Below are 115343 nucleotides of genomic sequence, written 5' to 3'. Positions count from 1 at the left end.
CCGCATCATTGCGTAAATAGACGCCATAACGCCCGTTTCCCTTCACCAGATTGCCGCGTATGATGAGATCCGTATCGCGATGACCGATGGATAAGCCGTCGCGTCCGTTGTTTTCGATGATGCAATTCTCGCATGAGGAATAGGAAACCCTTAGGCAATAGTAAATGCCATCCTCCTTATTTCCCCGAAACGTTGAATTTCGAATGACAAAACCGACTGATCCGCTTCCGGGATGCAAGCCGATTCCGGCATTATTCAGGCATGAACAATTCTCGATATGCGTATTAATGCACTGTTGAAAACTGATGCCGTCGCCGTTATAATCCTTCACAGTCAGGTTAGCCATCTGGATATGCTTGGAACGCATAAAGAAAACGCCCCCGCCCCGGCAGCCGTGAATATATTTGTTTTCGGAAGCATTGCCTTCAATGACGAAATGCTCCAATCGCACATTCTCCACGTCATATCCGCAAACGATCGGATAAACCGTCGTCGCCGTACCTTTAGCCCTTGCGGATATGTCATGGTTTAAAGGTTTGCTAAGACCGAGGTCGTTCCCATCCTTCCAGCAAACCGTCGCAACCGTATCGTAGAACGCATTCGACAAATCATCGGTAATGAAAATACCCGAGCCGATATCGAATTTGTCCGGATGATCGACTGCAACGGCATATAATCCGTAGCCGTTAAGCCCTTTAACAGGCGAGCTAACGCTGGGCGGCTTCCAGAGAACCGTATCCGTTCCGCTGCCTCTAAGAACGACATTGGAGCGCAAATGAATCGAATCGTGCATGGCATATTTCCCCGGCAGCAGTGTAACGATTCCCCCGCCTAGCGAAGATACGCGATCAATCGCCAGCTGGATGATTTCATTCGTCGTTCCCGTTAAGGCAGCGCCCTGATGACCTACCGTTATTTCTATGACCTCCATATTGATAGTGCTCCTCTCCTGCTTCGCTTCATTATTCTCTAATCGCTTCCGCAACTTCTTTGGTCATCTGGTCCCCGCCTAGCTTTTTCCAATTGTCCACAAAAACATCGAACGCTTCGATCGGAGATTCCCCTACGATAATTTTCGTGAACGTCTCGAGCTCCAGCCTGTCCAGAATGACCCCCTTGGCGACCATCGTCGCCGTCGGACTTCCGATAAATTCCGACATCATAAATGTATTGTCCTCTTTATACTTTGCATAAACGGACTGCGATCCGGCCGGTCCGAAAATGTTGTACGCCCCCCAGCCTGCCAAGTCGCCGTTTGCAAGATATTTCCGGATGGAGTTATACACGCGAAGCTCACCCGGATCCTTACTAAGAGCGGTTTCGTCGTTTTCCGTCAAGGCTTTCATGATATGATGATGCGCATCCAAATTTTGAGTCGGGTTATTGTTTAAAATGAGCGCATACGTCCACTTGTCAATGCCGTTATTCGCACCGATCCTGGTAACCGGGTATTTCTCCCCCCAATCATGAATTTGGGCATTCATCATTTTGACGACGGCTTCGGGATGCTCCATCCCTTTACGGACGGCATAGTAGATCCGAATACTATAGTTGGCTCTTGGCTTCGCAATCTGATCGTCAATCGACAGCAATGGAAACGGCTTCCATTCCATCTTGCTATCCCGCTCCTTGCCGCTTAGCAGGTAGTTGGGCAGCCAGTGCGTCGAGAACGTCATTCCGATTTTCCCGTTATTAACGGCTTCGCCGACTTTATATACATCCTTTATACCAAAATCTTCATCCAATATTCCCGACCTATATAGTTCATTCAGTTTGGTTAAAGCTTGCCTGACTTCAGGCTGGATACTCCCATAGACCGGCATTCCGTTCGCATCCTGAATCCAGCTTTTCGGATAAGCGTGATAGCTGTTGAAAAAACCGTCCAGCGAAAATAAATCGCTCCATAAATCCCTATAGACGGCCAATCCAAACGTATCCTTCATGTTATTTCCGTCCGGATCCCGCTCGACGAAAGCGTAGGCTATGTCCAGAACGTCTGCGAATGATTGAGGTTCAGGCAACCCGAGCTTGGCAAGCCAATCCGTTCGGATCCAGAGGAGCGGGGCCGTGTCCGTGTAGCTTCCCAGAAAAGGAAGCGCCAGCAGCTTGTTATTAAATGTCGCCGAATCTAAAGCAACTCCCTTATCTTTGGACAGTATCTCCTTTAACTCCGGCGAGCCGTACTTCTCCAGCGCTTCCGATAAATCCTCAAGCATATCCGCTTCCGCGAGCTGCTTCAGCTGCGTACCATCCACGGGCAAAATATCAGGCAGCTTACCGGACACCATCGTCACGTTCATTTTTTGCGCGTATTGATCGGAGATCCATAAATATTTCAGCTTGATGCCGAGCTCTTGCTCGTATATTTCCGTCCAGCCGTTTTTCTCGATCGTTTCTCCGTCTTCAAATTTCCAGGGATTGGCCTGCCTCACTGCGGTAACCTCAATGGGAGGATTCATTTTCCCTAACGGATGAAACGGATCGGCTGCTTGGCCGGAACCGTTTCCCTCAGTTGCGGCGCCTCCTGCACCTCCTCGCTCCGTATTCGGGCTTGAATCGCTGATTGTGCATGCCGACGCAGCCAACAGGGTACAAATAAACATTATTTTTAAGATGTTTTTTGTCATTCATTTTTCCCCCTGGACTCTAGCATTGGGTGTCTGGCTTCATACTCTCAACTTCATACAAGCTCGCTTATCGCTATTATAAAACCGGGAATTTTGCCGACATACAGGCTTTTCTTGCCTTTTCTTAGCCGGGATTGCCTTCCGCTATCAATAAAGCGTCCGCATGTTCCCGATATTCTTGAGGGGTGATGCCGTACCATTTTTTAAAAATGCGCGTAAATTGAGGCGTTGCTTCATAACCGACCGCAGCGGCGATCTCATGAACCTTCATCGCGGTTTCTCCAAGCAATTGCTTCGCTTTGACCATTCGGCATTCCGTAATATAATTGAACAGCGTTACGCCTGCCGCGCGCTTGAACAGCTTCGATAAATAGGTTGGACTATGGTGGACGAGCGCGGACAAGGTTGTGAGCGTCAGGTCCTGCTCCAAGCGGGTTGAAATGTACTGCTTAATAAATTGCACCGTTCGCTGTACGCCGTGATCCGGATCCTCCTGCCTGCTCGCAAACAGCTTACCGGCGAAATCGATGAAATACGCAATCACATCCGACCAGGAGCGATGCGCATGAAACTGGGTCAATTTATTCAAATCCGGCTTCGAGGCAGTCAGATGAACGAAACCTGTTCGATTGGCGTAAGTGATCAGGCAAAGCGAAACGGTATGAAACATTTCGAGCGATTCGACCAAATCCCGCGAGCCGTCGCTGTTCATCATTTTTTGAAGCTGTTCGGTAAAATCCTTGTTGTTGCCGGTTTCCAAATATTGCTCAAGCAGCGAGATTTCTTTGCGTAAGTGTCTGGAGCCGGTAATATGGTTCGTTCCTTTATCCAACCCGGGCATGTTCTCTTTGACGACCTGCTCTTGAATAAACAGCTCTTCTTCCCCGTTCAGTCCTTGCCCGAGAAGCAGATTCAAATAATAAAACTGGGCTTCGATCGCCTGCCACTCCTCGGCCTCCCTGCCGATGGCAAACGAGACCGGCAATTTCAGCAGTTGTCTGCATGCTGTCTGGGCATCCTCCAAGCAGCCGGATACGCTGACGCCGAGAAGCTTTTCCTGCAAATGCGGTTTGGGCTGCAGCATCCACAAAAACCGAGTTTCATCAAAGCGGAAAGATACCGAGCTTGCGATGGAATCGAGATGTTCTTCAATGATATTTTGTATGGCATATGCCAGAACGGAACGGTCCTGCTCTTCATAGACGGCCCAATGATCCACGCGCCCGATAAACAGAAAAACAGGCTTCCACGGATCAAGCGGAATTTCAAACTGCGCAAACTTTAATGCGAGTATGTCCGGAGCGGGCGTATGACCGCTTACAACCTGCAGCAAAACCTCTTTCTGCGCCGCGGACAATGCCGATTGGAGCTCGTCCTGCCTTCGGTGTATCAGCTGCTCGTTGAAGGAATGCTTCTCAATCTCCCCGATGACCCGCTCCACCGTTTGCAAAATCATGTCGTCATCTTCGTTTTTCAGCAAATAGTCGGATACTCCGCCGTTGCGAATCGCTTGCTGGGCATAGTTGAAGTCCACATAACCGGTCAGAAATATTATTTTGCACTGCGGCCAATGCTCCAAAATGATCTTTTGCAGCTCGATTCCGTTCATTCCGGGCATGCGAATATCCGACAGGACGATATCGATCCGATTTGTTTGGACGTATTCGATCGCTTCCTCCGCATCGTATGCCCGGTATATTTCCAGCTCAAGGTGAACGGATTCGCGAAATAAATGAAACATGCTGTCTACGATTACCGGTTCGTCATCGACAATTAACATACGAAGCATAGTTAGCCACTCCCTGTCGGAATTAGTATCCTGACCTGCAAACCTCCGAAGCTGCTGCGAGACAGCTCGAGTCCGCTCAACGCGCCGTATTTCAGCCTTAACCGCCTGTGCACATTGATTAAGCCGGTGCTTTCGCTGCCCGCTACATGCCGTTCCATCTTGCTGCGCAGCCCGTCGATCACAGAGTCATCCAAATCAGTCCCATTGTCTTCTACGATGATCGAAACCATCTGATTCGAAAGTTCGAAGCTTATGCGAATGAGTCCCGAACGCATCTTTTCACCCAGGCCATGCTCAAAAGCGTTCTCGACAATCGGCTGAAGAATGAGTCGCGGTACTCTCACATTTGCCATTTTCTCCGGCAGCTCTTCGAATTCGATTTGGATGCGCTTGGAGAAACGAACGCCTTGAATAGCCGTAAACGACCGGACATGGCCGACCTCATCCGCAAGCGTAACCTCCGCCTGCGCATTCCTTGTTATATATTGAAAGTACTCGCCCAAATTTTTGGAAATGAGCTGAGCCGAATCGATATCATAGTTTTTAATTAACCGGTGAAGGGTAAAAAAGCTGTTGTAAAGAAAATGGGGATGGATTTGCGACTGAAGCTGCTTTAGCTCCGAGCTTTGCAGCTCCATTTTTTGAACGTAGGTTTCATCGATCAGCTGTTTCAGATTGCCCAGCATTTTCTCGAATTGCTTGAATAAATAACCGAATTCATCCTGATTTTTATGTTTGACGGCGACGTTGAAATCGCCCTTCTCGACATTTTTAAACAGCTTGACCAAATCTCGTAACGGACGATGGATCAGCAAGTAGATGCCGTACGAAAATAAACATAAAATGACGACCGAGCTGCCGAGCAGCAGCCAAAACCAGTTTCGGTACGACTTCAAGGTGCCGAGCAGTTTATTTTCTTCGAGAAAAAATAGAACGGTCGCATCCAGCGAAAGTGATTTTTCATAAATCCCCACATAACTCCGGCCATGATCCAAAGAAACGGTAAAAACCCCCTTCGGGGCGGTCTGATCGGTAAGCTTCTCGTTAATTTCACGAAACTCGCCGATATCTTTATGGCTTCCGATCGCCCAATAATCGCTGAAAAGCACCGTTTCCCCCTGCTGGTGGAACTTGCCGAGCTCCTCCCGAACGGTTTCGGCGGACAGCTCGACCTGCATGATAAACTGCAGTGCGTTTTGCGAGGGATTCAGGGCATTATAGTGCGGAAAATTCACGCTTAAAAATAACCGGTCATTCCAATAGATCAGAGGAAATCCTTTATTAAAGCCGGCGAGCGAAATGCTCTCCATCTGTTCCCTCGTAACGGGTATGTCGCCCGACGTTGTGATCACGTCTTGAACCGCAGGTATGAATAAGCTGACATTTTGAATATACTGGCTGCTTTCCTTTATTTTTTTCAATTTATTCGCCAGTTCATTAAGCGCTTTCATTTTCTCGTAATGCGAGAGGATCGTGAGCAATCCGGTCAGCTTCTGCAAATCTTCGTCATTAACCATTTCCTCTTGCACGCGAACGATTTGCTCGATTTCCTTCTCAAGCGACAAGAAATAATAATGAATTTGCGAGGCCATCGTCGTGTTAAGCTGCTGCTGCACTTCTTTTTTGCCCAATTCGTTAAGCGTTAGGCTTAAGCCGAACAGTGGAGCGGTAATCAGCAGAAAAGTAAGGATAAGCTTTGGAAAGATAGATAGCTTTCTAAGGCTGAATTTGCGCAGCATGGCGTTATCCCTCCGGCTCTAGCAGAAATGATGGGGTCCCCGCCGATCCTGCATAACGGAGACTCCATCATACCGTATACTTCTTCTATTTAAGTTTGAGAAGAGCTCCTTGCGGCAGCTTTGGTGTTCGATATACGTTTGTTCGTTAGCGAAGCTGCAGTCCGATTTTGCCCACTTGGAATCGAGTACGGCTTCCATTCACCGCCTGTAGTCCGAAAACGCCCGCTTGCAGCGGGTATTTTGCTCGGCACACTTGTGAATCCGTACTCTAAGCAGGCAAAATCGGACTCCAGCGTAAGGCAGACCTTGATTCCTTGTTCCAAGCGGGTTATTTCGGACTACAGCATATCGAGGCATAAAGTCTTACATTTTGAACAAAGGATAGAGAGCCCCTTGCATTCTGTCTCCTTGACGTTCCTTGGCTCAACTTATATTGCGTCGTTCCGCTTTGAGCTGATCGATTTCCGCCTTCAACTCTTTGACGGCGTTAATTAACGGCCCGATAAGTTCAGTATAACCGATGGAAAGCACATCCTGCCCGCCTTTTATTTGATGGTCCTGGAAGCCGCCCCAATCGATGTTTAACTCATCCAGCGTTTCTTTCACCTCTTGGGCGATCAAGCCGTCATGCAGCCTGCTGCGTTTTTTGCTGCCGTCCTTCGGCGAGCTCTCGAACGAGCCGTCCTCCTTAAGCGTCCGATAATCTTCGCGGTAATCCCATCGGTATTGGCGCGGCCGCAGCTTCGTAATAAAATCCAGCCCTAACGGCGAATCCTTAATGTCCGCCTTGTCTCTGGCATCGGAGCGATTCTGAACCGCGCCATACGCGTAAGCGGTTACAGAAGAGTTTCCTAATTGCAGCTGATCACCGGCTGTTACGGATGAACCGGCGCCAAGGCAAGTAATGTTCGTGTATGAGGTCGACGTCCCAACATTTCCGGCGCCAAATCCAACGAATGTCGCATAAGTTCCCGTCTGATTGATTCCTGCTTGCGAACCGAGGGTAGTCGTAAAGTTTCCAGCAGACGACGCCTGATAACCGACCGAAACGCCTTGTTCGGAGGAAGAGCTGGCCGCTTGGCCGATGACCGTCGCCCGAATGCCTCCCGAGCTCACGCTCGCCCTGTCCCCTACTGCCGTCGCATAGCTCGCTGCAACAAGCGACCAAGTACCCGCGGCAAACGAATTGTTTACCGCAGCGCTTTGGGTGCCGATATGGGCGTTCCAGCCGACGGCCGTGTTCTCATCTCCATATGCCGCAGTCTCGGATCCCAATGAAGTCGTACGCGCATAGGGATATTTAACAGCGCCTAAATTCAGATATCCCGACAGCGCTCCGAGAAACGTATTGGAATCCCCGGCGCAGTTGAGCCCCGCTTGGCTGCCGATCGCCGTGTTATACGAATCTTTAAGACTATTATACATCGCCTGATAACCGACGCTCGTATTTTGGTTGCCGACCGTGTTTTGAAATCCCGAATGGAATCCGATAGCCGTATTGTAAGAACCTTCCGTATTTAATATAGCCGCCTTATACCCTAAACCTGTGTTGTATTGGCCGCTTGTATTATACCGTAAAGCACTGTACCCGTAGGCGCTGTTCCTGCTGGCATAGTTATATTGAAGCGCCATCGACCCTACTGCCACATTCTCGAAGCCTACCTGATTGAATTGCTGCGCCCTGGCGCCGATCGCAATATTCCAGCACGAATCGTAAAGCCAGGTCGAAGCGGTCGTACGGTCACCGATCGCCACATTGGAAGCGTTAAACCTTCCGAATTTGATCATGTTCGGAATACGCAGCAGTTTATCGTCCGCCGATGCCGCAACAAACGCAGCTTCCGATTCGTTCGCAATCTTGACGATGGAGATCTTGGTAACGGACCCCGCCCAAGCCGTATCGGTCGTAAACCGGAATGCCTTCGATCCGTTCGTCGAGTTGCTGAAGTAGCCGAGCTGAACGGTGCGGCTGCCTGCAACTAGGTAATAGTCCTGGATACTGTCCAGCACGGGGTAGCCGTCGATCAGAAGCTGGATATTGCCGGCAATGGAAGAGTTAACCTCCGCTACAATGACATATGTCGTATAAGCTTCAACCGTAAACGCCTGCTCCACATAACCTACGGAACCAGTCGAATGAGCCACGGCATTGGAGCCGTATGTAAAGCCGCTTAGGCTCCAGCCGGCCGCACTCCCCGTAAACTCGGGATTTGCAAGCTTCTCGTCCGTTCCAATTACGGCAAAATCCCGATAATTGGCCACGATATCGACACTCGGCAGCGTACCGGGCTGATGCCGGACACGCCCGCTTTGCCGGATAACGCCCCCGTCCGTAAGCGTGCTCATCGCTGCGGCCAGAGGAGCCGTGTCGTCCGTAACGCCGTCCGTCTGCCCGCCGAAGTCCGCGATGCTGACGTTTTCGGCGTTTTTATCATGCTGCGTCCTCGTAATCGCACCGGTAATAGGCTGCTGGACCGATACGTCGTCGTCCGGAATCGTCGTCAGTTTTTTCACCTTCGCTTTGTAAACCGAGTCGGAAACCGATAACTCCTCTCCTTTCCCGTATGCGGTTCCAGTAAGCAATTTGCCCGCCGCCAGCGCCGCGCCGGTCATCCCCAAGGCGGCAAGCAGCTTTCTGCGGCTCACTTTAACGTCTTTTTCCTTCGTCCGATCCTGGTCCGGCTTTTGTTCCGAACCCTGCTCCAGCTTTTCATTCGACATAACGATTCCTCCTGAGGATTATATATAGCACAAGGGATTCCCTTGAAACTATCGAAATGAAGAATTCCAAGTATAGCCGGAAGCAGGCTACCAGTAAGGGGACCAATTTTTCTTTAGACGCACCAGCGCTTCCATATAAAAGTAATCGCCGAATAAGCTGGCTTCGTCAACGCCGGATTGATGGGGAACGCTTCCTACGCCATGCAAGAGCAAAGCGGACGAGTCCTCTTGTTCGCGCGACGTATATCGTTCATGCAATTGCTTTACGATATGAAGCGCAGCATTAACGTAATATCGTTTTTCTTCCTCGTTATCGAGCCATTTCACAAGCTCCAGCAGCCCGCAAGCCGTTACGGCCGAAGCCGAGCTGTCCTTATACGCTCCGCTTCCGTCCTTAAAATCAAAATCCCAATAAGCGATCATATCTTCCGGCGTCCGGTTTAGAAAATAGTTGGCAAGCTTGCGGGAAATGTCCAGAAGCCTTTGGTCCCTAAAATACGAGTAATTCAGCACGGAACCGTAAACGCCCCATGATTGTCCTCTCGCCCAGCAGGATTCATCCGAATATCCTTGTGCGGTTTCTCCATACATCGGCAAGCCGGATGACGGATCGAAATAAAATACATGATACGTGGATGCGTTTGCCCGAACCGAATTGGCCGTCACTTTCTCGATATGCCTGAAGGCGGCTTCCCTTAAAGACGGCTTTTCCGCGATTTCCGACGCCCAAGCAAGCAGCGGCATATTCATGAGCGAATCGATGATCACATTCCCGTTATAAGGAGGCTCGGCATATTTGCCCCATGACCAGCACCGAAAAATGCCTGCCCCGTTCTCATAACGGGTCATCATGAGATGCTCGGCAGCTTTCATTGCCGTCTCTTTGGCAAGCTCATTGCCGGTCAGCTTGTAGGCTGCCACGCAGGATGGCGTATATAAAAATCCGATGTCATGATGGTTCAACTCGACATTATTGGCCAAGCGCTCCGCGAAGCTTTCGACATGCGCTTCCGCTGCCAAGCGATAATCGGCTTTCCCGGTCAGCTCGTAGGCGAGCCATAGAATACCGGTCCAAAACCCTGACGTCCATCCGGTATTATTCGAAGCTTGATACCGGTTGCCTTCCGTCATAGGCGATAAAAAACCGTGCCCGAACGTTCGAAGGCTTAAATCGATCTTCTGCAATGCTTCTTCTATCGCACGATCCAGCTCGATAGCGGGCGACGGCGACTCCCAAAAACGCTTCTCCCTGAGGCCTTCATCTGCAATCAACATGTCATTCCCCCTGTCGCGATAACGGCAAGCAAACGATTTCCAAAGCGCCCATTTCCACTTCCCGCTCGGCCCCCAAATAAGTTAGAGCCGCTTGCTTCGGCTTATCCTCCAGATTTAACAGGATGACCGTATCCGCTTCCTTCAGCCAGATTAGCGAGACAAAATCCCCTTTGCTGACGCTTGGAAAAGCCATATTCCCGTCCGCCAGCTTCTTACGCAGCAGCTGAATGCGCTCCTCCGTACCGGAATCGCTCTCCCGCTCCCATCGTTCATAAACGATTCCGCCGCTTCTCAGCTTCGATTCATTCCGCTCGATTGCCGTTTGATCCATGATGATTCTGCTATACTTCGCAAATCGGGTTTCCCATTCCGGCGTAATGTCTTGCGCTCCGAAAAACAGCAAGCATTCCCCGCCGCCGGACTCATGATAAACCTCTCTTCCGCTGCGCATGGGGATAGCCGGCAAACCGGCAAATAAGGGAAGCAGATTGACATCGATCGATTCGACATATCCGTGTGTGCCGTAAGCGACATGAACGGGATAAGCTCGCGGAGCATTCAAGTAACGGTCAAGCTGCAGCAATTGCGGACGGCTTTCCTCCACCTTCTCCCAATAGCTTTCGCTAATAAGCCAAGTGCCGCTCATAAACAAAATATTGGGTATCCCCAGTGCCAAAGCCATTTGGGCTTTATAAACCAGATGCTTTTCGCTCAGCGCACGCGGGGGAAACACGGTCGTTTCGCTGAACGTGCGATCTCTTCCCATCGCATCCAGATGAAGCATCATGCTGAACATCTCGTCCGCCTTGTCCTCAGGCGTCTGAAACACTTGATCGCTGAAATGGGACTCGCCGACCCGGAACATGCAGTCCGGCACCCGCTCGTTCAGCATCGAAATATCGATGCCGTGACGTTCATCGCCCAAATGCATGACCATTAGGCCCAGTTCCGTTCCGGGGAGCGCCATCGCATCCATAAATCCGGCGAGCTTCTCGCAATTGTAGCGTACCCAGTCTTTTTTGATCAGTGATTGGACGTCCGCGTTCAAAATGGCATGAAGCTCGGAACGATCGACGTTCCAGCCGTAAGCGGCATTAAACGATGCGATGCTTTGTTCGTCAAAGCTTCCTTCGATGTCCTTTCCCCAATTGCCCATACGCAAATCGTCGTCCATAAAAAATTTGGTAAAACCTTCCTTCGTCAGCTGTTCGATCGACGAACGATTGTCCGCAATCATATTGGGTTCGATGTCCGCGCAATAATAGACGTCCTCCCCTTCCCGGCTGACCCGGTAACGCCAATGGGAAGGGAGCTTCAAATCCAGCGAATCGTCCTCCGGATTCAATCCGTTGCCAGGGTGTCCGACAGGAAGCTGAATAACGCCGACCTCAAAGCCGGCATCCCGCAAAACAGCTGCAGCCCGCACCATGTCTGGAATCGGCGACCAAAGCTTGCCGAAGAAAAATCCCCAGAGCCAAATCGTACCGACATTTGCCTTCCGCAAGCTTTCCAAGATCCGTTTTCCCTGTTCCTCGTCCAGTACGATCGCGGAATCCAAAGAATAGTGAAGCTTCATCTTTGCATGCTCCTTTATAAGAAAATCAACTCGGCCAAGCTACTTGCTCGTATACTCGCGTTTCAGCCGCTTGTCTCGCTTTTATGCAAAGCAAAGCGCTAAGTAAAGCGTCTTCCATACGCGTACGGGCCGGCAGCCCTTTCGAAATCGTATCGAGCAAGCTTTGGCAAACGGCAATGTCGCCGCCGCCATGCGTATCGTTTCCGTAAGGAATTTCGTATGTCTCGACGCGTTTGGAGTGATGCATAAAAACTTGGAGCCTATTCGTATGATAATCGAATTCCATCGTTCCTTTATAGCCCAAAAAGCGAAATTTCCTCGTTGCTGCATGATTTCTGGCAAAAAAATTATGCGAATAGCTGGCATGCATCCCGTTCTCATATTCGATGAGCGCGCTGCCGGAATCCTCATTGCCGGTATCTACCGCAAAGCAGCATTGATTTCCGTGGACGGGCTCCCCTTTTTGCTTGTGCAAAACAGCGCTTTCAGGACAAGTCAGCTGTTCGTCGCAGCGTTCACAGATTAAGCCCGCAGGCTTGTCGCCCTTGAAAATTTGCTTGGATTTCATTGCGCTGACCCAGGTCGGCTTAAGATTCAATATATATTGTATGAGATCAAAATCATGCGTCGCCTTCTGCAGGAACATGCCGCCCGTCTCCCGTTCGTCCCGATACCAGTTCTGAAAATAAACGGAGCCGTAATGGACGTTGTTGACAGCCTGCACGTGTTCGATCGTTCCGAGCTTGCCGGAATCGGCAATTTCCTTGGCGGCGAGGCCAAGCGGGTTCAAGCGCAAGGCGAACGGAACCGCTACCACCGTACCGCTCGACTCGTAAGCTTCCTTTAACGCCAATAAGTCAGGCAGCGTCGTTGAAACCGGCTTTTCCAAAATGCAAGGAATTTTTCTGGCCAGTACCTTGAGCGCAATGGAGGTGTGGGAGGAGCAGCGGGTGCCGATGATGATGCCGTCCGGCTTCTCCTGCGCCAAAAGCTCGTCTTCCGTATCGTAAAAACGAATGCCGGCAGCGCGTTCTCCCAACTGTTCCGCAATCTCCCGCCTGCGGGGATCGGCAATCGCCGAAATTCGAACCTTATCATTCAATTTCAACATGATGTCGCTGAGCACTTTGCCCCTGAATCCGTAACCGATAACCGCAATGTCGATCAAAGGATACCCCCCCAAAATTGCCATATAAAAGTGTAATGGGCCTCTATGCTTCATTATAAAAACGCCGCAATCGCTAAAAAACAGGCTTTTATTGCGTTTCGTTAGCCGATATTGTCTATTTTTCCGCAAGTTTATCGTTGAACACCGTTTCGATGTAGCTTCGGCTTTGCGGAAGCTCGACAGTCGGATCGCTGCTCAAGCACTCGACGGACAGCATGCCTTCATAGCCGCTGTTTTTCAATTGCTCCGCCAAAGCCGCATAAGGATAAATGCCTGTTCCCGGGGACTTTCTACCGGTATCGGCAAGATGGATATGGGCCAGCCATGCTTTATGCTCCATGATCGCATCCACCGTTTCTCCTTCTTCCTGCATATGATAGAAATCTGCAAGCACGCGGATTTCAGGCTGATTGACAAGCGCTGCAAGCTTAACCCCTTCCGAAACGCGATTGATAAAATTGCATTCCCGCTTATTCAACGGTTCGATTGCCAATGTGACGCCCGTTCCCTTAAAATGAGCCGAGATAAGCTGCAGCAGCTCAAGAAACTGCTCCTCCGCCCGCGCGTATTCCCAGCCCTCGGGGATGCGCCTTGCTCCTCCGCTGCCGAGAACGGCAATTTTCGCCCCGACCGTATGCAGCGCTTCGGCGGCGCGAGCGACATAGTTCCGTATTCGGGCTTTCTCTATCGCTTCCCCTACGACCTTGAGATCGCCGGGAAAAAAGCCGTTAAACGCCCAGAGCGGCAAAGCGCTGTTCCGATAGTCCGGCATTACTTTCCGGTACGCTTCGGCATCCTCAAGACATAAGCTGACCAAAGCGCATTCGATAAAATCGTAGCCGTTCTCTTTAACGGCATGTACGCCTTGTATTTCGGCACACCAACCGACTTTATACATCGCAGCAACTCCTCACGTTTATCGTTTTCACTTTCTATTCAAAACCGGCGGCAAACGAACTTCGTTATCTAAGATCAGACTGATTTCGCCGAATATCCCCGCATCATTCTCCGCCCCTTCAAGCAGAGCGCCGGGATGATTGCCGACACGAATTTCAAACTTGTTATCGTTTGGCTTCACATAGTCCGTAACTTCCCAAAGGAACGGTTCCATAACGATTTTGGGCAGCTCCGCACCGTTTATGAATACGACGGCAGCGTCCCGTATACGTTCCGCGTGTAAATAAATCGGCGCTTTGGGCTGTTCCGACTCATGTCCGAACCAATGCGCGGGCACCTCGACATGTCTCCGATACGACAACTGGCCGGAATAGTGAGGATAACCAAGCTCCCGAAAGCCTTTGCCGTATGACACCGGTTTAATGACCGGATCGAACAACAGGTTCCCGGCTTCGGCATCTGTAACCGTGAAATCCCCATACAAGCGCAGCGGCTCTCTCAGAATACCTCCTTGCGGGAAGCGGACTTCTAGCCAGTTAAGCGAACTTCTCCCAGGCTCCATACTAGTCAGGAATGGTGTCACATCGGCTTCGTAATTATTCGTGTCGAACCTGCGGCAGCGCTTGAATTCATCCACCAGACTCCCGTTTACATAAATTTCAGCCATACCTTCCCATGCCGACTGCTCATAAACGAGCATGATGCGGCTGCTCGAACCCGATGTGAAAAAACGGGAAAACAACCTTGCCGGTCCATGAAACTCTCCGGCATTCTTCATCACATTGAAGGGAGCATGATTCGTGATTCCCGTTATCGTTTCCGTCGAATGCGTGCGCCATGGAAAAAAATCGGAGCAAACATATACATTATCCGCACAAGCCGTTACCGTCCAATTGTCGGCGATTACCTGTTTATCAGCAAACGGCTTCCGCTGCTCCATCAGATAAGCCAGCTCGACATGAGCGGAATCTCTTTCGTGATGCCATTCGATTGTAGACGAAGCAAGATCAAAATCCAGCATTAGTGAGCCGGAAGGCGGCAAAAGAAAACGTTCCATGCATTCGCAATCCGTGAATGCCACGGTTCCTGTCCGCCAAACGTCCAGTGCATTTACTAGAAACAGCCGTATTTTTCCTTCCAGCTTGCGTTCCAGCACATATACTTCATCCATATCCTGACCTTGTTCTCCATATAACCGGTAACTTCGCTGTATGGATGTATTTAATCGAGGCACCAGTTCGTCTAATGAAACCGCTGACCCGTAGACGGCATGCTCCCCCGCATCCCAAACCAAAGCTCCGGCTTGTTGCGCCATGCTGCATAAATCGAGCAAATCTTGCTCCATCAAATACGTGAAAGGCATGATCAGCAAGTCGTACCGCTCCGTCTTGCCTTTCCATTTTCCTTGATCGATCGTCATTTCAAGCAGCGATTCCTTGTCGACCAAATCGAAATCCCATTGGTTCGAGAGGAGCAAATGAACGAGCTTGCCAAAGCTATCGCGCAGCTGATCCGCTTCCTTGAACCGGTCGGGCAGCAAAGCGTCGAAGCTTGGCTGCGGGTAGTAAAGGAGAATAGGGCAGCGATGCGTCCCTTCCTTCAATTTCCCCGTCCGATCGGCGATATAACGCGACCACGTTTCATAAAAGTCCCATAATCCCGATTGATAAAACAAGGAAGGAGGCGCTTCCTGCTTTCGTCTGCCGTCGATCGAATAATATTGCCCGTGCGTAATCAGCTCGTTAATGCCGAGGACGAACAGCCAATCCGCCTTGCGCTTCATATCGGCTAAGCTTAGCGACCAACTGTTCGCTCCGTACGCTTCGGCTGAAGCCAACGTACCGCTCTGCAAATGAGCGGCCGAGCTTGCCATTTTGGGTCCCAAGTGAAGAAGCGGAAACTGACGGCTGCCCGTCAAATCGGTAATCAGATCCGTACCGGGAATATCGAGCTTTTTCAGCTGGGAAAGCAAATACGGCGCTTTGTAGGTTTGGCCGACCGGATCCTCTTCCGGACTAATGTGGCCGGAGCTTGCGAGACCGTGCTCCGCACACCATTTCGCAATGGGCTCGATGTAAGCATGCTGAAAAAGCCGGCTCAGCGCAAAACGATAATCATGACGGATTTGCGGCGTACGGTTATCGACCGTAGTAAACAAATGAAGAAGATCGTTTAAAATGTCATAACCATATTGAAATTCGAAGAATTCCGGGAATTTGTCCGTCCATGGATGATGTCCCATCAACTGCGGTTCGTCCGTAAACATACCGGGAATGCTTTGGCCGAAATGGCTGCCAAACCTGCTTGCATATTGATCATGCGTCAGCCGGATAAACGTTTCGGTTGTCGACGGATTGAGCAAATCGACATAAAAATCCAGCGTACGCACAACAAAAGCAGCGATCGTCCACTCTCCCTCAGGCAAAACCGCATCTACCCGAAAGCTTGGCTTATCCGTCCTTGTGCGCCAGTGCTTGCTTCCGTAGTCCTCGTAAGGCAAATAATACGTCGCGAACCGTTCGGAAACGGGCTCCCAGTCCATGCGAATCGTCCCTGCATGCGCAGTCAGGTCGAGCGGGACTCCATGCAACCGGCCGGTTGCGTCACGAGCGTAAGCTTGCACCTTCAGCAGCTTACCCGCGCCAAAGTCGAACCGGATACGTCCGCCTGACGTATCCGAACGGTACATATCCAGCACGCGCGGTCTTAGCTCCGGATGCTCCATCGCAATTTTTCCGCCTGCATCGCCGCTGGGAAAAGGATCTTCATCATATAGCCACGTTTGCAAGCCGATGGACCGGCAGTGGTCGATAATCAGCTTCACCTTATCGAACCAAAGCTCCGATAAATACGGAACGAGCAGGCCGTCTCTCGGATGAATCATGACTCCGCGAAACCCTTTGTCCTTCATCTGGTCCATTTGCCATATGAGCTCATCGTCTTCCAGATCGTGGTTAAGAAACCAGAACGAAATCGGCCCATGCTTGGACAAACAGCCCCTGTCCTCCATTTGCACGGTACTCCTCTCCTGTTCATCAGATTTTTGGGCGGTACTTCCTCTGTTAGTCAGTCATTCGTTGCTTCTCCCCAGCTCGTCTGTCTGCCGCAAGGTACTTCGCTTTACTAGCAGTCACTCGGATCGGCATGCTTCAACAAATATTCGTAGCTTGTCGCAATACTCTCGAACGGGTTTCCGCGGCAAGTATCCTGTTCAACCACATACCATTCCATCCCGGTTTCCCGGCAAGCTTCGAATATGGCAGGCCAGTTCATATTGCCGCTTCCGACTTCCGCATAACACGGCTCATTATCGACAATCTCCATATCCTTGAGATGGATGACCTTCATTCTTCCGTCAAGCTTATGGATCCAAGCAGCCGGATCTGCGCCGCCGGCCTGTGCCCAATAAGTATCCAGCTCGAATTGGAAAGCTTCCGGCTCTCCATATTGAAGCATCCAATCCATACCTGTTTGTCCGGCAAACCGTTCATACTCGAATCGGTGATTGTGATAAACGAACTGAATGCCAAACTCGCGAAGCCGGCTCCCGATCCGGTTAAATGCTTCCGCAAAGGCTATATAGCCGTCTTTTCCGCGCTCGCGGAATGCAGGCGGCATAATCCCGACGCCCGCGTAACGGCAGTTCCAAAGCAAATGCTCCGATATGACCGCATCCAAATCATTTACAAAACGGTCGTAGCTGTTATGGGTAGCACATATTGCCAAGCCGTGCTTATCGGCCAGCTCTTTGACAACCTCCGCTTTTATCGGTCCGATGCATGAAATCTGAACAGCTTTGTATCCGATCTCTGCGATCTTGCCGAATGTCGTATCCAGGTCCTCCGCCGTTTGGGTAAAATCGCGCACGGTAAACAGCTGTACGGCAATCTGGTTTACTTTCATCTGACTGCCTCCTGCCTGGATTCCGACATTCGGATCCTTTGCTGGAGCTCGTTGTAAAACCGTTCTTCATCGATCGGGAAATCGACCCACTGGTCCGTCCATGTCGACAGCAGCATCGCATTGGACAGCATCAGCCCGTGTATCCCTTCTTGTCCCGGCGCGATCAGCGGTTCTCCATTCAATACCGCATTCGTCCAGTTTTGCAAAATGCCTTTATGCTGCGGTCCATCCCCCGGCGGAACAGGAATGTCAATATTCCAGCATTCAGGCGAACCGAACGGATTGGTACATGCGGCATTAAATTCCGATTCGGATTGGCGGAGCTGCGAAAAGGACATTTTTCCGTTCTCGATGACGATTTTCCCGCGCGAACCGGCCACCTCGAAACGGTTCGTGCCTGGAGACTCCGCCGTCGACGTTACGAATACGCCGGAAGCCCCGTTTTCATATTCCACATAGGCCGTCACTTCGTTTTCAACCTCGATGCTGCGATGTTTGCCGAACTGGCAATGGGCGCGAATGCGTTTCGGCGTAAGCAGCGTTGTCCAATGCCACAAATCGAGCTGATGCGGGCATTGATTGATCAGCACGCCTCCGCCTTCCCCTTTCCAGGTAGCTCGCCAGCTGCCCATATTGTAATAACTTTGCGTGCGGTACCAGTTCGTTACGATCCAGTTCGTGCGGCGTATTTCGCCCAGCTCTCCGCTCTCGATAAGCTCTCTAAGCTTCTGGTACATCGGGTTCAAACGCTGGTTGTACATGATGGCGAACACTTTGCCCGATGCTTTTGCGGCTTCGTTCATTTCTCTGACATTTTTCGTATACACGCCGGCAGGCTTCTCGATAAGCACATGCAGCCCATGCGCAAATGCTTGAATGGCCAGCTGCGGATGATCGTAGTGCGGCGTAGCGACCAGAATTCCGTCAATTTCACCTGACGTCATCATTTCCTCGGCCGAGCCGTAATAAGCGACCTGCTCGCCATAACGCGACCGGCTTTTGCCAAGCAGCTCGGCGCTGGAATCGCAGATTGCGGCAAGCTTAGCGCCTTGTATCGCTCCCGAAGTTATTGCATCCGCATGGAAGGTTCCCATAATGCCGATCCCTGCGATACCGATTCGAAAAATTCCCAACATGATCACCTGAGCTTTCCTAGTAATGGTTGCTTTTGCTTCATTATAAAGACGCGGCAGGCTGCATCATACAGGCTTTTGTTGCGTTTCGTTTGCCGTTATTGCCAATAAACCGTCATCCTTGCTTCCTTAAGAACGAAGAAAACCGCCCAATAAAAAAAGCCGGACGGTCCTGCAGCGGATTATGCTGTGGCATTGTTTGAAAAGCTCGGGATAAGGGATTCCCATTATTCAAATGGAATTTGACTTGAACGATCATGTATGGGCTGTTAGAGGAAATGTAAAATGCTCCGTTCCGACATTTATTGACGGACGAACAAATAACGTATCATTCGTTTCCGTTATAAACGCCGACTCGATATTCAAAGTACCGCTATCGGGCATAAAGTAAAACCGAACGTTTGCCGTCTCATCGGAGATCAATCGATTGATTACCTCCTCCAAATCGATCGATTTTTTGCTGACGATGTCAAAGACATGCAGCTCGCTTTCCTCCCGCTCAAACAGTACGATCGCATCCGCTGCTTCGTAATAGTAGGCGGCATCGCGAAACACCAGAATAAAGTAGAACATCAGCAGATGCTCGTTCCCCTTCACCCCAAGCTTTGACGATACGGGTATTCTTTCGGCTGCAAACTGCTTCATAAGCATGAAATCAGCCTCATTGTCGACATCCAGCTTGCGTAGAGCGGATGGTTGAGCGGATTGCTTTTTCAAATCGGAAGTCTTCAGGCTAAAGCTGCTTTCCCGGACCTTCTCGAACCCGAACCTCGGATAAAACTCCAGCACCGTATCGTTGGCGAACAAAAAGATGAAATCATACTCCTTCTCGTACTGATCAAGAATATGGTCCATCAGCTTGGCTGACAACCCTTGATTCCGATAATCCGGATGCGTCATCACCGTTCCGACTTGAATCGCCTTGTAGTCCTTCCCGTTACTTGTCAAAACCATTTTGGTGATGGAAGCATTCGCAATGACCCGCTCCCCGTCCAAATAGGAATAACAAACGTAGCTGTCGTCCCAGAAGCCTCTGCCGTACCATTCCTTAAAATCCAGATTGAATATTTGCTTTGCGAGCTCATTAAAGCTCTCCCTATATTTCTCGATATGCCTGTAATCGCTAATGAATTGATAATCGCTCATCGTAGTTCCTCCACTCTTTTTTATGGGACCGCAGCAACCGGAATCTATTTTTTGGCACACACCTCCTTCAAAAAAACAAAAAAGACCACAAGAAGATGTCTCTTCTCATGGTCAAATTTCTGTCGTTGTTGAACATACCTATCCCTAAGGAAAGATAACATGACATAACAGGAAATTTGTTTTGATCGGATACGATGTCTTCTTAATCGCTGTTTGCAAAAAGGCATTAAAAAATAAACTAAGGGGTTTTCCTTAATTAAACCTTTTGCAATATAAAATTCGTTGGAATTTTATTAGCGATTAATGAATTTCATCATAAACGGTCAAAACCTCTTTTCACTATCAGTCAGTACCTAATAACTGTATAACATTACATAAAAATTGTAAACCATTTTAACTTTCCGGTCCTTAGCATTTAGTTCCGATACCCGACTGCGAACGGCCTGTCGTCTACCGGTCTCACTCTATTCTGTAGGTCCCCCATCGAGCCAGCCGGACAATATTCCCGCTCTTTTTATTACGGCGAGCCGCTCTTCACGGCCTTCGATTTTGCGAATCATCGACAGCGCGGTTTCAAAGTTCGTGATGACATAACCCGATGTTTCATAACCCTTCGGCATCTTTACAAAACGTTTGACCTTCGCCAAAAAAAATATTCTGTACGCGTCAAACTCCTTCCAGTACCAGCTTGCGAAAGGAATTCTTTCCTCCTCAAGCTCAATTCCCGCTTCTTCCATCGCTTCCCGATTTAAGCCATCTTGTAAGGACTCGTTATTTTCCAGACGTCCTCCGATCGTCGTTAATACCTGATCTTCTCTATCCCAAGCCAACACCAAATCTCCGTTCTCTAGGACAGGAACACAGTGTACTCCGCTAATCTTAACATCCGAAGGCAGCTCACTGATAAAAGATAACATGGGATCCCTCCAAAAAAGGTTTGGATAATAGGATATTTCCTTAAGTCAGATAAGCCTATCTATACCCTGACAAATCTTGTTTGGCTAAGTCAAGCGCTGTTGCGAGTTTAATTTGAGCTTGTTTGCGAAGGTCGGTTTTGCTGTTGATCAGTTTCATGCCATTTCACCCTTAAAGCACGAACGTTTATGATTCAATCCCCTAGCTGAGCTTAAATACAGCTAATCTGTCGATATTTTACTCGGAAGCATTGTATTGTCGATGCTCTAGCGCTCATATTCATCAACAAGCTGCCGCAGCGCTTGCTTCACATCGCCTTGAAATAATCCTCCATGATAACAAACGATTTGCTCGATGTCGTAATCGAGCAATCGCTGGACGGAGCGGACAGCCTCATCCAAGTTAAGCGTATATTGGGGATTGGCGATTGCGAGCTTGCCTTTCTCAATAACGACGGCGTCTGCCGCAATCAACGTTTTGGATGAAGGCAAATACAAAGAGATATGGCCGGGCATATGGCCTGGCGTGTGCACGATTTCAATGCCGCCGCACCAAGTAAGCCTTTCCCCGCCCGTTACCGTACGATCGACGGCAGCCGGTTCGATGGATTTCAAGAAGCTCATAAATTGTTGGGCAAAAGGCTTTGCTTCGTCCGGTAAAACATCGAACGACGATTCCGCCTGTTCGAGCCGCAGCGACTTTTGGGTACCTTCGATATAGGGCTTTTCCAGTTCATACGCGATGATCTCGAGGCTCGGGAACAACCGTTTCAATGCTGCGAGCGATCCGATATGATCCATATCGTGATGCGTAACGATTAATTTCGTAATCGAATGTAAAGCGGCGCCGCTCCGAACGGCCGCTTCTTCAAGAAGCGGTACAAAATTCGGATATCCGCAATCGACGAGTATCGTCTCCTGTTCATCTTGAATCAAAACCGGGGTGATGACCTGTTTTTGTCCGTTATGTTCAAACTCGATATCGAGTAATTTCATGTTATTCATACGAAACCTCCATTATATCTTAAAATACGGTGTCAACCATTCTCCTGTCTTTTATCCGGGATCTTACAACTATTATACAGCACGATTACCCGGTTTGCTTTCCGTTAACGCCGCTTTCGAACTGCCGCGGGACCATATGATTACAGGTATAAGCAATAGCGAGACGATTCCTCCGGCGATTGATAATGCTGCGTAACTGGAATGCGCTACAACCATACCGGAAAGCCCTCCTCCTGATGCCCCTGCCAATGCGATCAAAACATCGATTTTCCCTTGCGTTTTAGCGCGGGTTGAAGGATGGGTCGCATCGACGATGATTGCCGTACCGCTGATCAAGCCGAAATTCCATCCAAGTCCCAGCAAGGCGAGTGCGATGATAAGCACCGTCATGGAATCGGCAGGCGCCGCTGCAGCGACAATGCTGGCAGCAAGCAAAATGCCGCCTGCAGCGATCGACATGACCGTACGGCCGAGCTTATCGACTAGCATGCCCGTCACAAGCGACGGTAAATACATCGCACCAATGTGAATGCCAATAACTAGCCCTACGTCGCTCAAACCATGTCCGTGGTGCTTCATGTGTACGGGCGTCATCGTCATGATGGCTACCATAACGATTTGCGTTAATATCATGACGGTAGCCCCGACAATGATTCCCCGATTGCCTTTTGTCTGATCGATGTTCGTTAGATCTGAAACGCCGCCGTTTTTTATGCTCTGCTCTTCGGCGATCGCTTTCGCGATAACGAACGGGTCGGGGCGGAGGAAAATCAAAAATACCAAGCCTGCCAAAATAAATGCCGCAGCTCCCAAAATGAAAGGTCCTGCAAGCGCCGGTACGCCGACGGAATCAGCGAACCGCCCCATGACATCGACCAGATTTGGACCCGCTACGGCTCCGAAGGTCGTCGAAACCATGGCAATACTGACTGCCGTCGCCCGCTGCGTGGGTTTTGCCAAATCCGTGCCGGCATAACGCGCTTGCAGATTTGTTGCCGTACCTGCGCCATATATGAACAAAGAAGCGAATAGAAGAACAACATTGTCGGCCACCGCCGCTAAAATGACTCCTATCGCACCTATTCCGCCTGTCAAAAAGCCGGCGGCAAGACCCGGTCGACGGCCGAAGCGCTGCGACAGACGTCCGACGAGCAGTGCCGACAAAGCCGATCCAAGCGTTAACAATGCGGAAGGAATACCTGCCAAGCTTTCCGTTCCCAGCATATCCTGTGCAAGAAGCGCCCCGACGGTAACGCCTGCGGCAAGACCGGCGCCGCCGAATATTTGGGAAATAACGACGATTAGCAGCGTTCTTTTATACAACTGTTTCTGTTTGTCCGGTGAGTCTGCGTATTTCTTATAAAGATTTTTTTGTATGACTTGGGATTCATGCGACATAAGCCGCCACCACCATTCTATTTGTTTACATGCTGTGTTGCTTGTTTGCCGTTTGTAAGGGGCTTTTGGAATACTCGAAATAATGATGCCATTCGTGAACGCCTTCTTCTAAACGGGAAGCTTTTAACCCTCTTCTTATCATGATTTCAACCGCTTGAGCGGACATGAGGCAATAAGGTCCTCGGCAGTAGGCCACAATTTCTTTATTGGCCGGCAAAGCCGATAAATGCTTCTCAAGCTCTTCGATCGGAATCGAAACGGCGCCCGGAATATGCCCCCTTTCGTATTCTTCTTTTGGCCTGACGTCCAGCAGGAAAACCTCGTCTTTTTCCAGCCGCTCCATAAGCTCTTCCATAGCAATCGGCTCCATACTTTCATAATCCCGCAGTAGTTCGGTCTTCAGGCTCTGAATCTCAATCAATCGGTTTTCGCTTAGACGATGCAGTGAAACCATAAAGTTGGCAACGGACATATCCGCAAGCTCGTAAACGACGAAGTTGCCTTTTTTGATGAATCGGACCAGCCTCGCCTCATGAAGCGTCTGCAAATGCTGCGAAACGTTCGCCACGCTCATCGCGGTATTTTTAGCCAGCTGATCTACCGACTTTGGACCTTGCGCAAGCAAATCGATAAGCTCCAAACGCTTCGGGCTCGACAAGCATTTACCGATGCGGGCGAATTCCTGATACAACTGATCTTTCCATTTGCGATCTATATTCATGAAATCAGCACCTCAACTATTCAATTGTTTTATTGAATAGTTTTCATTTTAAAGCCCGCTTGGTTGAAGTGTCAAAACTTTTTTCGCTCATAGCTTAAATACGGCCAAAAGAAGCTTCCCACACCAATATATGATAAACTATAATATATGAATGATTGATCATATATTAACGTTAAAAAACCATGTCTGCATTGAATTTTATCAGGATAGCGGGAGAGGTTATATGAACGCATATGACGTTGTTGTGATCGGCGCAGGCCAAGCGGGATTGGCTGCCGGTTACTTTTTGAAGCAAAAAGGAGCATCCTTCGTTCTGCTTGATCAAAGAAACAAAGCGGGTGACATTTGGCGGGAACGGTACGACAGCTTGGTGTTATTCACGCCTCGTTTCTACAGTGCTTTACCGGGACTGCCTTTGGAAGGAAAACGGGACGGATACGCAACGAAAGATGAATTTGCCGGCTACTTCGAGTCTTATGCAAAGCATTTAGACCTGCCTATCCTCTTTCAGACGCATGTGAGCAAGTTGACCAAAGCGGATAACGGCTTTCTGATACAAACGAATTGGGGGGAATTATCGGCTGCAGCCGTCATTGTAGCTACCGGCCCTTTTCAAAAACCGTTGATTCCCCAAATGGCCCTATCCCTTTCAAACGACGTCTTTCAAATCCATACGGCGAATTACCGAAACGCCTCACAGCTGCAAGAAGGCCCGGTTTTAGTCGTCGGTGCAGGAAATTCGGGAGCGCAGATCGCCGTTGAGCTTGCACAACAGCATGATGTGACGTTATCCGTCGGACATAAGATCAAGTTCATGCCCGTTCAGCTTATGGGAAAAAGCATCTTTTGGTGGTTTGGTAAACTGGGGATCTATGAAGCGAGCGTCCATTCGTTTCTGGGAAAACGGCTGCGCAAACAACCCGATCCGATTTTCGGGCATGAGCTGAAAGCTCTACTACATAAAGGCGGCATCCAATTGAAGCCCCGCGCGGAGGCCATACTTGGAGACACCGTTTCTTTTGCCGACCGAACGTCGATTCGCGCAAGCAATATCATCTGGGCCACGGGGTTTACACAGGACTACGGGTGGATCGATATTCCCGAAGCGTTTGACGCAAAAGGAAAACCCCTGCACCAAAGGGGGAAAAGTCCGGTGGCGGGGTTATATTTCGTAGGTATGCCCTGGCAGCATAATCGAGCCTCCGCGCTGATCGGCGGGGTCGGAAAGGACGCCGAGTATGTAGTTAATCATTTAATTACAAAACCGCTATGAGTTGATCTCATGGCGGTTTGGCTTTTCCGTTTCAACAAGTATGTTCCCGTATAGTGAGAAATTAAGCGGACTTCCCTTACTTCTTGGATCCCAGCCATGTGCGATGGCATCGGATAAGATTTTCATTCTCCAATCCATAACCCATGTTCTGGAGGCATAGTGAGGCGAAGGTTACTATTCGTTAGGCAAAACTCACTATTTTCAACCAAAACCCCGTGTTCAGGCGAGATAATGAGGCTAACGCAACTATTAGTGAGGAAAACGAAATGAATAGTTGCGTTAGCCTCATTAAAGGGCGAGTTGGAGCATTTTACCTGTGAAATAGTGAGGACAACCTCATGAACAATAAGGTTTACCTCACTAGTAGGTTGACCGTGTTTGATCTAAGGTTTGCTGCCCTTCTTTTTGTAAATAGCTCGCAGCGGCTGCACTTCAAGCCTAAACTACTCGTCCTTCTTCTGCATAGCCGCTAGTAAGGCGTCGCCAAGGCTCGAGCCGAGCGATTCTTTGCCCGAATATTGCTGAACAAGCTGCTGCTGCGCTTTGCGATTCGCCTTCCCGCTCGCTTTGTCGTCCAGCATCTCGACGAGGTTACACGGGCGGCACTGTGCATATTTACCCGCTTTGCCCGTATGGATTTCCATCCGCTTGCGGCACTGCGGGCAGCGCTTGTTCGAAAGCGCCGCTTCAAGCGGCTTGCGGTGGCCGCATTCGCGGTCGGAGCAAACGAGCATTTTGCCGCGCTTGCCCTTCGTCTCGAGCATCGGCTTGCCGCACTCCGGGCATTTCGATGTCGTCATGTTGTGCGGCTTGTAAACCGCCCCGCTCGTTTTCACGCCTCCTACAAGCTTGGCCGTCTGCTCGCGTATACCGGCGATGAACGCCTTCGGATCGCCATTGCCGCGCGAAATCCTCTCCAACTCGAGCTCCCACTTGGCCGTCAGCTCCGGCGCACGCAGCTCCTCCGGTGCAAGCTCGATAAGCTGTTGACCTTTGCCGGTCGGCACGAGCAGGTTTTGCTGCCGCTCGATCGTATCGCTGGACAGCAGCTTCTCGATAATATCGGCCCGAGTTGCAGGAGTGCCCAGTCCGTGCTTTTCCATTTGCGTCAGCAGCGTCGCTTCCGTATAGCGCCCTGGCGGCTTCGTCTTATGCTCGCCTAGGCGGAAGCGCTTGACCTGCAGCGATTGCCCTTGCTGAAGCGGCGGCAGCGTCTGCGACGATTTCTCCTCGCGCCGCCGTTCCGCTTCTTCGCCTTCTTCATCGTCGTCCACTGCGCTCAAATCGGTTCCGTACACCTCTTTCCAGCCGGCGTCTTTCTGTACGCGGCCCTTGGCATGGAACGACTCTCCGTTTAACGTCAGCGTCAAGCTTGTTTCGTCGTACCGGTACGGCGCGTAGAATAGCGAGATAAACCTCCTGACGATCAGATCGTACAGCTTCCGCTCCTCATTGCTGAGAGCAGACAAGTTCAGCCACTGCTCGGTCGGAATGATCGCATGGTGATCGGTCACCTTGCTGTCGTCGACGATCCGTTTCGATACCGGAAGCGTCTTGCGCAGCAGCGGCTTGGCAAGCGGCGCGTACGGCCCTACCGCGATGCTTTCGAGGCGTCCCTTGAGCGTCGGAACCATGTCCGAAGACAGATAGCGGGAATCCGTACGCGGATAGGTCACCAGCTTGTGCTGTTCGTACAGCCGCTGAAGCACCGACGACGTTTGCTTGGCCGAGAAGCCGAGCCTTTTGTTCGCGTCGCGCTGCAGCTCCGTCAAGTCGTAGGCTAGCGGCTGCGGCTCCGTCTTCTCCGTCGTCTTCAACGCAGACACCACCGCGCCGCCTTTACCGGCTTTGGCGATAATTGCATCCGCCTTCGCTTTGTCGAACAGGCGCCCGTCTAGCGCCTCCCCGCTGCGCCACATCGCCGTAAATCCGGCGGCAAGCTCGGCCGTCACCGTCCAATACGGTACAGGCTCGAAACGCCGAATATCGCGCTCCCGCCCCATCATCATCGCGAGCGTCGGTGTTTGTACCCGCCCTGCCGCGAGCTGAGCGTTATGCTTGCTCGTCAGCGCACGAGTCACATTAAGACCGATCAGCCAATCCGCCTCCGCTCGGCAAACCGCCGACGCGTAAAGATTGTTATATTCGGTACCCGGCCGCAGCTTGGCGAAGCCTTCCGCGATCGCCTTGTCCGTCTGCGACGAAATCCACAGCCGTTTGAAAGGTTTGCGCCATTTTACAAGCTCCATGATCCAGCGCGCGACCAGCTCGCCCTCCCGCCCGGCGTCCGTAGCAATGATTAGCTCGCTTACATCGCCGCGCTTGCACAAATCCGCTACCGCCCGAAATTGATGCGACGTTTCGCGGATCGGCTTTATGTTCATTTTGGCCGGCAAAATTGGCAGGTCTTCCAGGTTCCAGGACTTGTATTTCGGGTCGTAATCCTCCGGCTCCGAGAGCTCGACCAGATGACCAAGCGCCCATGTGACGATATATTTCGAACCTTCCATGTAGGACTTCTGTTTATTGGAACAGCCGAGCACGCGTGCAATTTCTTTGGCGACGCTCGGTTTTTCCGCTAGCACCAGCGATTTCATCTTCGTTTCCCCCCATCCTTATATGCTCTGCTCGTCATTATACCATATCCAGGATCATCGTTCGCCATCCTAGTAGGATCAACCGCTGCTCGCCGAGAAAACACTCAATCGACGATAACCGGATCCCGCTTTCCCGTATTTCGGTGCGGCTTTTGCATGACTTTTTACTTATTTCGAGACCAAGCCTGCTGAGGACTATTAGAGTGGTGTTCCCGAATATTAGGAGGAGCAATCTATCAGAAAATGCTACCAGCAACTTATGCCGCTTATGGGAATACATGTTATTATTTGGGGTATGCCTGCATCGCATACGGAGCGGAACGCTTCAAACTACTAACGGAGGCGAACGAAATGAATACGATATGGCACTTTCGCACCCAATTCCGCGACCTGCTTGAGGCGCTCTATCGAATTGTCAAAGGATGGATCGATAAATATCCGTTTATCCGTGTCGTTTATGGGATTGTTTCGTGGCTTTCGCTGATCGCATTTGCCGCAAGTTTGTTTTACGTTAAAGAAGCGCGCACGATGATGGTACAATATTTATGGTCGTTTTATGTCATCCTGCAATTTTGGTTTCTGTGCCGGAGCAAAACGCTGTCGTGGAAATCGATCGCGATCTTCGTACTGGCCGGCGTTTTCCTGGTCGTGCCGCTCACGTCGATTACGCTCTCCGCTTTCCATGCCCTATTCGGCGGCAAAACGTCAGACACCTGGTCCGTAGCCGTCATCACGCCTATTTTTGAAGAAATATGGAAGCTCCTTCCGCTTGGCATTTATTTGTTCTTCTCGCGTCGCGCTTCCGCATTAAGCTTGAGCGATTACACGCTTATTGGCGCATCGTCCGGCGTCGGCTTTCAGCTTATGGAAGAGCTCACCCGCCGATGGTTGAATTCCGGCGCTATTGCCGATAAATACGGGTACAGCTACACGATGTTGGGCGGCGAAACGATCCACTGGGACTTCTTTTCGCTGTTTCCCGGTCGTTTTGAAGAAAGTATTCTGCCTTCGCTGATGACCGTCAGTCATCCCGTACATACCGCGATGATCGCGCTGGGCGTCGGAATCGCCTTCCGGCTGAAGAAAAGGTTGACCGTTTCGGTTTTCTTATTTCCGGCGCTGCTCTTATGCTGGGCTATCTTGAATCATGCGGCCTATAACGGTCAGAACAAGCTGCCTGATTGGCTGTTCGACTTGCACGATTGGACCGGTAAAGGTTATACGACCCGGCCGGTGTTTCTTATGATGCTGGCAGGAGCACTGTTCGCCGATTACTGGTCCCTTAACCGGGTCCGCAGCCGTCTGCCGAAGCTGCCGAACGAACCGTTTCTCAATCCGTTTACCGAGCTGTGGAACATCATATCCTCCTTATGTGCGGACAGGGGGAAATTCGTTTATTGGCTCGGGTTTTACCGGGAGCGGCGGGAGCTCGGATTTACGCTGCTGTTCGGCAATGCGGAAGCCGCCGGCAGACAGGAGCAAGTTCGGGAACGAATGAAGTTACTATTCCGCGTATTGACAGGTCTAGCCGTGATCCTGCTTGCGGCCGGTTTGTTCGCAGGCATGGCGATTTTACCGGATGACGGCGGAACGGCTTGCTTCTCCTGCATGTTCGATTCGCTGCAGAATTGGTGGGATGGGCTGTCCTGGCAAACCCAGGCGGCGATCATACTGGGCGCCCTTGCGCTTTCCCTTTTGTTCGTCGGCTTTTGGCCGGCCCTCGGCATCGCGATGACCGTTTGGGGAGTTGCCGGCAGCGGGCATGAAATTGCAGGCTATATCCGCGATCCCAAAAAGCTTCTGTCACCCCAAAACGCGTTAGCCGTCGCGACAGGCATCATCCTAAGCCGGATTCCTTTCGGCAAAGCGCTTGGCTGGCTCGGCAAGAAAGGTCTAGGCTATGTACGAAAGCTCTACGGCAAGCTGAGATCCCGGAAGCCGGATATCGATGTTCCGAAGAAGCCGCCAAAGCCCGACGGCAACGGTCCCGGGAAACACCCGGAAGATCGGGGCGAGCCAAAAAAGGCGGATGAGGAAAAGCCGAAAAAGGATAAAATCGATGAAGATCAAGACGATGGAACGGCAATGCCCGGCAAAACATATAACGAAGTCGAAATCGTCGATCATCGCGGTAAACCGCTTGGCGAGTTCGATGAAATCGATTTGGAAAATCGTATTTTTTATGAGGATAAAACAGCGAAAGGCTTGGATCGCCTTAATCCGCGAACGGGACAGCCCACGCAGACGCCGCAGCAATTTGCCGACAAGCAAATACTCGGAAAGACAAGGACGCGAATCAATAATTTGATGAACGATGCCGCTTCTACCCGGGCGACGGTCAACGGGTCCCCCGACGTGCCCAAGCTGGAAGAAATCAAGTCCATACGCGATTTCGTTTTCCGACTGGACGGCGACAGCCCGGAGCTTCGAACCGCTGTCGAGAATAGCTTGAATCAGTTAAGAAAAGAGTTTCCGGATTACACCTTTAACGTTACTTTTGGAGGGAAACCGTAATGTCGATAATCGCATTTATACCAGATCCAGTCGACGGCTTCGAACGTCAATTTCAAGTACCTGTTGCTGCGGAGGCTTTCTTCGCGGAATGCTGGGAGCCTGCTTCAGAAGCATTAGGCTTGCAGTGGGTCCCGCTCTTCTCTACCGGGGTCGATGTTATGAAAGAGGATTTGCCTGCGGTGCTGGATGAGCTGGCCCGATTAAAAGAGTGGGCAAACAGCCATATCGACGAGGATAAGCTGGAAAAGCTTTCGAGCCGGATCGAATTGCTGCAGACCGAGCTTCCCAAAGCGCTGCAGCGGGACGGCGCCGTCGTTTATATCGGGTAATCCCGGCAAAGCTATACGACTGCCAGCGTAACTGATGGTAGCTTATATCAAAGGCTTAAAGCCGCTTCCACGCTTTACTTACTAGCGATATGCATACAAAAAAACACCTATTCAGGTGGTTTTTTGTATGCGGAGGAACTTCCAGTTGTTTGGTTTACCTTGCAGGTTCGATATGAATGTGGACATGCTCGACCATGTGGGCTTCCTTCATGCGCCGTTCGATATCCTCGGTAATCGAATGGCTTTCGGCGACGCTCATTTTTTCATCGACCAAAATCGTGACGTCGAGCAAAATGTAATTGCCGTGCGATCTTGCTTTAATATCTTTCAACACTTGGACGCCGGGCGTCTTTCGGATCGTTTTTTTGAACTGGCTCAATTCGTTCTCATGAAAACCATCGGACAAGGAATGCGTCGCCTCACGGAAAATATCAAAAGCGGTTTTGCAAATAATGACCCCAACGGCCGTTGCCGCGAGCGGATCAAGCCAGTTTAGGCCAAATTGTGCGCCAAGTATACCTACAAAAGCACCCATGCTTACAAATGCATCGGAGCGATTATCCTGAGCCGCAGCCATCACCGCGCTGCTGTTTATCCTTTTGGCCAGCTTAAAATTATATCGATAGACGGCCAGCATAACGATCCCGCAAAAAAGCGCGATCCATGCCGTAATCATATCCGGCTTCCGGATCGAGCTTTCGAAAAAGATCATCACAGCTTGCCATAATACCTGGATGCCAACCGCAGCCATGATCAGCGATGCGACTAACGTAGCAATGTTCTCCGCCCGAAAATGGCCGTACCTATGATTTTGGTCCGGCGGTTTTCTGGATATTCGAAGTCCGACCAAAACGGCTATGGATGCAATGATGTCCGTCAAATTATTAAATCCGTCAGCCCGCAGAGCTTCGGAAAAAAATAAAAATCCTATGGTTAATTTGATCGCGGATAAGCATATATAAGCGACGATGCTTACCCATGCGCCTTTCTCGCCCTGCTGTAAATTATTATAGATCTCCATACCGACGCTCACCCTGACCATAAGATTATTCGCTCATCACATGATACTTGATGAATATCGTGTGGGTCTAGAGAAACAGTCTTGTCAGGGACTAACCTTATTTGAGCGGGTCTACTCTTTTTGAACAGTAAAAGAATGTTTCCCTCACTAAAAAAATAAACAAAAGCCGTTTCGTGATGATATTTTTATTATTGGCATGTACACTATTATTTCCCATTCAAATGATAGATGAGTTGCACAACGCCGGAGGAGAAGGTTCTTGTATTAACCATTTCTAAATTCAACCTCTGTTGAATATCCGTAAACAACGGTTTACCTTCTCCCAAAACAACAGGATGAACGGATAATCTAAATTCATCAACAAGCCCTAAATGGATAAAAGTTGTAATAAGACTTGCTCCACCATATAGCCAGATATCTTTACCGGGCTTATTCTTTAATTTATTTACTTCTTCAAAAATATTATCGTTTATGAATGTTGCTTTACTATCCGTCCCTTTATGTGTTCTGGAAAACACATATTTTTCCTTACTATGAACTAATGCCCACATTTCTTTGTCGGTTTCAGGATCTTCAAGTTGTGGAGTAAATTGCCCCCATAAATCGTAGCTTTTTCTTCCATAAAAAATCGTATCAATTTGATTTAAGAAATTAATAAACCCCATCTCAGGGTCCATCACGCACCAATCAACCTCTCCATTTTTCCCTTCAATAAATCCATCTAATGTAACTGCTAAATCTAAAATTATTTTTCGTTTCATGATTTGTTACTCCTTTCGTTAATTTACTACCTATTATAGACCTTAAATATTGACATCTTATGTCATATTAAAAACAGAAAGTGTGTTTTTTCAACTATGCTGCCTATAGGGCAGTCGGCCAATGAAGGAAGCCGGCGGTAAAAACAGGATTCCCAAAAAAGGACATAAGCACCCTCGCCTATGTCCTTCTTATCCAAACGGAGGCATCAACCTTTTCTTAGCAAGATTGATTGGAAGTGCAGGTTCCCCTCACCTTTAGAAATGGTACGAAATGACTCCAGCTTAAAATAAGACGTTACGATTTCTTGAATGGACGTATCCGAATAAAATGAAAAAAAGCGCTTCGGCTCACACCAGTCTTCCTCCCAAACGCCTTCTGAGTCGTATCCGCCATATAAGCCCAAATACATAATTCCATTCGGAACGAGTACCCTTCTACTGGCATCCCGGTCATAAGATTTGGCTAAAAGCGCTTTGAAATCCGACTTATTCATTACCTCCCAACCCCATATAGGATCATATGTTCCCTTCCATTATAGGAAAACTCCTTCTAAAGTTCAACTCCCGCGCCTGGTTTTTAGAAGGGCCAATTCGCCCAAAAGGCCGCCATTCTGAAGATGGCAGCCTTCCATTGAACGTTTTGCACTCGGTGTTTGTTCATTTTGGGCTAAGCATGACAAGCGGCCATTTGTCCCCATAGCGACACCATCATACTCATGACAAGCAGGATTGGCAATATTCACTTTTTGATCGTCTTCACCTTAACAAACACCCTCCCTTTCAATATGAAAACGCTATCTATTTTTTCGGAACAAAACCCGCGGAAACTCGTCAACCGAGAATCCCGCGGGTTTCGTTAATAAAACAGGACGTCAATTGATAAAATTCGCGTTCTGCAGAAGCCGTTTGATAGAAACGGCGGCCTGCGCGCGCGTCACCGTATCCTGCGGAGCAAGACGGGTATCCGTAACTCCTGTGAAAATACCGCTTTGAATCATATGAGCCATAGCAGCTTCCGCCCACAAGCGAATATCCGCATGATCCTCGAATGCATACAAGGTGAGCTTACCTGGAGCGCTCGCCGCTTTACCGGCAAATGTCAATGCATTTGACAGCATAACAGCCATTTGCTCTCTCGTGATCGTTTCTCCCGGCCGGAATGAGCCATCCTCAAAGCCGTCGATGATCGACGCCCTGGATGCAGCGCCAACTGCGCCGGCAAACCAATCCTCTGCCGAAATATCGCGGAACTTCCCTGCATACGACGCATCTTCGACCAGTCCCAGCGCCCGCACGACAAGGCTGACAAATTCAGCGCGCGTTACGTTATGCTCAGGAGCGAAATCCGTTTCCGACATTCCCTTTACGATTCGTTTGGACGCCAGCAAATCCACATCGGCTTTTGACCAATGCCCGAGCAAGTCAGCAAACGTCTTCTCGGAACGAGCAATCGCGTACAAACTGTTCGCATTTCGATAAATCGTCGCTTCCGTGATCCCGTCAGTCGTCTTGAACACGGAGGGAACGAAGGAAACGGTACCGGACACCAGATCGATCACGACTGCCGTACTCCGGGACGGATCGACGGGGTCTGCAACATAAAGACTTCTCGTTACGTACGTACCGCCAAAATCGGAGATGGCATAACGTTTACCGCTTGTCTCCACATATAGCGTAAATTCGACGATGTCACCGATCAACTGGATGTCCGTCTTTGCAAGCTGATCCACAAACTGTTTGGCCTCGGTGCCTGTGATGGTCCTCATCGCCACATAGACGATCGCCTCGTCCGTCTGTTCTGTCCCAAGTTGCTGCAGGAAGGAAAGCAGGGACGGTAAACGTACCGGCAACTGATAATCCGCATTATCCGTTTGAATCTTGATGACAGAACCAGCAGCTTCAGGTGCCGAATCCCTTAATACCTTCGCAGGAATTCCCACTCGCAGCACCTGTTCCGTTCCTGCTATTTCAAAAGTAAGGGTTCGTTCCCCTTGCGCGTTGTCCTGCAGCTTGCCGAACGCCTTGGTCAGCGTATCTGCGCGGAGCATAGCAGTATACATGCTTGTTCCGTCCGTATCGGTGTTGACGCCTGTCGTTGCTGCCGCAAGGCCGAGCTTGATCCCGCCGGGAACGATCGTCATTTCATTCGATCCCGTCTCCGTTGCAGCCGGCGTATTCGACGTCCCGCCCGCTGGAGTCTCGGGCACGGTGCTGACGCCAGCCCGATTGATCAGCACGCTGTAGCTCCTGCTCGTTGTCCCATCCTCGGATGTCGTACTAACGGTCACCGTATTAGAACCTACTTGCAAGTTCACCGCAAGCGGCACACCGCTTGCCTGGGTCACACCGTTTATTTTCATCGTCGCGCCCGGTGCGTAGGTAGAAGCAGTGATACTTAGACTGTCGACCGCATGATTTACAGCAGCCGAATACGAATACGTGCCTGCCGCAAACGCAGGCTGCAGCGCTCCTGCACTTATCGTCAGTTGACGAAGATCGGCGTTAGCGGACAACGGAATCTCCGCCGCTTCGGCCCGATAAATGGTCAGGCTGTACAACCGGATTTTTTGTCCGTCCGGCGCTTGAACCTGAATCGCCAGTTCGTTGGCTCCTGTATGCAGTTGAACCGGAAGGACAGCGCTGTTGCCGTATGTATGCCCCGCTGCAACAATTGATGCCGCTTCATGATAGGTTGTCGCGGTAACCGTCAATTCCGCAATCTCATTGCCGACGTGAACGACATACCCGCTTGTGAGCGGATCGAAAACCGGAATGAGCTCCCCGTCGTTTACCGTCAGGCTGCTTAAATCCATCTCTGTCGTACGCAGTTCTTCGATAGTCGTCATCGAATTGCCGTTGAAATTCGCCACATAAACATGGGCGGTGACCGGGTCTACGGCAAGCGCGATTGGGTTTCTACCGGTCGCAACCAGAGACGTTGCATGACTCGCTCCGTCAATGATCGTCACGTTGTCACTATCGTAATTCGCGACATAAATTTTATTGCCGTCTTCGTAAATCGCAAGCGCCGAAGCACCTTCTCCTGCCTGGACAACCGATGTGCTGTTGTCCGTCCCGTCAATAATCGTCACGTTCCCGCTTCGATCATTCGCAACGTAGATGGTATCGGTCACCTTGTTTACTGCGACCGCACTAGGTGCCGTACCGGCCTGCACGGCCGTCGTATGTCCCGTTTCCCCATCGATCACCGTAACGTTGCCGCCGAAGAAGTTGGCCACGTATACGCGATTCGTGTTCGGATTGACCGCGATTGCGTTCGGACCGGCTCCGACAAGTATCGTTTCGGTCGCAAGCGTGGTTCCTTCAATGACGGTCACGCTGTCACTGTCGATATTCGCGACATACACTTGATTGGTCGCTTCATTTACCGCCAGCGCGAATGGACTTTCTCCGGCAGGCACGGCCTGCGTAAGATTCGAGGCTCCATCGATGACGGTTACATTTCCGCTTCCGACGTTCGCTACATAAATCTTGTTCGTCACGGAATTGACGGCAACAGCAAACGGCTGTACGCCAACAGGAACGGTTACCGTATCATTCGTCCTTCCGTCAATCACGGTCACGTTATCGCTGTCCGCATTGACTACGTAAATTTTATTCGTCACAGGATTCAAGGCAACCGCATACGGGGTCATGCCGGTTTGCACGGCAGCTACCGCCTGAACTCCTTCGTACGTATCTTGCAGAACCGTTACCGTATCGCCATCCGCATTCGCCACATAGACCCGGCTTGTCTCTTGATTGACCGCTACGGCATGAGGCCCCCTCCCCGTCGATATAGTCGACGAAGAGGATGCGGATGCCCCTGCTTGTCCTGCCGGAAATGCGGCAGCCAAAAGAATGATGACGAGCATGACGAGCCATCCCGGCCTAATCAAAGCATTTGTATAAGCTTTCATTCGTTCACAGTTCCTTCCCCATGATTGTTACGCAGTATTCGATGCTTTCCCTTGTCAGGAATCTTTCTTTTCGCCGCTGTCCATCTCCTCGATCAGAGGCTTCGTTCCCGCTTTGAATTCGTGGAATGTCCGGCCGACTGCGCGCCCCAGCTCGGGCAGCTTTTTCGAGCCGAAGAGCAGCAGTGCCGCCAGCGCGATCATAATAAGCCCCGTGGGACCAATCCCCATCATTGCGCTCACCTCCTCCTTCGGACTTCAGCGTTCCCGATCCGACTTCATGGAAGGCTAAAATTTCGCTTCCCATGTCCATTTCAGGTTATTGGTTCCTGTAGGTGGCGCGGAAGCGTAATGAATGACGAGATTGGTTGCATTGGCCTCGACATATTGAATGCCGGATGCATCGGCGGATGCGGGAATCACATTATAGTAGCTTGGAGATGCCCCCAGTCCGTGCGGAATCGTATAAGTCGATCCGCTAGCGGATTGCATGGCCGTACCTCGTTTGAACTCGTCAACAAAGTATTGCCCATTTCCGATGAGGTCGATTTGGGATTCCCCTTTGAAATCAGGAAGGGTAGCCATTCCGCTAAGCCACAATTTTGCACCGTTATCGATCTTGAATGCTTTCATCGTCCCCCCCGGTTGAGAGTTATCGATTATGAATTCAGCTCCGACCAAATTCAGCATCGTTCCTTGACCGAGTACCTTAATCGCGTAATCGTCCGTGTAATTTTTGTAGTATCTCGAGGTACACAGCCCCATGACCGTCGCATGCGCACTATAAACATGAAGAAACGTCCCTCTTGCATCTTCCGCAGAACAGCTGATGAGACTGAGCGCGGCACCTCGGAGAAAGTAAATATAATCCGCTGGATTTTCGGGATTGTACCCGATCCAATCGGCGCCGCACCCTATGAAGCTGGAATAAGAAATGTCAATTTTCCATGCGGATTTTTCACAGGCGCCAGCCCAGCAAGAGGTAACCGTATGGCTTGTGCCGCCTCCTGCGTGAGCGTCTCTGTCGCCGCACACAAAACCCCTGTTCATCCAGCGCGAGGATACCCGTTCAAGCGTCACCATCCAGGCGTCAACCGTATAATAGCCGGTATCCGCATAACGATATTCCACATTTTTTTGCGTCATAAAATAAACTCGCGGAGCATAGAAGCAGTAGGATGAGTTTTTAGGCAATGTGTTTTCAGCGGCTCCGCGCCTTGCAAGGATGCCTTCAATATGCACGTATCTGACATAGTCATTCGGCATGGGCAGAGCAATAATAACGGCATCCACATTATAATTATCGGATCCTCCGTTAAATGCTCTGGTGCCGTATGCGGCTGGTGTTGTTGTCGATTTCTCAATGATCGTGACTTCAGGACCTTCACCGACCAATGAATCCCCCGTTGTTATCGCAATTGGAACGGTCGTCCTGTAGGTGCCTCTCGGCAGAAAAACAACACCCTGCTTCGCATCAATCGCCTTCTGGATTGCTGCCGCATCGTCATGAAGCCCGTCGCCTTTGGCTCCGAACCATTTCACATTAACCGCCCCGTCAAAAATTCGTTCAAATCTCGCGCCCGAAGCCGAGACGATCGTCGTTCCCCCATTATCCGCAGACGCGGTATTCGCCGGATTGAAGCGGAACATGCCTTCTTGCTGAGCATCTGTCACATAGTACAAGGTTTCTATGCTCTGATTGCTTAGTGCGCGTAAATCGGCAATCGTTATATAAACAACCAGATTGTCGCTCATCAAGTCTTTCACTTTTTTGCGAGATTCAATTGGGTCCGCGTAAACTTTGGAAAAAACGCCTCCTAAAGCAAGCGTGGCGCCGGCCATTCCTAACGAAGCGATCATTTTGCGTCTGCTGATCAAACTTGACTCTTGTTTTCCCTCTTGTTTGCTGTCAAGGCTTTGCTCATCCATAAATTCCATTTCTTTTTTCAAGATTCATTCCTCCTGTTATTAAAAATGATCGAAGATGGATAAGGCTTGCTAGGGCGTGTCTGAGAACTCCGAGGACAAACACGCCCTAATGCCCCACTGTGGTAATGACTACAAAATCCCACGGTAACACGTTCTCGAGCGTGACATAGGTTTTGCCGGCCGCATAGCGGATTTGTTCTGCCGGGATTGCCGTCGGCACGCCTTGTTTATCCAGCCGGAACAACCGTTCCGCCGTAAATCCAAGCTGCGCCTCAAACGTACCGGTTTCGTCGAAGTTCGCGTTCACAAGCAAGATAAGCGCCTCGGCGAAATCGTCAGGGGCCTTGCAAAACGGCACAATCTTCAGCCCGCTCTTGAACGCCGTAACCGGCAGCGTATCCCTGCTCATCCACGCAAAAGCGCCCAGCAGCTGCTGCCGCTTTGCCTCCGAATAAAGACTCTTCCACGGCGCATACCCGTGCACCGCCACGCGTCCCCCCAGGCTATTCTCATACAGGGTGAACGACGCTCCCAACCTCGCCCCCGAATAGCCGATAAGCTCGCAAAGCGTGCGTATCTCAGCGCCTGGCAGCGGCTCCAGCATGTATCCCGAATCATCATAAACCGTCATTCTCGCATCGCGCTGCTCGCCTGCATAAGTTCCGTTGATCGGATCGTCGGTAAATTGCTCAAAAACGCCGTTGTTATAAATCTTCGCAATCGCTACACCGCAAAATTCGCCCAATCCCAGCTCGATCAGCATTTCCAGCGCTGGACCGTCCATCAGTACATGTCCTGCAAGCATCCTCAGCAGTTGTTCCCGCGTATAACCCTGCGCCATCTCCCGGCTTAAGATAATGCCGCACGCCGCTTCCGGATTCATCGATAGCGGAAACCCGATCTCTTGCAAAATATTCGCCTGCTGCGCGTCCTGCGGCACGCCAAACCAGCCGCGCTTGCCGACCTTGCGCTTCGCCTCGAATTTGGCCGACATGGCGGGATAAAGTCCGCGGTTCGGCCAAGCTCCGGCGATGCGATCCATCGTTTCCCAAAGCGGCTTCATGTCGGCCATCGCCTTAAGCCAATCCTCATATTCGCCGATAGCGCCCTTCTCCAGCTTGAGCGTATGCGCCGCAATACCGTTCATGCCGCTCGCGATCATGATCGTATTCTCGGTCATCATAACGCGACTCGATTTCTTCAACCGCTGCTGTGGAAACGTTTCCAATTCATACTGCACGTCGGTGATAAAATCCGGATAAAGCGCGGCTTGTCTCGCGCATTCCAGCCCCTTGTCGAGCATGGAGACCGGCGTCCGGTCATCGTAAAACCCGCCGCCCGGTCTTCCTTTCACCGCACCGAGCGCCTTCATCCACCGGTCGAAGGCAGCGCCTGAATACGTGTGCCATTCCAGTCCCCCAGTCATCAACCCAAGCTCGATGCCCGGATTTACGGAGTGGACAGCTTGCCGTATTGCTGTCAGCATGGTTTCCAGCGTCTCGATATTATGCTCGACCCATTGCTCCCGTTCGGCAGCGCCTTCCGGAGAATCGAGCAAGTCGACAAGCGTTCGCCTGTCATACGCGGTTCCATGCTTCAAATTGAATATCCCTAGACAAGTTTCGCAGAAGCAAGGGAAGTCAGCCGGACGATGATGATGGATCCGGGCATCGTCGTCCACCCAGATGAAATCAAGCCCCGCTTCGGCCAACAATCGATATTTCCCCATAAGGTAACGCTTGAACGATTCCGTGTTCGGGCAGAATGAGCCATTCGCTTGCTGACCGTCATGACCGATCATCGGCTCGCCCTGAAAGAACGGCTCCCAATCCCAGGCATCGTCCAAATGGCCGATGCTGATCGAATTCACGCCTACGCGAAAACCGTCTTCTTGCAGCTTACGCACCCGAGGCGCCAGCCAATCGCATGTGCTTGCGAAATCGTCGAGCGGCGTATACCCGCTCATGCGCCACTCGACGATTAGCGCCAGCTCGTCAATAACATGCCGATAAGGCCGCAACAAACTGCGAAGCTGTTCGAATTCTTGTTCCGCCTGAAACCGTGCCGGCCAAATTCGCAGTGATAATTTCATGGTTTGCTTTTCTCCTCCCAGCTACTCCTTTACGCTCCCAAGCACAATCCCCTTCATAAAAAAACGCTGCAAGAACGGATACGCGAGCAATATCGGCAACGCCGCAACGAAGATTTGCGCCGCCCGCCCCGTCCGGTCGTTCATGCGGAAATACTTCTCGGCCTCCTGAGCGCTCATTTGCGACAAATCCTTGGAAACGATGGTTGTCTGCAAATACGTTTGCAGCGGATAATTGTCCGACTGATTCATGTAGATGAGACCGTCAAACCAACTGTTCCAATGCCCGATAATCGTGAACAGGAACACGGTCGCGAGCGCGGGCAATGATACCGGCACATAGATTCTCCACAAGATCGTCCAATGATTCGCGCCGTCCAGCTTCGCCGACTCCTCCAGTTCCTTCGGAAGATTGCGAAAAAAATTGAGCAGCAGCACCGCGTTGAACACGGAAACGGCCGACGGAATCACCAGCGCCCAAATGGTATCGATCATTCCCATGGACTTGATGACCATATAAGTAGGAATGAGCCCGCCGCCGAAAATGATCGTAAAGACGAAAATCCAGACGTATACGGTGCGAAACGGAAATTGCTTGTTATCCTTGGACAGCGGATACGCCAGCAAAATCATGAGCAGCATGCTGATCGAGGTTCCTAGTACAACGCGTTTCAGCGATACCCAGAACGCTAGCAGAAACGCTTGCTTCCTGAACACGCTCTCGTAAGAAACAAGCGTAAAATCTACAGGCCACAGCTTCACGGCTCCTGCCGATACGGCCTGCGCCGAGCTTAACGATATCGAAAGCACATGAATGATCGGAAACAAACAAGTGAAGGCCAACAGCGTCAGGAAGACCATGTTGCCTATCGTAAACAGCCGGTAGCCGATACTTTGTCTATACGACGGCATGACGATCACCTCGCTTAAAAAATTCTGTAATTGGCCAGCCGATATGCCAAATAATACGAAACTGAAATCAGAATGAATGAAATGACTGATTTAAACAAGCCTACGGCGGTAGCGACGCCGTATTGGAACTGCTGAAGACCAAGCCGGTAAACAAGCGTATCGATAATATCGCCGCTCTCGTAAACCTGCGGACTGTATAAATTGAATATTTGGTCAAATCCGGCGTTAAGAATATTTCCCAGGCTTAACACAGCCATCAGCACGACGATCGGCGTCATGCCCGGCAACGAAATATGCCAAATTTGCCGCAATCGGCCTGCTCCGTCCGCCTCCGCCGCTTCGTACAGGGTCGGACTGATCCCGGTTAGCGCCGCCAAATAAACAATCGTACCGAAGCCGAACTCTTTCCATATATCCGACAGGACGATTGTGAAACGGAACCAATGATTGTCCCCGAGAAAATAAATCGGCTCGATCCCAAACCAGCCGAGCGCCTGATTGACAATTCCCGACGTCGGGGACAAAATATCGATCAAAATGCCGCTCAGAATGACCCAGGACAAAAAATGCGGCAAGTAGACTAGCGTCTGAAAGGTTCTGCGGAACGCCGCCTTCCGGACTTCATTAAGCAATAACGCTGCTGTGACCGGCACGATAAGACCGAGGACCATTTTCATCACGGCAATCACGATCGTATTGGTCATGACGCGCATCGTATCCGGCATCAGCATCACATATTCAAAGTTTTCCCATCCCACCCACGGCGAACTGAAGATGCCTTTAGCCGGCAAAAACTTTTTGAACGCAATGACAACGCCTGCCATCGGCCCGTAACTGAAAATAAGAACGATGATCAGGCTGGGGAGGATCATCAGATGTAGAAGCCAGTTATGTCTCCATTCGTTTCTTAGCAGCCTGCTCTCCTCCTTGTACGGGGAAGAAGAGATTCTTCTTCCCCTCTTGCATTACTTCATTTTCTTATACCAATCATTAACTTCCGCAGTAATTTTATCGCCGCCGAGCTTCTTCCAATCCGAGATGAAAGTATCGTATTCGTCGACGGACAAGGAACCCATGATAATTTTTGTGATGATTTCAGCTTCTTTCGCCATCAGCACGCTCGACTTGTCGCCCATCGTCGGTGTAGGCGCGCCGTAAAATTCATCAAAGTTGAACAAATTCTTCTTGTACGCGTCGAACATCATGGCCATGGAGCCGTTTTCGCCGGCAATCATATATTGAAGCCAGTTCGGGAGCGTCACCTTACCTTCTTTGTATTGCTTGGCCGCTTCGTATCGGGCATTCCGATCCACGCCTTTGCCAAGTATGGAGGCGTCTCCTGTTTGCAGAGCTTTCGGGATTAACTCTCCCGATTGCACGTTGTCGTCCATCGAGTAGACAACAACCGGGTTGATCTCCCAGAAAAATTTACCGGTATCCTTCTTCGCTTTACCGAAGACGAGTACGCTGTTCTCATCCGTCGGGTGCAGACTATAGTCGATCCATTCGTTCAGCAGCTTGACAACGGCTTCCGGATTTTTCGCTTTCTTGTTAACGACATAGAAGTTGCCGACGGCTGCAGAAGTCGGGCTGAGCGCAGGCTTATCGTCGACGGAAGGAATCGGATAAACGCCCCAATCCTGCATGAGCTTGTCGTCTTTCACCGCGCTGCCGAATGCGGCACTATGCCAGAACTCTCCATATATCAACCCAACGCGATCGTTCGCAATCAATTCGAGCGCCTTGTCGTCATCCTTGACGCCGAATTCGGGGTCGATCTGTCCCGCCTTGAACATGTCCTGCAGCTGCTTCAGCGCCGTCTTCATCTTCGGATCAAGACTGCCGTACTGGAGATTGCCCGAAGCATCCTTCACCCACTGCTGCGGATACAGATGATAGCCGGCGAAAAAGCCCGATAGCCCTAACGATTTGGACAAGGATAAGCCAAACGGTTTGCCTTTGCCTCCCGTATCGCGTTTCGCGAACGCTTCCGATATTTTGAGCAAATCCGCCATTGTTTTCGGCTCCGGCAAATTGAGCTCCTTAAGCCAATCTTTCCGCGCCCATACCAGGTCGATCTGGTTATACGGACTGTTCGTCACAGGAATCGCCATCAGCTTGCCGTTGAAGGTTGCGGTTTTCAACTGACGTCCGCCGTCCTTCATAAACTCGCTTTTCGTATCCTTCGAAGCGGTTTTATCCCATACCGACGTCAAATCCATAATCATATCGTTCTCGATCAGCGTGGGAAGATCGGCGGCGCTGACTCTGTAGAAATCCGGCAGATCATTCGAGGCTATGGCTATTTTCAGCTTCGAACTGTAGTCATTGGTTACCGTCCATTTGTTCTTTAGCTTGATGCCAAGCTTCTGCTCGTAATAATCGTAAATGATATTCTTGTCAATGTTCTCTCCCGGATCGAACGCTTGTTCCGGCCCCATGCTGCGGATCGTCGTCATCTCAATCGGCGGATCATACTTGCCAAGCGGGTCGGCCGCTTTCGGACTCGGACTTGTGCCTGTAGTTGCGCTTGTGCTCGGATTAGGAGATGCGGAATTTTCCGTCGTTTTTGTGCCTGACTGGCCGCTGCAAGCAGTCAACGTAAGCAGCACTGCGGATAATAAAGCGGCTGATCCGCCTTTGGCATATCGTTTCATAGATGCTCCCCCTGATTTCATAGTAGTGTTCGTTGTCCTCAAACTCGTGCTATGCGACCCGACTTCATGCCGAATCTTGCTGTGGATGATCGAAGGGCTTTCCTCCTTTCTGTCACAAGTATACAAATGCGGGGGCAGCCGCAACCAGATTCACCTTTTGACTTCCCGTTACATTCCTTTACCACTTCACGGCAGGTTCCCGGCACTACGAGTCCCGGTATTCCTGCGGTGTGACCCCCATATTCGCTTTAAAGAAGCGGATGAACGACAAGCGGGAATCGTAGCCGACCATCGCGGAAATTTCATAAATTTTGTAGGCGGAATGCTTGAGCAATTCCTTCGCTTTCTCCATCCGCGCCATATTGATATAGTCGGACAGTCCGATTCCCGCCGTCCTTTTGTATAATCTCGACAGATAGGACGGGTTCAAGTGGACGATTCCGGCGAGCTTGACGAGCGATACATCTTCTGCCAAATGGCTGTTTATATAGGCGTTGATCCGCAGCACCACGACATGCTCGTCCTCTGCCGCAGGCTCTTCGCGATTGGCGAAAAGCAGCTCAGCAAGCTTGCGGAAATACGTGTGCAGTTCCTGCCAGGAAAGATTAACGTCGATATGCGACAAGCGATCGAGACCGATTTGCGCGGCCAGCTTGCCATCGAGCGGGTATAAGTTCACATGCGACAGGAACACCGAGGCAAGCCCGTGGTACACCTCCAGCTTGACGAAGCTGGAACGGTTCTCATCCGCCGCATGGGCAAAAATTTCATCAAGCAGGCTGTCAAACTCCGCCTTGCCGCCGTTCTCCAAGTAATGGCCGAGCAGTCCGATCTTTTTCATTTTGCGGCTGGCGAGCTTCGATCTCGCCGCCTCCAGAGTAGATCGCGGGGAATAAGGGCCGGTCAGACCGGTCAGCTTCACTTCGCTTCCCGCGCCTTGCTCCCCCCACAAGAGCGAAAGCAGCTCGTCATAAGCTTCCGGAAGCGATTCCCAGCGTACGGCGGCATGGCTAATCACGAACGATACCGCCAGACCGATCGCTTCGCGGCAGTTTGCCTGAACCGCGTCGAGCTGTTTGGATGCCGATTCCAGCCAGGCTTCCTCCGCTTCCTCTTGCGCGCCTTCGCCACTCTCCCCGTGCGGTGCGATCGGCTGAAGCAGCCATGCAACATTCGAACCGTCCACCTCTGCGGCCGCAAACCTGGCCGTCTGGCGTAAGCTTTCACCCGCTATGTTTTGCACGGCAAACAACATCAGTTTGCGGTCGGCTTGCGCTCCTTTGCCGCCCCATGAATCGATCCGCCCCAGCAGCAAATAGATCGGCCGTTCCACCGCCAAGGGGATTTCCAACTCGTGGATTTTGGAACGCAAGGATGATTCCGATGTTCGCGCCGTCCCCTTCAGCAGCGTATGGATATATGCCTGCTGCAAAAGCGTGATCGCCTGCTTGCTCTGAAGATTCGCCTCCAGCAGCCGCTGGCTCGCTTCGGCTTCGGCGTCCAGCTCGGCGATCGCCTTGTCGACGGTTTTCACGATGCTTTCATCGCTCTCTGTTTTCAGCATATAGTCGAAGCCGCCGCCCGATATCGCATGTTTGACATACTGAAAATCATCAAAGCTTGTAAGAAAAATCACCTTGCACATCGGCCAACGGCGTTTGATCTCGTGCAGCAGCTCAATGCCTTCCATCCCCGGCATACGAATGTCGGACAGCACGATATTGATTCTCATGCGGCCGAGAATATCAAGCGCCTGGTATGCCGAGTACGCCGAGTGCAGCTCAAGCTCCGGCTTTCTTTTTCCAAACATGTCCAGCAAGCCTTCTACGATGACCGGCAAATCATCCACGATCAGCATCCGGTACATAAGCCCCCGCCTTCCCGTTTCCATCTAGTTGTAATCGAATTTCTACGCATAACCCGCCAAGCTGCGACCTTGTTAACGACAAGCCGCTGCCTCTGCCGAACATAAGCTCGATCCTGCGATGGACGTTAATGACGCCGGTCGTTTCCTCCAAAAAGTTGCCTTCCGCCGACAATTTGGCCGATAGCTCCGCCAAGCGGGCATCCGGCAGCGCTTCTCCGTTATCCTCGATCCGGATCGACAAATAACCTCCGGACTCGGAAGCGTGCACCCATAGCTCCCCTGTGGAGATAAGCGGTCCAAGGGCATACTTATAGGCGTTCTCCAAAATAGGCTGCACGATTTGCCGGGGAACGAGCAGCTCGCCGTACGTATTGTCAAGGGGTTCAAATTCGACGTCGATACAATCGCCGTAAATAATCGACTGGATATCCACGAAGACGCGGGCGTGCTTCATTTCTTCCCGCAACGGAATCTTATCGTCCGCATTTCGCGTGATGAACCGGAAATAATCGCCCAAATACAGAGTGAACCGATAAGCCCGGTCGTTTGCGCCCGCTTGAATCAACCGTTTCAAGCTAAACAGACAGTTGTACATAAAATGAGGATTGATTTGCGACTGCAGCCGCTTAAGCTCGGATCGCTGGCTGCGGATTTCCTTCTCGTACACTTCGCTGATCAGAACGTCCAATCTACCCACCATGCTGTTAAAACGATGATACAAATACTGAAATTCATCGCGCCTGGCATCGGCTTCGATCGGAATCAGCTTGCCGTCCTCCACTTTTCGGAACGCCGCTACAAGACGGCGCAGCGGATTATGAATGATCCGGTAGATGGAAACGGCGAACAGAATGACGATACATAGAGAGAAGCCAAGCAGCACCCAGGTCCACCGCTCATAACGATGCAGAGAGCCGAGAATTTTTTCTTCAGGTACGTAAACAAGCAATGCGGTGTTCAATGCAGCCGATTTGCGGTACGATATCAAATAGGGGGTATGATCGAGCACAAAAGGCGTAATGCCGAACGAAATGTTTCCCGCCAAATGCTTTTCAGCAAACGTCTTCAACCTCTGTGCGACATTGTCGTCTTGCTCATTGGTAATTTTCCAGTCTTCATCGATGTTCAAAAGAACGGAACTCCCTTGATTCGGACTTACAATATTCATCAAGCTTTCACGCAGCCTGTCCGCCGACAGCTCGACGGCAATGACGAAGACGGCCTTCCTGTCGAACGATGCGCTTACAGGAAACCGCATGCTCATAAACAGTCGTTCGCCTATTGCCATAACCCGATTCGGGTCCACATTATTGGCAAGCTTATCGTATTCGTCGGCCGGAATGGAAGACAAATACGCTTCCGAGGAGACGGTTCGATCAATTTGCGGGAGAAACGCCTTCGCCTCGGTAATATACGCGCTGGAAGCTTTCAGCATATGCAGCCGCGTCTGGACGGCGAGCACCTGAGCCGTACGTTCGTAATTTACGACCGGCTCCTCGGAAATGCCGACCTCCATCAGTTCTTTATCAAGCACAAACTCAAGCATAAGCTGGCTGATTCCTTTAAGCTCGATCTCCAGCGACTGCAAATAGAAAGCGTCTCTGCTCTGGACCGATTTGGATATTTCTTCGTAAATCGTATTGCTCCCTTGCCTGTTTAATATTAGCGTCATAATCGAGAGCGGCAGCAGCACGGCCAGTAACGCAGAAATCAGTTTAGCGAAAATCGTAAATCTCATTCGTTTTAGCGACAAGGAGAACACTTCCCGCCCCCTCCTTTTCATTCCATTGTATGAAGCGAGCCTTTTTCATCCAAGTTACATCTGTTGACTTTGCGTTGCTTTTATTTACTCTTTGCTCCTCTCTTGGATTTCTTCCTGAAATACGATCGAATCGCATGAAAGTCAAGGTCCTCGGCCTCATTCGTAACATATCAATCCTAATTTGGGGATAACGATTATGATAGCCCGTACATAAAATTCGTCAATAGCCTTGAAGAAGTTGATCGCCAGCCTCGCTATTCAATCGAAAGAGACCCTATTTTAACGGAGGCAAACATGGAGCATTTTACATATGAACAAGATAAGCGGGAAAGCAAACGAACGATCAGAAAAGTGATAATTGCTGTTTTTTCCATATTGCTGTTATTCGCATGCGCGTTCGGATATTTCGTTTATTGGGCTTTCTTTGACATGAACCGCCTCCCGACAGGCGAATTCATTACGCAATCCACCTCTCCAGACGGCAAATATACAGTAAAAGCATACTTAACAAACGGAAGTATAACGACAGACTTCTCAGTAAGAGCAGAACTAGTCTTCAACGAAAGATCCAAAAAGAAAAAAAACATATACTGGCAGTACAGAGACAGAACCGCAAATATTTTTTGGCTTGATAACGATACGGTAAAAATCAATGGAAAAGTCTTGAATATGCCAAATGAGAAATACGATTACAGGAATGAGTAAGCGGGTTCGCGAAAGCTTCCCGCCCCTCCAGGCAACACCAAAAAGGAGCTTCCGCTTGGAAAGCTCCCTTTTACTATGCCTCTAGAATCCTTTTACGAGCCAATGCCTCATATAACTAAACCAAGCCGCATCTAAGTGTTTGCTCTCAGCTTCTTCTTCAATCTGGAAGCCACAATTTCCAGCGCGATGGCGAAGGCAAGGATGAAATATGTGATCACGCCGACTTCCCGCAAATCGTAGTAGAAAGAACTTGCCATAAACATGTCGAAGCCGATTCCGCCCGCTCCGGCGGCGGCGCCCATGGCGACGGCGACGGCAAAGTTGATTTCGAAACGCAGGAAGGTCCAGGAAACGATATAAGTAATGGAAGACGGGATGACGGCCTGAAATACGATCTGCCACCAATTGGCTCCGCTTGCCTTGAGCGCTTCGATCACGCCTTTGTCCAATTCCTCGAACGACTCGGAATACGCCTTGATCAAGTATCCCATCGAGTGGAAGGTCATGCCGACAACGGCCGCCACGCTCCCAAGCCCAGCCGCTACCGCGAAGATCAACACCCAAAGCACCGTCGGGACGGCGCGGATGAAAGCGACAAACCCTCTGATGACGACGGACGCCGTTTTTGAAGATAAATTACGTGCAGCCAGCAGCCCCAGAAACAAAGCCATAATCGCTCCGAACAATGTGGTCAAAAAAGCGAGTCCCAGCGTAACGGTGATCTGCTTAAGCGCTTCGCCGAACGTAAAATGCTGTATCCGCGGCTCCAAAAACATCGTTTTGACCGTTTCCGCGGTAGAGATGATGCCTTCGACAATATTAACGTCTTTGTAGTCGAAGGTGGCGAAGCCGTATACGGTCAGCCCCGCAAGCGCGGCGAGCGTCATTTGGATCGCGAACGAAGCTTTATTGAACGGTTTCGCCTTGAGCGGTCTGTCTTCAAGACGTCCGGTCTTGCTTCCCACGACGCCGGCCGTTTCCTCCCATTCCATTACAAAATCACCCTTCTCACATAATTTGAAATATACTCGATCGCCAGAATGGCGCAAACGATCACGATAACGACCAAGCTTGCCGCGCTGTAATTCAAGCTTTTATAGTACAGGCTGAACAAGAAGCCGATTCCCGTCCCCGTCAAAATGCCGATCAATGTCGCTTGCCGGATGTTCGTTTCCACCATGAATAAGATCCAGCTAAGCAGTTGCGGAATGCTTGAAGGGATGACGGACTGGAAAATAATCGAGAAGTAGCCCGCTCCGGTCGCCCTAAGCGCTTCTACGGAGCTGTTGCCGATCTCATCGATCGACTCCATAAACGCCCTAGTAAGAAAACCGAAGGATCCGAAAAATAGCGCGAAATAGCCGGTCAAAACGCTTTGTCCGAATGAAAACAGCAAAATCATCGACCAAGCCGCGACATCGATATTTCGGAAAAGCGTCGCGATCGCTCTGCTTATGGAGCCGATTATACTGTTTACGCCTGTCGTTTGGGAGCCGAGTAACGCGAACAGCAGCGCGAGCACTCCCGCAACCGTAGTCGCAGCGATCGACACCAGGACCGTCTCGATGAGCTGATCCATAATATCGGGAAGCTTTGTCATCGCTTTTTCGTTCGGATAAAAGTTCGATAACGCCCAGTCCGCCGCCTTCGGAATAGAAGTGAGCCCTTTTACGGCGTCATATTCCGTCACGACCATAGCCGCCAGCGTCAACAAGAGGAGCAATCCGCTATAAATATAGGATTGCCTTCTTTTCTTCGCAAAATAATCAGCCTGCATGCTGTCCTCCCCGGTTGTCGATGATATCCAGCGCCTCGGAGCCGTAAATGCTTTGCAGCACTTCCCCCGAAATGCGATCAGGCGCGCCATCGTAAACGACCGTTCCCTTGTTGACGCCGATGATTCTGTCCGAATATTTTAAGGCTGCGTCCACTTGATGCAAGTTCACGACGACCGTAATGCCCATCTTATCCGAAATATTTTTCAGATGATCCATAATGACTTTGGAAGCCTTCGGGTCCAAGGAAGCGATCGGCTCGTCGCATAATAGCATTTTCGGGTCCTGTACCAATGCTCTGGCAATTCCCACGCGCTGCTTTTGGCCGCCGCTAAGCTGATCGCATCTTTTGTAAACATGGTCCTCGAGGCCAAGTATCCGCAAAATGCCGTATGCTTGCCGCTTCTCTTCCTCGCTGTAAAAGCCGAGCGCGCCGGCAAGCGTCGACTTATAACCGAGCCTGCCGTGGAGAACGTTCTCGATCACGCTTAACCGGTTGACCAGATTGTAATGCTGAAAAATCATGCCGATTCTCGTCCGCAGACGCTTCAAATCCTTTTTGCCGAGCTTCAGCACATTGGTCCCGTCAAACAAAATTTCGCCTTCGCTCGCTTCGATCATCCGGTTAATGCAGCGAAGAAGGGTCGATTTTCCCGCTCCCGAGGGACCGATGACCGAAACAAATTCTCCTTCCTTCACGGCGAAGCTCACATCGGATAAGGCCTTCGTATCGTGACCGTACTGTTTCGATACGTTCTTGAATTCCAATAACGTTGTCATGCGTATCTCCCCGGGTTTCATTTGTGTACTGCTCCGGCGTCCGACTTATTTGGACAATTCTCTGACCGGATTGAACCAAGCGTCTTCAACTGTAAGGAAATGCTCTTTGCCCGTTTTCATCTTAAACAAGCCGGATGCCTTGGAATCTTTCGGGATGAAAATTTTCTCGTTTTTCGTTACTTCGTCGGATGTGAAAGCGTCCTTCAGCTTCTTAATGTCGTCGGCGCTTACGGTTCCCGTGTTGATGGCAAAAGGCGAATTAAGTACCGGCGTTACGGAAATGAGCGTAAATTCTTTGCCGACCAAGTTATTAAACGGCTCGGCCGCGCCTTGCTTTACTTTATAAACCGTTCCCGGCTTGCTTGCCGTTCCGGAGGAAATCTCCACATAGTTGGCAACGCACGTGTCACAGAATGCCGCAACATCGGCTTTGCCCGTCAGCAGGTTGACTGCGGAGCCCTGATGCGAGCCGCCGAACAACACTTCGCTGAAAAATTTGTCTTTTCCGCCTTGCAGCAAATCTTCGGCCGTCAAGCTTTTGTATTTATCCATCTTGCTGAACGTGCTGACGATTCCGGCGGAAGGCACTTTGAATCCGGACGTAGAGCTGTTCGAAACGAAAGAGAATTTTTTGCCGGCGATGTTGTCGATCGCGAAGCCGCTGCCGTTTTTGTATTGCTCTTCCTCGCCTTTGCGCACGTTCAGCCAGCTGTAGTAAACGGCGTCGTCCAGCGTGCCGGATTCTCCGCTTTGCACGACGAGCGGCTGCACCTTTTTATTTTTGGCGTTCGCTTCGATATAGCCTTGCGGCCCCATAAATGCCAGATCGGCATTTCCGTTTGCAATCGATTCGATCGCGATGATATAGTCCGTAGTCGTCTTGTGCTCCACCTTTTTGCCGATCGCCTTCTCAATCGCTTTGCCGATTTCATCGCGGGCGTCTTTCAAATCCGCTCCGGATTCGTTCGGATACCATGCGATCGTGAGGGTGTCCTTCGTTTTAACATCTGCGGAGGCGCCTTTGGAGTCAGCCGCTTTCGTGCCGCAGCCTGCAATTACTGCAGCCAGAGTTAATGAACAAACAATCGATAATGCCTTTTTCATTTGTATACTCCTCTCGAATTGTCAATCGGTATTGGGGCGTGTCTCAAAACCCACTACGAGGCATCTTTCACCGCCTTTTCACCCCCTACTTCGTTCCGTTTGCTTGACGTACCCCCGGTACGCCTTCACAAACGCGCCTTGCATGGAACGAAAATTCGGCAAAATCTGCTCTCATCGGAGTTTTCAGACACGCCCTAGCCAGACAAGACTACTATACGCGACTTGTATCATCGGACTGTAAACCCGATATTAAGATCTTGTATAGGCGCTTCTTTCCTCAGCAGCCGCGGCAAAACGGCCGTCCTGCATCCGGTATTCACGGTCGCATAAATTCCGCATGAACTCCAGGTCGTGAAAAATGCCGAGCATTGTCGTTCCCTCTTTCATGAGCTGCTCGATCAGCATTTTGACCTTTAGCTTGGACGTTTCGTCAAGACTCGCCGTAGGCTCGTCAAGCAGCAGCAAACGCGGCCGTTTGACCATCGCCCTAGCGATATTCAAGCGGAGCTTCTCGCCTCCCGAGAAGGTTGCCGGATAGCTGTCCCATAAGCTGCGGTCCAATTCGAAATGCTCAAGGATTTTTTCCGTTTCCCGTTCAGCGAACGTGGCATCATGCCCCATCTCGACGATAGCGTGCTTGACGAGCTCCTTCGCGGTCGTGCGGGGCATCACATTCAAAAATTGCGAGACGTACCCGATTTCATATTTGCGCAGGTCGATAATCGTCCGCTCGGAAGCATGAGCCAAATCGATCGTTCCGAACATTTTGGAGTTGTACCAAATATGGCCTCCCTGGGGCAGATAAGTCCGGTAAATGCATCGCAGCACCGTCGATTTACCGCTGCCGCTTTTGCCGGTAATGCCGACGAATTCCCCTTCCTTCAGAAAAAAGCTGACGTTATCGATCGCCTTGATGTGTTTGCCGAGATTATGGAGCGTGAACGATTTGGTCAACTGTTCGATCGCCAAAATATTTTCCACACTATCCCTCCTTTCAGATGCGGTAGTTCGTTTTCTGTATCAGCTTGCCGTCGACGAAGACGGTCGTAATGACCGGGAATTCGGAGTCAAGCTTCTCGATAATGAGGAGATCGGCCTTCTTCCCTTCGCGGATCGAGCCGTACTCCGCATCGATATTGACGGCTTTCGCGGGATTCAGCGTAACCATTTTGAACATGTCGGTAAGGTCCTTGCCGCATTGTTTAGCCAAATAAAACACGGCGTGAAGCATGGCGGCGGGATAATAGTCGCTGCATAAAATATCGATGCAATCGTGACGAACCGCTTCCTCCGCAGACAGGTTGCCGCTGTGCGAACCTCCCAGGATGACGTTAGGCGCGCCCCCTACCGTGTACAAACCCAATTCCTTGGCTTTTTTGGCTATTTCCAGGGTAATCGGGAACTCGCTGATGACGGTGCCGAAGCTTTGCACAAGCTCCAGCTTCTCTAGTGAATCGTCGTCGTGGGAAGCGATCGCGATCTGATTCTCCTCCGCTAGCCGGGCGATTTCGCGTATGCCTTCCTCCGTCATTTTCGGCTTCGATTGATGATTGGCGATGATTTCATCGATGCCCTCGTCGGTAAAATCGTTATAGCCCTTGATCGTTTTTTTGTATATTTCCAGATCCCGGTATTGTCCTTGCCCCGGCGTATGGTCCATGAACGAGATCAGATGAACTTTCTTCTCGGAGATATAGCTTTTGAGATTATCGATTTCGTCCAAATTGTCGATCTCGAATCTCGCGTGAAAGCGGTGGCGGACCAGGTGTTTGCTGGAATGGGTTTCCTCTATCAGATCGACAAGCTTTCGGACGTTTTCCGGCTCGCGGATCGGACGGTATTTGTAATCGACGGATTTGAAAATCGAAAGCGAGTGGTACATCATCGTAATGCCGTGAGAGATGAGCTCCTTCTCCGTTTCTCTCAGGCTGAGCCGGAAATCGATAAGCGAAGTTGGGCGCGGAGCTGTCATATGCTCGATATAATCGGAATGAATATCGATAAACCCGGGGGTGACATAACCTCCTGCCGCATCGATCACTTCCGTATGTTCATCCGGCGCGATTTCTCCTCTCCTTGCGATCCGCTCGATGCGGCCGCCTAACACGAGGAGCTCGAATCCTTCCAAAATGGCTTCTTCCGTTACGATAAGTCCGTTCGTGATGAGATACATGAGCCGCCTCCTTCGTTATAATAGGGAATGAACCAGCTGCTGCGTATACGCATGCTGCGGATCCTCCAGAATTTGATCGGTCAAGCCTTGCTCGACAATGCTGCCGTCCAGCATGACAAGCGTCCGGTCGGCCAGCATCCGGATGACGCCCAAATCATGCGAAACGAGCAAAATGCTAATGTTCAGTTCCCTTTGCAAATGCTTGATCAAATCGAGCACATTGGCCTGAACCGATAAATCGAGTCCCGTCGTCACCTCGTCCAGCAGAAGAATCGGCGGGTTATTCGACAATGCTTTGGCGATTTGCACGCGCTGCTGCATGCCGCCGGAAAAGTTTTTGGGCGCTTCCTTCATCCGATGGACGGGGATATGCACCTTCTCAAGAAGCTCGCTACCCCTTGCTTCCATCGCGCCTACGTTTCTGTTGCCAGCTGCAATCATCTTCTCGGCGATGTTGCCGATCGAGGTGAAGCCCATTCTCAGGCCGAGAACCGGATTTTGGTACACCTTGCCCATCATGTGGTTCCGGATATAACGCTTCTGCTGGGACGATTCCGCGAACAGATTGCTTTCCCCGTTTTTATAGGGCTGCAAATACGCTTCCCCGCCTGTTGCTTCCTGATCGAAGTACATGCACCGCATAAGCGTCGATTTGCCGCTTCCGCTTTCTCCCACGATACCAAGCACTTCTCCGGCAAACAGATCGAACGAAATGTTTCGGCAAGAGTAAACGGTGCCGCAATCGGGGCAATAGTTTTTTTCCAGCTTTCTGTCCGCAGGATTATCGCACTTCGCGCAGCCTCCGCCGAATTGCTTATTCAAATTGCGCACCTTCAGGATCGGCGCAGCCGATTCCTCCATCCTTGCTAATGCCTCCATCACTTCACACCTCCCGCTGCAAACTTCCGGTTCATTCTGCTCAAGCAATAGCTGCTGTCGTTGCATTGGTAATAAGCGACTCCCTCGTCCGAATCGAAAAGCTCGTCGAGGAACGTATCGTCGGCGCCGCACTGCTTGCAGCTTTTCCCCTCAAACGATTCCGGTCGAAAAGGAACGTCGTCAAAAGCCAGGGATTCGACCTTGGTGTATGGCGGAACGGCGTATATTTTTTTCTCCCGGCCTGCCCCGAGCAGGATCAAAGCCTCGGATCCGTTCAGCTTCGGATTATCGAATTTCGGAATCGGACTCGGAGCCATCACATATCTGTCTTGCACCATAACCGGATGGTCCGCGCCGGTCGTCATGTTCCGGTACTTCATGATCTGCTCGAACAGCGTCAGCCACGCACCGCTGTAATCCTTCTCCCCGTGCAGCTTCTTCGTCTCCAGCTCGCTGGACTCGTGCATCCGCAGCGGCTCCGGCATCGGCACCTGAAGAACTAGAATTTGTCCCGGCTTCAGCGGGATTTCGGGTACGCGGTGACGCGATTGAATGAGCGTCGCCTCCGACGTTTCGTCTACGGTCTGCACGCCTGTCGTTTTACTTATCAGCTTTTTGATGCTGACGGCGTTTACGGACTCGTCCGAGCCTTGGTCGATCACTTTGAGAATGTCATTCTTGCCGATCAAGGAAAGCGTCAGCTGCAGGCCGCCGGTCCCCCATCCTCTGCCTATCGGCATTTCCCGGGAAGCGAACGGAACCTGATAGCCCGGAACGGCGATCGCTTTCAGCGTCGCTCTGCGGATTTCTCTTTTGGAGCCCTCATCGAAAAAAGCGAAATTATATTGAATTTGCATCGGTTACACCTCTTCGGCAGCCAAAGTTTGGGTCTGCTTCGTCTTGCGCACGTCGTTCAGCTTCGCTTGGAAGGTGACGTAATGCGGCATTTTCAAATGAGAAATGAATCCTGTAGATTCCACCGAATCGATATGGAACAGCACGAACTCTTCATTCTGGGTCGGTATGCTATTGTCGCTTCTCTCAAGGCTTTTGTCCAAAATGCTCATGGCAATTGCTTTCGTTTCATTCTGCCCGTAGCAAAGCCCGTAACCGAACGCGAACTCCAGCTCTTTCCTGCCTTTTTCCTTCTCGACCATCGACGGCATCAGCATTTCGACTTCCGTCACCTTGATATCTCCGATAAAGTAGGCGTCTTCTTCGCTCCCGGAGGAATCGAGCGGATTATTCACATAGATCGGAAGGTTCCCGACCCGGAGCTCTCCGACCGTCGGATGGAGATTGCCGTACCCGCGAATGACCGCATATGCCATAGAAGTAACGGCACCCGTCTGCCCCCTGGTCAAAATTTGCAGCTTCTGGCTGCGGCTGGCCGGGAAAGTCAAACTTCGTCTTGTGACGTCGTCCGGCTCCCGCGGATCGTCCGGGCAATCGGCGATAAGTCCTTCCTTGCGCAAATAATCAAGCACTTTAGGCAGCCTGGTCATAAATGCCGCTTCCTCTGCGCGTTCAAACCTTTCCTCGCCGGCGCGTTCAAATTCCTCGAGCCATTCCTTGACCGACTCTTCCGTTTCGCTTATCAATTCGAAATCGAGCAGCCGATGACTGTAGTCCGTCGATGCGCCGAGAATTTGCCCGCCCGGAATATCTTTGAAGCTAGCCGAAATTCTTCTTTCCACAAGCATTTCCCCTGAATTCACCGTTCGGGAGTAATGCTTTCTTGGCAGCGTGGAACGGTAAGCGCGAAGCAGGAAAACCGCTTCCTCCGGATTACCTTCCGCCTGCTTGACCGCGACCGCCGCAAGCGTTTCTCCGTATAGGCTGCTCTCCGACATGACCTGATCGATCAGGCCTCTCATACCGCTCTCGATCATGTCGATGTCGAGCACTTTTCCTTGTTTGACTCTCTCGTACCGGATCCGCTTGAGCGATTCCTCGATGGCGGCCGTTCCGCCTTTCACTGCTACGTAACCCATTATCCGACCTCCTTCGAGACCTTCGTCGTCCTTGGCAAACCGAGCAGCCGATGATCGTTATCGACGAAAATCAGATCGATGCCCAGCGGGAATTCCGCATTTTTCTCCTCGCGCACATCCACCCAGTCCAAGCTTGCCGTCATTTTGGCCGTTGCCGAATGCCGGATGCCGGGACCGGCGAGCGTCAGCACGTCGCCTTCCGATAACGACGCCGTCTCCACGATGATCGTCGCCGAATGATGCGGGTCGGTCAGTTCCCCGATCTTTGCGCTTTCGAGCGCGCGGAGCAGTTGTTCCGCTGTAGCATTATGCAGAACGAATATATAATCGGCTTGTTCCGCCGTCACCGCTTTCGCATATGTCAATTGATTGAATACATTCGTAACCCGTTCTTCATCGGCTGATAACACTTTAAAGGATACCTCCGTGTCCAGCAGCATTCTTGCGATCACCAGCGTCGTGGAATAACAGCCTGTGTCCCGGTCCGCCTTCCCGGCTTCATCGGCCAGATCCGCAAGCTGACCCGGTCTCGACATGGCGTCCACAACTTTTCGATAAGCCGTCTGAATATCGTGCACAAGATCCAGCTTCATAACGTCCGCTCCTCTCAATCCGTATCCATCGTTTCGAAATTGACTTTCGTTCTGAGCACCTGCTCGCCGTAGGCAAGCCGCTGTTCCTCAATGCGTTCCGCTTCGGCCGCCAGCTTCGCCTGCCATGCTGCGGTTTCCTGCAGCCCTGCCTCATAGGCCGCATCGATGACGGCAAGGTCGAAGGCCAGCTGAGGTTCATCGCCTTTGACGATGCCGACGCCGATTCGGCCTGCGATTTCGACTTTGCACTCCGTGACGAACACTTCGCCGAGATAAAAAAGACTTTTTTGCGCCGTTTCCCTAACCTTGACCATGATAAGTCCGTGATTCGGCTCTTCCACCGTCGCCACTTCATATCGTTCTTTGATTTGCTGCGCCAGCTCTGCGGCCACCGTGCCGGAACCGTTGATCAATATCTCGGTTCTTTGCTTTCGTTTCATACAAGTCCTCCTTACGCTTGTGATCGTTTCCCGGGACAAAGCCACTATATCTTGTTGCCAATTGATGAGGTGTTAAGATTGTGTTAATCAATCCGACTCTTTAAGCACGTAAGTGAAATAGTCTCCACGGTACATAATTCTTGAATACTCCAGCATTCGCCCCGTTTTCTCGTCGGAAAGCTCCGACTCCAGTACCAATAACGGGATGAGACTGGAGCAGGCGAACAGCTGCCTCTCGTATTTCGTAGGCGAAGTGACGCTTAACAAGGTTTGCGAAGATCGGGGCTTCGCATATCCTCTTTCTTTGTAAAACTCGAACATCGAGGTTATCGTTCTTCCGGCTTGCTCGATATCCGGGAATAAAGCTTCCGTTACGTACGAAATGTGCAGAGCGATCGGTTCCGCGTCGATGATCCGCAGCCTGCCTATTTTAAATACACGTTCGTGCTCTTCCGCACCGAGCGCTTGAAATATTTTTTCGTTATAGTCGATTGGCTCGCAAAACAGATTTCTCGACTCATAGTCGTAACCGAGCTGCACCATCTTTGCGCTGAAGCTTTCATTACCGTACAGCATCAGGGGAATGCGCTTGTGCCGGTCTTTGACAAAGCTGCCCTTTCCTTGCTTGGAGTAAATATAGCCGAGCTCCTGAAGCCGCTCGTACGCTTTGCGGGCCGTAATCCGGGGGACCCTGAACAAATCGGCCAGCTCGTTCTCGGACGGCAGCTTGTCGTCGGGATCATACTTGCCGCCTTGAATGTCAGCCATCAGACGATCCATAATATCCATTTCCTCCGACACGCGGGTAACCCCCCTTTCTATATTTGCCGCTTCGCTCTAACGCGCTCCGCCGTATTTCTTGATGAAGCTTTGCGTATCGTTCAGCTCCATGAAACGTTCCTCCAGCACCTCTCGCGGCCAATCCCACCAAGCGATTTGGAGGAGACTGTCGATCGTCTCTTGATCGAATCTTTTTTTGATCGGCCTGGCAGGTACGCCTACGACGATCGTATACGGCTCGACATCCTTCGTTACGACCGAACCTGAACCGACAACTGCTCCGACCCCGATATTGACGCCTTTCATCACGATGGCTCCGTGCCCGATCCATACGTCATGTCCGATCGTAACCCGATTTTCACGACGCCAGTTAAAGATCGTTTCATCGTCGGTAACCGCAAAACCGAAGCCCGCTCTGCGATAGGTCATATGATGCTGCGTAACGCGGTCCATCGGATGGTTCACCGGATTGATGCATACGTGTGAAGCGATCGAAGTAAATTTTCCGATCTCCGTATAATTGATCGTTACATCATCCATCGTATAGGTATAAGCGCCGATCTTCGATTCGACGATATGGTTGTATGGGCCGATCGACGTCCATTCGCCTGCGTAGCTGTCGAGCATTTGACTCGTTTCGTGAATGCTGGGCTCGACCGAAAGCGCGTCGTGCGCTCCCGGTTTATGAATGTGCTTCATCAAAATCCGCTCCCTTATAAGCTCGTTGATATCAAATTCCTTTACGTACCAGCAAATCGTGTACACAGATGATGCCCGGACTATTGCAGCCTAACGTCGTTTCCTTCTCTCCATAAAAGCCGTGGAAATCCGAGCCTCCGGTCACGGCCAGGTCGAATTCCAATGCGTACTCCTGCGCTCTGACTTCATCTTCGGGCCCGTGCAGCGGATGCCAGGCTTCAATTCCTAGAAGTCCGCAAGCGACAAGCTCCGGAACCGCGTCGAAGTTTCCATACTGCCCGGGATGCGCAAGTACGGGAACACCACCGGCCGCACGGATTGCCGAAATTGCCGCGCTTGCCTCCACATACTCCATCGGTATATAAGCGATGCCGGGCTCCGAACCGTTCTGCCCGCGCGAAAATAATGTTTTGTACAATTGTCCGTATATGGATGTCGTGTATCCTTGTTCAATAAGCGCATGCATAATGTGCTGCTTGTAAATGCCCGTTCCGCCTTCGGCAAACTTCATCACTTGCTCTTGCGTAATGGCATAGCCCGCTTGGATCAGCTTCTCGATCATAACGAGGCTCGCTTGATGCCGTTTAACCAGCAGCGGACTGCACAAGCTCTCGATCGCGGCATGCCCCGGCTCGATAAAGTAGCCGAGAATATGCACTCTTCTGCTGCGCTTGAAATCGTACGCCGATATTTCGATGCCCGGAATGATTTCGATCCCTTTTTGTTTCCCAAGATTTTGCATATCGTGCAAGCCGGCGGTCGTATCGTGATTCGTGATAGCCAGATGGCTGACTTTGTTTTGCACTGCAAGCTCCAAAACTTCTTCGAAGGTATAGGAGCCGTCAGACAGCTTGGTATGGCAATGAAGCTCGACTTTCATAAGGAACCTCCCTGATCGCCTTTAATTGACCTCGGACTTAGTCTAACTTGATGCCAAGTTCGGATGGTTAAATCCAAGTAAACCTGATGTTAAGAAAACGTAAACAAGGGAAACGCAATCTTTGCTGCACAAAAAAACGGCAGTCCAGGACCAAGTGAGAAGTCCTGAAATGCCGCTTTATTAATAAGGATAAAAAATTGAGTCCGTCAACCCGCCGGATTTGACGGTCCGGTCAAATCAAGTTGATAAAATGCAAGGTCGAGCCATCTGCCAAACTTGTAGCCGGCCCTACGGATCGTGCCGGAGTGAACGAAACCAAGCTTTTGATGCAATGCGATACTTCCTTGATTAGCGGAGTCGATTCCGCCTATTAGCGTGGCATAACCATTCGCCTCGGCCAGCTGTATCAGCTCGCGCATCAGCAGCTCTCCGGCCCCACGTCCGCGATATTCTTTGTGTACGTATACGGAATGCTCGATCGTATATTGATAGGCAGGCCACGGCCGAAACGGGCCATATGCTGCAAACCCCATAACCCGCCCGCCGTCTTCGATGACGAGTACCGGGTAACCTTTTTCCTGTTTCTCCCGAAACCATAGTAACCGGTTTTCCAGCGTTACCGCTTCATAAGAGTAAACGGCGGTAGTTTGCAAAATCGCTTCATTGTAAATCTCCAAAATTTCCGGCAATTCCGACTCCGCAGCTATCCGGATCATTGCTCTCTCCTCCATTCAAGAAATGAAAACACCGTTTCAAGTTTCATTAGATTTCGGCCTTCATGTTTCACTTTCCTGCACATATGCGATGGGAATATTTTTCACACGCAATTGACAGCAACAAAAAAAGGGCAGCATGTATAGGAATGACGAATACATGCTGCCCTTTTAGCTTACTTACCGATCAGCGGACTTCACTGTTTAACGCTGTTTACGGCTCGATCAACCCATATTTGCTTTTGACGCGGTCCAGCTTTTCAATCATCGTTCGAGAGAGCAGCCATAGAAAAACGACGGTGGCGATCGCATGCACCATATCGAACCAGAAGCCGGATGCGTAGGCTGCCAGCAGTGCCTCTGCGGAAAATTTCGGCGTAAACATCATAAGCGAGCCGATATTGATAATGCCGCCATAGATGAGAAACGTCGCGAATCCTCCGAAAATGCATAAGGAAAGCTTGGTCCGCTTCAGCCACCCTTTTTTGAACAAAACGCCTGCCAAAAAGCCGATGATGCCGAAGCAAAACATTTGCCATGGCGTCCAAGGCCCTTGACCGAAAAAAAAGTTGGACACAAATCCGGCTGTCGCTCCCGCAAGGAACCCTGCTTCCGCCCCGAGACTGACTCCCGTAATAATGACGATCGCGACAACGGGCTTGAACTGCGGCACCATAAAAAATGCGGCCCTGCCCGCCACCGCAATGGAAGCCATGACGGCGATCAGGATAAGCTCCCGGGCTTGCGGCTTCCTCTTTTCGAAGACCAAGGCAAACGGAGCCATCGTATATAGCAAAATCAGCAGACTGATAAAATAATACTTGCGGTCATCCAATACAAAAATGCCCATCAGCATCGTTGCCGGTATGACGAGAAGAATAAGCGCCGCCGCCAGCAGCGTGCGTTTGCTTAAACGGCGATCCGCTAACGGCTGTTCCGGCATAGCCCGATCACGTCCTCTATGGTTACGGCATCCCGCCAAATATGACGCACCATGCGGTTCGCCGCTGTCGTATAGAAGCTGTTTCCTGCAAAAAACTTCTTCGTGCTGTTTACGGTAATGACCGTTCCGTCGAAAAACATCGCACATACCTCCCCGTACTTGGCGCAAAACTCGATATCGTGGGAGACCATGACGATCGTTACGCCCTCCCCGTTTAACTTTTTCAGTAATAAGCCAAGCTTTTCTTTGAAAAAGCCGTCCAAACCTTTGGTCGGTTCGTCGAGCAGTAAAATTTTCGGCTCCAATAGCAGTACTTTAGCTAGTGCCGCACGCTGCTGCTCTCCGCCGCTCAAATCGTACGGGTGCATGTGCAGCAAATGCTCCAGCTCGGCGAACCGGACGACGGAGCCGATTTTATCCTTCTTCTCTTCCTTCGTTTGCTTCGAATCGGACAGCATTTCATACAGATCTAGCTCTACCGTTTTTTGAACGAATAACGATTGCGGATTTTGCGGGAGGACGCCCAACCGATTTGTAAAGAGCTGCGCAGCGCTCATCGATGCCGGGTTATGTCCGTCGATTTGCACTTTTCCCCGGTACGGGCGCAATATTCCGCCGATCAGCGATAAAGCCGTCGTTTTCCCCGTTCCGTTTCCTCCGACCAAACAATAAAATTGGCCCTCCCTTATCTCCAAAGACAAATCCTTGATCGTATCCGGCCCGTTTTTCTCGTATTTAAACCAGACGTCCTTGAACTGGACCGCTGTTTTGACCGGACGAGGGCTCTCGGAGACTTCTTCCGGAACGGCCGTTGGCGCTGTCCGTCCTTTCAGATAGCCGTTCAGCCAATGACGACCCTGTTTGACGGTTATCGGACCAGGTGCGTCTGCGGATGCTGCTTCGCAATCGGCGACCCCAGCATGGATCTGCATGGGGGTGGGCATGGAAGCGAACATCGGATGGCCTTCCTTGCGCAGCTTCTCACCCGCTTTTTGCGGGGTGTCGTCGGCAATTACGGCTCCTTCGTCGAGCACAACAAGCCGGTCCGCAAGCGGAAGCACCTCCTCCAGCCGGTGCTCGGTCATGATGACGGTCGTTCCGAGCTCCCGGTTGATTTTGCTTACCGTTTCCAAAAAATCGGCGGCTGCGATCGGATCCAATTGGGAGGTCGGCTCGTCGAGAATGAGCACGGACGGATGCATGGCCATAACGGACGCCAAATTTAACAGCTGCTTCTGGCCGCCGGACAGCTCCGACACCTGCTTATGAAACCAGGCCTGAATGCCGAAAAAGCTGGCCATCTCGGCGACGCGCAGCCGGATGGTCCGCTGATCGCAGCCCAAGCTTTCCAGTCCGAACGCAAGCTCATGCCATACTTTATCCGTCACGATCTGATTATCCGGGCTTTGGAGTACAAAACCGATCTCTGACGCTTGCGTTCGCTGATCCGATTCCACGATCGGCCGCCCTCGAAAATAAATCTCGCCCGTACGGCGTCCGTGCGGTGAAAGCGAGGTTTTGAGCTGTCTTAACAAGGTGCTCTTGCCGCAGCCCGACTTTCCGCATATCGTCACGAACTCCCCGCCGGTTATTGAAAGCCGGATATGGGAAAGCGCGTTTTTCTCCTGGCCGGGGAACGAGAAGCTTACGTCTTCGATGCGATAGATTTCCATTTCATATCCTCCACGATCTGAATCGCCGCCGGCAGCAGGCAAAGAGCGGCATAAGCTACGTACACCGCTATCCCAAAGGTCGATACTTCCTTCAGACGAATCGATGGAAAAAAGCGTATCGTATTTTCTCCAGCGGCCGCTCCTGCAAGAACGAGCGCAATGAGGCAGGACATAACCGCGAAAACCGCTTTGTCCCGATTATCGAACCGGAATGTCGAGAAGCTCGTACGATTCGGCAATCCGTATCCTCGCGACTTCATGGAATCGGCGGTTTCCATCGCATTTTCCATCGCCCAAGTGGTCATGACGGACAGAATGCGAATGCCGTTTCGCGCGCGTTTCCGTAAACTCCCTTGCGAAGCATCTCTTCCTATGCATTTCTGAGCGTGCGAAATCGCTTTGATCCGGTTTTTATACCTGGGCACGAACCGAAGCGCCATCGAGAATACCAACGATAAGGCCGGCATCATTTTACCGAACAAATAAATGAATTTATCCGACGTCATCACGGCATTGTAACAGGAAAACCAAACGATGACCGTGACATACATGCTGGATGCCGATACGCCGTATAGAATGGATTCCAGCGTAACCGGATTCCCGTTCTTGAAATAAAACAGAATCGTAACGCCCGCATGGTTGAAAAGCGGATTGATTACAGCCATGATCAGCAGCATCGGCAGCAAATATATTAAATTGAATCGGATTGCTTTCCTGCCGTTAAGCATCACCGAGTATACAACAGCGCTTACTAACGAGATGGCTTGCAGAACCGGGTGTGCAAAAATCATGCCGAATGCCAAGACGGCAAAAAAATAAGCAAAATTGACGATGGGGTGAAAAGTGGAAAACGAATCTCGTCTCACTTCTTCCCCCCCGATGCCGCTTGGTCCCCGCCGATATCGCGACCCAAATCGCATGTATACATCCACTCGACAGCATCGCCGTCCTTCAGCATATACCTGCTGCTTCCGTAATTCGGGAACCAGCCGTTCACTTTGTACATCCATCCGCTCAGCTCGCCGCAGTCGAATTCATAAATATTGTTGATCCCCTCGATATAGTTGCTGTTATAGATCGGGGTCATCGAGAACTCCATATGAATTTTATTGTTCTTCATCTCTCGGAGCAGCAAATCGAAAACGGACTCTCCCTCATAAAACGTGACCGTCTGCGATTTGTAAATGACGCCGTCCTCCGGCAGCACCTCGAGCTTATCTTTATTGAATTGATCAAGGTGGTCGAGAATCGTCTTGCTCGTTACGGCCAGTGTAGCCGTTAGAGGCTTCTGCTTGTCGGCGGTAACATCCTGCCATTCGACTGGTTTAGGCTTTCCTTCCGGCACCGGATCGGTAAGATAACGGTCCTTTTGGCCATCCGCTTCGGTGTCCGGCCGGGCGGAAGCCGGATTCGTCGCCGGAGCTGCAGACTCTTCCGGCTTGGATGCCGATTCCGGCTCAGGCTTCTTGTCGGGAGCAGGAGTCGGATCGGCGGCTTGAGGCGACTCTGTGCCCGAACCAGCCGGAGAGGCGGCAACTTCCGCCTCCGAATTCGGCTCCGCTGAAGGATTAGGCGATTCCGAGACTGTCCGATCGGCGCTGCTTGGCGTCGGTGAAGCCGTCAACGCAATACCGGACGGCCCGATCGTCGGCTGCGGCAAAGCCGTTTCCTGCCGGATCGTTTCGCGGTTGCCTGCAAGTTTGCCCGCATCATCCCGTCCCGTACCGCCCCAAAAAAATGCGATAACTAGCAGACAAACGATCCCTAGGGCTGCAAGCCATTTCTTTGCTTTCGCGTTCATACGTCCGTCATGTCATACAGACGATTTTGCCCGTTCAAATACCGGTCGTAAGCGACCAGAGCGTACATCGCCTGATCCGTTGCCATCGGATCGACGTCACCAGGCTTAGCTCCGCCATTATCGATACCGCCAGGCATAATGTGATAAAATCCGCCGCCTTGTACAGCAAAACCAAGGAGTGCCTCTAAAGCGGATCGCCCGTTTTTCACGAATCTCGGATCGGACTGCGGATCGATGCCAAGGCCCGTCAGCGCGACGACGACCTGTGCAACACTCTCCGAGTTAGCGGATTGCCAGCTGGCATAACCGCCGTCCGCTTGCTGATTTTGGGAAAGCCATGAAATGCCTCTGTCTATGGCTGCATGCACGGCCTCATTCGTATCGTAATACGGGGTCAGTCCTTGGATAGCCATGGCTGTAATATCGGGATCGGCGGCTTCTGCTTTTTCGCCTAGCGCCCAGCCGCCGCCCGAAAGCTCCCGTTTCAAAATGAAGTCGATCAGCATTTCCCTTGTTGTCTGGGTTTTGACACCTGACACGATGGGAATGTCAAACTTCTTGCTGTCTAACGCGATCAGCGCGAAAATCGGCCCGTTGATGCCTTGCTTGATCAAGGTATCGAAATCGGCCAGCTTGTCGATCATCGAATACCCTGCCGCGTCATCGACTGCTTTGCCGATGGAAGTCAGCGCCAGCATGACTCGGCTGTACTCGGTATATTTGACGGCATGCAGCTTGCCCGACTTCGCTTTCAGCGTTTCTTCCAGATTGGCATAATACTTCTCGAAATAGGATGCCGGAACTTGTACGCCGGAACGCGCCAAGCTTAGAACGGTCCACTCGCCGCCAATGCTGGCTACAGCCGGATCGGGGATCGATTGCTGCATGTAAGCGGCCGTTTCCTCGATCTGCTTCTTGACAGCCTGTTTAATGGCATCCGGTTGTTCGGGCTGTTCCCCGCCGCGATTGCCGTTATCGTTATGGTAAGCGAACGCTCGCATCGCAACTACGGCTGCCATTTCCCGCGTAACCGTATCGCCCGGCAGGAATCGTCCGTCCACCCCCGGAGTCATCAGCTCTTGTGCGACTATCGATTGAACATGCGCCTTCGCCCAAGAGGATATTTCGTCCAGATCGGTTATCGTGGCAGCGGCTGCTGCAGGTTGAATACCTAAAGCGCGCTTCGAGATAACGGCCATTTGTTCACGGGTAATCGTATCGTCCGGATAAAACTTGTCATTGTATCCATCGATAAATCCCGCAAGATGCGCTGTATTAATGTAAGGATAAAACCACTGATCAGGACTCACATCCGCAAACCCGCTCGTTTGATTCGACGACAAGCCGACTCCAAGAACCGAAACAAGCAGCTTCGTGAATTCCGCTCTCGTCACCGCAGCTTTCGGATTCATTTTGCCTTCGCTGCCCTCGACGAAGCCGCGCTGCGTACCTTCTAAGATCGCATTGTACGCCCAACTCGAAATTTCGCCTGCGTCAGCATACTTCTTCGCCAGGTCGAATGCGCTGCCCGTTTCGGATTGGCTGACGCTGTATGTGACGTAAGACGTGAAATGATTCGTCTTGATCATTAGATCGTCGCCATTGACGAATGCATAAGCGAATTTCTCACTTCCTTTAACTGCTTGCTTACCTTGCTCCTCGGAATCGTAAACGACGATCGGCGTAAACTTGCCGTCTTCGACAAATCCCGCCAGCTGCCCTTTCTCTCCCTTAATCGCGAGGGTAAGCGGCTTATCGAACAAGTAGGATCGATTCGAGCTTCCCATTACGAAAGCATGGCTTATTTTCTCAAGCAAGTCGTCAGCGCCAAGGCTCTTTTGGATTAAAGCCTGAAGAGAATCATCCTCCGCACTTAGCGCCGTAAATAGCTCTATTCCGCTATCTCCCGCAATAAGCCTCGTACCTTGGTCGATAACAAGCGAAAGCGCCCCTTTGTTGACCGTGATCATCGGGATGCGGTCCTGAACTTCTTTAACGTTCAAAATAACTTTCGGCTTCACATCCGGAATGTTCAACGTAATATTGTCGGTTCCGAGCTGCTGCTTCGTAATATCGAAAATAAAATCTTTTTGCAGATACGAAGGCACGGTTGTGACAGGCTTTTTATCATTCGGATTTGGTGTTGCTCCCGATCCTGTACCGCTTCCGGTTCCAGTACCGTTACCCGATCCGTTTCCTGTACCGTTCCCATCGGGATTTTCCCACTCGCTAGGATCTTGCCCCAAATCCACGCCTAAGTTGGTCGTATACCGCCATTGAACGGTATCTCCGTCCGCAAGGACGTATTTGCTCGCTCCGAAATTCGGATAGGTGCCGTTCACATTGTACATCCAACCGCTGCCGGTACCGTGATCGAACTCCCCGTCTCCTGCTATGGATTGCACATAAACGCTGTCGTATTTTTCGTTCCATTCATGCTCATACGGAATGCTTCTGGAGCCAAGCTCTCTTTGGAATACGCTCCACACCGTATCGCCCGGCTGCAATTCCACAGATACGGGATTGAGAACGTATCCCTTATTGATCGTCGCCTTGTCTACGGAGAACGTAATATGTTTGGCAGGCTGCGGATTCGTTCCTCCGTTTCCTCCCGGTGTCTCTACTATGCTCGTGTTATAGGCAATAAAGTCGGTAAAATGCTTCGTTTTTACGATAAGATCATTGCCGCTGTCGTAGGCAAACTCGTTTTTCCCGCTTTGCATTCCAGCTTCGTCGCTTGCAAACTTTGCAATGGCTTGCGCCGTTCCGTTCTGAATGTACGCGGCATGTTTCCCGCTCATCCCGGTGAACGTCAACGTGACGAATTGATCAAACGTAACGCCAGCCGTGCCGCCCATCGTAATTGCCTTGGCAATGGAATCAAGCTTCGTTCCGGCGGCGACGATTCCGCTTACTTGATCTTTAAGCGCAACGTCCGTTCCGTCAATGGTTGTGAGCAATTCCAGCGACGAGCCGTCACCGTTTCGGATTTGCGCACCCTTCGGAATAACCGCCGATACATTGCCTTTGACGGCTTCGATCATAGGCAAGTCGCTGTTCGCCGGCAAATTCAAAGTGATTCTCGCGTTCGAATTGCTCGGGATTTGTACCGTTATTTCTTTATTGGAGTCCGCTTCGGTTATCGGTAACGAATAATCGAACCCGCTTGGCGGAACGTTTACTTTAGGCTTGTCCCCCGATGGCAAAGACATTTTTATCTCGTCAAGATTTTCGGGCAGCGCGAGTTTGTCTGCGTCCGTCATGTCGTACAAAGGATTTTCGCTTTGCATCATCCGATTGAAGGAAACAAGCGCATACGTTCCCTGATCGGTTGCCATGCCGTTTGCTTTCTTTTCCGATAGAATATGCTTGAATCCGCCCTCGGGCGCAGCGAATGCCAGAAGCGCATCGACGGCCGAGTAACCGTTTTTCACGAATCTTTGGTCCGAAGACGGATCAAAGCCGATTTCGGATAACGCGGTGATGACCTGCGCGATGCTTTCGCTATTGACGGTCCCGTAACTCGTAAATCCGCCTGTTGCATTCTGCACGGAGGACAGCCAGTTAAGCGCACGATCGGTTGCGGATGTTACTTTATCATTCTTCAGGTAATAAGGGGCAAGTGCCTGCAAAGCCATTGCCGTCATATCGACATCGGCTTTCGTTCCCCCGAGCGCCCAGCCCCCCACATTGGCCGCACCTTGGTTAACTTCCTTGCTCAAAATATAGTCGATCAGTTTGTCGCGCGTCGTTTGCGTTTTTCCATCATCGACAGCGGGAAACTCGTAATTGACGGTATTCATGGCGATCAATGCAAAGATCGGCCCATTAATGCCTTGCTTCAATATGTAATCGTAATCGGACAGCGCCTTCGTTATGTCGTAACCGGCAATATCCCGCGGATCTAAGCCGAAGGAAGCCAAGCCGAGGATAAGCCGCGAATGCTCCGTGCTTCTGTTCTTGTCGAGAACGCCGTTATTTTTGGCCATCAATTCCTTGACCTTGCTTACGACATTCTTATAGTAAGTGATGTAGTAAGCGTCCGGAACCGGGTGATTGCCGCGGGCCAAGGACAGAACCGACCACTCGCCGCCAAGCGTGCCAAAAGTCGGATTCGTTATCGTGTCATACATATAGGCAAGACTTTTATTAAGATGATCTTTCGCTGCACTCCAAACGCTGTAGTAGACTTCGAACGTTTGCTTAACCCGATTGCCGGAAGCATCCGACGCCGTTATAACAATCGAATTATATCCTTCCGTTAAATTAACGGTAAATACGCCGTTCGCCCCTGCAATCGCGGCTCCATTAACTTGGACTTCCGGCGAAATGCCTAGTGTTACGTTGTCCGTCGCGCTTACTTGGAAGGAAATCTGTTTACTGGTAAAAGCTTGTTGATCCGATATGCCTTGTACCGACAACACCGGCTTAACATGATCCCATCCCAGTTTGTTATCAAGCTCCGTAAGCAAAAGATCGACGTCTGCTTGCGTACTCTCCATATTTTTGAGTATGTCATACGCCTGTTCATAAGAAGCTCTGACCGCAGAGTCGGACAACAGAACCGATTTATCGGGGGCGCTGTTGATCTGACCGATAACGGCCGTGAGCGTATCCTTATTCGCCGTGTTGATGAAGCCGGTTCCCCACGTATTGCCAAGATCCGATCCATACCCATAAACGGTAAATTGCGTGCGGATCACGTCGCCGTCTTCGGGTTTGTAATCGGAAAAACCTACGTTGGGAAAAACATTATTGACTGCATACATCCACCCGGACATCGAGGTGTAATCGAATTCTCCGAGCCATTCCGGATCTCTCTTCGACTCGACTTGACCTCCGCCAAGTTCGATCTGATTGACGATGTACTGCGGAATATAGACGCTGCTTGTAACATCCTTAACCTTGGATAAATAAAAATAATTTTCGACGGTTCCCGTATGCTTAATATTTTCCTTGCCTAGCTCGCGCGTCAGTATGGCAGCGCCGTTGTCTCCTTCGTAAAACGGAATCCTCATCGGTTCCCGATAATAGCCTTGACCCAATGTGAATTTTTCTACTGACAGCGTGACGTAACCTTTCGGTACGGCCTCAACCTGCTGGGCATACGTTTTTAAGCTGCCTGTCGAGAATAACGAAATAAAAAGACTGACAATCAGCAGCCAAGTAAGTAAACGATATTTTCTCAATTTGTTTTCCTGCCTTTCCTTCATTAAAAAAATCGCAACATAAAAAAACCTCTTAACTGGAAATGTTAAGAGGTTTTACTCACGGGCACGCCAAAAAACGCGGTCATGAAATAAACACCCCCTATCGCTCGTAGAGTTAGTAGTGTACTGTTACAGGCAGGTCTTCTGACTCAAGTATCATCGCCCTTGCAGCCTTCCCGGTAAACCAGTGGCATGTAGCAAGGACTCCTCTAATACAGCGGCGGGACCGCGCGGGATTCTCACCCGCTTCCCTTTTAACCAACCGATGATTCCATCGTTTATCGTATAACCATGATTGGCACCCGAACAGCTATTCAATTTTCTTGCTTATCATATCTTATATAGCTTCATTTGTCATTTAGTACTGTTATTTATTTTAGAATGGCGATAGTCTCGCAAAACTGAGATTTAGTCTGCAAGGAGTATGGAACCGCACGTCGAATATGTACCGTAACTTCACGACTGATCACAAGGATAACCGCTTTAGCCGTCCCAAATGCTTTCGAAGAAAGCGACTTCGTAAACATAGGCTAAGGACAAACGCGTTTATCCATAAAATATGCACATAAACGGAATGGAGGAGACGATCTTGAGAAGCGAACAAGAAATGATGGATATGTTCATCGATTTTGCTGTAAAGGATGATAGAATCCGGCTGGTTACCTTGGAAGGGTCACGCACGAACGAAAATATTCCCGCAGACGCATTCCAGGATTTCGACATTTCTTATTTTGTGACAGATATGGACGTTTTCAAGGAAAACGACGGATGGCTCGATAGTTTCGGAAAACGAACGATGATGCAGAAACCCGAGGATATGGAGCTTTTTCCTGCCGAATTAGGCAGCTGGTTTTCATACATCATCCTTTTTGAGGATGGCCGTAAACTGGACCTGACGCTTATTCCAATCAACGAGACGGAAGATTATTTTACGAAAAGCGACGGTTTAGTCGAGGTCCTGCTCGATAAGGACAATCAAATCCAAAATAAAGTGTCCCCCAGCGACCGTTTGTATTGGATTCAAAAACCGACTGCAAGGGAATTTGATGATTGCTGCAACGAATTCTGGATGGTTTCGACTTACATTGTAAAAGGATTGGCGCGAAACGAAATCCTTTTTGCCGTCGATCATTTGCATGAGATTGCCCGTCCTAATTTGCTTCGCATGATGGCTTGGCAAATCGGTTCGGAGAAAGGTTATACCTTTAGCGTAGGGAAAAACTATAAATTCATCAACCGTTATATTCCGACTGAAGATTGGGAAGCATTGCTTTCCACTTATTCCGAGAATGGTTATCCCCAAATGTGGCAGTCGTTATTCGCCTGTTATGCGTTATTCAGAAAATACTCTAAAACAGTGGCGGAAAGTCTCGGTTGTCCGTATCCGGACTACGACGAAGCCATCACCAAGTATACGGAAACCGTTTATCATACATCGACTTGATTCCGCTCGGGTATCATCGCTATGCCGCTTCTCCTTTTTTATGGTAGATTCATCAATAATCAGGAGGAATGCCCCGTGAAAGAGAACGACTCGAAAAATACTCGAACCGAAAGTGCCGATTGGCGAAATCCGCCTCCCGTACGCTGGGAACTTGCACGCGAGAACGAGCAGTCGCGTACGATCGCTCGCGTACTGTATAAATGGATTTTGTATATGGATCAAAATTTCAAAGACTGGGACAAACGTCCGCATGCCGGTTTTTTCCTGGATGGAGCAGGATGGTATGGCTTCGAAACGTCGTATCCGATGTACGTCTATGCGGTAATGGGTGCGTTTAGCGATAAAAATGATTGGCCAAGCGCCCTTCCCAGGGAGCTGCTGGAGGAAAGAGCGATCAAGGCTTTGCGGTTTCTTTGCTTTACGCATGATAGCGGCCCGATAGATTGTGTGAGGCCTATCGGTAAAAACAAGTGGAACAGCGGACAAAAATGGGGAGGCAAAAACGCCCCTTATTTTCAAGCCACGCAAACAGGCACGGCGGTGTTCCATATCGCTTATACGGCTTGGTTATTCTGGGAAAAGCTTGATGAAGAAACCAGACAAATGGTAGCGGAGCTGACGATCGGTTATGCCGAAAGGTGGTCGCAAGCCGAACCGCGCGACGGCTCGTTTCACGATACCCAAATGGAAGAAAACGCTTGGACGGCCACAGGCATACTTGCGGCCGTCATGCTTTTCCCCCGGCATCCTCGGCATGAGGCATGGAGCGAAGCTTATGACAAATGGAATCTGAATACCGCTACGGTACCTGAAGACCGTTTTAACGGCAATCTTTACAAAGGGGAACCTCTTAGCGACAAATGGATACAAACGGTGACGCTTTTTCCCGATTTTACGAATGAAAACCACGGCATGGTACACCCGGACTATATGGCTACTGCGATTACGTTTCGCGCTTGTTATGCGATTGCCTCTTTCACGCAGGGTAAACCGTTAGATGATACGATGTTACTTAACAACAAGCATATCTATGAGCAATCGCTCAAACGATGGACTCAGTTTGACGGGATGATCGTGCCGATCCAATCCCAGGACTGGTGGTACAATCGTCAAACCCTCGTCACCACGCTCCATGCATTCATGAACGTCATACACCGCGACCCTGATGCGGCCTTGCTGGAGCAGCAAGCGTTAGCCGCTACGATCAAGCTGCAGCAAAGCAACGAAACGGGATGTTTGATCGAGAAAAATGGAGAATTGTATCCCATTTCTCCCAATGACTATCAAACCGCGGAAGACTTTGAAAGCATGTATGCCTTTGCATTGGCCAATGCTTACGTGCTGCATGTTTTGGGAGGCCCCGGCGTTTCCCCTTCCAAAAAGCGGGAAATGCAGTCGCGCCTTGCTGATGTGTATATGTATCCCTATGGTTCGGCTGTTGTCCATCGCACTGAAAATACGTTTAGTTCCTTTAGCTGGCGTAACCGCGTCATGGCGATCACGCTTCCGAGCAAAGGGTTGTGGACGATAACGCCTATTGAAAACAGCTATATTGGAAAAGTAGTTTTCGAAGGGTCAGAGGAGAACATATCCCCGGCCAGCGGAGGGATTGCAGTCAAGTCGGAATCCCAGCGAATCAATCCCAGCGACAATGGATTCGGCGCTTCGGCATGTGTGGAACATGGGGAAGGGAGCATATTGCAGCGCATTGCTTGGGTTTCATTGCCTGACGGGAGCAGCGTGTACGCCGAGCAGTTTACAGTAGTCAAGCCATGCCGTGTAGCTGCCATGCATACAGGACTGCTCGGCGTCCGCAATGAACGCTATAAAACAATACCTGAACTGGCCCCGGGGCGAAGAAACATTCATATCGGCGGCAAGACGGAAACGTTCGACGGTTTCTTCGGCAGAGACGAAGATATCACACGCCGGTTTCCGCCTGTTCCTTATATCAATGTCGATGATGAGATCGGCTATCTTTTATTCGGAACGAACGGGATTCGTTATGACAATCGTCATCAATACCCGAAATGGAAGGGAATTGAAGATTGTCTGGTCCTTAACGACAAGGTCGGCGCCGCTTACGTCGGAGGAGAAATTTTACAGCCTTTTATCGCGGTTACTTTACCGAACCGAACGGCAATGGAAACCAAAGAAGCTTTAGCTCATTATCATCAGTTGGAAGCTTCCGATAACGGCATGATTATTGTTGAAACGGACAAATATATGATCTATGCCAATTTGATGCCGCACACAAGAAATATTTCGGGGACACGAAGGCTTTCGACATCATCTATCGCTGTATTCGGCGGAACCGTCAGAGTAGCGGAGGGCATGTACAGCTGGACTTATGAGACGGCAGGTCAACAAGCCGGATTTTTGGAGTCGGACTGCCGGTTGGAAGCAAGCAGCATGAGCAGCGCCGACTTGCAATTGATGATCGCGGCCGGCCAAACGATGATCGTCAATTGCAGCACGCAAAATGAATTTATTGGCGAATTTTTTTCATCTGCCGGCCGTGTCCCCATCATTTTGGCTCCGGGAGGCGGCATGATCGTAAAATGTTGACGGCTCGGTAACTATGACGCTGCGGCGTCTTATTCCACCGATCTCGCATCCCGATTAGAAGCGTTTGAACGGACTTACGTTCAACCGCTTCTTTTTCAATTGTATCGGTGTTTTATACCTTTGATACACAGCATGTTACCTACGCGTCGGGTTGCTAGCGATGCAAAAACGTGATTTTTAAAACACCATAGGGTCGGTCATCAATGACCACTGTACGGACGGCTTATCTTCATCGGTTTTCGTCATCGTGCCTACGAAAACTCTTTTATCGTCTCGGTTGGCGCTGTAATGCTCAAGCATTTTGCGGATTATCGTTGAAATGTTCAATTCGATTAGCCGAGCTTCTTCCACCCAGTGCAGCTCGCCTTCATCCGAAGGGACGAGTTCCGTTTTATCCGTGCTTCCGAAAAACACGAACTGCATTCTGATTTCGTCCTCTTTTTGCCTCAGTAAGACATATCTCATATCGAGTTCTTTGAGCTCGTTCTCTTGTAGACCGCTTTCTTCGAAAATTTCGCGCAAACAAGCTTTCCGGGCATTATTGATTTCATTTGGCTCCAAATGACCGCCTAAAGCGGTCCAAAACTCGAAATCGAACAGCTTACTATTCGTTTTTTTCATCATGATAAATCTACCATCATTCATAATGAATGCTGTTGCCATTTGCCTTAGTTTCACTCCTGATCCTCCCTTTTTGTTTGACCAATAAGAATCGGCAATCTATGCTTACATATAAACTTATATACCACAAAAAAGAGGCGCTGACACATCAGCACCTCTTTCCCGCCACTATTCTACTGCGCTGTGTTACCTGATCATTCGGAGCAAGTTGTAAACCGCTTGCGCGCTTTCTGCGCGTGATGTCAGTCCGAGCGGTACAAAGCGATCATTCTCCCGCCCTTGCACCAACTCTAACTGCCTTGCTGCATTGACAAAAGATTTTGCCCAACCGCTTATTTCTCCGTTATCCTGGAAAACCGCCGTACTTTCCGCCAACTCCGTCTTTTTGCCCGTCTTCCATTCATAAGCCCGCAGCAGCATGGCCGCCATCTGTTCCCGGGTTATTTCATCATTCGGAGCAAATCGGCCGTCTCCGATCCCGTCGACGAGACCGGAATCCACAGCTGCGGCGATGGCTTCCGAGTACCACGCTTCCGAAGCGACATCGGTAAACGGCGCTTTTCCGGCCAACTCCAATTGCAAAGCCCTGACCAGCAATGCCGTAAACTCGGCGCGCGTAACCGGCTGCAGGGGAGCGAAACCGGTACCGCTCACCCCTTGAACGATCTGTTTCGCCGAAAGCTCTCTGATGACATTGTACGCCCAGTGCTCTACTGGAACATCTGCGAAAGCTTTGTCGTACTCAAGCACGCCGTATCGGCTCAAATGCCGAAGCAACGCTTCAATCCGGCCGTCCTTCAGCTCCCCGCCGACATATTCCAGCTGACCTTCTTCGCCGATATGGAAGATGCCCATTACCGCCGAATCGGCATCCTCCGGCGCAGGGAAGCTGAGCGTAAGCACCTCCGAGAAACGGTTAACCGGAACGGAACGGCCATCCTTCATCACCAAGCTCATGTTTAGATCGAAAATAGCGCCGCCCAGCGTTAAAGCTGCTTGCGCATGTGTCGCCGCATTGCCGACAATAACATCAGCTTCCTGGCCCTCGATGATTTCGAAACGGATGACAAGCTGCACTTTGTTGTCCGTCAGCTGCGCATCCGTCAAAATAGAGCGCAGCCATTCTCCCGATAAATCGAGCCCGATCCCGCCGATGTTCAATTCCAAACGTTTTTCCCCGAGCAGCTCTGCGGAACTTGTTGGCAAGCGGATTTCTGCGATCCCTTGCGGCACGCTCAGACGTTTCCCCGTTTCTAGGGATTCCTTGATGGCGTCAGTCGTCAGAGATATCACGGTCTGCTTACCCGGCTCTTCTTGGCTTTTTGCCCCTTCGCCCGACGAAGGCGCTGAAGTATCGGGAAGGACAACAGGTACAACGGACAGCTCGACAGCCGCTTCAAACTCGCCATACACGGCGGAAACGATCGTAGTCCCTTGACTCAGCGCAGTCACCCTGCCTTCAGCGGAAACCGACGCTACCGCCGAATTGCTGCTTGAAAACACGGCATCAGACGTAACGTTCAAGCTGGAAAGATCCGTAAAATGAGCGGTAACCGCTGCCTGTGCGCTTTCCGAAGGGCGCAGTTGCCCCGGAACGCCGCTGATCGCGATACGTTCCAGCGTTACAGCCGCTCCCTCTTCCTCTACCTGCACGATAACGCTCGTGCTCATCGCGACGCCTTGTATGACGGCTTGCACCGTAACGTTCGCTTCGCCGGCTCCCTGTCCCATCACCATCCCATCTACAGTAACGGTCGCAACTTCTTCATTGTCGCTTTCATACGTGATGACGACTCCCGTTAACGGAACATCGCCGCCATCCAAGCGTTTGCCCGTAACGGCGATTTGGGAGGCTTCCCCGACAGCCAGCTTCGATTTTGCAAGCTTCGCCCCGATTCCCGCAAGGCTTTCGTGTTCGTAAGATAGCGGGATGCGGAATGTTGCGCCTGCAGCGATATCGTATATAAAGCCCTCGCTGAAATCGTTATCGTTTTTGTAGCTGCGGATCAGCGACGTATCCCCAAGCTCGATCGAGTATGTTCCGTCGTTTACTTCCTTGACGCCTTTGATCGTGTATACCGCATTGCGTAAACCGTCGTTTTGCACGTAGATCATCCGGTTCACCAGTTCCTCGGCCGGATGTCCTTGCAGATCCATTTCCGCTATAATCTCATTGTTTATCTGCAATTGCTTCGTAAAATCCGCAACCGTTCCGGCAATGCCGGCAAGATTAGCCTCGATCTCCGGCGAACCGGCCAATCCGATCACCGTGCCATCGTTCACATAGCTGTATACATGCCGGTCGTCCATCTCCGAATAAACACCGAAGCTTCCCTTGAACTGCAGTTTATCGTCTACCGTATACGTGATCTCCGGATTCAGCGCGCTGATGATGTAATCCACGCGGCCGTTAACAAGCGTCACCTTCACCGCTCTTGCTTCCATTTCATTGGCCGCAGCACCGCCCGTTTTAACCGCAGCATTTTCGATAGTGCTGACGAAGCGGTCGTCCTTGTACGGTTCGATGACCGACGTAAACGTGCTTTGCAGATTTGTCCCGGTCCGTTTGGCAATCATGTAACGCAGACTTTCCGGATTGCCGCGTTGCGTTCTGGACGGAATACCGTCCGCCAAAGCCACCTCGTCGGTTTCCGTCAGCATGGTCAATCGAAGATGAATGTCCTCAGGCTGCGCGAGAATGTTCCACGTATCTTCAATGGCCCAATCCACGCTGAACTGCGACTCCGGCGAAGAATCCCTCTCAACGTTTTTCAAATAGTGGAAGCCGGATCCTTTATACTGATAGCCGGTTCCATATTCATCGGAAGTCCGTACGCCATATTCGACATCCGGCCCTTCGTATGTCCCCGTCAATTGCGGCGTCAAGTTCAAGCCTTCGGCTGCTGCCTGGCCTTCCGCCCCGTGGAAGCTGAAATGATGCTCATTGCCGCCTTTGACACGGAAGAAGTCAACGACGTAAGAGTGGCCCTCATCGACCCGGATCATCGCCGACGTCCGTTTATACAGCTCGGTTTGCGGATACACGTCGGGCGATTCAACATCAACAAGCTTCACGATGTCTGTGTCGTCAAACTGGCTCGGCTGTCCTGACCAATGCGCATTTTGCATGGATCGATCGACAAGAACCGTATTATGGGAAACCGTATGCCGAACCCATTCCGTAAAATGCGTGTCCGTGCTTAACGTGCTTTCGGGATAACCCAGATCAGGAGACAAATCGAGTCCGAAAGCGACAAGGCCTAAATTAAGCGTATCCCCATGTCCATGTCCGTAATTGCGTCCGTAGTACATCCAAAGATCTCTAAGCGGATCGGTTCCAATCGTTTCATTCCGCTCCAGCCTTTGCTCCTCGTCAAGCAGGGCCAATTCGTACAAGGCCATTTTGTAGCTGCCCGAATTCGGGTTTTTACCGGTAGCGATAAATTGAATCGAGTGCGTACCGGCGCCGAGCGGAACGATTCCGAAAGATTCCCGGCTCTGCCGGTTTCCATAAAAGTCGATCTCGCCGACCGGCTGTCCGTCCAGCTTAACGAGGTAGGTGCCCGAGCCTCCGTACCAGATGGAACGGGCCGGCTGCAGCAGCACTTCATAGCTCCCCGATAACGCGACATCAAACGAGAACTCGATCGAATCGCCCACAGCTGTACCGGCAAACTCCAGTGTGCCGTTTTTGATCGACGCCGCGCCGTTTCCTGTCTTCGACACAATCGGCAGCTGCTGGAACGGATAACGGGCTCCGACGATGTCCCCTTGTTTCTCACCGTCTCTCAAGGCGGCGAATCCGTAACCGGTCATATTGATGCTGTCGAGCTTAAGCGTGCCTTGCTCATTGATGACATTTTGGATACCGCTTGCGATTTGATCCGGATTGGCCGAAAAAATATCGCCGTGAATCCCCTCGATGCTGTTATTATTCGCGAAATAAGCAAGCTGGGCAAAAATCGGATCCCCGTAATTTTCGAACGCTTTGATCATCTGGGTCAGATTGAATGCATACCACGGATTCCCGGTTCCGCTTGCATCCCCGATATTGGCCGTAAACCGTTCGCCCAGCATTAGCGGATAAAGTCCGGAGAACATTTTCCGAAACTTCACATGATCGTAAAGATCGGCTCCATCAAACCCGTCATACCCGTTCAAAATATCCGCCGTCTCCAAATAGGCGTCCAGCCATAGCTGGTTATAACCCGGCGAAGATTCATGCCCTACCCCGTCGCGATCGACCCCGTTAACGAAGGTAACGCCCATATTCCCGCCGGTAACCTGATGAGGCGGGCCGATCTGGCCGCCCGACTTATAGTTGAAATCCATCCATTCCTTCGATTCGGGCAGCTTGTCGTACACAACCGCAGCCATCGCGAGAGCACCCTGATGAATGCCGTTATTGCTTGCGATTTGCGCGTTTTTTATAGCCGGATAAATGAGCTTGACGATGTTGTCCTCGATGTTTTTGCGGATTCCCGTCGCGGAATGCTTTAACGGTCCCAGCCGGTACTGCTGTGATTTGGCCGTTAAAAAGCCGATTAACTGCGAATCGTCCATCGCCGGAAAAAACGCGTCATAAGCGCTTAAAAAATCTTTGACAAGAAACGGCTCCCATATATTCCCCACCGCCTTGCCCAATCCAAAGCCGCCATGCGAATTAAAATAATGCTCCATGCTGTAAACCGAAATATCGAGACTCGGGTAAACATCGGCGATACGGTCCAGCAAAACGGTGCCGCCGCGGGCATACTTCACATCGCCGGTGTACAAATAGGCGTCGCGCAGCGAGCGCAGCGCTTTCTGTATCGCGCTTTTTCCGTCGTACCCCCATAAGCCCCATTGAACATAATAAGCGATGAAGGTGTAATAGTTGCCGTTTTCGTCAATCCAGCCGTTGCCGTCGTCGACGCCCCAAGTCGGGCCTTTTTCGGGATAAAGCGTATTGACCAAAAATGCCGGGTCGGCCAATGACCTGTCAAAAATGCCGTGTTCGTTTAATCCGCTTTCATAATAGCTTTTGAAATCGTTTGTCGGGAAACGATAGCCGCTGCTCGGATCGGTTATTTTCCATGGATCACCGATAGGGTCGATCAGGTAAGGATAGTAGCCGTACTTATCGATTTCCTTCCCCGTAACCGGACTTCCCAACTCAAAATTCACGAATATGCTTCTAGGCAAGCTTTGCGGCGGCACCAAATTCCATAGAAAGTCAAGCCCCTGACCAAGATACAAGTCTGCTTGGGCAACGGCATTGTCTCTCATACTCTTCGCCCAATCGAACTGACTGACATTGCTTCTTGCCGCTTGAACTTCCGCCTCCGTATAAAGGGTGCTGCGCTTTTTGACGCTGCTGATCGGGATGACCTTAACGGGAAGGCTGCCCGTGTATGTCGCGCCAAAATAGACGACAGATACGTTTATTACCGTTTCGCCGACGCCGGCCGCCTCCAGCATACCGCTTTGTGCATCAACAACCGCGACTGCTTCGTCCATGCTTTGATAGCTGATCTGCGCGTCCGGCAGGGCAATTTTCGTGCCGTCCGTCAAAGTCGCCTCAACCGTCAGCTGCGTTCGGGCCCCTAAGGACAATTCCGCCGAATCCGCTTTCAGCTCCACTTCCTGCACGGGCAGCGGGCCTTCAAAAGGCTCGAGAATGAACTTCGTCGGAAACATATTACGGCGTGTGGAGCCTGTCGTATGACCGATCGCTTTTATCGTCAGCTCGTGCATGCCCGCCGACAAATTCATCAGGCGAATCGTCCTCGCTTCGCTTTCCAGCCAATCATCCCATGATGCTGTGGAGTAGAAATCGAATGTGCCGATCGGCTGCCCGTCAACAAACAGCTCGCTGATCCCGCCCAAAGTCATGACGATTCCCTGGAGCTTGACCGTATAAGGTGCCGTCTTGGACACATAAAACTTAAAGGAGCGGGAATGTCCGTCCGCATACGCTTCGATATTGATGCTGTCATCCAACAATGCTACGCCCGGCTCATACTCGCCGTATGGCGCGCCGACCAGCTTCCAGCGGCTCGTCCCCGGATTCAAGCTGCTTTTGTTGAATGCATAAGTATGTCCCGGCTTGACTTCGATAGGAAGGTCAGCCGTATATACATTTCCTTCATAAAGTACGGATGCTTCGATCGTCGTCGTACCGATGCCGACCGCTTCCAGCCAGCCGGTTTGAGCCTCCACTACCGCGACCGATTGGTCGGCGCTGGCAAAGCTGATCTGTGCGCCGGGAAGTACCGCCGGGGTACCATCGGCCAGTAACGCCTCGACGCTTAACGGTGTACGCGTTCCGACGTTCAGTTCCTGCGGGTTCCATTTGATCTGTACTTGTTGCACGGCTAGCGCTCCTTGCACTTTCTCCAATATTAGCTTAGTCGGGAACATGTTACGCCGAGTCGATCCTGTCGCGTGACCGATTGCCTCGATCGTCAGTTCATGAATACCTGCCTCCAGATTCATAACCCGGATCGCCCTGGCTTCGCTCTCGACCCAATCGTCCCAGGAAGATTCCGCATAAAAATCGAAGATGCCGATCGGCTTGCCGTCTACATGCAGCCTGCTTATTCCGCCTAACGTCATGACGATTCCCTGAAGCTTGACGGTATAAGCTCCTGCTTCAGGAACGTTAAATTTGAAAGATCGGGCATGGCCGTCAGCCCAAGCCTCGATATTGATGCTGTCCGCCAATATCGCTACCCCGGGCGTGAACTCGCCATATGGCGCGCCTACGAGCTGCCAATCAGATGTACCGGGCACAAGACTGCTTTGATTGAAGGAATAAGTGACGGTTTGCGGTTCCTCTGCGGCAGCCGTGTGCGGCGGCAGAACCAAATCGGAGGAAAGCAGTAAAAGAACGACCATAAACAAACAAACGACTCTCTTCGTTTTGTTCGTGACAGAAGTTTTCATCTTATCGCTCCTAAGCATATATTCATGATTCGGAATTATCGTAAGCGCTTACTTTAGAATGGCAAATAAATGGCTGCATAGACCGGCTTGGCCTACTTGAGCCATTTTCAGAACCATGAACAGGAGCAGAAGCCTGCATGCAATCGGGCATATGATGCAATATGTTCGCTCATCCATACCCCACCTTCCCGTTATCCGATTAGCGAGACGAAATACGCTTCGTATTTTGCCTCGTCCATTCGAAACATAGCACAGCGTTTTTTAGGAAGCATGCCATATCGAGGATTGGATATGCCGTTTTTTTACTGGAGGGATAATTTGGATATGCGCTTTATCGTCCCTTTAAAGACAAACGTTTTTTCGGGCAATGGGACAAGTCCATCGGTAAATCGCGTTTATAAACTAAAAAAGCGCCGACGTTATCGCCGGCACCTTGCCAAACTTTCTTATGTCTTATTCGCGCCCAATCATAACAATAAACGACGGCGAGCATAAAAACCAAAACAACCCTATCGTTAATTTCACATGAAAACGTCGCGATACCACACGCCCAGAAAGAAAACAATCCCGAATACACACATCAGCCCGAATAAAGACAAAACGACAACCAAAATGGTACGTGCCGAGATTTTCAATGCTTTGTTCATTTTTCGCTCCTTTGTGTGCAATCGATTTGTTTTGTTATGCAAAGCAATAAAGTTTCATTTAATAAAAATTTGCCGGGTTCCTTATCCTGCAACTCCTTTATACTTTTCTTATCATTCTCGCCGCTGAAAGGATCTAGGATCATGCTAAAAAGAGAGGCTCCTCCCATCGAGCTAGTTAAACAGACGGCAAAAGACTGTCTTCCTGTTGCCGCCGACCGGATCGAAAGAGTACTGACCGGCGTCTCCACATACGTTTATCGGGTTCAGTCAGGTGAAAATATAAGCTATCTCAGACTACTTCCGGAACAGGAGAATAGCTTTGGCGTCGAAGTATATGTACATAACCTATTAAGGCAAAAAGGAGTTCAAGTTCCGGAAGTTATCTATTATGAGCATAGTAATAAATCCTTAGAGATGTCAATGATGCTCTTAAATGAAATTCCGGGCTCCGATATCGGATCCTGCACGTTGGAGGACGTTCACAAAAGCACCCTTCTTCAAGCTGGAAAACACCTCGCCATTGTCAATCAAATAACCGTTGACGGTTTCGGTTGGATTCAAAGAAAAGATGGAGTGCCAGGAGAATCGCTACGAGCTGAAAAAAGCTCCATGCACGAATACATTTTCGATCACATGGAAGAGGATTTATTTTATAGTTCGGAAAATGTTTTCGGCAAACCTGTCATATCCCGAATCAGCAGCCTGCTGCATGCCGGAGCTCCAATTATGGCAAGACATGAAGCTCATTTAGCTCACGGGGACTTTGACGATTCCCATATTTTCTGTTTTCACGGCGTTTTTACCGGCATCATCGATTTCGGCGAGATTCAAGGGAGCAGCCCCCTCTACGATTTGGGACATTATAAGCTCCACGACGGTCAGCGTTTTCTTGGATTCGACACTTTGGCACAGGGCTATAGCGACATTAGAAAGCTTTCCTGCGACGATCAACTGGAAATCGACCTCTGGGCGTTATGGATCGGAATGCGAAGAATTGGGAATGTATGTAGGCAGAAGCGAACTTGGAACAAGTGGCACGATCATTTAGTGAGGACGATACGCATGGAGGTTGAAATATTAAGTAAGAAGCTGTAAATTCATTGATGAAGCAGAGAAAAAGCGAGGTCAAAAAATCATTACAGCATTGCAAACACGGATATCGTAATGGTTATTTACGAACCGTGCGATTAGTGGAGAAAACCTTATTGTTCATGAGGCTGTCCTCACTATTCTACCGGTAAAACGCTCCTTTTCGCCAAATAGTGAGGCAAACGTAACTATCAATTTCGTTTGCCTCACTATTCGTTGCGTTTGCCTCATTATGCTACCAGAACACGGGTTTTCGGTTAGAAATAGTGTGGTTTGCCTCACTGATAGTAAACTTGGCCTCATTATGATGATCACGATCTGTTGCACGATCAGATGCCTTACATCCCTAAAATCTATAGTATAAGAATTGAAATGATGCTATTAGAGTCGAGCTCGTACTTTATCTTTAGAAATCTACAAAAAAAAGAAATGCTGCCGGCAACTATGCCTGGCAGCAACGATGCGCGCTTCTTACAGCGCAGCCCCCGTACCCCCATCCACATTTACGGATGTGCCGGTAACGTAAGATGCCGCGTCCGAAACGAGAAATGCGATGACTCTAGCCGCTTCCTCGGTATCGCCGATCCGGCCAAGCGGGATGCCGTGCTTCGGATCGTTGGCGAACTCCTCCCAAGTCGAATTCGGCGCAGCCTTTTTCCATACTTTCTCGACTTGTTCGCTTCGTATGGAACCGATACATACCGCATTAACCCGGATTTTGTCTTTCGCCAAGTCTTTGCTCATGGCATTCGTCAGCGCCAATCCCGCAGCACGGCTGACGGAAGACGGGAGCGAAGAAGCCGGAGGCGTTTTGGCCGACGATGTCGCGATGTTTACAATCGCCCCGCCGCCACTTTCGCGGAAATATGGAATGGCTGCGCGTGAGCAATGGATGGCTCCGAATAGCTTCAAGTTCAGGTCCTGATTCCACAGGTCCGTATTCACTTTATCGAACGAATTCGCCGCAGCCGTTCCGGCATTGTTCACCAATATATCCAGCCGGCCGAAATGCTCCGCCGCTTGTGCGACCGCTCTCTCGCAATCCTCCTGCACCGTCATGTCGGCTAGAATATAAAATGCGTCCGCACCCGTTTGTTCCTTGATGGATGACGCCGCTTCACGCAATTGTTCTTCGGTGCGGGCACAAATCGCGACGCTAGCGCCCTCCTTCGCCAAAATCAAAGCCGTATGAAAACCGATCCCTTTGCTTCCGCCGGTTATTAGCGCTGCTTTTCCTTTTAGACCCAAATCCAATTCCGCCAACTCCTAACTCGTTTTTCTTCTACATTACTTCTTTTTCGGCAGAAAGGCGAGAGCATCGCACAAAGTTTTTATACTAACCCATCATTTGGTCAAAATCCTTACCCGGCTCCCCTCTAGGAGCGGCTCGCTGCTTTCCAAGATGACGGATTCCTGCTGGAACAAACCCGATTCGACCGCAGCCGTATGTTCATTGAAGCTGGCCAAAGCAACGTTTCGACGGCCGGTATAAAATGCATTCCCCAGCGGGCCTTTCCGCTCTTCTATGACATAGACATACGTGCCTGTTTGATCTTTATGGACAGCGGCGTTCGATATAAGCAGCGCACCGTCTTTTCCTTTCTTCCTGATATGCGCCTCGGCCCTTTCGCCATTTGCCAGCGACGGGTCCTGCAGCAAAATCGTCAGCCGGACAGTTTGCCTGCCGTCGGAGACGTCTTGCTCCAGGCCCGCAACCCCCCCCTCCACGGTACGGCTGTTCTGTCCCGGGAGCCGAACCTCCGTCGTTTCGCCGATCGTAAGCGCATCGGCTACTTCCGTTGGAATTTGCAGCTCAAGCTGGTAGCCCATCTTCGTATTAATAAGCTTGAAATCCGGCGAGCCCGCGTTAGCGGATAACCCTTCCTTGGCATTCGCAGCTGCAATCGTACCGTCGAACGGAGCTTTCAAAGCTTGATTCGAGCTTATTTTTGTTTGCATGTCAAGGATACGCTGCTGCTGCATGTTGATGTCGAGCTTCGCATTTTCCAAAGCTGCCTTGGCTGCAAGTACCGCCCCCTCCTCATCGCTGTGCTCCGTTTGAATATAGTCGTACATCAGCTTTTCCACCGACAGCTGGAGTTTGTCCAGCATAAACTGCTCTTGCACAAGCTGCCGCCGGGCTTCAGCGTTATCGTATTGCGCGAGCGTCTGTCCCAGCTTGACTTCGTCTCCCGCCCGCACCAGCACCTTGGTGACGGTCCAGCCCGCCTGCCCCGACAAATCCCTCACTTCCACCGGCTTGATAACGGCGCTCCCCTGGAAGGCCAGCTCCAGCTGACCCGGACTGGCCGACTGCACGGTCACCTTAGGAAGCGTTAATGCGTATAAGGTATTGCTCAAAAGTGTAAAAATCATAAGCAAAGCGATCAGGAAACCGGCAACTAACCGAAGCCTTCGTTTCCGGTCCGCTACTCTTCCGTCGTTCGTCTCCAGCTCCAAAATCGATTCCTCCCGAACTTACCCTTTTATCCCGGAAAGCTGAATGCCTTCAACAAAATGCGTCTGCGCATACAGAAAAAGCACTACCATCGGACTCATAAACAAGACGGACGCGGCAAACACGACACCGCGCGCTTCCTTGCTAATCTGCGCCAAATATAACGACAATGGCTGCTCGACCGCATCCTGCAAAAAAATAAGCGGCTGCTCAACCATATTCCAGTAATCGACAAAAAGCAGAACCATTAATGCGGCAGCGCCCGGTTTTACAAGAGGCATCACAATTTTGGCGAATATCGTAAAATGTCCCGCGCCGTCCAATTTGGCCGCTTCGATCAGCGCGGTTGGAATATGGAGCATAAATTGTCTCAGCATGAATACGCCGAAAGCCGCGAAAACGCCTGGCAGCATAATCGCCGCATTCGTATTCAGCAGCCCGAGCTTGTCCAGCATAATATAATTCGGAACAAGCGTAACTTGGAATGGCATCAGCATCGTCATCAAATACACCAAAAACCAGCTGCCTCTCCCCCAAAAACGAAGTTTGGCAAAAGCATAAGCAGCCAGCGATGCAACCGCGGTTTGTCCCGCGATAATCGGAACGACCAGCTTCGCCGAGTTCCAGAACATATGCAGAAACTTTGGATTCCGCACCAGCACTTCCATATATTGATCGAACGACACCCAATCGGGAATCCATTTCAGATTGACGAAGACGTCCTTTTCACCTGCAGCGGCATTCGTCATTTTACCGAGGAGTCCGTAATTCAGCCCGATCTCATGCTCGGTCATTAGCGAGTTCATGACGGTCAGCACGATAGGCACCAGCATAACTAACGCCCCGGCTCCGAGCAAAAGCATCCATCCGATTGCCGGCAACCGTATTCGTTTCAAGTAAATCATCTTTTTCCCCTCTCACTCCATGTGGGACTGGAATCGGCGCTCCGCCCCAAGCAGCGCGAAAACAAGAGCAAGGATACCGACGACCATAAGCGATGCAGCGGCGGTAAGCTTCTGAATATCAAGCGACAAAAACATATTATTCATATAGTGCTGCAGCGTATATATGCGGTCGTACGGATAATCGCCTGCGAGAAAGTAAGCTTCGCGAAATACTTTGAACGAGTTGATGATCGAAATGAGCACGACAAAAATCATCGTCGGCGTCAAATAAACGAGCGTAATGTAATAAAATTGGCGCAGCTTGCCCGCCCCTTCGATGCGCGCCGTTTCATAATACGAAGCTGGAATCGCCTGCAGACCGGCCATAAATAAAATCATGTCATACCCGATGTTTTTCCATATATACAAGAACGCCAAAACCGCCATCGAGCCGTCCGACTGCATCCAATCGACTCGCCCAAGACCGAGGCCGTTCAGCCAAGCGTTCAAGGTCCCGTTCCAATCAAAAAATATTTGCCAAATCATGACGATGGATGCAACAGGTACGACGAGCGGCAAAACAAATGAAGTTTGCAGCCAATTCCGCAAGTACAACCGCCGATTCAGCAGGATAGCAAGGGTCAGCGATAGGAAAATAAGCAAAGGCACGCTCACTCCGGTGAAGAGCAGCGTATTCGCCGCGGCCTTATGAAACGATTTGCTCTCCAGCAGCGCAGAGTAGTTGTCAAAGCCGACGAAAACGCCTCCGATCGTCGAATCCGTAAACGAGTAGACGATACCCATCCCAAACGGAATCAAGTAAAAGAGAATAAATCCCGCAGCGCTAGGCGCCAAAAAGATCAACGCCGCCGTCCCGTCCTTCCCCAGCCAAGCCGGTAAACGCAGCTTACTCATTCAAGTAAGTCGCAACCTTATTTTGAATCAGCTTCGCGACGTCCTTCGCCGATTTCTGGCCGCTGAAGAAGGCTTGGCTTTCCTTCCTGACGATTTCTTCTATTTTGGAGGGCTGGAATGCCACGGGATGAACGGCTTCCTTCAAATAACTGTCCAACTGCTCGATCTGTGCGGGATCGACAGGGAATTCTTGTCCGTGAAGGGGACCTTCTTCATAGGCTTTGACTGTTCCTTTGGTCAGGAGCTGCTGTACTTGTTTTCCGTAAACCTTCTTGTTTATAGGGAACCCCGCCCGTTCAGGCGCAGGCTGCATTTCGTCCGACATTAAAAAACGGAGAAAATCCCATGCCTCTTGCTTCACGGCCGACTTCTCGTTGATGCCGATAATTTTGTAAGGATAAAAGTATCCCCCCGCTTTCGTCCCTTCGGCGCGCGGCTTGGCATACAGCTTCGCTTGTTTGCCCGACTCCTTAATGGTGACCAGATAGTCCCAAGCCGAGTTCACATTTCGCGAGCTGAAAAAAGAGCCGGCACGCCCTTCCGCGAAGACGCCTTCTTCGAACATGGTTTTGACCTGACCCATCATATCGAGGAATGCCTCCGATTCGAAGCTGGCCGTTCGGGTATCTTCATTTACGAAACGCGGGTAATTTTCTTTCACCATTTCGGTCAACAGCGCTTGCATTGCCTGCTGCCCGGTGGCAGCGACGGCTCCGGGGAGAACGCCGCCCGCTTCCTTGTTCGGTTTTAATCGATTCATTTGTTTGAGCGTCTCGGCATACGTTTCCCATGTCCAATTTTTATCGTCGAACGGTACGCCGGTTTGCTTGATTGCCGCTTCATCTCCGATCAGAACGTTCAGGAAAAACGATAGCGGCAAGCCGTAAAGCCCTCCGTTCGTTTGACTGTTTTCCAAAATATTGTTGAAATAGTCCCCCTTGATAAACGAAGGATCGTTTTTCAGCAACCCGCTTAGATCCGCAAGCAGATGCTGGCCCACATATTTCTCGCTAGGCAGCATATCGAGGGCTAGCATATCGGGGCCGTTGCCTGACAGCATCGCCGTATTCGTCGCCGTTACGTATTTTTTGAGCTCGGCTTCCGTATGCTCGTCATCTGTCGGCACATCCCGAAGATCGATGACGATGTTCGGATGTGCGGCTTCGTACTTCATTTTGGCTTGCTTCAACCCTTCATCCGGCCAAAAGGTGGAAAACACGATCGTCTTTTTCCCGCTTTTCGGAGAATTCTCCGAAGTCGCTCCCGTCCCCTCCGGTGAGCTAGTAACTCCCGCCTCCCCCGTATTCGAATCAGAGGTTCCTCCCATTCCACCCCCGCCCGAGCTGGAGCTTGAGCCGCATGCCGTCACGCCCAGCAAAATAAAACCGAGGCAAAGCCCGAACCAGGCTTTTGATTTGTTCATGTTTTACCCACATCCTTGTCATAAGATTACGTGCCTGCCAGAACACTGTAATCGATGGATGTCGCCGTCTCATGGCCAAGATGTCAACAAAATGTGTACGGCTTTTGCGGCACGCGACGGAACAAGGATAAACGGCTTCGCCGTTCTTTTAAGGACCGGCGCGTTTACCGAGGTTGGGAGCTGCTTCTGCGATATACTTTCTGATAAACTGACAAAAACCGTCCGGAATCACGGACGGTCCTTTGGTGATTAGCACCGCTGAAGCGGCCTTGTGCGGGCCGAATAGCCCCTTCTGACAAGTAGAAACATAGAAATGTCCTATCGTCTACTCATCGGAATTCGATCACCATGTTTTGATTGCTTATCACCTCCGGAGCGACAGGACGCGGCACATCCTGTTCGGCGTAGCTTTTTCGGCCGCTAAGCAGCAGCTTCCCGTTGTCCGGGCTCCAGCTTATTTGGGAAGGCACAATTCCTTTAAACAGCTGCGTTTTGTTCATGACATTGTTTCCATACAGCGAAGCTGCATAAACGGTGTCCTTATCCTGCAAATACGCAATAACCTTCCGGTCCGGCGATAAGCGGAACAATCCGATCTGATCGATCAATACCGAAAGAGCGGCATTTCGCCGGTCATATGCGTACAAGCTTCCCTCCGAGCCGATAAAAGCGATTTGGTCGTTATGGATCCATTCCACAGAACTATCGCGATTTGCAGGATGCTCGTATTGTGCCGTCCACCCGCTGACGTCCAAAGCGCCGTATAACACATAAGAAAGCTTGCCCGAATCCTTGATGATCGCCGCACTTAAAGCGTCATCGGCAATATGGACCGAGGAAATCGTATCCTTGGGCTTCCATCCTGGGACGGTATAGCTTTTCGTCGTTTTCTCCTTCGTATCATACACGCTGATTTGGATGCTTCCGCTCTCTCCGTTTCGTACGATATATACGAGGTACCGGCCGTTATTCGACCATCCGAATTTACTGGAGCGAATCTGTTCGTTCGAAATACGCGCGACTATCGACTCTTGCTGATCGCTAAGCGATATCAGCTTCATGGCATTATCGCCGGTCTCCGTCTGCACAAGCGATGCAATCATACCGCCGGACGGCGACAAGGCGATGTAACCTGCTTTCGCATCCGCATTTCGCAGCTTCAAGCGAGCTTCATACGGGTAGTCGACACGTTCCAAACTTGGTGATCGGGTTTGCTCTCCGAAAAAGCCAAGCAGCGAGCTGCGGTCGATCCAACCGAGCGGAATTCCATCATCGGTTTGTTTGTCCAAAACGCGGTAAATGGTTTTGACGTCAAACATTTCGCTTTTGCCGCTTGTCGACAGTTCATCGCCCGATTCCGGTATGATGATCGTTTCCGAACGCGCCTGGCTTAGGCAGCCTGTAAGCAGGAAGCACACCGTCAGTAGGAATGCGGACAGCTCCTTCCATCGTTTGCTCACTCCATCACCCCTTCGGCATTTTTGTAGGGAATGTCTATGCAAACAATGGTATGCTCCGACTCGCTGGCGAAACGGATGCTGCCCCCATGCTCTTCGACGATACCCGCGCATATGCTCAATCCCAACCCGGCGCTGTCCGCTGCAAAACGATCCGGATCGGCCCTGTAAAAAGGCTCGGCTACTTTGCTTAGCTGCTCAGCGCTTAACGTAGGTCCATCATTCGCAAACGTAAACCTGACGCCGCCCGATTCGATCTTCGCGCTCGCCGAAATATCCGTATGCGTATACCCGTACTTGATGGCATTATCTAGCAAATTGATAAATAACTGACGCAGCTTGTCCGCATGCCCGTAAACGAACAGTCCTTCGCCGGCCTCAAGATGTATCGTTTTTATATACCTTTGGGCTTTAATCGTCATCGTCTCGCATACATCCCGCAAAACATGCCCCGCATCCACTACCGTTAACGAGTCCGGATCGTACGACTCCTTCGACATTTCAAGCAGCTTCAGCACCAGTCCATGAAGCCTTTTGCTTTCATCCTCGATATGCGTCATCCCTTTGTGGAACAAATCGCGGTCCCGCGCGTCATTGTCCCGGACAATCGCAGCATAACCCATAATGGTAGTCAACGGCGTTTTCAGCTCGTGGGTCATATTGTCGAAAAACCGTTTTCGGGACGCGTTAAGCTCCTCCAGCCGGTCCCTGTCTTTCTCGATCCGGGCGAACTGATCCCGCAGCTTTTCGATCATTTTGCTGAAATTCGATGCGAGCATGCCGATCTCATCCCTGCGCCGAAACGTTATCCGCGTGTCGAGCTTTCCGTTCATCACTTCCGTTGAAGCTTTGGTCAATTTGACAAGCGGGACGGTAATATGGCGGGACAATAAATAAGTGAACAGGAATGCGGCAGCGAACACCGCCATTGCAATCAAAAAAATGGTACGCTGAATTTGGGCGCTCTGCTCGTAAAGCGACGTAAAATCCTTGGCGAAACGGATAATCCCCACTTTGACGCCATCGACTATGACGGGGTACGCAAAAAGCACCGATGCCGTACCGTTCACATTGCTAATGCTGTAAGCGGTCTTGCCCTGCAAAGCTTGCTTAAAGTCGTCTCCGCCCGACGAAAATACCGATTGGTCGGAAGCATACAGCAAATCACCGTTTAACGCGTACATAGCGATGCCGGAGGAGGTATCATGCTGCAGATCTCTCGCCATCTCTTCTGCGATTTGGCCGAAATACAACTCGTCATTGGCAAAATGATGAATCATGAAAGACTGTCTAACATAAGCATTGCTGTTATTCTTTATCCCGACCAAGTTTTCGGTTATGATTTTTCGATTGCCGGACTCGATGTTTTTTGCCACCATCTGATTCAATATGAAGAAGAAAATAAGAAAGATCAGAAAAAAACCGATCAGCAGCTTGGCTCCTATGGATCGAAGCATATTAGAAGCCCGCCTGTTTTTCGAACTTATAACCAATGCCGAATACGGTCGTAATCAAGTCGCTGCAGCCCAGTTTTTTGCGTAATCTTTGAATATGCGTATCCACCGTTCGCGTATCGCCTGCGAAATCGTATCCCCAAACGCTGTCCAGCAGCTCCGACCGGGTAAAAATTTTGCCCCTGTATTGGTAAAGCGTCATCAGAAGATCGTATTCCTTGGGCGTCAAATCGATCCAATCGTCCTTTTTGCGGACCATGCGTTCAGCTGTATTAATGACAATATCCCGAAATTGAATCCGTTCCTCTTGCGTTTCGGCTGCCGTTCGGTTGGCCTGGGCGATCCGCCGGAGAATCGTGCGAATCCGCGCTATTACCTCCCGAAGATCGAACGGCTTCGTAATATAATCGTCCGCTCCGAATTCCAGTCCGAGTATTTTATCGGTAATATCGGATTTCGCCGTTATCATAAGAATCGGTATGTTGTAGGAAGCCGTCACTTTCTTGCAAATGTCCAGACCGCTTTCGTCCGGCAGCATCCAGTCGAGCAGCAGCAAGTCCGGCGCAAATGACTCAAGCAGACTCCATCCCTCGGCTCCCGTCCGCGCTTTCCTCGTCAAATATCCTTCCTTGATCAGCCCGTACTCAAGCAAATCCGCGATGGCCGCTTCGTCTTCTATGATTAATATTTTGCTTTTCTCCATTCGTCCTCCGCGCAACTCCGCATAGCAGGTTCCGTTAGTTTTTGTTGGAAATTATAAATCATTCGTTTGGCAGACGTTTCTATCATAACATGCCTATGTCCGACTTCATGCATGTACCCGTTCATAGTTATATCGCATGCTTGTTGCAAGCGCGTTACGAACTTGTAAACTTTTTGTGTCCAAAAGGCGTGGACATCAGAACCGCATGAAGAAAAACCGTCTGGAAATCACGGACGGTCCTTGGTGCATGGCTATACGATTGCGCGTGTGGGAGGTAGTGGTTTGGGGCTTCAGCACATCACAAATATTCGCTTGAGATTCAAAAAAGACGCCCTGCATAGGTTCTCAGCGGCGTCTTTTCGTTTTCATTCAGTTCAAATACGACCAAGCGAAATGCAAATGCTCTACGTTGCTATTTAGGCAGCCAGCTTTCACAGCGATCGGCAAGCGATTGAAGCTCATTGAAAAGTACGCCGGCATGATAACCGTCGCATACAGCATGATGAAGCTGTACCGATAGAGGCAGTTGAACGCTTTCGTCTTGCTTGCTATATTTCCCCATCGTAAAGATTGGCAGGAGATATGTTCCCTCGTTATAAATGTTCAAATTAAAGCCAGTGAAGTTGACCCATGGGATGCTGGAAATCGGGAATACGTTTGGCGGCTCGTTATTTTTGGCTTGAAACCCTTTGACGCTTCCGTACTTATCCATGTCGTCAAGATAACGAATGTAAAACTCTTTAAAGTCTTCACTAAAGCCGGTCCATATTGCCGAAAACGTCTTATCCTCGTCATGAAAAATGGTATAGCTTGGCGACATTCTGTCCCAATAGCCTAACCTTCCCTCGGAATCGAAACATGTCCGAAAAGCAACATGGCGGTTTACCACTGTTGCAATCATGTGGATTAGCGCCGGATATAGCTTTATCTTCTTAGTTTTCAGTTCAGCCAACAGCCGGGTGATGTCTATATTGGCCGTCATGCTGTATGTGCATCTGACTTGGTTTAGGTAATGGTCAAAATAAGGCTTTCTGCTCCAGTTATCCCGATCAATCTCATGAAAAATCATTTTAATTACCTCCTAAAAAATGAATATGCTTTCTTTTTAGGAGGCACAATCAACTGCTTTAACCATACCCTCATCACATTCCCATTCCATTTATTTACTATGATATAGTAACGTTTAAAGTATACCATCATCCCAGTCTAAACATCAAAATGTCTTTGCTGCGCTGGAGGTTGAGCTCAAAGAAAAGCCCCAATGTTTTGTGAACATTGGGACTTCCCTGTTTTACACCAAACTATTTTTTATTGGCAGCGTACCACTCATTTACTTCTTTGGTCATTTGATCCCCGCCAAGCTTTTTCCACTGCTCGACAAAATTATCGAATTCATCAATATGCGCTTCCCCCATAATGATCTTAGTGAAAACGTCGGTTTGTAGATCTCTCAATATTTTATTGTTAGAAATCATCGTTGGTGTCGGAGGACCCGCGTAAGCATTAAGCAGGAGCAAATTATTCTTATCGTAATAATTCGCAACGTTGTAGCTGCCGTATTGGTCGCCGTACATTCGATACGTTAACCATGCCTTGCGATCCTGAGGAAAGCCGACCGCCAAATCGTAAGCGCTTTTTAAACCTTTATTCAGTTTGCTCGGATCTTTGGTCTTCAAAGCTTCAGAAAGATCCATCGCAATTTTCATTGTGGAATCGGGATTAAACGTTTGAATGAGTGCCATGCCGATTAATGATATCGTTCCGTCACCCTTTTTATCTGCGATCAATTTGCTTTCCGGAATATTATAAAAATGTTCAACAAATAAGTTGGCCATTTTTACAATCGCTTCGGGGTTCGAATAGCCTTTCTTCACTACATAGTAGTCGCCGGTCGGCGATCCTCCCCTTGGCATTGCCGGCTTATCATCAGCTGAAACGATAGGAAAAGCCTTCCAATCCGCTTCAGGATCCGCCTCGATATTCATGTTTAATGGCTGGGCAGGCGACCATATCACGCCATAACTCATGCCCAGCTTTCCGTTGATGGCCGCATCCCATTCCGACTCTACCGTGTTGACTGCCAGTTCCGTACTGAGTATGCCCTTGCTGAACATGTTTTGCAGCTCCAGCAGTGCTGTCTTCATCCCGGGTTGAATAACGCCGTGGACCAATTTACCGTTAGCATCCTTCAACCATATGTTCGGATCAGCGTGAAAGCCATTAAAGAAGCCCGATAAATCTCCGAAATCCGCAAAAAGGAATGATTTAGCAACCGCCAATCCGTACGTATCCTTGACATTATTGCCATCCGGATCCATCGTTGCAAACGCTTCCGCAATTTTGATCACGTCTTGTACCGTTTTGGGTTCGGGCAGGTTTAACTTATCCAGCCAGTCCGTACGGACGAACAGCATTCTGGCCTTCTCCGCAACGGTCGCTGAGGTCTCAGGGATACCGTACAGCTTGCCTGAACGGCTGGCCATTTCCATTGCCGCTTTCCCGGTTGAAGTTTCACTAAGCGCACTCTTGGTTGTTTTGGAGGCATACTTGTCATAAACCTCCGTTAAATCCTCCAACATATTATTATCCAGCAGCGACTGGAACGTGGTAGCATCAACAACCATTACATCCGGAATATCGTTCGATGCAATGGCGACGCTTAACTTCTCCGGATATTCAGCTCCAGTTGTGACAAATTTCCATTTCAGGTCGATGCCTAATGTCGAACGATAGGCGTCAAGCCATCTGTTCTTATCTAAGGACTCGCCTTCGGGATACTCCGGGTCGTTATAGTATTTCGCTCCAACCATCTTGATTGGAGGATCATATTTGCCCAGAGGATCGACTGCTTCCTTTGAGGTTTCCTTCGGAGAGGCCGATTGCTCCTGTTTTGCCGTTTCCTGAGGAGGTTGAGATTCGGACTGGCAGGCAGTGAGAAAAACAATGAGCAGAACAAGAATAACGGATACGGTCATTCGTATTCTTCCAAATGACATTTGACATACCCCCGACTCATTTAGTTAAAAACCTTACCGCGATTCAGGATGATTTTCGGTTTAGGCGCCTACTCCTGTTTTCATTATAGAAAACATCAGCGTGCCTGTATCTATCGTTATCTTTACTTCCTGTTCGGATCTATACGATTTTACTGATCTAACGATACTCTGAATTCCAGCGGCGTTTTTCCTGTATTTTTCTTGAAAAGCTGGGTGAAATAAGAGGGGGATTCGAATCCCAAAGCCGTGGATATTTCCTGAATTCTGTATTTGGGATTCCTTAACATTTCCTTGGCTCTTTCCACCTTTACGCTTGTAATGAAGTCCGAAATATTCATACCCGTAACTTGCTTGTACAGACGGGAAAGGTAGGAGGGATTTAAGTATACGACCTCCGACAATGAAATCAGAGTGAGATTCTGATTGATGTTGTCGTTAATATACTGCTGAATGCGTGAAATCAGCTTATCCGTACGGTCAATTTGTTCCTCTTTATTTTCCGTCATTTTCATTTGTACAGCCCGATCCCAGTCGGATTTGTTCTCGTCCTGCTGAGGAACGGACTTTTCGGTCAAAAGGCATTCTTCTCCGGACCCAAGGCGATAGGATGACAGTTCATTCAACTTAGCGAACTTGCTGTATGCCTGATGCCACTCACAGTATTCACTGGACATAATAAAGGATATTTTCATTTCCAATATCTCGCTGCAGATGCGTTGTATCGATTCGAACGTTTCGTGAATATATTCCACATTGCAGTTCGGATCCGACGGCTGGATCATCCAAGCCAGCTTTGAATGTTCGTAAGCAACGGAAATACATGAGGCTGTATGAGACAAATATTCCTCGGCAATATTCCGTATCGCATAAAGCAATAATGATCGATCTGAAAAATTGTACTTCGGGAGCCAACGATCGATCTGCCCGATGATCAGCATGAAAGGCCGCTCAACGCAAAGCGGGAAATCGATAGCCGTCAATCGCATGTTAACCAGTTCCTCCGAGATATCCTCCTTGTGCAATAAATCCAGTACGTAATCCTGCCAGATGGAATGTTTCATATGCTCTTTCGCTTTTTCTAAATACTGCTTGCTTCTGACTTCATGCTCAATTTCCTGGATGGTCCTTTGAACAACCTCCAGTATTTTTTCATACCCTTCCGTTTTCAAAATATAATCCACGGCTCCGTTGCGCAGGGCGGTGTGAATATAAGTGAATTCGTTATAACCTGTCAGGAAAATGACTTTGCTTCTGGGCCAATACTTCAGCACCTGCTCTTGCAGCTCTATTCCAGTCATGCCGGGCATGCGAATATCGGTCAGCACGACATCCATCCTGTATTTGCGCATCAGACTGACCGCATCGAAGGCATTATCGGATTTGTAAATGTCCAGATCGAGCGTATTATGGGTGTTTAAATAATCACAGACGCCATTTACGATGATTTCTTCGTCATCCACCACCATGACCTTATACACGACGTCCACCCCCTGACGCAATCATGATTGTGACCGCCAATCCGCCATACCGGCTTTTGGTAAGCTTTATACCCGACGCTTCCCCGAACATAAGCTGAAGCCTCCTATGCACATTGAATAATCCTGTACTCTCCATTTCATCATTAAAACTGAGAACCTGCCTCTGCAGACGAAGCAATAAATCGTCATCCAAAACATCGCCATTGTCCTCGACGATAATTTCAACCTCTCCCTCGTTTTCAACGAAATGGATATACAAATGCCCATTCTTCACCTTTTGATCCAAGCTGTGATGGAACGCGTTTTCTACAATGGGCTGCAGAATCATCCGCGGCACCAGGATTGTCTTAAACGAATCGGGCATTTCCCCAAAGTGTACCTGCACGCGCTTGGAAAACCGAATCCCTTGAATGGATGTATACGCGCGAACATGCTCTACTTCCGTTTCCAGCGTCACGTGGTCCGTTGCGCTTCTCGTAATGTATTGAAAATACTTCCCTAGCTGTCCGGTAAACATGTCCAACTGTTCGTCGTTATGCTTCCGTACCATTTCATTCAATATGAAAAAACTATTATACAAAAAGTGCGGATTGATCTGCGATTGCAGCAGTTTTAATTTGGCTCTTTGCGCAAGTATCCTTTGTTCGTATACTTCTCGTAAAGTAAACTTTAGCTGTCGAACCATCGCATTAAATTGCATGTATAAATAATGGAATTCATCCTTTCTGCTGTCATCGATCAGAACATCCAGCTCTCCTTTCTCCACTCTGCGAAAAGAACGGACCAAGACAATAAGCGGACTATGGACCATCCGGTAAATCCCGAGGGAGAAAAACATAATGATGCACACGGATAATCCGCCTAACATCCAAAACCAGTTTCTACGCATGACAAGGGGACCGAATATTTCTTGCTCTGGTACGAACACAGCCATTACGGCATCCAATTTATTTGATTTTTGACTGACGGAAATAAACTTATTGTCCCAGGACGTTACATGCTCAAGATCGCCGCTCTCCTCTACGGACTGTATCATCAACGGCAGATTTTGAGACTCCATGTTTTTTAATTTGGCAATATGCCAATCAGGATGGACAATCATCGCTCCGCCTTGATCGTAATTCATAAATTGCAGAAGCGACTGCTCCACCTTGCCGATCGAATAGTTCACACTGATGAGATATTGCGGCAATTTATGTCCCGGCAGCAGAGGACTGGGATTGACTACCGTGGATAATACGCCTTCTTTCCACTGAATGACCGGGGAGGTTGATGCTGCAGAAGTCTGGTACAACACGATGAAATCTTCTTCGGATAAGGGGACAAGCGGGAGTCCTGTCGTCAAGGTTCGGTTAATAAGGGGGATGTAGATATTGATGCTTTCAATATAAACGCCGGTTCGTTGAACCAAGTTCATCTGATCGAGAACCCTCAGAATGGCCTGACTCTTGTCATAGGGGGTCATCTGATTGCCTAATGCGCTAAGCTTGATTAAATCTTTGTTTACAAGCAGCTCCTGCTGCAGCCCTCTGGTTCGTGATATTTCCGTTTCAAAAGCATTCAAATAAAAATGAATGGAAGCCGTTACGGATTTGGTTATTTCATCTCTTACACTTCTGGTCCCTTCTTTATTCATCAGAAGACTGAGCACATACAAAGGGGTCATCACAAGTAAAAAAGCAAAGATGACTTTGTTCAAAATGGAGTTTCTGCATAATCTAGAGATTTTTTCAAAGATCAAATGGACGCCCCCCCCCTTGCTGCTTATTCGGTGCAATCACGATCTCATAACGGGAGCCGCACATCTAAAACCCCCATATTTACGCAGCACCACGCGGTTATTCGTTTGCGCTATTCACCGCTAATTCCGGTTCTTTCAATTCCTTGCATAAATTTTCGTTGCAGAAACGCAAAGCTGATAAGTACAGGCAGGATCACAAGCAGCGTCGCAGCCATAAGGACTGCATTGTTCACAATTTCTTCAGGATGCTCCAGTCTCTTCTTAATTTGCGCTGCGGTCGTAATCGGCGTTTTCACGATTTCAGCCATTGAACTGAGCTTTGCGGGCAGCATGGATAAGCTCGGATGGGAAGCGTATATCCCCGGTTCATAGAAATCATTCCAATGCCACACAATGGACAGTACGACGGCAACCAGAAACACGCTTCTTGCGATTGGGAACACGATTAACCAGTACGTGCGCAGAAATCCGCAGCCGTCGATTTTCGCGGCGTTCTCCAGCTCCTTCGGGATCCCCAGATAAAACTGACGGAATATGAATATGAATAGCGCGCCCTTCAACCCCAAGCCAAAAAACGTAGGCACCAAAACCGGCAAATAAGTGTTCAGCCACTTCAAATTGGCAAACACCATATACGTCGGTACGATAATCGTCTGAATCGGCACGATAAATGCGATAATGACAATCATGAAAAGCGTTTTCTTGAACGGAAATTGATACCGGGCAAACCCGTAACCGACAAACGAACATGATAACAGATGCCCGATTGTCGCGACTGCCGTGACAAATGCCGAATTTTTGAAAAACTCAAAATAGTGGAGCTGCTTAAAGGCAAGCGTAAAATTGGCAACCCTCAACGTCCGCGGAACCCAATTGACTGTAAAATCATACAGATCGGTACTGGATTTGAACGAAGTCACCAGCATATACAAAAAAGGAAATAGAAACACAAATGCCAGATCGAATAAAAGAATGTAGATGGCCAGCACCGCAATCTTTTCATTGATTTTACGAGGATGCTTCAACCAGTCGAATAGAGCTAAACCTGTACGGCTGCTCCACTGAATCCGATCCCCTGTTGAAGGTCCTGCTGTTTTTCCGCTCATCAATATCACCCCTTCTCCCGATCAGTTTATATTTGAATTTTTTTGGAGAAAACCGCCATAACTAGCAGCACCAATAAAATGATAAAAGCAAAGTAGATCCAGCCCATTGCCGCTGCGTACTCGAAATCAAGATTGATAAAAGCCGTCTCTTTGATATAAATGAGAATAGGATTCACCATCCCCGTAAACGAATCCACCAGCGTGTAGATGATGACAAGCACCAGTACCGGAGAAAGCATAGGCAGCGTAATTTTCCAGAACATCTCCCAGCCTGTGGCGCCATCCATTTTGGCCGATTCGTACAAGGACGCGGGGATATTTTGCAAGCCTGACAATACGAGCAGAATCTGCACGCCGGAGCTCCAAAGCACAGCGACAATAATGCCAAAAAAAGCGTCGATTCCAGATACTGCAGTAGGTCCCAGATACAGCAGCAGCTCGCGTGGAATCAATCCTCCGTCCGCTATGGAAATCAGCGCTTTATCCACGCCCAGATCCAGCAGCTGCTGCATAACCCCTCCCGTACCCAGCAGAAAAGGAATAAAAAACACCGTTCTGAAAAAACCTCTGAAACGGATACTTTTGTTCACTAGAATAGCCAAAAAAATCGAAAAAATAATGATCAGCGGCGCTTTAAGCAGCGTCTGGTTAATGACCTTAAGAAACTTCGGCAAAAACTCAATATCTACGAGAAACGCTCTTTTGAAGTTATCCAATCCGGACCACTCAATCTGAAAGCCGACCATGCGGACTAGCTCGCCGAAACTCAGCTTGATTGAAATGTACATCGGGAACAGAAAAAATGCAATAATTCCCACCAAAAATGGTAAAATGAACACATAAGCTTCGAGTATATGCCGTCGTTCCATGCTAAGTCTGAATTTACGCATCGCTCCCAGCCTCCACTACCAAATAATCCAGCGCTTCTACCAGACGGCCGTCAATTTCACGTGCCGTTTCGTTGTAATTGATGTAAATAATAGCGCCATTGCCGTACTTCACCTTCACAAGCTTATCGGCAACTTGTTCGTGCATAATCATAGATTGACTCCAAACCGGACGGAGCCGCCGGTTGAACTCAAGGACGATATCCGCGGCCTGCTTGACCCAGTCTTCATGGAAGGAAGTAAACAGCGTATTATAAGTTGTTTTATTCAGCTTGGACGATGGCTGCCAGGTCAGTTCAAACAACGGCATGCTGCCGTATTCTACCCACTTCAGCTTCTGGAGCTGCAAATCGTAAGAGAGGTTGCCCGGATCGGACGAATACGGAATTTGCCCATGGACAACCATTTGGTAAAAAGGAATGTCCTCGTCGCTAATCAGACTTTCAGAGGAATTCAGCGGAATATTGAAAAGACGCGACGCGTACGGAAGCACGTACTGATTGCCTCCCTCTACTGCAATCCACTGCCGCTGACTGACAGCCGACTGCATGATTTCCTGCCAAGTATGCAGGGTTTGCGCTCTGTTCCTTGCATTCCCCTTATTGTAATCGTGATAAATGAATTGCCCCATGCCATCCAAAGCAACCGAGCTGCTTTCATATTTGTTTAACTGCTGGAGAAATTGATTGGAGCGTGCTTGCGCTTTAACCGGATTCATCAGAACAAGCGAGTTTGAAAGATTCGTAACCGGCAAGCTGCTTCCCTGCTTGGCAACGTCCTTTTTGCTCGATAACCCCCAGCTTTTGGAGGCGGCCAGCATAAAATTTTGGCCCAGAAACATTCTGGAACCGCTTGATTTCATATATTCCGCCAGGCTTTGCAAACCGCTCTTTCCACCCAATTTGGAGTCCGGTCCCTCATTACTCACGGGATGTTTGCCGAAGCCTCCCTTGGCCCAGCCCTTGAGCATCAGATCGATTTGTCCTACGCCGGCGCCTTTTATGGAAGAAGCGATCTCTTCAGCCTGTTTGAATGTAGTCATCGGAATGAATTTATCCCACAGCATGCGTTTTTCGTAAATACCCATAAAAATGTCCAAGCCGAGAGGGATTTCGTCCTGATCCTGAATGACCTTGTTTAATTGACCTTGATCGGTCAGATAGCTGCGGTACACGTTCGCCATTCCGCTGTAATTGGCCTCGTCGCCGGACAGAAAAAACAGGCGCATCTCTCTGTCGCTGTGAATCATTTCTTTATCCGCTCTGGATATTTGCGATTTATCGCTGCCGTCTCCCCGCACAGTAATGTTCAACATACTAATGGAGTAGAGGTGCCGGTAATTGAATTCGAAACCGATCCTGTTTAGACCGACCATATAGCCGTCAGGATTAACATTGATCCAGGCATCTTCTTCTCCCTTCGTGCCGGCGGCCAGAACGGCGTTGTTGCCATTCTTGATGCCGAATACGGGAAGCATGGCTTTATTGCCGCTCTCTCCATCAACGGGTACTTCATCGATACTGACTTTGTCTTCGCTGTAGATCGACAATTTCATTCCCTTCACATCCCGGGGACGCTGCTTCTTCATATTGTAACGGGTCAAAGCTCCGCTGCCGTCAGGATACATCATATATCCTTCCGCCTGCTCGCCTGCCGCTCCAAAGTATGGCATCAGCTCCATGCTGACAATGCCGACATTTTCTTTTTGCTTGATCTTGTCTGCCGGAACCCGCACAATTAATGCGTCTTGTTCCAATGTAAGATCAAGGTCAACCGCCACACCTGCCTTGGCAAAATCATAACTCAGCGATAGCCCGTTTTTTGTCTTGTCGGCACGCACTAATGAAGCATCGGAGAAAGAGTATATTTTGCTTAATACTTGTTCGCGGGTTGATACAAGGCTCGTATAAGTCAAGCTGACCATGGAAGACATGTAATTTTGCCATAACGGCTTTTCTTTATCCAAGTCATAATCTTTGCGATCGACAACAGACTTCCAAACATATCCGGTACGCGTGTCTTCGACAGCAATCGCTCCGGTCTTCAAATTGCCGTACAGAACAAGGTGTCCGGATTCCGCAATTTGCTCATACGTATCGGAAACCTGCTTTGCGATCTGCCGGTTTGATTGCTCGGTTTCCTGTACGGCCCCTTGCTTCGTTTCCTGCTGGGTTGCCCGCACAACGGCGTCCCGTTGAAAAAACGTCGAGGTTAGCGCCACGGATAACAATCCGACAGCCGTCATCGACTTCCACCCATACATTCGCTTTTTCATATGTGCCCCCTACATCCATGACATCTGAACCTCCCGAACGATCCCGCTGATAAACATATACAACCGGCCCGACAATACATACCACAACAGCCCAATCGACCAAAGCAATATGATCGAAGCTCCAGAAGCGGCATAGGCAATCGCGGACTTTAGCATGGTATAGTCATTGAGCACCTTGATGCTCATAAAAAATAAAATCAGAATCCACACCCACATACCGCGATACAGCAAATCATATAAAACCGATTCCTGCAGCGACAAAATATTGGACAGCAGCGATAGCGGAATCATCACGATCAAATAAGGGATCATGCAATAACTGGAAGCTGTGAATATTTCTCCGAGCTTTGACTCGCCATCTGAGATGGAGGTAATAAAAAAGCTGGCGACAATCCAGCTAAGCGGCGGCAGCAGCAGCTTGACGCTCTCCAGCAGCAGATTGGATTCGATGATGTCTATGGATTCGAGCGGGTAATGGATGACCGCCAAATAAATCATTCTGACAAGAAATACAGCCAGCAAAATCAGGACACCGGCCCCATAATTCAATCTTCCGCGTGCGGTAATGATGAGCTCGAATGTTTGCCGCGGTTGAAAGATGACGCCTAATGACATGTTGATCCCGGTAATCGCGCTCATTCTGCCTTTGCCGCGTTCAACCTCTTGTGCGGCCTTTCGCGATAACCGCTTCAGCCATTTCACGAAATGGAATAATAGAAATACGGACAGCATGATGAGCAAGATTACAACGAAGAAGTAGTGCCGCAGCATGCCGTAACGGAATTCGGAAAATGCGTTGGAGTAACCGGTCCTGTCGTTAGCCATCTGGTAATTATCCATGGATTCGTTCCATTGTTCCTGCTTATACAAAGTATCGGCCAGCCCGCTGTAGACAAGCGGATAGTTTTCATTGATGCCGGCCACCGCTTCCCACGCCTCGTATGCTTTTACATATTCGCCTTGACTGTACAGTTCGACAGCCTGATGCACCCGTTGAATAAACCGTGTTGGCGCAAAGACATAAATGCCGCCCTGCGCGCTATCCAGTACATACATGTTTCCTGCACGGTCTGTTGCTACGGATGTCGGGGCGGAGAACTTGCCTTTTTTCGATCCTTTGCCGCCGAACACCGTGAGCAAATTACCGTCCTGATCGTATTGGTACAGCTTACCCGTTAGCTCCTCCAGAGCGGTAATAATCCCCTGCGGGCTTACTGCAAGATCAATAAATCGGGGAGTGAGCGGTTTGCCCGTTTCAATATTTTTTCTCTCTCCAAGCGGCTGCTTGTTCTTTCTGTGCATGAACAAGTCAAACCCGAGCGAGTTCAGTTTCTTGATCTCTCCTCCGGGGTCAAGGCTAGTTGCATAAATAAATCCTTTTGTATCCATCGTAATATTCAAATAGTAGGGCGCTATCCTCTTGGCTATCTTGTTCCGCTGTTCCTTCGATGCGAACATCCGGATGAATGCATCCGTGAACCGGAAGCCGATTTCGGTCTGGCCGAGAAAGCCGCGAAAACGGTTGTATGCATCCATGGCCATAATGTTTTGCCCTTTGACCGTGTAGATGTAACCCGTGGGACTGACCAGCAGCTTCGACGGCGTCAAAGCGAACGATTCCCGCAGCAGTTCGGAACTCGGTGTCACGAACTCTTCTATGAACCGGCCGTCTGCCGCAAGATGAACGATCCGGTTGTTTTGGGTATCTGCAATATACATCTCCCCTGTCTCGTCTGCATAAATGCCCGAAGGCGAGCGGAGTGGGCTATTGGGGTCGCCGCTGTATATACCGACTGTCGTTCCATCGCTTGTAAGCTTCACGATCCTGTTATTGCCGGTATCCGCGACAAACAAGTACCCTTCTTCATTAATGAAAAGATCCTGCGGCTTATCGAGGTAACTTGACATCCCAGCCGGCGCACCGACGTTGTATATCGTCTTGGAAATGAGATACGATTCCGGAATGGGAACCCGCTTATCGCCCGACAAAACGTAGTCCTGGCTTGCCGCAAGCAGCGGAGTAGACAAGCACGCTTGAATAATGATCATAGCTGCGAAGAAGAGACGCAGTTTCTTAATCATAGTAGTCGTCTCCTTATCCCTTGATTCCTGAATGAGTCATCGTCTCCATCACTCTGGCCTGCATGGTCATGAAAATAACAATGGTAGGAATGACCATCAGAAAGGTCGCTGCCGCAACCGCCCCAGCACGCCCGATATTCATCGTCGCCGGTCCGCCTGCTATCGTTTGCAAGGCAAGCGGGAGCGTTTTCATCGTCTGACTGGTTAGAAAAATGAGTGCGGAGAAATAATCGTTCCAATTCGTTACGAAAGAGAATACCACCAAAGTCGACCATGCCGGCGTTAATGCGGGCATAACCACTTTCCAGAAAATACGCCATTCCCTTGCCCCGTCCATACGCGCCGACTCGAGAAGCTCGTTCGGAAACTGCTCCGTAAATTGCTTCATTAAGAAAAAATTGTAGGCCACCGCAATATTCGGAAGAATAAGCGCCCAATACGTGTTTATCAAGCCAAGCTCATTCACGACCATATATCGGGATATTTGCGTGACATGCGGGGAGAACATCAACGCGGCGATAATCAGACTGAACAACGTCTTTGATCCCGGAGGACTGTGCTTGACCATGCCGTATGCGCCCATTGAGCAGACTAGAACCGTACAGCATACCGTAACTGAAGTGACCAGCACGCTATTGAACACGTATCGTGCAAACGGGATCGTAGAGCTGCCGAGTGAAATGACGAGATTTCTGAAATTATCAAGCGTAGGCTTCATGACAAAATATCTCGGCGGGAAAAGAAACAGTTCATCGAACGGCTTAAAAGCCGTACTAACGACAAAGATAAGCGGCAAAGCGCAGAAAACGACAAGCGCCAGCATAAAGATGTACAACAGTATCCAGCCGGGGCTGATCCTGAAATACCGCCGAGGAATTTTGGTCATTAAAGCTGTTTTCATCTTGACAGCCCCCTCCGATTTTTCTGACAATCCGCCTAGAGCTCCTTAGTGCCTAATAAACGAAATACTAAACGTCCAAGTAAAAACGTCATCACGAACAGGACCATAGCAATTGCCGAAGCATACCCCATTTGAAAACGAATGAACGCATAATCATACAGATGCGCCACAATCGTATGTCCCGCATAATTGGGGCTGGGCAAGCCCGCAAACGATACGGCGATGTCGAATACGCCAAAAGACACGACAATCGAATTAATAGCGCCAAACAGCAGCTGCGGCTTCATGAGAGGCAGCGTCAAATAAATAAGCTGCTGAAACTTGTTCCTGATGCCGTCCAACGCACCGGCTTCATAATAATCCTTGTTAATGTTCTGCAGCCCTGCGAGGAATACAAGAAATCCCGTACCCATACTCATCCAGACCGAAATCAGCATAATGACGCCAAGAATATAATCGGGATCGATGTTCCAACCGATGGGGCTGTTTATAAAACCAAACTTGATCAACAAATTGTTGACATAGCCGTACCGGTCGGAAGAGAAAAAGATCAGCCACACCGAGCCCATCGCAACTCCGGCGGTAATCGACGGCGCATAAAAGGCCAGTGCGAAAGCATTCCTCATCTTCAGCTGGTCGATGACCCAAGCAGCGACAAAGGACATGATGTATCCGATCGGACCTGTAATAAAAGCAAAAATCATTGTAGTACTGAGCGCTTTCAAAAAGATCCGGTCATCCATAAATAACAGCTTGTAATTGGTAATCCCGATCCATCGCGGCGGTTGCAGCATGTTGTAATTGGTGAAGCTGGTGCCGAACGCAACCAAAACAGGAATGATAATGAATAAAGTAAACAGCAGGACGAAAGGAAGCAGAAACAAATAGCCGGTCCTGTGTTTGCGCAAAAACAACCCTATTTGATTCCCCATACTTTCGTCTCCTTACTTAGTCTCATGATAGCCGCCATATTCTTCCTGTTTCATCCGGAGCTCACGATTGATTTCCTTTACCGACTTTTCCAGCGAGTCCCGCACATTCGCATTGTCGACAACAACCGAGTTCCACGCGTTATAGACATATCTTCCCGTGTAGTAACCTCCCAAAACAATCGGCGTCTCCTTCGCCCATTTCCATTGCTCCCGGATTACCTCAAGATCTTGTCTGCGCCACGACAGGTTGGAGAAAGCCTCCACATTAGCGGTGTTCCACCTCGCTTCAACCCCGATCAGCGCCTCCAGCTCCCGGGCAAATGAAGTTTGAACGGATGTGCTCATCCACCATTTGAGAAATTCCCATGATTCCTCCGGATGCTTGCTCTGCTTCATAATAATCGCGCTTTGGCCGGCAAGGGCGCCGGTCGCCCGATCAACGGCACCGTCGCTTCGCCGTGTTCCCGGTATCGGAGCGATTCCCCACCGCCCGGCAAGCTCAGGTGCTGCAACGGAAAGCTGCAGATAGGTGGCAAAGGTACCGACTCCTAGAGGCATTTCGCCCGAGCGCATCCGATTGTAGAAGTCCGCTGCCAAAGGCACTCCGTAATTTGTGAATAAATCCGTATATTCCTGGAAAGCTCTGAACGCTTCCGGGGTATCAAGACCGGAACGTTTGCCGTCCGCAGTGTAGAACGATCCGCCATGCTGGAATAAAAACGGCGTAAAATCATTCGGGTAATAAAACTGCAATCCATTCTGATGCAAAGCCGGAAGCGCATAGGCATAAAGCTCTTCGCGGGTATCCGGCAGCTTGATTCCTAACTCCTCTACAATATCTTTGCGGTAAAACATAACGGAAAAATCCATCGTTTCAGGCAGGGCGTAAACCCCTTCCCGATATTTGTAAGGAATCATAATATTCGGAAGGAATTGCTTGATCGTTTCATCAAAATCGTCGAATGCCGACAAGTCGTATACGGCATCCCGAATAGCAAATTCGACGGGCGAGGATGAATCTACGCCGAGTCCGACATCCGGCGCTTTGCCTGACGCAATGGATAACATAAGCGCATTCACGCTGCCTGCTTCCAACTGATTGGCCGGGAGCACATTGACATTAACTGCGATACCCGTCTTCGGGGTGAACTCTTCGTCGGCCATTTCCTTAATGATTTCCGCCCATTCCATCCCTCTGGCTATCCATACATTGATCGTGCTTTTGATTGATGTATCCGCTTTCATAACACTGCCGACATTATCGTAATCCTTCTGAAAGGAAAGCAGGAAATTGGCTACGCTGTACCGAAGCCTCTGAAAGAAACCGGACTGCTCATCTTTCCAAGACTCGGAAGGTCCTCCCGCCTTTATATAATCGATCAAGAGGGGTTGAGTCTGCATACTCGTATACCAGCTTCCCAGGCTGTTCTGAGCATTGTATAAATCATTCATATTGCTTGCAATACTGAACGGCTTATCGATCATATGCGACAGCTGACTCTGGATGGTCAGCAAATTATTCGCCATCGCAGGCACTTTGTCCGCCATTCCTTTAATCCGATCATATTTTTGCTGTAAACTGTGAATGAGCGTTTCCATATTCGTTTTTAAGGCGGGTATCGTCGTGAAAAATTCATAATCGTAGTTGGTGTCGGGTTTACTGCCCGCAATTTTGATAATGTCACGAATCATTTCGGATAGGAGTAAGCTGTCTTCATTTAGCGATTGCAGGATCGGGGTAAGCGGTCCCATCTTGACGGTCATCGTCAAGCGATGGACGCCTTTGGTCAGATGGAACTGGTAGGGATTTCCGCTCTCATCCTGCAGGGTGTGGAGTCGCCATTTGCTGTCATAGTTGAACGAATACGATTGCAGCTCCCGGAAAGGAACGATCCCGTCGATTTCAATCTGTCGATGGGAAGGCAATCCGTCGTTCCAAGTCTGCTTCTGGCGGATTCCGATTTTGTAAAGCCCGTCTTCTGGAGCCGTAAACTCCCAAGTTATCGATTGATTGCCTTTTCTCCAACGCCAGCCGCCGATAACATTCAGCTTGCGGTTCTTGTAGGAGGACGGGCTGACCTGCGGATCGCCATCGCTTTCCCGGCGGATCGTCGGATCGCTTTTTTCCACAGCTTGAAGCTCGGCTTCAAATTGCAGCGATTCGGTTGCGGGCTTCAAGGCAGCCTTCCCGTATTGTTCTTTCACTTCCTCATATGCCGGTACGATTTGTGCGGGCGCTAACGCCATATAAGCGACGGCCATCGGTTGATCGACGTACTCGAGGCGAATCGTATGCCTGCCTGGCTTCAAATAAATCCGGAAGGGTTCGTCATACATGCCCGAGTCATCGGACAGCCGCATGGTCGACCAGCCTGGCATTTCAACCTGGCCGGGTCTAATCTCATCTCCCAAACTGTTGACTACCACTTCGCCCTGATCCTTCCACTTACGCGGGAAAACGATACTGGACGCTTCCAAGAAAGGCACAACCCCGTCAACCGTTAGCGATCTCTTTGCCGAATTACCCGATCCCGGCAGCAAGTAATAAGCCATTTCAATGTTATACAGCCCTTCTGCAGTTACGGTAAAATCCCATTCCGTCCAGGCCGTTTCCTCTTCCCACATGATCACAGGCGCGCTTTCGCCGCCGACTTGCCGCTCCAGCTTCAGCTTGCCGCCGTCCGCCGCCCTTGCATGCTCAGCTTCCGCTCTTACTGCCGTTCCATTCGCAGGCTTATAGCCTTGACTATCGTATTCTTCCGAAAGAGCCGAGTAATAGGGATACTTCAAAAATCTCACATATTCATCCGCCGTCTGCTCACTGCCGTAACTAAACTTTTCTTTCAGCGGCACGCCTGCAGCAATGTTTGAGGCCATGCCGGACTCATTGTCCAAATCTCTGCCCGACGCCCCGGTTGTAGGCAGTACGGTAAGCACACACAGCAATACCGCCGCTAGTTTAAACGTTTTTCTCATGCTTTCCCTCCCCGCTCTCCCGGTACTTGACGGTCATCTATGGAAATTCATTCGAAATGAAGGATTGTTAGGCGCCTTACCCTACTTTTATTATAAAGAGCGACCGCATGTCTGTATCTATCGATATCTTTACATCCTGTCCGGATCTGCACTTTTTCTCAATACAAAAATCCCCGCGATTTACGCGGGGTCAAAACTTTTCACGACCGGCATCCATATCTCGCTGCGGTAGGCCGGCGATGTCATATCTTGATGCTCATGCCACAAGAGCTCAGGTCCTTCCGCCAACTCGTAACCAGACGATGGGAACCATTCCGAGTAGATGCGTCCCCACACATTTTGCAAGGTATCCGGAAAGGGGCCAACGGCCTCGAACACGGCCCACGTCGATGCCCGAACGTCAAGCTGTCTCAAATCATCCGGACAGTCCTTGGTAGTTGCGACACCAATATAGTGATCGAGCTCCCCTTTTTCCTCCATCCTGCCTTCGGAGAAATTCGCAGATGCGCTAATGATCCCCTTAGGTTCGGCATCGGAAAGCTCCTTTAACGTTTTGATCGTTTCGGCATTCAGGCTTTTCGCCATGGAAGCAATTTCCGGGTTCACCCCGTTGAAAATGATCGGCACTCTTTTCATAATGCCGACGATACGGAATGCCTCTTTCTCAACAATACGAACGTTCATTTCATTTCCTCCTTTGATTGTCAACTGAAAAGTCATTCGCGGATAAGATTTCAGATATTTTCCGCTATGTCTGGCTTCGGAAGGCGTTACGCCGTGCATCGACTGAAACGCCCTGGAGAAGGAATCCGGCGAGTTATACCCGTATTTGACCGCCACATCGATGATCTTTTTATCGCCATTGACGAGCTCCAAAGCCGAAAGCGTCAATCGTCTGCGGCGAATGTACTCCGAAAGCGGTACGCCCGATAAGAAGGAAAACATTCTTTTGAAGTGATATTCCGAACAATAAGCGCGCTTTGCCACTTCCTCAAAGTCGATTTCATTCGTAAGGTTTTCCTCGATATAACGTAAGGCATCGTTCATTTTTTCGAGCATCGTATCCCTCCTCAACATTAGGATAGCAGGTATTCGAATCGGTTACCCGTCATTTCGTGCACCGTTATGCGGGGTATCCGAACAAGACGAAGAAGCAAGAAAAACGCCGCTCCCCATTACCGGGAAGCAGCGCGCGTTCATCGCTATGCTTGTTTCTTATTCAAATTGAGCCGAAGCTGCACGGTTACGTCGTTCTGCGTATCCAGCATGACCGTATGAGGATTTTTCATACCGAAATCGTTGAAGGTGACAACCGTGCTGCCTTCCATTTTAAAAGCCCCTTGGGTGTATAACGCCTCGGTTTCGAACGAAACGTCCTTCGAAATGCCCTTGACGGTAAGCGTCCCCTTCATCGTAAAAGCGGCTTTCGCACCTTCGTTCCATTCCTTCGGGAAGTTCTCGAACGATTTAACCGTGAACGTCGCTTCCGGATTGGCCTCAGCGTTCAAATAGTCCGCACCTTTGACATGTCCGTCGCGCTGAGAGTTGCCCGACTGCAGCGCGTTCACATCGACGACGCCTTGGCCGCTCATTTTCGTAAGATCGCCCGTATCGATCGTCCAATCCCCCTTCACGGTCGCCCCTTCGAAATTGACGGTCTCTTTAGAAGTCGTTACGGAAAAATATACTTTCGAATCCGGCTGTATGCTCCAATCGCCGTTTAACTTGGCCGCTTCTACGGCTGCCGTACCGGTCTGTACAGAGGCGTCCGCAGGGATGACCTCCTGAATCGTAACATGATTGCCGGCATAATAATCGTACGCCGCGTATCCGCCGCCCGCCAATACTACAAGAGCTCCCAAGGAAATCGCCGCTTTTTTGATATTCACTAATGATTCCTCCCAAAAGTGTATGTTAGTCTTGTCCACATGAATTCGCTGTAGATGGGGTTGTTGTATCAGCCTCCTAATCAAGATACACTACATTGAGTAGTGTTAGTTGTTAAAAAAAATTACAGGAGCTCGCTGATAAACAAAACCGATAATATCGCGACCACCTGCAACGAAAACATCGTTCTTTTGACCGGGAGCTTGAAAGAGAACTCGGCCTGCGGATCGATCAAACATTTGATTCGATAATTGATTGATGAATCCGCAAAGGACGCGTAAGTAAACGAATAACGCACGGTCCGGTTTCTACGCATGAGCTTCAGCAAAGCGCTGCCCAGACTCTCTGCGGATCCCATCTCTTCAATCGCGCTGGAATCGGCGAGAACTTCCCTTGCAGCGGTGTATTGCTTGCGGGTCCACTTCAGAATAGGAACATACCAAAGAACGGATGAACATACGACCAGAACGAATGCTTTGAGCGGATCCCTATGCTTCATATGAAAAATCTCATGCCGGAGCAGCGCTTCAAGCTCGCCGGAGTCCAGCAGCTGCAGCAGCCCGGTGGATACTACGATCTTCGGGCGGATGAAACGCATCGTCAGCGCGATCGGCTCCGGATGGGTAACGACAATAATGCCGTCTCTTCCTTCGTTATACGTTTCGTTCAAGGCCGCCGTAAGCGCCTCGTCTTTGAGCGATGACATTTTTCTATAGGTGCGGCTGCATAAATAAAGTTGTTTGCCTACGAGCCAAATGACAAGAAAAGGCGTCGACACGACTAAAATATCGAGTACCAAAGCCATCCACGGTATACCAAGCGATTGCAGCAAGCTTGTGCATTGCTGAAAAACGTTACGAACGGCAACGCCGGAAAGCTTCTCGGTCACGTATAGTCCCATTTGTACCAAAATAAACAGCGAAATAATCGCACTCGAGAAAAACAGAATCTTCGATCTCCGTTTCCACATCGGCTATCTTCCTTCTTTGAGCGCTTTTATTTTTTGCTCCAGCTTCTCCAGCAGCTCCGGATCGGCCTCGTCTAACCCGTCCAGCATGTGGGAGACGACCAGCGGTCCGAAATCCTCCACGAGGTTGTGCGAAATTTCCTTCGACTGGTTTTCGAGAAAACGCTCCTTCGATTCCAAAGTCCGATAAAACGACGTTCTTCCCTTGACGGTTTTGGTAAGAACCCCTTTGTCGATCAGACGGTTCATCACGGTCATCACGGTGTTGAAATTCAAATCCTTGTCCTTCCCCAGCCTCGTTTGAACGTCCTTAATGGACAAATCGGGCACAGCCCAAAGGATGTCCATGATTTGAGCCTCCAGCGGTCCAAAAAACAACTCGAGGCCGCGATGGTTAAACGTAAACTTTTTTTTCATTCCGCACTCACCTTTCACTACAAATTGTAGTGTAACGAGGACGGGAAGTCAACATGCTTTCCGCTTCACCTAGTATAAAAGGCTTCCCTGAGCGTTAGCTTAAACGAATCTTAAAATAACATTAATTTGCTGACAAAAATTGTTTTTCTCGCAGTCTAGTCACTAGCAAAATCGACGGAATATATAAATAGGAACGAAAAGCATGTACTTGCCGTGGGAAAGGATTGGTAATCTTGAAGATTTTGATGCTTGTTTACCGGTTGAACGTCGGCGGAACCGAAAAATATATGATCAACCTGGCATGGGCCTTAATGAGACTCGGAATCCGAGTCGAAATCGCGACCTCCGGCGGACCGTTAGTCCAGACATGCCGCCGACAAGGAATTCCGGTTCATCTGCTATCCGGATTTTCTAAAGGCAGCTCCGTTTCCAAACTGTCCCGGTTGATCGCGGCAAGAGGATATCATTTGCTGCATGCAAACGATTCGCTAAGCTATCAGTTGGTCGCATCTGTGCACAGCCGCCGCAAAATCCCGGTTGTTCTGACGGTTCACGGCCGCTACCACAATAAGCCTGCATTGCGGAGAGCGGCAAAAATCGCAAGACGAATCATCGTCGTTACGCCGAACTTGTCGGCTTGGGTTCGAGCGTTGCACCTCCCCGTTCATAAAGCCGTCCAAATCCCGCTAGGCGTTCGTACCGATCTGTTTCGTCCGCTCAATCAGACCTCGTGCAGAAAAAAGCTGGGTCTCCCGTTATCGGGAAGTTTGCTTGCTTATGCCAGCCGATTCGCCAAAGACAAATATCCGGTGGCGAAAAAAGTCATTTTGGCAAGCGAAAAAATCGCCAAAATTTCACCGAAATTTATCGCGGTTTTAGCCGGTCCGGGGATGTATCGCAAACGCTTGTCGCTTCTCGCCGCGCAAGTCAATCGGCGCATCGGAAGGAAGGCCGTTATTGTGCGTCCTCCGATCACGCAAATATGGCAATTGTACGGGGCTGCAAATGCGGTCGTAGGTACGGGTACGGTAGCCAACGAAGCGATGGCATGCGGCAAACCGCTTATTGCTGCGGGAGCCAAAAGTTATTTCGGCATCGTGCAAAAATCGAACCTGTCTCATGCGATGCATCATCAATTCGGCGATCATGGCGGCAACCGGCCTGTAACGGTCGGTCATCTGGCGAGAGACGCCGAGCGCGTGCTAAACGCACCGGGTTGGAGTGTTGAACTAGGTAAAATGGGACGCAACATCACGCTGCACCGCTTTTCGGCAATCAAAATCGCCTCGCAGATCCGCAAGCTTTACCTCGGCTGCTTACGTTAAT

At 50.1% G+C, this 115343-nt stretch carries 85 protein-coding genes and 1 riboswitch (2 of these 86 running past the window's edge); of the genes, 8 read left to right on the top strand and 77 right to left on the bottom strand.

Annotated elements, in window-relative coordinates:
- From DQG23_RS02565 to DQG23_RS02485, 17 genes are all read right to left on the bottom strand, one after another.
- On the bottom strand, positions 1 to 931 hold the 5' portion of the coding sequence (locus tag DQG23_RS02565; RefSeq protein ID WP_113029207.1) for a right-handed parallel beta-helix repeat-containing protein. The gene continues 350 nt to the left of window position 1, outside the view; only the first 931 of its 1281 coding nucleotides appear in the window; the start codon lies at positions 929 to 931; its stop codon lies beyond the left edge, outside the window.
- 31 nt (positions 932 to 962) lie between these two features.
- A complete protein-coding gene (locus DQG23_RS02560) occupies positions 963 to 2627 on the bottom strand; it encodes an extracellular solute-binding protein (protein WP_113029206.1) in 1665 nt (554 codons plus the stop codon).
- A gap of 124 nt (positions 2628 to 2751) precedes the next feature.
- Positions 2752 to 4416, bottom strand: coding sequence for a response regulator transcription factor (locus DQG23_RS02555; RefSeq protein WP_113029205.1), 1665 nt, complete (start codon positions 4414 to 4416; stop codon positions 2752 to 2754).
- 2 nt (positions 4417 to 4418) lie between these two features.
- A complete protein-coding gene (locus tag DQG23_RS02550) occupies positions 4419 to 6155 on the bottom strand; it encodes a sensor histidine kinase (protein WP_113029204.1) in 1737 nt (578 codons plus the stop codon).
- A 423-nt stretch (positions 6156 to 6578) separates the two neighbouring features.
- On the bottom strand, positions 6579 to 8876 hold the full coding sequence (locus DQG23_RS02545; protein WP_113029203.1) for a tail fiber domain-containing protein: 2298 nt from the start codon (positions 8874 to 8876) through the stop codon (positions 6579 to 6581).
- Positions 8877 to 8963: 87 nt separating this feature from the next.
- The gene (locus DQG23_RS02540) at positions 8964 to 10151 is read right to left on the bottom strand and encodes a glycoside hydrolase family 88 protein (RefSeq protein ID WP_113029202.1); all 1188 of its coding nucleotides are present in this window, start codon (positions 10149 to 10151) and stop codon (positions 8964 to 8966) included.
- A gap of 1 nt (position 10152) precedes the next feature.
- Positions 10153 to 11727 carry a hypothetical protein gene (locus tag DQG23_RS02535; RefSeq protein ID WP_113029201.1) on the bottom strand — a complete coding sequence of 525 codons (1575 nt, stop codon included), beginning with the start codon at positions 11725 to 11727 and terminating at the stop codon, positions 10153 to 10155.
- Between the two features lie 25 nt (positions 11728 to 11752).
- Positions 11753 to 12895, bottom strand: a complete 1143-nt coding sequence (locus DQG23_RS02530) for a Gfo/Idh/MocA family protein (RefSeq protein WP_238177715.1) — start codon at positions 12893 to 12895, stop codon at positions 11753 to 11755.
- Between the two features lie 115 nt (positions 12896 to 13010).
- The gene (locus DQG23_RS02525; RefSeq protein ID WP_113029200.1) at positions 13011 to 13793 is read right to left on the bottom strand and encodes a sugar phosphate isomerase/epimerase family protein; all 783 of its coding nucleotides are present in this window, start codon (positions 13791 to 13793) and stop codon (positions 13011 to 13013) included.
- Between the two features lie 27 nt (positions 13794 to 13820).
- The gene (locus DQG23_RS02520; RefSeq protein WP_113029199.1) at positions 13821 to 16802 is read right to left on the bottom strand and encodes a glycosyl hydrolase; all 2982 of its coding nucleotides are present in this window, start codon (positions 16800 to 16802) and stop codon (positions 13821 to 13823) included.
- A gap of 113 nt (positions 16803 to 16915) precedes the next feature.
- Positions 16916 to 17695, bottom strand: a complete 780-nt coding sequence (locus tag DQG23_RS02515; RefSeq protein WP_113029198.1) for a sugar phosphate isomerase/epimerase family protein — start codon at positions 17693 to 17695, stop codon at positions 16916 to 16918.
- Positions 17692 to 18831, bottom strand: coding sequence for a Gfo/Idh/MocA family protein (locus DQG23_RS02510; RefSeq protein ID WP_420330192.1), 1140 nt, complete (start codon positions 18829 to 18831; stop codon positions 17692 to 17694). Before DQG23_RS02510 ends, DQG23_RS02515 begins: the two co-directional genes overlap by 4 nt.
- 252 nt (positions 18832 to 19083) lie before the next feature.
- Positions 19084 to 19974 (bottom strand): GNAT family N-acetyltransferase, encoded by an 891-nt coding sequence (locus tag DQG23_RS02505; protein WP_113029197.1) that lies wholly within the window; start codon positions 19972 to 19974, stop codon positions 19084 to 19086.
- A 464-nt stretch (positions 19975 to 20438) separates the two neighbouring features.
- Positions 20439 to 20891: an NUDIX domain-containing protein gene (locus tag DQG23_RS02500; protein ID WP_113029196.1), complete on the bottom strand. Its 453-nt coding sequence runs from the start codon at positions 20889 to 20891 to the stop codon at positions 20439 to 20441.
- A 264-nt stretch (positions 20892 to 21155) separates the two neighbouring features.
- Positions 21156 to 21893 carry an MBL fold metallo-hydrolase gene (locus DQG23_RS02495; protein WP_113029195.1) on the bottom strand — a complete coding sequence of 246 codons (738 nt, stop codon included), beginning with the start codon at positions 21891 to 21893 and terminating at the stop codon, positions 21156 to 21158.
- Between the two features lie 72 nt (positions 21894 to 21965).
- Positions 21966 to 23291: an MFS transporter gene (locus tag DQG23_RS02490; protein ID WP_113029194.1), complete on the bottom strand. Its 1326-nt coding sequence runs from the start codon at positions 23289 to 23291 to the stop codon at positions 21966 to 21968.
- Positions 23292 to 23316: 25 nt separating this feature from the next.
- Positions 23317 to 24012: an ArsR/SmtB family transcription factor gene (locus DQG23_RS02485; protein ID WP_113029193.1), complete on the bottom strand. Its 696-nt coding sequence runs from the start codon at positions 24010 to 24012 to the stop codon at positions 23317 to 23319.
- A gap of 223 nt (positions 24013 to 24235) precedes the next feature.
- Between DQG23_RS02485 and DQG23_RS02480 the strand changes: the two genes are divergently transcribed.
- On the top strand, positions 24236 to 25285 hold the full coding sequence (locus tag DQG23_RS02480; protein ID WP_113029192.1) for a flavin-containing monooxygenase: 1050 nt from the start codon (positions 24236 to 24238) through the stop codon (positions 25283 to 25285).
- Positions 25286 to 25728: 443 nt separating this feature from the next.
- Here DQG23_RS02480 and DQG23_RS02475 read toward each other — a convergent pair whose 3' ends face one another.
- Positions 25729 to 27882 (bottom strand): DNA topoisomerase III, encoded by a 2154-nt coding sequence (locus DQG23_RS02475; RefSeq protein WP_113029191.1) that lies wholly within the window; start codon positions 27880 to 27882, stop codon positions 25729 to 25731.
- Positions 27883 to 28233: 351 nt separating this feature from the next.
- Between DQG23_RS02475 and DQG23_RS02470 the strand changes: the two genes are divergently transcribed.
- Positions 28234 to 30396, top strand: a complete 2163-nt coding sequence (locus DQG23_RS02470) for a PrsW family intramembrane metalloprotease (RefSeq protein ID WP_113029190.1) — start codon at positions 28234 to 28236, stop codon at positions 30394 to 30396.
- Complete coding sequence (locus DQG23_RS02465) at positions 30396 to 30725, top strand: hypothetical protein (protein WP_113029189.1); 330 nt, start codon at positions 30396 to 30398, stop codon at positions 30723 to 30725. Before DQG23_RS02470 ends, DQG23_RS02465 begins: the two co-directional genes overlap by 1 nt.
- 154 nt (positions 30726 to 30879) lie before the next feature.
- Here the strand turns inward: DQG23_RS02465 and DQG23_RS02460 are convergent, their stop codons facing one another.
- The 12 genes from DQG23_RS02460 to DQG23_RS02405 all read right to left on the bottom strand — a co-directional run bounded on the left by DQG23_RS02460 (position 30880) and on the right by DQG23_RS02405 (position 47631).
- Complete coding sequence (locus DQG23_RS02460) at positions 30880 to 31746, bottom strand: cation diffusion facilitator family transporter (RefSeq protein ID WP_113029188.1); 867 nt, start codon at positions 31744 to 31746, stop codon at positions 30880 to 30882.
- A gap of 206 nt (positions 31747 to 31952) precedes the next feature.
- Positions 31953 to 32507 (bottom strand): dihydrofolate reductase family protein, encoded by a 555-nt coding sequence (locus DQG23_RS02455; RefSeq protein ID WP_113029187.1) that lies wholly within the window; start codon positions 32505 to 32507, stop codon positions 31953 to 31955.
- Positions 32508 to 32713: 206 nt separating this feature from the next.
- On the bottom strand, positions 32714 to 33001 hold the full coding sequence (locus DQG23_RS42520; protein WP_192894538.1) for a hypothetical protein: 288 nt from the start codon (positions 32999 to 33001) through the stop codon (positions 32714 to 32716).
- Between the two features lie 378 nt (positions 33002 to 33379).
- Positions 33380 to 36427 carry an S-layer homology domain-containing protein gene (locus DQG23_RS02445; protein ID WP_113029186.1) on the bottom strand — a complete coding sequence of 1016 codons (3048 nt, stop codon included), beginning with the start codon at positions 36425 to 36427 and terminating at the stop codon, positions 33380 to 33382.
- A gap of 54 nt (positions 36428 to 36481) precedes the next feature.
- Positions 36482 to 36658, bottom strand: coding sequence for a twin-arginine translocase TatA/TatE family subunit (locus tag DQG23_RS02440; protein WP_272949022.1), 177 nt, complete (start codon positions 36656 to 36658; stop codon positions 36482 to 36484).
- 54 nt (positions 36659 to 36712) lie between these two features.
- Positions 36713 to 38374 carry a glycosyl hydrolase family 28-related protein gene (locus DQG23_RS02435; protein ID WP_202865848.1) on the bottom strand — a complete coding sequence of 554 codons (1662 nt, stop codon included), beginning with the start codon at positions 38372 to 38374 and terminating at the stop codon, positions 36713 to 36715.
- An 85-nt stretch (positions 38375 to 38459) separates the two neighbouring features.
- Positions 38460 to 40445 (bottom strand): hypothetical protein, encoded by a 1986-nt coding sequence (locus DQG23_RS02430; protein WP_113029185.1) that lies wholly within the window; start codon positions 40443 to 40445, stop codon positions 38460 to 38462.
- A gap of 21 nt (positions 40446 to 40466) precedes the next feature.
- Positions 40467 to 41354 carry a carbohydrate ABC transporter permease gene (locus DQG23_RS02425; RefSeq protein ID WP_113029184.1) on the bottom strand — a complete coding sequence of 296 codons (888 nt, stop codon included), beginning with the start codon at positions 41352 to 41354 and terminating at the stop codon, positions 40467 to 40469.
- Positions 41355 to 41368: 14 nt separating this feature from the next.
- On the bottom strand, positions 41369 to 42226 hold the full coding sequence (locus tag DQG23_RS02420) for an ABC transporter permease (protein WP_113029183.1): 858 nt from the start codon (positions 42224 to 42226) through the stop codon (positions 41369 to 41371).
- Between the two features lie 93 nt (positions 42227 to 42319).
- On the bottom strand, positions 42320 to 44011 hold the full coding sequence (locus tag DQG23_RS02415) for an extracellular solute-binding protein (protein ID WP_158560261.1): 1692 nt from the start codon (positions 44009 to 44011) through the stop codon (positions 42320 to 42322).
- Between the two features lie 205 nt (positions 44012 to 44216).
- Positions 44217 to 45878: a response regulator gene (locus DQG23_RS02410; protein WP_158560260.1), complete on the bottom strand. Its 1662-nt coding sequence runs from the start codon at positions 45876 to 45878 to the stop codon at positions 44217 to 44219.
- On the bottom strand, positions 45853 to 47631 hold the full coding sequence (locus DQG23_RS02405; RefSeq protein ID WP_158560259.1) for a sensor histidine kinase: 1779 nt from the start codon (positions 47629 to 47631) through the stop codon (positions 45853 to 45855). The genes DQG23_RS02410 and DQG23_RS02405 overlap by 26 nt, the downstream gene beginning before the upstream one ends.
- Positions 47632 to 47934: 303 nt before the next feature.
- On the opposite strand from DQG23_RS02405, the gene DQG23_RS02400 reads away from it, so the two are divergent.
- Positions 47935 to 48345 (top strand): DUF5412 domain-containing protein, encoded by a 411-nt coding sequence (locus tag DQG23_RS02400; protein WP_113029179.1) that lies wholly within the window; start codon positions 47935 to 47937, stop codon positions 48343 to 48345.
- Positions 48346 to 48476: 131 nt separating this feature from the next.
- Here the strand turns inward: DQG23_RS02400 and DQG23_RS02395 are convergent, their stop codons facing one another.
- From DQG23_RS02395 to DQG23_RS02305, 20 genes are all read right to left on the bottom strand, one after another.
- The gene (locus DQG23_RS02395) at positions 48477 to 49337 is read right to left on the bottom strand and encodes a PhnE/PtxC family ABC transporter permease (protein WP_113029178.1); all 861 of its coding nucleotides are present in this window, start codon (positions 49335 to 49337) and stop codon (positions 48477 to 48479) included.
- Positions 49337 to 50122 carry a PhnE/PtxC family ABC transporter permease gene (locus DQG23_RS02390; RefSeq protein ID WP_113029177.1) on the bottom strand — a complete coding sequence of 262 codons (786 nt, stop codon included), beginning with the start codon at positions 50120 to 50122 and terminating at the stop codon, positions 49337 to 49339. The genes DQG23_RS02395 and DQG23_RS02390 overlap by 1 nt, the downstream gene beginning before the upstream one ends.
- Positions 50112 to 50900, bottom strand: a complete 789-nt coding sequence (gene phnC, locus DQG23_RS02385; RefSeq protein ID WP_113029176.1) for a phosphonate ABC transporter ATP-binding protein — start codon at positions 50898 to 50900, stop codon at positions 50112 to 50114. The genes DQG23_RS02390 and phnC overlap by 11 nt, the downstream gene beginning before the upstream one ends.
- A 45-nt stretch (positions 50901 to 50945) precedes the next feature.
- Positions 50946 to 52004 carry a PhnD/SsuA/transferrin family substrate-binding protein gene (locus DQG23_RS02380; RefSeq protein WP_113029175.1) on the bottom strand — a complete coding sequence of 353 codons (1059 nt, stop codon included), beginning with the start codon at positions 52002 to 52004 and terminating at the stop codon, positions 50946 to 50948.
- A 249-nt stretch (positions 52005 to 52253) separates the two neighbouring features.
- On the bottom strand, positions 52254 to 52985 hold the full coding sequence (locus DQG23_RS02375) for a phosphonate C-P lyase system protein PhnL (protein WP_113029174.1): 732 nt from the start codon (positions 52983 to 52985) through the stop codon (positions 52254 to 52256).
- A 13-nt stretch (positions 52986 to 52998) separates the two neighbouring features.
- The gene (gene phnM, locus DQG23_RS02370; RefSeq protein ID WP_113029173.1) at positions 52999 to 54177 is read right to left on the bottom strand and encodes a phosphonate metabolism protein PhnM; all 1179 of its coding nucleotides are present in this window, start codon (positions 54175 to 54177) and stop codon (positions 52999 to 53001) included.
- A gap of 15 nt (positions 54178 to 54192) precedes the next feature.
- A complete protein-coding gene (locus DQG23_RS02365; protein ID WP_113029563.1) occupies positions 54193 to 55038 on the bottom strand; it encodes an ATP-binding cassette domain-containing protein in 846 nt (281 codons plus the stop codon).
- Between the two features lie 17 nt (positions 55039 to 55055).
- Positions 55056 to 55913 (bottom strand): alpha-D-ribose 1-methylphosphonate 5-phosphate C-P-lyase PhnJ, encoded by an 858-nt coding sequence (locus tag DQG23_RS02360; RefSeq protein ID WP_113029172.1) that lies wholly within the window; start codon positions 55911 to 55913, stop codon positions 55056 to 55058.
- A 3-nt stretch (positions 55914 to 55916) separates the two neighbouring features.
- Entirely contained in the window at positions 55917 to 57050 is a 1134-nt protein-coding gene (locus DQG23_RS02355; RefSeq protein ID WP_113029171.1) for a carbon-phosphorus lyase complex subunit PhnI, read from the bottom strand.
- A complete protein-coding gene (gene phnH, locus DQG23_RS02350; protein WP_113029170.1) occupies positions 57050 to 57643 on the bottom strand; it encodes a phosphonate C-P lyase system protein PhnH in 594 nt (197 codons plus the stop codon). Before phnH ends, DQG23_RS02355 begins: the two co-directional genes overlap by 1 nt.
- 14 nt (positions 57644 to 57657) lie before the next feature.
- Complete coding sequence (phnG, locus tag DQG23_RS02345; RefSeq protein ID WP_113029169.1) at positions 57658 to 58083, bottom strand: phosphonate C-P lyase system protein PhnG; 426 nt, start codon at positions 58081 to 58083, stop codon at positions 57658 to 57660.
- 87 nt (positions 58084 to 58170) lie between these two features.
- Entirely contained in the window at positions 58171 to 58884 is a 714-nt protein-coding gene (locus tag DQG23_RS02340) for a GntR family transcriptional regulator (RefSeq protein WP_113029168.1), read from the bottom strand.
- Between the two features lie 36 nt (positions 58885 to 58920).
- Entirely contained in the window at positions 58921 to 59562 is a 642-nt protein-coding gene (locus tag DQG23_RS02335; protein ID WP_113029167.1) for a DapH/DapD/GlmU-related protein, read from the bottom strand.
- A 31-nt stretch (positions 59563 to 59593) separates the two neighbouring features.
- Positions 59594 to 60442 carry a PHP domain-containing protein gene (locus DQG23_RS02330; RefSeq protein ID WP_113029166.1) on the bottom strand — a complete coding sequence of 283 codons (849 nt, stop codon included), beginning with the start codon at positions 60440 to 60442 and terminating at the stop codon, positions 59594 to 59596.
- A gap of 206 nt (positions 60443 to 60648) precedes the next feature.
- Entirely contained in the window at positions 60649 to 61158 is a 510-nt protein-coding gene (locus DQG23_RS02325; protein ID WP_113029165.1) for a GNAT family N-acetyltransferase, read from the bottom strand.
- Positions 61159 to 61369: 211 nt separating this feature from the next.
- On the bottom strand, positions 61370 to 62098 hold the full coding sequence (locus tag DQG23_RS42515) for an ECF transporter S component (protein WP_192894537.1): 729 nt from the start codon (positions 62096 to 62098) through the stop codon (positions 61370 to 61372).
- Positions 62080 to 63771: an ABC transporter ATP-binding protein gene (locus tag DQG23_RS02320; RefSeq protein WP_192894536.1), complete on the bottom strand. Its 1692-nt coding sequence runs from the start codon at positions 63769 to 63771 to the stop codon at positions 62080 to 62082. The genes DQG23_RS42515 and DQG23_RS02320 overlap by 19 nt, the downstream gene beginning before the upstream one ends.
- Positions 63744 to 64637, bottom strand: coding sequence for an energy-coupling factor transporter transmembrane component T (locus tag DQG23_RS02315; RefSeq protein WP_238177714.1), 894 nt, complete (start codon positions 64635 to 64637; stop codon positions 63744 to 63746). The genes DQG23_RS02320 and DQG23_RS02315 overlap by 28 nt, the downstream gene beginning before the upstream one ends.
- Entirely contained in the window at positions 64634 to 65572 is a 939-nt protein-coding gene (locus DQG23_RS02310) for a DUF4430 domain-containing protein (protein WP_113029163.1), read from the bottom strand. The genes DQG23_RS02315 and DQG23_RS02310 overlap by 4 nt, the downstream gene beginning before the upstream one ends.
- Positions 65569 to 70761 (bottom strand): S-layer homology domain-containing protein, encoded by a 5193-nt coding sequence (locus DQG23_RS02305; protein WP_113029562.1) that lies wholly within the window; start codon positions 70759 to 70761, stop codon positions 65569 to 65571. The genes DQG23_RS02310 and DQG23_RS02305 overlap by 4 nt, the downstream gene beginning before the upstream one ends.
- A 138-nt stretch (positions 70762 to 70899) precedes the next feature.
- Positions 70900 to 71103, bottom strand: a riboswitch (cobalamin riboswitch).
- A 268-nt stretch (positions 71104 to 71371) separates the two neighbouring features.
- Between DQG23_RS02305 and ant(6) the strand changes: the two genes are divergently transcribed.
- Both ant(6) and DQG23_RS02295 read left to right on the top strand, forming a co-directional pair.
- Positions 71372 to 72226: an aminoglycoside 6-adenylyltransferase gene (ant(6), locus tag DQG23_RS02300; RefSeq protein ID WP_113029162.1), complete on the top strand. Its 855-nt coding sequence runs from the start codon at positions 71372 to 71374 to the stop codon at positions 72224 to 72226.
- A 75-nt stretch (positions 72227 to 72301) separates the two neighbouring features.
- The gene (locus DQG23_RS02295) at positions 72302 to 74794 is read left to right on the top strand and encodes a hypothetical protein (protein ID WP_113029161.1); all 2493 of its coding nucleotides are present in this window, start codon (positions 72302 to 72304) and stop codon (positions 74792 to 74794) included.
- Positions 74795 to 74971: 177 nt separating this feature from the next.
- On the opposite strand, the gene DQG23_RS02290 is transcribed toward DQG23_RS02295, so the two are convergent.
- The 3 genes from DQG23_RS02290 to DQG23_RS43365 all read right to left on the bottom strand — a co-directional run bounded on the left by DQG23_RS02290 (position 74972) and on the right by DQG23_RS43365 (position 82989).
- On the bottom strand, positions 74972 to 75472 hold the full coding sequence (locus tag DQG23_RS02290; protein ID WP_146762237.1) for an NUDIX domain-containing protein: 501 nt from the start codon (positions 75470 to 75472) through the stop codon (positions 74972 to 74974).
- 129 nt (positions 75473 to 75601) lie between these two features.
- A complete protein-coding gene (locus DQG23_RS02285; RefSeq protein WP_158560258.1) occupies positions 75602 to 82342 on the bottom strand; it encodes an S-layer homology domain-containing protein in 6741 nt (2246 codons plus the stop codon).
- A 521-nt stretch (positions 82343 to 82863) separates the two neighbouring features.
- On the bottom strand, positions 82864 to 82989 hold the full coding sequence (locus DQG23_RS43365; protein ID WP_272949021.1) for a hypothetical protein: 126 nt from the start codon (positions 82987 to 82989) through the stop codon (positions 82864 to 82866).
- A gap of 141 nt (positions 82990 to 83130) precedes the next feature.
- Between DQG23_RS43365 and DQG23_RS02280 the strand changes: the two genes are divergently transcribed.
- Positions 83131 to 84084: a phosphotransferase family protein gene (locus DQG23_RS02280; RefSeq protein WP_158560257.1), complete on the top strand. Its 954-nt coding sequence runs from the start codon at positions 83131 to 83133 to the stop codon at positions 84082 to 84084.
- A gap of 465 nt (positions 84085 to 84549) precedes the next feature.
- On the opposite strand, the gene DQG23_RS02275 is transcribed toward DQG23_RS02280, so the two are convergent.
- The 23 genes from DQG23_RS02275 to DQG23_RS02165 all read right to left on the bottom strand — a co-directional run bounded on the left by DQG23_RS02275 (position 84550) and on the right by DQG23_RS02165 (position 114017).
- Positions 84550 to 85332, bottom strand: coding sequence for an SDR family NAD(P)-dependent oxidoreductase (locus DQG23_RS02275; RefSeq protein WP_113029157.1), 783 nt, complete (start codon positions 85330 to 85332; stop codon positions 84550 to 84552).
- A 90-nt stretch (positions 85333 to 85422) separates the two neighbouring features.
- The gene (locus tag DQG23_RS02270; RefSeq protein ID WP_113029156.1) at positions 85423 to 86538 is read right to left on the bottom strand and encodes an efflux RND transporter periplasmic adaptor subunit; all 1116 of its coding nucleotides are present in this window, start codon (positions 86536 to 86538) and stop codon (positions 85423 to 85425) included.
- Positions 86539 to 86556: 18 nt separating this feature from the next.
- Positions 86557 to 87441, bottom strand: coding sequence for a carbohydrate ABC transporter permease (locus DQG23_RS02265; protein ID WP_238177713.1), 885 nt, complete (start codon positions 87439 to 87441; stop codon positions 86557 to 86559).
- Between the two features lie 12 nt (positions 87442 to 87453).
- Positions 87454 to 88335 carry a carbohydrate ABC transporter permease gene (locus DQG23_RS02260; protein ID WP_113029155.1) on the bottom strand — a complete coding sequence of 294 codons (882 nt, stop codon included), beginning with the start codon at positions 88333 to 88335 and terminating at the stop codon, positions 87454 to 87456.
- Complete coding sequence (locus DQG23_RS02255) at positions 88328 to 89758, bottom strand: ABC transporter substrate-binding protein (protein ID WP_113029154.1); 1431 nt, start codon at positions 89756 to 89758, stop codon at positions 88328 to 88330. The genes DQG23_RS02260 and DQG23_RS02255 overlap by 8 nt, the downstream gene beginning before the upstream one ends.
- 329 nt (positions 89759 to 90087) lie before the next feature.
- Positions 90088 to 91218, bottom strand: coding sequence for a hypothetical protein (locus DQG23_RS02250; RefSeq protein WP_113029153.1), 1131 nt, complete (start codon positions 91216 to 91218; stop codon positions 90088 to 90090).
- Positions 91215 to 92672 (bottom strand): HAMP domain-containing sensor histidine kinase, encoded by a 1458-nt coding sequence (locus tag DQG23_RS02245; RefSeq protein WP_113029152.1) that lies wholly within the window; start codon positions 92670 to 92672, stop codon positions 91215 to 91217. Before DQG23_RS02245 ends, DQG23_RS02250 begins: the two co-directional genes overlap by 4 nt.
- 1 nt (position 92673) lies before the next feature.
- Positions 92674 to 93372, bottom strand: coding sequence for a response regulator transcription factor (locus DQG23_RS02240; protein ID WP_113029151.1), 699 nt, complete (start codon positions 93370 to 93372; stop codon positions 92674 to 92676).
- A gap of 412 nt (positions 93373 to 93784) precedes the next feature.
- Complete coding sequence (gene catA / locus DQG23_RS02235; RefSeq protein ID WP_113029150.1) at positions 93785 to 94441, bottom strand: type A chloramphenicol O-acetyltransferase; 657 nt, start codon at positions 94439 to 94441, stop codon at positions 93785 to 93787.
- Positions 94442 to 94673: 232 nt separating this feature from the next.
- On the bottom strand, positions 94674 to 96368 hold the full coding sequence (locus DQG23_RS02230; RefSeq protein ID WP_113029149.1) for an extracellular solute-binding protein: 1695 nt from the start codon (positions 96366 to 96368) through the stop codon (positions 94674 to 94676).
- A 149-nt stretch (positions 96369 to 96517) separates the two neighbouring features.
- A complete protein-coding gene (locus DQG23_RS02225) occupies positions 96518 to 97846 on the bottom strand; it encodes a response regulator (RefSeq protein WP_113029148.1) in 1329 nt (442 codons plus the stop codon).
- On the bottom strand, positions 97839 to 99545 hold the full coding sequence (locus DQG23_RS02220) for a sensor histidine kinase (RefSeq protein ID WP_146762236.1): 1707 nt from the start codon (positions 99543 to 99545) through the stop codon (positions 97839 to 97841). The genes DQG23_RS02225 and DQG23_RS02220 overlap by 8 nt, the downstream gene beginning before the upstream one ends.
- Before the next feature lie 152 nt (positions 99546 to 99697).
- Positions 99698 to 100693 (bottom strand): carbohydrate ABC transporter permease, encoded by a 996-nt coding sequence (locus DQG23_RS02215; RefSeq protein ID WP_113029146.1) that lies wholly within the window; start codon positions 100691 to 100693, stop codon positions 99698 to 99700.
- A 26-nt stretch (positions 100694 to 100719) separates the two neighbouring features.
- Positions 100720 to 101583, bottom strand: coding sequence for a carbohydrate ABC transporter permease (locus DQG23_RS02210; RefSeq protein WP_113029145.1), 864 nt, complete (start codon positions 101581 to 101583; stop codon positions 100720 to 100722).
- Positions 101576 to 103855 carry a DUF5696 domain-containing protein gene (locus DQG23_RS02205; protein WP_113029144.1) on the bottom strand — a complete coding sequence of 760 codons (2280 nt, stop codon included), beginning with the start codon at positions 103853 to 103855 and terminating at the stop codon, positions 101576 to 101578. The genes DQG23_RS02210 and DQG23_RS02205 overlap by 8 nt, the downstream gene beginning before the upstream one ends.
- A gap of 9 nt (positions 103856 to 103864) precedes the next feature.
- Positions 103865 to 105937 (bottom strand): YIP1 family protein, encoded by a 2073-nt coding sequence (locus tag DQG23_RS02200; RefSeq protein ID WP_113029143.1) that lies wholly within the window; start codon positions 105935 to 105937, stop codon positions 103865 to 103867.
- Between the two features lie 13 nt (positions 105938 to 105950).
- Complete coding sequence (locus tag DQG23_RS02195; RefSeq protein ID WP_113029142.1) at positions 105951 to 106838, bottom strand: carbohydrate ABC transporter permease; 888 nt, start codon at positions 106836 to 106838, stop codon at positions 105951 to 105953.
- Between the two features lie 35 nt (positions 106839 to 106873).
- Positions 106874 to 107770: a carbohydrate ABC transporter permease gene (locus tag DQG23_RS02190; protein ID WP_113029141.1), complete on the bottom strand. Its 897-nt coding sequence runs from the start codon at positions 107768 to 107770 to the stop codon at positions 106874 to 106876.
- Between the two features lie 12 nt (positions 107771 to 107782).
- On the bottom strand, positions 107783 to 110746 hold the full coding sequence (locus DQG23_RS02185) for an extracellular solute-binding protein (RefSeq protein WP_113029140.1): 2964 nt from the start codon (positions 110744 to 110746) through the stop codon (positions 107783 to 107785).
- A gap of 180 nt (positions 110747 to 110926) precedes the next feature.
- Positions 110927 to 111805 carry an AraC family transcriptional regulator gene (locus DQG23_RS02180; RefSeq protein WP_113029139.1) on the bottom strand — a complete coding sequence of 293 codons (879 nt, stop codon included), beginning with the start codon at positions 111803 to 111805 and terminating at the stop codon, positions 110927 to 110929.
- Between the two features lie 143 nt (positions 111806 to 111948).
- A complete protein-coding gene (locus tag DQG23_RS02175; protein WP_113029138.1) occupies positions 111949 to 112635 on the bottom strand; it encodes a YceI family protein in 687 nt (228 codons plus the stop codon).
- A 122-nt stretch (positions 112636 to 112757) separates the two neighbouring features.
- A complete protein-coding gene (locus DQG23_RS02170) occupies positions 112758 to 113603 on the bottom strand; it encodes a M56 family metallopeptidase (protein WP_113029137.1) in 846 nt (281 codons plus the stop codon).
- Positions 113604 to 113606: 3 nt separating this feature from the next.
- Positions 113607 to 114017, bottom strand: a complete 411-nt coding sequence (locus DQG23_RS02165; protein ID WP_113029136.1) for a BlaI/MecI/CopY family transcriptional regulator — start codon at positions 114015 to 114017, stop codon at positions 113607 to 113609.
- Between the two features lie 233 nt (positions 114018 to 114250).
- Here DQG23_RS02165 and DQG23_RS02160 point away from each other — a divergent pair, with 233 nt between their 5' ends.
- Positions 114251 to 115342 carry a glycosyltransferase gene (locus DQG23_RS02160; RefSeq protein ID WP_113029135.1) on the top strand — a complete coding sequence of 364 codons (1092 nt, stop codon included), beginning with the start codon at positions 114251 to 114253 and terminating at the stop codon, positions 115340 to 115342.
- Here the strand turns inward: DQG23_RS02160 and DQG23_RS43675 are convergent.
- On the bottom strand, positions 115334 to 115343 hold the final stretch of the coding sequence (locus tag DQG23_RS43675; protein WP_113029134.1) for a DUF4269 domain-containing protein. The gene runs 245 nt beyond the window's last position; the window shows 10 of its 255 coding nt (coding positions 246–255); its start codon lies off the right edge, out of view — the gene reads right to left on this strand; it ends in the stop codon at positions 115334 to 115336. The genes DQG23_RS02160 and DQG23_RS43675 overlap by 9 nt on opposite strands.

This window comes from Paenibacillus contaminans, assembly GCF_003285015.1.
In the GTDB taxonomy this organism is placed as follows: domain Bacteria; phylum Bacillota; class Bacilli; order Paenibacillales; family NBRC-103111; genus Paenibacillus_V; species Paenibacillus_V contaminans.
Note: the sequence above shows the minus strand (reverse complement) of the source record. Positions and strands in the feature narration are given on the sequence as shown.

What these genes read in the sequence shown, in the direction of transcription:
- DQG23_RS02560 (WP_113029206.1), bottom strand. Translation starts at nt 2,627, where the DNA reads ATGACAAAAAACATCTTAAAAATAATGTTTATTTGTACCCTGTTGGCT.
- DQG23_RS02555 (WP_113029205.1), bottom strand. Translation starts at nt 4,416, where the DNA reads ATGCTTCGTATGTTAATTGTCGATGACGAACCGGTAATCGTAGACAGC.
- DQG23_RS02550 (WP_113029204.1), bottom strand. Translation starts at nt 6,155, where the DNA reads ATGCTGCGCAAATTCAGCCTTAGAAAGCTATCTATCTTTCCAAAGCTT.
- DQG23_RS02545 (WP_113029203.1), bottom strand. Translation starts at nt 8,876, where the DNA reads ATGTCGAATGAAAAGCTGGAGCAGGGTTCGGAACAAAAGCCGGACCAG.
- DQG23_RS02540 (WP_113029202.1), bottom strand. Translation starts at nt 10,151, where the DNA reads ATGTTGATTGCAGATGAAGGCCTCAGGGAGAAGCGTTTTTGGGAGTCG.
- DQG23_RS02535 (WP_113029201.1), bottom strand. Translation starts at nt 11,727, where the DNA reads ATGAAGCTTCACTATTCTTTGGATTCCGCGATCGTACTGGACGAGGAA.
- DQG23_RS02525 (WP_113029200.1), bottom strand. Translation starts at nt 13,793, where the DNA reads ATGTATAAAGTCGGTTGGTGTGCCGAAATACAAGGCGTACATGCCGTT.
- DQG23_RS02520 (WP_113029199.1), bottom strand. Translation starts at nt 16,802, where the DNA reads ATGGAGGACAGGGGCTGTTTGTCCAAGCATGGGCCGATTTCGTTCTGG.
- DQG23_RS02515 (WP_113029198.1), bottom strand. Translation starts at nt 17,695, where the DNA reads ATGAAAGTAAACCAGATTGCCGTACAGCTGTTTACCGTGCGCGATTTT.
- DQG23_RS02510 (WP_420330192.1), bottom strand. Translation starts at nt 18,831, where the DNA reads ATGTTGGGAATTTTTCGAATCGGTATCGCAGGGATCGGCATTATGGGA.
- DQG23_RS02505 (WP_113029197.1), bottom strand. Translation starts at nt 19,974, where the DNA reads ATGAGCGATTATCAATTCATTAGCGATTACAGGCATATCGAGAAATAT.
- DQG23_RS02500 (WP_113029196.1), bottom strand. Translation starts at nt 20,891, where the DNA reads ATGTTATCTTTTATCAGTGAGCTGCCTTCGGATGTTAAGATTAGCGGA.
- DQG23_RS02495 (WP_113029195.1), bottom strand. Translation starts at nt 21,893, where the DNA reads ATGAATAACATGAAATTACTCGATATCGAGTTTGAACATAACGGACAA.
- DQG23_RS02490 (WP_113029194.1), bottom strand. Translation starts at nt 23,291, where the DNA reads ATGTCGCATGAATCCCAAGTCATACAAAAAAATCTTTATAAGAAATAC.
- DQG23_RS02485 (WP_113029193.1), bottom strand. Translation starts at nt 24,012, where the DNA reads ATGAATATAGATCGCAAATGGAAAGATCAGTTGTATCAGGAATTCGCC.
- DQG23_RS02480 (WP_113029192.1), top strand. Translation starts at nt 24,236, where the DNA reads ATGAACGCATATGACGTTGTTGTGATCGGCGCAGGCCAAGCGGGATTG.
- DQG23_RS02475 (WP_113029191.1), bottom strand. Translation starts at nt 27,882, where the DNA reads ATGAAATCGCTGGTGCTAGCGGAAAAACCGAGCGTCGCCAAAGAAATT.
- DQG23_RS02470 (WP_113029190.1), top strand. Translation starts at nt 28,234, where the DNA reads ATGAATACGATATGGCACTTTCGCACCCAATTCCGCGACCTGCTTGAG.
- DQG23_RS02465 (WP_113029189.1), top strand. Translation starts at nt 30,396, where the DNA reads ATGTCGATAATCGCATTTATACCAGATCCAGTCGACGGCTTCGAACGT.
- DQG23_RS02460 (WP_113029188.1), bottom strand. Translation starts at nt 31,746, where the DNA reads ATGGAGATCTATAATAATTTACAGCAGGGCGAGAAAGGCGCATGGGTA.
- DQG23_RS02455 (WP_113029187.1), bottom strand. Translation starts at nt 32,507, where the DNA reads ATGAAACGAAAAATAATTTTAGATTTAGCAGTTACATTAGATGGATTT.
- DQG23_RS42520 (WP_192894538.1), bottom strand. Translation starts at nt 33,001, where the DNA reads ATGAATAAGTCGGATTTCAAAGCGCTTTTAGCCAAATCTTATGACCGG.
- DQG23_RS02445 (WP_113029186.1), bottom strand. Translation starts at nt 36,427, where the DNA reads ATGAAAGCTTATACAAATGCTTTGATTAGGCCGGGATGGCTCGTCATG.
- DQG23_RS02440 (WP_272949022.1), bottom strand. Translation starts at nt 36,658, where the DNA reads ATGATGGGGATTGGTCCCACGGGGCTTATTATGATCGCGCTGGCGGCA.
- DQG23_RS02430 (WP_113029185.1), bottom strand. Translation starts at nt 40,445, where the DNA reads ATGAAATTATCACTGCGAATTTGGCCGGCACGGTTTCAGGCGGAACAA.
- DQG23_RS02425 (WP_113029184.1), bottom strand. Translation starts at nt 41,354, where the DNA reads ATGCCGTCGTATAGACAAAGTATCGGCTACCGGCTGTTTACGATAGGC.
- DQG23_RS02420 (WP_113029183.1), bottom strand. Translation starts at nt 42,226, where the DNA reads ATGATCCTCCCCAGCCTGATCATCGTTCTTATTTTCAGTTACGGGCCG.
- DQG23_RS02415 (WP_158560261.1), bottom strand. Translation starts at nt 44,011, where the DNA reads ATGAAACGATATGCCAAAGGCGGATCAGCCGCTTTATTATCCGCAGTG.
- DQG23_RS02410 (WP_158560260.1), bottom strand. Translation starts at nt 45,878, where the DNA reads ATGTACCGGATGCTGATCGTGGATGATTTGCCGGTCATCGTAGAAGGC.
- DQG23_RS02400 (WP_113029179.1), top strand. Translation starts at nt 47,935, where the DNA reads ATGGAGCATTTTACATATGAACAAGATAAGCGGGAAAGCAAACGAACG.
- DQG23_RS02395 (WP_113029178.1), bottom strand. Translation starts at nt 49,337, where the DNA reads ATGGAATGGGAGGAAACGGCCGGCGTCGTGGGAAGCAAGACCGGACGT.
- DQG23_RS02390 (WP_113029177.1), bottom strand. Translation starts at nt 50,122, where the DNA reads ATGCAGGCTGATTATTTTGCGAAGAAAAGAAGGCAATCCTATATTTAT.
- phnC (WP_113029176.1), bottom strand. Translation starts at nt 50,900, where the DNA reads ATGACAACGTTATTGGAATTCAAGAACGTATCGAAACAGTACGGTCAC.
- DQG23_RS02380 (WP_113029175.1), bottom strand. Translation starts at nt 52,004, where the DNA reads ATGAAAAAGGCATTATCGATTGTTTGTTCATTAACTCTGGCTGCAGTA.
- phnM (WP_113029173.1), bottom strand. Translation starts at nt 54,177, where the DNA reads ATGTATCTCATCACGAACGGACTTATCGTAACGGAAGAAGCCATTTTG.
- DQG23_RS02365 (WP_113029563.1), bottom strand. Translation starts at nt 55,038, where the DNA reads ATGGAGGAATCGGCTGCGCCGATCCTGAAGGTGCGCAATTTGAATAAG.
- DQG23_RS02360 (WP_113029172.1), bottom strand. Translation starts at nt 55,913, where the DNA reads ATGCAAATTCAATATAATTTCGCTTTTTTCGATGAGGGCTCCAAAAGA.
- DQG23_RS02355 (WP_113029171.1), bottom strand. Translation starts at nt 57,050, where the DNA reads ATGGGTTACGTAGCAGTGAAAGGCGGAACGGCCGCCATCGAGGAATCG.
- phnH (WP_113029170.1), bottom strand. Translation starts at nt 57,643, where the DNA reads ATGAAGCTGGATCTTGTGCACGATATTCAGACGGCTTATCGAAAAGTT.
- phnG (WP_113029169.1), bottom strand. Translation starts at nt 58,083, where the DNA reads ATGAAACGAAAGCAAAGAACCGAGATATTGATCAACGGTTCCGGCACG.
- DQG23_RS02335 (WP_113029167.1), bottom strand. Translation starts at nt 59,562, where the DNA reads ATGAAGCACATTCATAAACCGGGAGCGCACGACGCGCTTTCGGTCGAG.
- DQG23_RS02330 (WP_113029166.1), bottom strand. Translation starts at nt 60,442, where the DNA reads ATGAAAGTCGAGCTTCATTGCCATACCAAGCTGTCTGACGGCTCCTAT.
- DQG23_RS02325 (WP_113029165.1), bottom strand. Translation starts at nt 61,158, where the DNA reads ATGATCCGGATAGCTGCGGAGTCGGAATTGCCGGAAATTTTGGAGATT.
- DQG23_RS42515 (WP_192894537.1), bottom strand. Translation starts at nt 62,098, where the DNA reads ATGCCGGAACAGCCGTTAGCGGATCGCCGTTTAAGCAAACGCACGCTG.
- DQG23_RS02320 (WP_192894536.1), bottom strand. Translation starts at nt 63,771, where the DNA reads ATGGAAATCTATCGCATCGAAGACGTAAGCTTCTCGTTCCCCGGCCAG.
- DQG23_RS02310 (WP_113029163.1), bottom strand. Translation starts at nt 65,572, where the DNA reads ATGAACGCGAAAGCAAAGAAATGGCTTGCAGCCCTAGGGATCGTTTGT.
- DQG23_RS02285 (WP_158560258.1), bottom strand. Translation starts at nt 82,342, where the DNA reads ATGAAAACTTCTGTCACGAACAAAACGAAGAGAGTCGTTTGTTTGTTT.
- DQG23_RS43365 (WP_272949021.1), bottom strand. Translation starts at nt 82,989, where the DNA reads ATGAACAAAGCATTGAAAATCTCGGCACGTACCATTTTGGTTGTCGTT.
- DQG23_RS02280 (WP_158560257.1), top strand. Translation starts at nt 83,131, where the DNA reads ATGCTAAAAAGAGAGGCTCCTCCCATCGAGCTAGTTAAACAGACGGCA.
- DQG23_RS02265 (WP_238177713.1), bottom strand. Translation starts at nt 87,441, where the DNA reads ATGATTTACTTGAAACGAATACGGTTGCCGGCAATCGGATGGATGCTT.
- DQG23_RS02260 (WP_113029155.1), bottom strand. Translation starts at nt 88,335, where the DNA reads ATGAGTAAGCTGCGTTTACCGGCTTGGCTGGGGAAGGACGGGACGGCG.
- DQG23_RS02255 (WP_113029154.1), bottom strand. Translation starts at nt 89,758, where the DNA reads ATGAACAAATCAAAAGCCTGGTTCGGGCTTTGCCTCGGTTTTATTTTG.
- DQG23_RS02245 (WP_113029152.1), bottom strand. Translation starts at nt 92,672, where the DNA reads ATGCTTCGATCCATAGGAGCCAAGCTGCTGATCGGTTTTTTTCTGATC.
- DQG23_RS02240 (WP_113029151.1), bottom strand. Translation starts at nt 93,372, where the DNA reads ATGGAGAAAAGCAAAATATTAATCATAGAAGACGAAGCGGCCATCGCG.
- catA (WP_113029150.1), bottom strand. Translation starts at nt 94,441, where the DNA reads ATGATTTTTCATGAGATTGATCGGGATAACTGGAGCAGAAAGCCTTAT.
- DQG23_RS02230 (WP_113029149.1), bottom strand. Translation starts at nt 96,368, where the DNA reads ATGTCATTTGGAAGAATACGAATGACCGTATCCGTTATTCTTGTTCTG.
- DQG23_RS02215 (WP_113029146.1), bottom strand. Translation starts at nt 100,693, where the DNA reads ATGAGCGGAAAAACAGCAGGACCTTCAACAGGGGATCGGATTCAGTGG.
- DQG23_RS02210 (WP_113029145.1), bottom strand. Translation starts at nt 101,583, where the DNA reads ATGCGTAAATTCAGACTTAGCATGGAACGACGGCATATACTCGAAGCT.
- DQG23_RS02205 (WP_113029144.1), bottom strand. Translation starts at nt 103,855, where the DNA reads ATGAAAAAGCGAATGTATGGGTGGAAGTCGATGACGGCTGTCGGATTG.
- DQG23_RS02200 (WP_113029143.1), bottom strand. Translation starts at nt 105,937, where the DNA reads ATGATTAAGAAACTGCGTCTCTTCTTCGCAGCTATGATCATTATTCAA.
- DQG23_RS02195 (WP_113029142.1), bottom strand. Translation starts at nt 106,838, where the DNA reads ATGAAAACAGCTTTAATGACCAAAATTCCTCGGCGGTATTTCAGGATC.
- DQG23_RS02190 (WP_113029141.1), bottom strand. Translation starts at nt 107,770, where the DNA reads ATGGGGAATCAAATAGGGTTGTTTTTGCGCAAACACAGGACCGGCTAT.
- DQG23_RS02185 (WP_113029140.1), bottom strand. Translation starts at nt 110,746, where the DNA reads ATGAGAAAAACGTTTAAACTAGCGGCGGTATTGCTGTGTGTGCTTACC.
- DQG23_RS02180 (WP_113029139.1), bottom strand. Translation starts at nt 111,805, where the DNA reads ATGCTCGAAAAAATGAACGATGCCTTACGTTATATCGAGGAAAACCTT.
- DQG23_RS02170 (WP_113029137.1), bottom strand. Translation starts at nt 113,603, where the DNA reads ATGTGGAAACGGAGATCGAAGATTCTGTTTTTCTCGAGTGCGATTATT.
- DQG23_RS02165 (WP_113029136.1), bottom strand. Translation starts at nt 114,017, where the DNA reads ATGAAAAAAAAGTTTACGTTTAACCATCGCGGCCTCGAGTTGTTTTTT.